The 112,887-nt window shown below is 63.3% G+C and carries 109 protein-coding genes and 2 pseudogenes (2 of these 111 running past the window's edge); 70 read left to right on the top strand and 41 right to left on the bottom strand.

What is annotated here, in order from left to right; genetic code table 11:
• On the bottom strand, positions 1-27 hold the beginning of the coding sequence (locus tag JJC00_RS12940; RefSeq protein WP_200472918.1) for a substrate-binding domain-containing protein. The gene continues 855 nt to the left of window position 1, outside the view; 27 of the gene's 882 nt are visible here — the first part of the coding sequence; it begins with the start codon at positions 25-27; its stop codon lies beyond the left edge, outside the window.
• A 210-nt stretch (positions 28-237) separates the two neighbouring features.
• Here JJC00_RS12940 and JJC00_RS12935 point away from each other — a divergent pair, with 210 nt between their 5' ends.
• Positions 238-1,080 (top strand): quinoprotein relay system zinc metallohydrolase 2, encoded by an 843-nt coding sequence (locus JJC00_RS12935; protein ID WP_246774196.1) that lies wholly within the window; start codon positions 238-240, stop codon positions 1,078-1,080.
• 48 nt (positions 1,081-1,128) lie between these two features.
• Positions 1,129-1,947, top strand: coding sequence for a quinoprotein dehydrogenase-associated SoxYZ-like carrier (locus JJC00_RS12930; RefSeq protein ID WP_200472916.1), 819 nt, complete (start codon positions 1,129-1,131; stop codon positions 1,945-1,947).
• Positions 1,948-2,141: 194 nt separating this feature from the next.
• Here JJC00_RS12930 and JJC00_RS12925 read toward each other — a convergent pair whose 3' ends face one another.
• On the bottom strand, positions 2,142-2,501 hold the full coding sequence (locus tag JJC00_RS12925; RefSeq protein WP_200472915.1) for a hypothetical protein: 360 nt from the start codon (positions 2,499-2,501) through the stop codon (positions 2,142-2,144).
• 119 nt (positions 2,502-2,620) lie between these two features.
• On the opposite strand from JJC00_RS12925, the gene JJC00_RS12920 reads away from it, so the two are divergent.
• From JJC00_RS12920 to JJC00_RS12905, 4 genes are read left to right on the top strand one after another with little or no spacing between them, the layout of a single operon-like run.
• Positions 2,621-3,568 carry an ABC transporter substrate-binding protein gene (locus JJC00_RS12920; protein ID WP_246774272.1) on the top strand — a complete coding sequence of 316 codons (948 nt, stop codon included), beginning with the start codon at positions 2,621-2,623 and terminating at the stop codon, positions 3,566-3,568.
• Between the two features lies 1 nt (position 3,569).
• Entirely contained in the window at positions 3,570-4,307 is a 738-nt protein-coding gene (locus tag JJC00_RS12915) for an ABC transporter permease (protein WP_200472913.1), read from the top strand.
• Positions 4,297-5,007: an ABC transporter ATP-binding protein gene (locus JJC00_RS12910; RefSeq protein WP_200472912.1), complete on the top strand. Its 711-nt coding sequence runs from the start codon at positions 4,297-4,299 to the stop codon at positions 5,005-5,007. Before JJC00_RS12915 ends, JJC00_RS12910 begins: the two co-directional genes overlap by 11 nt.
• A gap of 48 nt (positions 5,008-5,055) precedes the next feature.
• Positions 5,056-5,409 carry a hypothetical protein gene (locus JJC00_RS12905; protein WP_200472911.1) on the top strand — a complete coding sequence of 118 codons (354 nt, stop codon included), beginning with the start codon at positions 5,056-5,058 and terminating at the stop codon, positions 5,407-5,409.
• Positions 5,410-5,413: 4 nt separating this feature from the next.
• Here JJC00_RS12905 and JJC00_RS12900 read toward each other — a convergent pair whose 3' ends face one another.
• Positions 5,414-5,623, bottom strand: coding sequence for a hypothetical protein (locus JJC00_RS12900; protein ID WP_200472910.1), 210 nt, complete (start codon positions 5,621-5,623; stop codon positions 5,414-5,416).
• Positions 5,624-5,880: 257 nt separating this feature from the next.
• On the opposite strand from JJC00_RS12900, the gene JJC00_RS12895 reads away from it, so the two are divergent.
• Together JJC00_RS12895 and JJC00_RS12890 are read left to right on the top strand one after the other, a co-directional pair.
• Entirely contained in the window at positions 5,881-6,900 is a 1,020-nt protein-coding gene (locus JJC00_RS12895; protein WP_246774195.1) for an efflux RND transporter periplasmic adaptor subunit, read from the top strand.
• Positions 6,890-10,024 (top strand): efflux RND transporter permease subunit, encoded by a 3,135-nt coding sequence (locus JJC00_RS12890; RefSeq protein ID WP_200472909.1) that lies wholly within the window; start codon positions 6,890-6,892, stop codon positions 10,022-10,024. The genes JJC00_RS12895 and JJC00_RS12890 overlap by 11 nt, the downstream gene beginning before the upstream one ends.
• A gap of 224 nt (positions 10,025-10,248) precedes the next feature.
• On the opposite strand, the gene pqqA is transcribed toward JJC00_RS12890, so the two are convergent.
• Positions 10,249-10,329, bottom strand: a complete 81-nt coding sequence (pqqA, locus tag JJC00_RS12885; RefSeq protein ID WP_200474103.1) for a pyrroloquinoline quinone precursor peptide PqqA — start codon at positions 10,327-10,329, stop codon at positions 10,249-10,251.
• Between the two features lie 170 nt (positions 10,330-10,499).
• Positions 10,500-10,892 (bottom strand): calcium-binding protein, encoded by a 393-nt coding sequence (locus JJC00_RS12880; RefSeq protein WP_200472908.1) that lies wholly within the window; start codon positions 10,890-10,892, stop codon positions 10,500-10,502.
• Positions 10,893-11,233: 341 nt separating this feature from the next.
• On the opposite strand from JJC00_RS12880, the gene JJC00_RS12875 reads away from it, so the two are divergent.
• The 5 genes from JJC00_RS12875 (at position 11,234) to JJC00_RS12855 (ending at position 15,883) form a co-directional block, all read left to right on the top strand.
• Positions 11,234-12,898 (top strand): methanol/ethanol family PQQ-dependent dehydrogenase, encoded by a 1,665-nt coding sequence (locus JJC00_RS12875; protein WP_200472907.1) that lies wholly within the window; start codon positions 11,234-11,236, stop codon positions 12,896-12,898.
• A gap of 21 nt (positions 12,899-12,919) precedes the next feature.
• Positions 12,920-13,264 carry a c-type cytochrome gene (locus JJC00_RS12870; protein WP_200472906.1) on the top strand — a complete coding sequence of 115 codons (345 nt, stop codon included), beginning with the start codon at positions 12,920-12,922 and terminating at the stop codon, positions 13,262-13,264.
• A complete protein-coding gene (locus JJC00_RS12865; RefSeq protein WP_200472905.1) occupies positions 13,261-14,187 on the top strand; it encodes a substrate-binding periplasmic protein in 927 nt (308 codons plus the stop codon). Before JJC00_RS12870 ends, JJC00_RS12865 begins: the two co-directional genes overlap by 4 nt.
• Positions 14,188-14,329: 142 nt before the next feature.
• Positions 14,330-15,370, top strand: coding sequence for an FUSC family protein (locus JJC00_RS12860; protein ID WP_200472904.1), 1,041 nt, complete (start codon positions 14,330-14,332; stop codon positions 15,368-15,370).
• An 87-nt stretch (positions 15,371-15,457) separates the two neighbouring features.
• On the top strand, positions 15,458-15,883 hold the full coding sequence (locus JJC00_RS12855) for a hypothetical protein (protein WP_200472903.1): 426 nt from the start codon (positions 15,458-15,460) through the stop codon (positions 15,881-15,883).
• A gap of 14 nt (positions 15,884-15,897) precedes the next feature.
• Here the strand turns inward: JJC00_RS12855 and JJC00_RS12850 are convergent, their stop codons facing one another.
• A complete protein-coding gene (locus JJC00_RS12850) occupies positions 15,898-16,866 on the bottom strand; it encodes a helix-turn-helix domain-containing protein (RefSeq protein WP_200472902.1) in 969 nt (322 codons plus the stop codon).
• Positions 16,867-17,378: 512 nt separating this feature from the next.
• Between JJC00_RS12850 and xoxF5 the strand changes: the two genes are divergently transcribed.
• From xoxF5 to JJC00_RS12815, 7 genes are all read left to right on the top strand, one after another.
• Positions 17,379-19,187, top strand: coding sequence for a lanthanide-dependent methanol dehydrogenase XoxF5 (xoxF5, locus tag JJC00_RS12845; RefSeq protein ID WP_200472901.1), 1,809 nt, complete (start codon positions 17,379-17,381; stop codon positions 19,185-19,187).
• 111 nt (positions 19,188-19,298) lie between these two features.
• Entirely contained in the window at positions 19,299-19,790 is a 492-nt protein-coding gene (locus JJC00_RS12840; RefSeq protein ID WP_200474102.1) for a c-type cytochrome, methanol metabolism-related, read from the top strand.
• A 61-nt stretch (positions 19,791-19,851) separates the two neighbouring features.
• A complete protein-coding gene (locus tag JJC00_RS12835) occupies positions 19,852-20,961 on the top strand; it encodes an S-(hydroxymethyl)glutathione dehydrogenase/class III alcohol dehydrogenase (protein WP_200472900.1) in 1,110 nt (369 codons plus the stop codon).
• A gap of 33 nt (positions 20,962-20,994) precedes the next feature.
• Positions 20,995-21,558 (top strand): S-(hydroxymethyl)glutathione synthase, encoded by a 564-nt coding sequence (gfa, locus tag JJC00_RS12830; protein ID WP_200472899.1) that lies wholly within the window; start codon positions 20,995-20,997, stop codon positions 21,556-21,558.
• A gap of 609 nt (positions 21,559-22,167) precedes the next feature.
• Positions 22,168-22,620, top strand: coding sequence for a (2Fe-2S)-binding protein (locus JJC00_RS12825; protein ID WP_200472898.1), 453 nt, complete (start codon positions 22,168-22,170; stop codon positions 22,618-22,620).
• Between the two features lies 1 nt (position 22,621).
• On the top strand, positions 22,622-24,934 hold the full coding sequence (locus JJC00_RS12820; RefSeq protein WP_200472897.1) for a xanthine dehydrogenase family protein molybdopterin-binding subunit: 2,313 nt from the start codon (positions 22,622-22,624) through the stop codon (positions 24,932-24,934).
• Between the two features lie 54 nt (positions 24,935-24,988).
• Entirely contained in the window at positions 24,989-25,252 is a 264-nt protein-coding gene (locus tag JJC00_RS12815) for a hypothetical protein (protein WP_200472896.1), read from the top strand.
• 93 nt (positions 25,253-25,345) lie between these two features.
• Here JJC00_RS12815 and JJC00_RS12810 read toward each other — a convergent pair whose 3' ends face one another.
• From JJC00_RS12810 to JJC00_RS12795, 4 genes are all read right to left on the bottom strand, one after another.
• On the bottom strand, positions 25,346-27,094 hold the full coding sequence (locus JJC00_RS12810) for a methanol/ethanol family PQQ-dependent dehydrogenase (protein WP_200472895.1): 1,749 nt from the start codon (positions 27,092-27,094) through the stop codon (positions 25,346-25,348).
• A gap of 120 nt (positions 27,095-27,214) precedes the next feature.
• Positions 27,215-27,862 (bottom strand): ubiquinol-cytochrome c reductase iron-sulfur subunit, encoded by a 648-nt coding sequence (locus JJC00_RS12805; RefSeq protein ID WP_200472894.1) that lies wholly within the window; start codon positions 27,860-27,862, stop codon positions 27,215-27,217.
• Positions 27,863-28,123: 261 nt separating this feature from the next.
• On the bottom strand, positions 28,124-28,588 hold the full coding sequence (locus JJC00_RS12800; RefSeq protein ID WP_200472893.1) for a group III truncated hemoglobin: 465 nt from the start codon (positions 28,586-28,588) through the stop codon (positions 28,124-28,126).
• Between the two features lie 137 nt (positions 28,589-28,725).
• Entirely contained in the window at positions 28,726-29,577 is an 852-nt protein-coding gene (locus JJC00_RS12795) for a 3-hydroxybutyryl-CoA dehydrogenase (RefSeq protein WP_200472892.1), read from the bottom strand.
• 843 nt (positions 29,578-30,420) lie between these two features.
• Between JJC00_RS12795 and JJC00_RS12790 the strand changes: the two genes are divergently transcribed.
• From JJC00_RS12790 to JJC00_RS12770, 5 genes are all read left to right on the top strand, one after another.
• Complete coding sequence (locus JJC00_RS12790) at positions 30,421-30,759, top strand: ArsR/SmtB family transcription factor (protein WP_200472891.1); 339 nt, start codon at positions 30,421-30,423, stop codon at positions 30,757-30,759.
• A gap of 11 nt (positions 30,760-30,770) precedes the next feature.
• Positions 30,771-31,241 carry an ArsI/CadI family heavy metal resistance metalloenzyme gene (locus JJC00_RS12785; protein ID WP_200472890.1) on the top strand — a complete coding sequence of 157 codons (471 nt, stop codon included), beginning with the start codon at positions 30,771-30,773 and terminating at the stop codon, positions 31,239-31,241.
• A gap of 11 nt (positions 31,242-31,252) precedes the next feature.
• The gene (gene arsC / locus JJC00_RS12780; protein WP_200472889.1) at positions 31,253-31,663 is read left to right on the top strand and encodes an arsenate reductase (glutaredoxin); all 411 of its coding nucleotides are present in this window, start codon (positions 31,253-31,255) and stop codon (positions 31,661-31,663) included.
• On the top strand, positions 31,663-32,367 hold the full coding sequence (locus JJC00_RS12775) for an aquaporin (RefSeq protein WP_200472888.1): 705 nt from the start codon (positions 31,663-31,665) through the stop codon (positions 32,365-32,367). The genes arsC and JJC00_RS12775 overlap by 1 nt, the downstream gene beginning before the upstream one ends.
• A 164-nt stretch (positions 32,368-32,531) precedes the next feature.
• Positions 32,532-33,230 carry an ABC transporter permease gene (locus JJC00_RS12770; RefSeq protein WP_200472887.1) on the top strand — a complete coding sequence of 233 codons (699 nt, stop codon included), beginning with the start codon at positions 32,532-32,534 and terminating at the stop codon, positions 33,228-33,230.
• On the opposite strand, the gene JJC00_RS12765 is transcribed toward JJC00_RS12770, so the two are convergent.
• Complete coding sequence (locus tag JJC00_RS12765) at positions 33,204-34,013, bottom strand: extracellular solute-binding protein (protein WP_200472886.1); 810 nt, start codon at positions 34,011-34,013, stop codon at positions 33,204-33,206. The genes JJC00_RS12770 and JJC00_RS12765 overlap by 27 nt on opposite strands.
• A gap of 245 nt (positions 34,014-34,258) precedes the next feature.
• Between JJC00_RS12765 and JJC00_RS12760 the strand changes: the two genes are divergently transcribed.
• From JJC00_RS12760 to blaBJP, 3 genes are all read left to right on the top strand, one after another.
• Positions 34,259-34,522, top strand: coding sequence for a hypothetical protein (locus JJC00_RS12760; RefSeq protein ID WP_200472885.1), 264 nt, complete (start codon positions 34,259-34,261; stop codon positions 34,520-34,522).
• A gap of 142 nt (positions 34,523-34,664) precedes the next feature.
• Entirely contained in the window at positions 34,665-35,801 is a 1,137-nt protein-coding gene (locus JJC00_RS12755; protein ID WP_246774194.1) for a hypothetical protein, read from the top strand.
• Between the two features lie 173 nt (positions 35,802-35,974).
• Positions 35,975-36,865, top strand: a complete 891-nt coding sequence (blaBJP, locus tag JJC00_RS12750) for a BJP family subclass B3 metallo-beta-lactamase (RefSeq protein ID WP_200472884.1) — start codon at positions 35,975-35,977, stop codon at positions 36,863-36,865.
• Between the two features lie 74 nt (positions 36,866-36,939).
• On the opposite strand, the gene hutU is transcribed toward blaBJP, so the two are convergent.
• Genes hutU through hutI form a run of 3 tightly spaced genes read right to left on the bottom strand, consistent with a single transcriptional unit; the run spans position 36,940 to position 41,394 of the window.
• On the bottom strand, positions 36,940-38,610 hold the full coding sequence (gene hutU, locus JJC00_RS12745; protein WP_200472883.1) for a urocanate hydratase: 1,671 nt from the start codon (positions 38,608-38,610) through the stop codon (positions 36,940-36,942).
• A 13-nt stretch (positions 38,611-38,623) separates the two neighbouring features.
• Positions 38,624-40,183, bottom strand: coding sequence for a histidine ammonia-lyase (gene hutH / locus JJC00_RS12740; RefSeq protein WP_200472882.1), 1,560 nt, complete (start codon positions 40,181-40,183; stop codon positions 38,624-38,626).
• On the bottom strand, positions 40,180-41,394 hold the full coding sequence (gene hutI / locus JJC00_RS12735; protein WP_200472881.1) for an imidazolonepropionase: 1,215 nt from the start codon (positions 41,392-41,394) through the stop codon (positions 40,180-40,182). Before hutI ends, hutH begins: the two co-directional genes overlap by 4 nt.
• A 98-nt stretch (positions 41,395-41,492) precedes the next feature.
• Here hutI and JJC00_RS12730 point away from each other — a divergent pair, with 98 nt between their 5' ends.
• From JJC00_RS12730 to JJC00_RS12705, 6 genes are all read left to right on the top strand, one after another.
• Positions 41,493-42,851 carry a formimidoylglutamate deiminase gene (locus JJC00_RS12730; protein ID WP_200472880.1) on the top strand — a complete coding sequence of 453 codons (1,359 nt, stop codon included), beginning with the start codon at positions 41,493-41,495 and terminating at the stop codon, positions 42,849-42,851.
• Positions 42,848-43,576 (top strand): histidine utilization repressor, encoded by a 729-nt coding sequence (gene hutC, locus JJC00_RS12725; protein ID WP_200472879.1) that lies wholly within the window; start codon positions 42,848-42,850, stop codon positions 43,574-43,576. Before JJC00_RS12730 ends, hutC begins: the two co-directional genes overlap by 4 nt.
• 106 nt (positions 43,577-43,682) lie before the next feature.
• On the top strand, positions 43,683-44,627 hold the full coding sequence (locus JJC00_RS12720; RefSeq protein WP_200472878.1) for an ABC transporter substrate-binding protein: 945 nt from the start codon (positions 43,683-43,685) through the stop codon (positions 44,625-44,627).
• A 69-nt stretch (positions 44,628-44,696) separates the two neighbouring features.
• A complete protein-coding gene (locus JJC00_RS12715; RefSeq protein WP_148771189.1) occupies positions 44,697-45,470 on the top strand; it encodes an ABC transporter permease in 774 nt (257 codons plus the stop codon).
• On the top strand, positions 45,467-46,252 hold the full coding sequence (locus tag JJC00_RS12710) for an ABC transporter ATP-binding protein (protein WP_200472877.1): 786 nt from the start codon (positions 45,467-45,469) through the stop codon (positions 46,250-46,252). Before JJC00_RS12715 ends, JJC00_RS12710 begins: the two co-directional genes overlap by 4 nt.
• Complete coding sequence (locus tag JJC00_RS12705) at positions 46,245-47,477, top strand: Zn-dependent hydrolase (protein WP_200472876.1); 1,233 nt, start codon at positions 46,245-46,247, stop codon at positions 47,475-47,477. Before JJC00_RS12710 ends, JJC00_RS12705 begins: the two co-directional genes overlap by 8 nt.
• 16 nt (positions 47,478-47,493) lie before the next feature.
• Here JJC00_RS12705 and JJC00_RS12700 read toward each other — a convergent pair whose 3' ends face one another.
• From JJC00_RS12700 to JJC00_RS12675, 6 genes are read right to left on the bottom strand one after another with little or no spacing between them, the layout of a single operon-like run.
• On the bottom strand, positions 47,494-48,543 hold the full coding sequence (locus tag JJC00_RS12700; protein WP_200472875.1) for a LacI family DNA-binding transcriptional regulator: 1,050 nt from the start codon (positions 48,541-48,543) through the stop codon (positions 47,494-47,496).
• The gene (locus JJC00_RS12695) at positions 48,540-49,184 is read right to left on the bottom strand and encodes a ThuA domain-containing protein (protein WP_200472874.1); all 645 of its coding nucleotides are present in this window, start codon (positions 49,182-49,184) and stop codon (positions 48,540-48,542) included. Before JJC00_RS12695 ends, JJC00_RS12700 begins: the two co-directional genes overlap by 4 nt.
• Before the next feature lie 10 nt (positions 49,185-49,194).
• Positions 49,195-50,292: a Gfo/Idh/MocA family protein gene (locus JJC00_RS12690; protein ID WP_200472873.1), complete on the bottom strand. Its 1,098-nt coding sequence runs from the start codon at positions 50,290-50,292 to the stop codon at positions 49,195-49,197.
• Positions 50,293-50,313: 21 nt separating this feature from the next.
• Positions 50,314-51,162, bottom strand: coding sequence for a carbohydrate ABC transporter permease (locus JJC00_RS12685; protein WP_200472872.1), 849 nt, complete (start codon positions 51,160-51,162; stop codon positions 50,314-50,316).
• A complete protein-coding gene (locus JJC00_RS12680) occupies positions 51,155-52,066 on the bottom strand; it encodes a carbohydrate ABC transporter permease (RefSeq protein ID WP_433996527.1) in 912 nt (303 codons plus the stop codon). The genes JJC00_RS12685 and JJC00_RS12680 overlap by 8 nt, the downstream gene beginning before the upstream one ends.
• A gap of 32 nt (positions 52,067-52,098) precedes the next feature.
• Entirely contained in the window at positions 52,099-53,358 is a 1,260-nt protein-coding gene (locus JJC00_RS12675) for an extracellular solute-binding protein (protein WP_200472870.1), read from the bottom strand.
• A gap of 164 nt (positions 53,359-53,522) precedes the next feature.
• Here JJC00_RS12675 and JJC00_RS12670 point away from each other — a divergent pair, with 164 nt between their 5' ends.
• Positions 53,523-54,281: an SDR family NAD(P)-dependent oxidoreductase gene (locus JJC00_RS12670; RefSeq protein ID WP_200472869.1), complete on the top strand. Its 759-nt coding sequence runs from the start codon at positions 53,523-53,525 to the stop codon at positions 54,279-54,281.
• Between the two features lie 107 nt (positions 54,282-54,388).
• On the top strand, positions 54,389-54,748 hold the full coding sequence (locus JJC00_RS12665) for a RidA family protein (protein WP_200472868.1): 360 nt from the start codon (positions 54,389-54,391) through the stop codon (positions 54,746-54,748).
• 180 nt (positions 54,749-54,928) lie between these two features.
• On the opposite strand, the gene JJC00_RS12660 is transcribed toward JJC00_RS12665, so the two are convergent.
• The 3 genes from JJC00_RS12660 to JJC00_RS12650 form a co-directional block, all read right to left on the bottom strand.
• Positions 54,929-55,564 (bottom strand): response regulator transcription factor, encoded by a 636-nt coding sequence (locus JJC00_RS12660; protein WP_200472867.1) that lies wholly within the window; start codon positions 55,562-55,564, stop codon positions 54,929-54,931.
• Between the two features lie 321 nt (positions 55,565-55,885).
• Positions 55,886-57,061 (bottom strand): ATP-binding protein, encoded by a 1,176-nt coding sequence (locus tag JJC00_RS12655; protein ID WP_246774193.1) that lies wholly within the window; start codon positions 57,059-57,061, stop codon positions 55,886-55,888.
• A gap of 172 nt (positions 57,062-57,233) precedes the next feature.
• Positions 57,234-57,557, bottom strand: a complete 324-nt coding sequence (locus JJC00_RS12650) for a hypothetical protein (protein WP_200472866.1) — start codon at positions 57,555-57,557, stop codon at positions 57,234-57,236.
• Positions 57,558-57,569: 12 nt separating this feature from the next.
• Here JJC00_RS12650 and JJC00_RS12645 point away from each other — a divergent pair, with 12 nt between their 5' ends.
• The 5 genes from JJC00_RS12645 to JJC00_RS12625 all read left to right on the top strand — a co-directional run bounded on the left by JJC00_RS12645 (position 57,570) and on the right by JJC00_RS12625 (position 66,378).
• Positions 57,570-59,246, top strand: coding sequence for a DcaP family trimeric outer membrane transporter (locus JJC00_RS12645; protein ID WP_200472865.1), 1,677 nt, complete (start codon positions 57,570-57,572; stop codon positions 59,244-59,246).
• A 218-nt stretch (positions 59,247-59,464) separates the two neighbouring features.
• Complete coding sequence (locus JJC00_RS12640) at positions 59,465-61,030, top strand: AbgT family transporter (protein ID WP_200472864.1); 1,566 nt, start codon at positions 59,465-59,467, stop codon at positions 61,028-61,030.
• Between the two features lie 198 nt (positions 61,031-61,228).
• Positions 61,229-62,611, top strand: a complete 1,383-nt coding sequence (locus JJC00_RS12635; RefSeq protein ID WP_200472863.1) for a M20/M25/M40 family metallo-hydrolase — start codon at positions 61,229-61,231, stop codon at positions 62,609-62,611.
• 54 nt (positions 62,612-62,665) lie between these two features.
• Complete coding sequence (locus tag JJC00_RS12630) at positions 62,666-64,495, top strand: SLC13 family permease (RefSeq protein ID WP_200472862.1); 1,830 nt, start codon at positions 62,666-62,668, stop codon at positions 64,493-64,495.
• 53 nt (positions 64,496-64,548) lie between these two features.
• The gene (locus JJC00_RS12625; protein ID WP_200472861.1) at positions 64,549-66,378 is read left to right on the top strand and encodes an SLC13 family permease; all 1,830 of its coding nucleotides are present in this window, start codon (positions 64,549-64,551) and stop codon (positions 66,376-66,378) included.
• A gap of 6 nt (positions 66,379-66,384) precedes the next feature.
• Here the strand turns inward: JJC00_RS12625 and JJC00_RS12620 are convergent, their stop codons facing one another.
• The gene (locus JJC00_RS12620; protein WP_200472860.1) at positions 66,385-69,450 is read right to left on the bottom strand and encodes an efflux RND transporter permease subunit; all 3,066 of its coding nucleotides are present in this window, start codon (positions 69,448-69,450) and stop codon (positions 66,385-66,387) included.
• Positions 69,447-70,550: an efflux RND transporter periplasmic adaptor subunit gene (locus JJC00_RS12615; RefSeq protein WP_433996526.1), complete on the bottom strand. Its 1,104-nt coding sequence runs from the start codon at positions 70,548-70,550 to the stop codon at positions 69,447-69,449. The genes JJC00_RS12620 and JJC00_RS12615 overlap by 4 nt, the downstream gene beginning before the upstream one ends.
• Positions 70,551-70,774: 224 nt before the next feature.
• On the opposite strand from JJC00_RS12615, the gene JJC00_RS12610 reads away from it, so the two are divergent.
• From JJC00_RS12610 to JJC00_RS12585, 6 genes are read left to right on the top strand one after another with little or no spacing between them, the layout of a single operon-like run.
• Complete coding sequence (locus tag JJC00_RS12610; protein ID WP_246774191.1) at positions 70,775-71,389, top strand: Na+/H+ antiporter subunit E; 615 nt, start codon at positions 70,775-70,777, stop codon at positions 71,387-71,389.
• Complete coding sequence (locus JJC00_RS12605) at positions 71,382-71,672, top strand: monovalent cation/H+ antiporter complex subunit F (protein WP_200472859.1); 291 nt, start codon at positions 71,382-71,384, stop codon at positions 71,670-71,672. Before JJC00_RS12610 ends, JJC00_RS12605 begins: the two co-directional genes overlap by 8 nt.
• Positions 71,669-71,962: a cation:proton antiporter gene (locus tag JJC00_RS12600; RefSeq protein ID WP_200472858.1), complete on the top strand. Its 294-nt coding sequence runs from the start codon at positions 71,669-71,671 to the stop codon at positions 71,960-71,962. Before JJC00_RS12605 ends, JJC00_RS12600 begins: the two co-directional genes overlap by 4 nt.
• An 11-nt stretch (positions 71,963-71,973) precedes the next feature.
• Positions 71,974-72,903: an MnhB domain-containing protein gene (locus JJC00_RS12595; RefSeq protein ID WP_246774190.1), complete on the top strand. Its 930-nt coding sequence runs from the start codon at positions 71,974-71,976 to the stop codon at positions 72,901-72,903.
• Positions 72,900-73,241 (top strand): NADH-quinone oxidoreductase subunit K, encoded by a 342-nt coding sequence (locus JJC00_RS12590; protein WP_200472856.1) that lies wholly within the window; start codon positions 72,900-72,902, stop codon positions 73,239-73,241. The genes JJC00_RS12595 and JJC00_RS12590 overlap by 4 nt, the downstream gene beginning before the upstream one ends.
• Positions 73,241-75,013, top strand: a complete 1,773-nt coding sequence (locus tag JJC00_RS12585) for a complex I subunit 5 family protein (RefSeq protein WP_200472855.1) — start codon at positions 73,241-73,243, stop codon at positions 75,011-75,013. Before JJC00_RS12590 ends, JJC00_RS12585 begins: the two co-directional genes overlap by 1 nt.
• A 214-nt stretch (positions 75,014-75,227) precedes the next feature.
• Here the strand turns inward: JJC00_RS12585 and JJC00_RS38075 are convergent, their stop codons facing one another.
• A complete protein-coding gene (locus JJC00_RS38075; protein ID WP_245285286.1) occupies positions 75,228-75,383 on the bottom strand; it encodes a DUF3551 domain-containing protein in 156 nt (51 codons plus the stop codon).
• A 423-nt stretch (positions 75,384-75,806) separates the two neighbouring features.
• On the opposite strand from JJC00_RS38075, the gene JJC00_RS12575 reads away from it, so the two are divergent.
• Positions 75,807-76,310, top strand: a complete 504-nt coding sequence (locus JJC00_RS12575) for a DUF1269 domain-containing protein (protein ID WP_200472854.1) — start codon at positions 75,807-75,809, stop codon at positions 76,308-76,310.
• A gap of 6 nt (positions 76,311-76,316) precedes the next feature.
• On the opposite strand, the gene JJC00_RS12570 is transcribed toward JJC00_RS12575, so the two are convergent.
• Positions 76,317-77,027 (bottom strand): Bax inhibitor-1/YccA family protein, encoded by a 711-nt coding sequence (locus JJC00_RS12570; protein WP_200472853.1) that lies wholly within the window; start codon positions 77,025-77,027, stop codon positions 76,317-76,319.
• 242 nt (positions 77,028-77,269) lie between these two features.
• On the opposite strand from JJC00_RS12570, the gene JJC00_RS38950 reads away from it, so the two are divergent.
• The 5 genes and pseudogenes from JJC00_RS38950 to JJC00_RS38070 all read left to right on the top strand — a co-directional run.
• Positions 77,270-77,521 carry a DUF6894 family protein gene (locus JJC00_RS38950; RefSeq protein ID WP_433996504.1) on the top strand — a complete coding sequence of 84 codons (252 nt, stop codon included), beginning with the start codon at positions 77,270-77,272 and terminating at the stop codon, positions 77,519-77,521.
• A gap of 191 nt (positions 77,522-77,712) precedes the next feature.
• Positions 77,713-77,949, top strand: a complete 237-nt coding sequence (locus JJC00_RS12565; protein WP_200472852.1) for a hypothetical protein — start codon at positions 77,713-77,715, stop codon at positions 77,947-77,949.
• 317 nt (positions 77,950-78,266) lie between these two features.
• Positions 78,267-79,136 carry an AI-2E family transporter gene (locus JJC00_RS12560; protein ID WP_246774189.1) on the top strand — a complete coding sequence of 290 codons (870 nt, stop codon included), beginning with the start codon at positions 78,267-78,269 and terminating at the stop codon, positions 79,134-79,136.
• A 184-nt stretch (positions 79,137-79,320) separates the two neighbouring features.
• The gene (locus JJC00_RS12555; protein WP_200474097.1) at positions 79,321-79,806 is read left to right on the top strand and encodes a DUF992 domain-containing protein; all 486 of its coding nucleotides are present in this window, start codon (positions 79,321-79,323) and stop codon (positions 79,804-79,806) included.
• Positions 79,807-79,861: 55 nt separating this feature from the next.
• Positions 79,862-80,078 (top strand): annotated as a pseudogene (locus JJC00_RS38070) (efflux RND transporter permease subunit); the annotation flags it as partial.
• 460 nt (positions 80,079-80,538) lie between these two features.
• Here the strand turns inward: JJC00_RS38070 and JJC00_RS12550 are convergent.
• Positions 80,539-81,165, bottom strand: coding sequence for a response regulator (locus tag JJC00_RS12550; protein WP_200472851.1), 627 nt, complete (start codon positions 81,163-81,165; stop codon positions 80,539-80,541).
• A 733-nt stretch (positions 81,166-81,898) separates the two neighbouring features.
• Positions 81,899-82,036 carry a hypothetical protein gene (locus JJC00_RS12540; protein WP_200472849.1) on the bottom strand — a complete coding sequence of 46 codons (138 nt, stop codon included), beginning with the start codon at positions 82,034-82,036 and terminating at the stop codon, positions 81,899-81,901.
• A 187-nt stretch (positions 82,037-82,223) separates the two neighbouring features.
• Here JJC00_RS12540 and JJC00_RS12535 point away from each other — a divergent pair, with 187 nt between their 5' ends.
• From JJC00_RS12535 to JJC00_RS12525, 4 genes and pseudogenes are all read left to right on the top strand, one after another.
• Positions 82,224-83,735, top strand: coding sequence for a CYTH and CHAD domain-containing protein (locus JJC00_RS12535; protein WP_200472848.1), 1,512 nt, complete (start codon positions 82,224-82,226; stop codon positions 83,733-83,735).
• Positions 83,680-83,898: pseudogene (locus JJC00_RS38755) on the top strand (avidin/streptavidin family protein); the annotation flags it as partial. The gene JJC00_RS12535 and the pseudogene JJC00_RS38755, both read left to right, overlap by 56 nt.
• A gap of 8 nt (positions 83,899-83,906) precedes the next feature.
• On the top strand, positions 83,907-84,119 hold the full coding sequence (locus JJC00_RS38750) for a hypothetical protein (protein WP_349643554.1): 213 nt from the start codon (positions 83,907-83,909) through the stop codon (positions 84,117-84,119).
• Between the two features lie 40 nt (positions 84,120-84,159).
• The gene (locus tag JJC00_RS12525) at positions 84,160-85,779 is read left to right on the top strand and encodes an inorganic phosphate transporter (RefSeq protein WP_200472847.1); all 1,620 of its coding nucleotides are present in this window, start codon (positions 84,160-84,162) and stop codon (positions 85,777-85,779) included.
• An 84-nt stretch (positions 85,780-85,863) separates the two neighbouring features.
• On the opposite strand, the gene JJC00_RS12520 is transcribed toward JJC00_RS12525, so the two are convergent.
• Positions 85,864-87,294 (bottom strand): TAXI family TRAP transporter solute-binding subunit, encoded by a 1,431-nt coding sequence (locus tag JJC00_RS12520; RefSeq protein ID WP_200474096.1) that lies wholly within the window; start codon positions 87,292-87,294, stop codon positions 85,864-85,866.
• A 277-nt stretch (positions 87,295-87,571) separates the two neighbouring features.
• Here JJC00_RS12520 and JJC00_RS12515 point away from each other — a divergent pair, with 277 nt between their 5' ends.
• The 9 genes from JJC00_RS12515 (at position 87,572) to JJC00_RS12475 (ending at position 98,541) form a co-directional block, all read left to right on the top strand.
• Positions 87,572-88,819 (top strand): MFS transporter, encoded by a 1,248-nt coding sequence (locus JJC00_RS12515; RefSeq protein ID WP_200472846.1) that lies wholly within the window; start codon positions 87,572-87,574, stop codon positions 88,817-88,819.
• 34 nt (positions 88,820-88,853) lie between these two features.
• Positions 88,854-90,047: a M20/M25/M40 family metallo-hydrolase gene (locus JJC00_RS12510; RefSeq protein WP_200472845.1), complete on the top strand. Its 1,194-nt coding sequence runs from the start codon at positions 88,854-88,856 to the stop codon at positions 90,045-90,047.
• Between the two features lie 223 nt (positions 90,048-90,270).
• On the top strand, positions 90,271-91,311 hold the full coding sequence (locus JJC00_RS12505) for an alpha/beta fold hydrolase (RefSeq protein ID WP_200472844.1): 1,041 nt from the start codon (positions 90,271-90,273) through the stop codon (positions 91,309-91,311).
• A gap of 116 nt (positions 91,312-91,427) precedes the next feature.
• Positions 91,428-92,573 (top strand): mandelate racemase/muconate lactonizing enzyme family protein, encoded by a 1,146-nt coding sequence (locus tag JJC00_RS12500; protein ID WP_246774187.1) that lies wholly within the window; start codon positions 91,428-91,430, stop codon positions 92,571-92,573.
• Between the two features lie 45 nt (positions 92,574-92,618).
• Complete coding sequence (locus JJC00_RS12495; RefSeq protein ID WP_200472843.1) at positions 92,619-93,767, top strand: amidohydrolase; 1,149 nt, start codon at positions 92,619-92,621, stop codon at positions 93,765-93,767.
• A gap of 69 nt (positions 93,768-93,836) precedes the next feature.
• Entirely contained in the window at positions 93,837-95,012 is a 1,176-nt protein-coding gene (locus tag JJC00_RS12490) for a caspase family protein (RefSeq protein ID WP_200472842.1), read from the top strand.
• 235 nt (positions 95,013-95,247) lie between these two features.
• Positions 95,248-96,675, top strand: coding sequence for a sodium:solute symporter family protein (locus JJC00_RS12485; RefSeq protein ID WP_200472841.1), 1,428 nt, complete (start codon positions 95,248-95,250; stop codon positions 96,673-96,675).
• Positions 96,672-97,856, top strand: a complete 1,185-nt coding sequence (locus JJC00_RS12480) for a sialidase family protein (RefSeq protein ID WP_200472840.1) — start codon at positions 96,672-96,674, stop codon at positions 97,854-97,856. Before JJC00_RS12485 ends, JJC00_RS12480 begins: the two co-directional genes overlap by 4 nt.
• A 4-nt stretch (positions 97,857-97,860) precedes the next feature.
• Positions 97,861-98,541: an SDR family NAD(P)-dependent oxidoreductase gene (locus tag JJC00_RS12475; RefSeq protein WP_200472839.1), complete on the top strand. Its 681-nt coding sequence runs from the start codon at positions 97,861-97,863 to the stop codon at positions 98,539-98,541.
• Between the two features lie 18 nt (positions 98,542-98,559).
• Here JJC00_RS12475 and JJC00_RS12470 read toward each other — a convergent pair whose 3' ends face one another.
• Positions 98,560-98,775 (bottom strand): hypothetical protein, encoded by a 216-nt coding sequence (locus tag JJC00_RS12470; RefSeq protein ID WP_200472838.1) that lies wholly within the window; start codon positions 98,773-98,775, stop codon positions 98,560-98,562.
• Between the two features lie 136 nt (positions 98,776-98,911).
• Here JJC00_RS12470 and JJC00_RS12465 point away from each other — a divergent pair, with 136 nt between their 5' ends.
• On the top strand, positions 98,912-99,634 hold the full coding sequence (locus JJC00_RS12465) for a DUF72 domain-containing protein (RefSeq protein WP_200472837.1): 723 nt from the start codon (positions 98,912-98,914) through the stop codon (positions 99,632-99,634).
• 8 nt (positions 99,635-99,642) lie between these two features.
• Here JJC00_RS12465 and JJC00_RS12460 read toward each other — a convergent pair whose 3' ends face one another.
• From JJC00_RS12460 to JJC00_RS12445, 4 genes are all read right to left on the bottom strand, one after another.
• Positions 99,643-99,813: a hypothetical protein gene (locus tag JJC00_RS12460; protein ID WP_198029361.1), complete on the bottom strand. Its 171-nt coding sequence runs from the start codon at positions 99,811-99,813 to the stop codon at positions 99,643-99,645.
• Positions 99,814-99,824: 11 nt separating this feature from the next.
• Positions 99,825-100,154, bottom strand: a complete 330-nt coding sequence (locus JJC00_RS12455; RefSeq protein ID WP_200472836.1) for a four-helix bundle copper-binding protein — start codon at positions 100,152-100,154, stop codon at positions 99,825-99,827.
• A 68-nt stretch (positions 100,155-100,222) separates the two neighbouring features.
• Positions 100,223-101,299 carry a flavodoxin family protein gene (locus tag JJC00_RS12450; RefSeq protein ID WP_200472835.1) on the bottom strand — a complete coding sequence of 359 codons (1,077 nt, stop codon included), beginning with the start codon at positions 101,297-101,299 and terminating at the stop codon, positions 100,223-100,225.
• An 85-nt stretch (positions 101,300-101,384) separates the two neighbouring features.
• Positions 101,385-104,492, bottom strand: a complete 3,108-nt coding sequence (locus JJC00_RS12445) for a DEAD/DEAH box helicase (RefSeq protein WP_200472834.1) — start codon at positions 104,490-104,492, stop codon at positions 101,385-101,387.
• Here JJC00_RS12445 and JJC00_RS12440 point away from each other — a divergent pair.
• On the top strand, positions 104,491-104,676 hold the full coding sequence (locus tag JJC00_RS12440; RefSeq protein ID WP_200472833.1) for a hypothetical protein: 186 nt from the start codon (positions 104,491-104,493) through the stop codon (positions 104,674-104,676). The two genes, JJC00_RS12445 and JJC00_RS12440, sit on opposite strands and share 2 nt — an antisense overlap.
• Positions 104,677-105,011: 335 nt before the next feature.
• On the opposite strand, the gene JJC00_RS12435 is transcribed toward JJC00_RS12440, so the two are convergent.
• The 3 genes from JJC00_RS12435 to JJC00_RS12425 form a co-directional block, all read right to left on the bottom strand.
• Complete coding sequence (locus JJC00_RS12435) at positions 105,012-105,620, bottom strand: cysteine hydrolase family protein (RefSeq protein ID WP_200472832.1); 609 nt, start codon at positions 105,618-105,620, stop codon at positions 105,012-105,014.
• A gap of 138 nt (positions 105,621-105,758) precedes the next feature.
• The gene (locus tag JJC00_RS12430; protein WP_200472831.1) at positions 105,759-106,061 is read right to left on the bottom strand and encodes a hypothetical protein; all 303 of its coding nucleotides are present in this window, start codon (positions 106,059-106,061) and stop codon (positions 105,759-105,761) included.
• A gap of 230 nt (positions 106,062-106,291) precedes the next feature.
• Positions 106,292-107,479 carry a CaiB/BaiF CoA transferase family protein gene (locus tag JJC00_RS12425; protein ID WP_200472830.1) on the bottom strand — a complete coding sequence of 396 codons (1,188 nt, stop codon included), beginning with the start codon at positions 107,477-107,479 and terminating at the stop codon, positions 106,292-106,294.
• Between the two features lie 187 nt (positions 107,480-107,666).
• On the opposite strand from JJC00_RS12425, the gene JJC00_RS12420 reads away from it, so the two are divergent.
• The gene (locus JJC00_RS12420; RefSeq protein ID WP_200472829.1) at positions 107,667-108,551 is read left to right on the top strand and encodes a VOC family protein; all 885 of its coding nucleotides are present in this window, start codon (positions 107,667-107,669) and stop codon (positions 108,549-108,551) included.
• 19 nt (positions 108,552-108,570) lie between these two features.
• On the opposite strand, the gene JJC00_RS12415 is transcribed toward JJC00_RS12420, so the two are convergent.
• The 3 genes from JJC00_RS12415 to JJC00_RS12405 form a co-directional block, all read right to left on the bottom strand.
• Complete coding sequence (locus tag JJC00_RS12415; protein WP_200472828.1) at positions 108,571-109,632, bottom strand: ABC transporter permease; 1,062 nt, start codon at positions 109,630-109,632, stop codon at positions 108,571-108,573.
• Complete coding sequence (locus JJC00_RS12410) at positions 109,629-111,155, bottom strand: sugar ABC transporter ATP-binding protein (RefSeq protein ID WP_200472827.1); 1,527 nt, start codon at positions 111,153-111,155, stop codon at positions 109,629-109,631. The genes JJC00_RS12415 and JJC00_RS12410 overlap by 4 nt, the downstream gene beginning before the upstream one ends.
• A gap of 61 nt (positions 111,156-111,216) precedes the next feature.
• Entirely contained in the window at positions 111,217-112,182 is a 966-nt protein-coding gene (locus JJC00_RS12405; RefSeq protein ID WP_200472826.1) for a sugar-binding protein, read from the bottom strand.
• Between the two features lie 257 nt (positions 112,183-112,439).
• On the opposite strand from JJC00_RS12405, the gene JJC00_RS12400 reads away from it, so the two are divergent.
• Positions 112,440-112,887 carry the start of an ROK family protein gene (locus JJC00_RS12400; protein ID WP_200472825.1) on the top strand. 821 nt of this gene lie beyond the right edge of the window, so only the first 448 of its 1,269 coding nucleotides appear in the window; its start codon is at positions 112,440-112,442; its stop codon lies off the right edge, out of view.

Below are 112,887 nucleotides of genomic sequence, written 5' to 3'. Positions count from 1 at the left end.
GCGACGATGTCGTCCGGCCTTCATCATCGCGCTTCCTCCTCAATTCATCCGAATGCTATCCATGCAACGCAGGACGCACGATGTTTTGCCAAAGCTTGCGTTGGCTTGTTGTGCTGCAGTGCAATGCGGCAAGCCCTGAACTGAGGCGGAAAAGTGTCGCATCTCACGTCAAGGATCGCAGCCCTGTCCCTGCTGGGGATAGTGACGCTAGCACGCGCCGGGGCAGCAGAATTGCCTGTGAGCGAAGTCGCACCGGGAATCTTCGTGCACTCCGGGACCATCGCCCTGATGACCCGCGAGAACGAGGGCGACATCGCCAATGTCGGCTTCATCGTCGGCGAGGATGCGGTCGCCGTGATTGATACCGGCGGCAGCCTGCGTGAAGGCGAGGCGCTGCTGGCGTCCGTGCGGGCGCGCACCAGCAAGCCGATCCGCTACGTCATCAACACCCACGGCCATCCCGACCATGTCTTCGGCAACGCGGCCTTTGTCGTGGAGGGAACCAGTTTCGTCGGCCACAGCAGGCTGCCGCAGGCGCTGGCGACACGCGGACCGTATTATCTCGACAATTTTAAGCGCATCATGGGCAGCGAATTGATCGATCCCGTGAAGATCGTGCCGCCCACCCTGCTCGTGAAGGATACGATGACGCTGGATCTCGGATCGCGCCGGCTGACCTTGCGGGCGTGGCCGGCCGCGCACAGCGACAATGACCTCACGGTGCTCGACGAGACGACGAAGACGCTGTTCGCGGGCGATCTGGTCTTTCTTCGCCACATTCCGGTGGTGGACGGCAGCATCCGGGGCTGGCTTGCCCTGCTGAAGCAGCTGGAGACCGTTCCGGCGGTCCGCATCGTTCCCGGTCACGGCCCTGTGAGCGACTGGCCTGCCGCGCTCGCCGATGAACGGCGTTATCTCTCGACGCTGCTGTCGGACGTCCGTGCCTCGAACAAGAAGGGCGAATCGATCCGGACCGCGGCCGAGAAGGCGGCCGAGACGGAGCGATCGCATTGGGACCTGTTCGACGACTACAACGCCCGCAACGCAACCGCAGCATTTTCGGAAATTGAATGGGAGTAGCGGACGCGCTACGTTGAGGCATTGCTTTGCCCGTGCGAGACCACGACCATGATGGGATGCACACGCCGCCTGCCCCTGATCGCCGTGCTGTTCGGCATCGCCTTCGCGCTGCCGGCGAGCGCCGAAGAGGCTTATGATCCCTGGCCGGGCCTGGTGCAGGATATCTTCAGCAATCGTCCGACGAACGACGGCAACGAGGTCATCGCCATCGAGATGCCGTATCGCGCCGAGGACGCGGCGATCGTGCCGGTGACCCTGCGCAGCAAGCTGTCACCCGGCGATGCCCGCCGCATCCGCTCGATCACGCTGGTGATCGATCGCAACCCGGCGCCGATGGCCGCGAAATTCGAGCTTGGCGCGGATGCCAATGTCAGCGAGATCTCCACGCGCGTCCGCGTCAATAACTACACCGACGTGCATGCCGTCGCCGAGCTCAGCGACGGCCAGCTCTACGTCTCCAAGACCTATGTGAAGGCGTCAGGCGGCTGCTCGGCCCCGGCGGGGAAGAACGCGGAAGAGGCCCAGAACCGCCTCGGCCAGATGCGCTACCGGCAATTCGCGCGCGAGGAGGCGCCGGCGAGCCGCATCCGCGAAGCGCAGATCATGATCGGCCATCCCAACAATTCCGGCCTGCAGATGAACCAGGTCACGCAGCTCTATATTCCCGCCTTCTTCATCAACCAGCTGAAGCTGACGCAGGACGACAGCCCCGTGCTGTCGATGGAAGGCGGCATCTCGATCTCGGAAGATCCCAATCTGCGCTTCTCCTATGTCTCCAACGGCGCGAAGCGATTCCGCGCGGAGGCCAAGGACACGGACGGACACGTGTTCCGGAATGAGTGGGACGTGGAGAAGCCGGGGACGTGAGGTGAACTGACTTTCCCTCCCCTTCTTGTGGGAGAGGGTGGATCGTCGCGCAGCGGCGAGACGGGTGAGGGGTCTGCCTCCGCCAGCACAACTCTCAAACGTCCTTGCGTAAGGAGAGATACCCCTCATCCGGCTCTTCGCGCCACCTTCTCCCACAAGGGGAGAAGGGATCGCACCGCCTACGCGGCGCTAAATCAGAAACACCTCACCTCGGCTTCGGCCTGCGCCCGCCGCAGATCATTCACGGCCGAATTCGCCTGTTCTGATGTCCGGAACTGGGTGCCGAGATTGCCGCGGACCTGGGACATGCTGAGCGCGGTCTCGGCGGTGACATAGCGTTCGTAAGGGACAATCGAGGCGACCACGTCGATCGAGCAGGAGCATTGCTCGATCGCCTGCCGCGTCTCGCCATTGGCTTTCATGCAGCCGTAGACATATTCCGCGCGCGCCGACGTCGGATAATCATTGGCCTCCTCGGCCAGCGCCGCGCAGACGGTCGCCGCGAGCACGACCATGGCGGCGACAATCGGTCGTACCTGTACCGCAAAACTCATGAACGTCCTCCCGCTGGTTGCGATGGAAGCTATGCTATGCCTATTGTCCTGAAAAGCGCTCCTTCGAGGAAATGGCTCACAAGGTGATGAGAGTTTTGGCACGAACATTGGCGCTCGCGATGTTGCTGGCGCTGACGCTGGGCACGACGGCTCATGCCTCGGACACCATCCGCTTGGCGGTGCAGAAGACCGGAACGTTCTCCTGGGAACTGGCGACCATCCGCGAGGCCGGGCTCGACAAGGAAGCCAATTTGTCGCTGGAGGTCACCGAGCTTGCGAGCCCCGAGGCCGGCAAGATCGCGCTGCGCGCCGGCAATGCCGACATCATGCTATCGGATTGGCTGTGGGTGTCGCGCGAGCGCGCGCTCGGCGCCAAGCTCACTTTCTATCCCTATTCCAGCGCGCTCGGCGCGGTGATGGTGCCCGCGGCGTCATCGATCAAGACACTCAACGATTTGAAGGGCCGCAAGCTCGCCGTCGGCGGCGGTCCCATCGACAAGAGCTGGCTGCTGCTGCAGGCGCGGATGAAGCAGGACGGCATCGACCTCAAGTCGGATGCGACGATCGTCTATGGCGCGCCGCCCCTGATCGCCGCCAAGGCGCTCGACGGCGAGATGGATGCGAGCCTGAATTTCTGGAATTTCTGCGCCCAGCTCGAGGCCAAGGGTTTTCGGCGCCTCGCCGGCATCGAGGAGATTTTGCCGAAACTGGGCGCCAAGGGTGCGGTCTCCGCCGTCGGCTATGTCTTCGACGAGAGCTGGGCCGCGAGCCATCGCGACGCCGTGGCGCGTTTCATCGCCATGACCCGCAAGGCGAAGCGGCTGCTGGTCACTTCGGATGCGGCCTGGGACAAGATCGCCCCGCTCACCGGCGCGACCGATCCGGCCGTGCTCAAGACCTACCGCGACCGCTACCGTGACGGCATTCCACGCCGGAACATCAACGATGAGGAGGCGGATGCGCGCGTGCTCTATCACGTGCTGGCCGAGATCGGCGGCCGCGACCTGGTCGGTCCGGCGGCCGATCTCGACCCCGGCACGTTCTATCACGCAGTCCCCGGAGACTGAGGTGCTGCGCCTTCTCTCCTTCGCCCTGTTTCTCGCGATCTGGTGGACCGCCGCGCTGTTCGTCGGCGGCGCAAAGCTGCCTTCCCCGCCAGCCGTGCTTGACGTCATCATCGCGGAAGCCGCGAGCGGCGCGCTGTTCCTGCATCTCGGTGCGACCCTCGCGCGCGTCGCGTTGTCCTTCGTGCTGGCGATGTCGCTCGGCAGCGCCATCGGCTATTTGATGGGGCGGGTGAAGCTCGCCGACCGGCTCGGCGATCCCTGGCTGATCCTGCTGTTGAACCTGCCGGCGCTGGTGGTGATCGTGCTGGCCTATATCTGGGCCGGGCTGACCGAGGCCGCGGCGATCGCCGCTATCGCCATCAACAAGCTGCCCACTGCGGTCGTTACCTTGCGCGAGGGCACCCGCGCGCTCGACAGGTCGCTGGATGAAATGGCGATCGTATTCGCGATACCGCGGTGGCGCGCGTTCCGCCATGTCGTGCTGCCGCAGCTTGCGCCCTATATTGCGGCCTCCGCCCGCTCCGGCCTCTCGCTGGTGTGGAAGATCGTGCTGGTCGCCGAGCTGCTGGGACGGCCGAACGGCGTCGGCTTCGAGATCGGCGTTGCCTTCCAGCTGTTCGACACGCCGCGGCTACTGGCCTATTCCCTGACATTCGCCGCGGTCGTGCTCGTGATCGAGACGGCGCTGGTGCAGCCGTTCGAGGCCCGCGCAACGCGGTGGCGACCCCGTGCGGCTTGAGGTCGAGATCACAGGCAAGACGTTTCGAAGCGCCGCGGGCGAAACGCACGAGGTGCTGGCGCCGGTCAAATTCGCGCTGCAATCCGGCGAGGTCGGCGTGCTGATCGGCCCGTCCGGCTGCGGCAAGAGCACGATGCTGCGCATCATCCTCGGGCTCGACCACGATTTCGACGGCCATGTCGCGCGCCCGCCGAAGGCGCGGATCGGCATGGTGTTCCAGGAGCCGCGGCTGTTGCCGTGGCGCTCGGTCGAGCAGAACGTGCGGTTGGCTGCGCCTGACGTTACCGACGCCAAGCTGTCGGAGCTGTTCAAAATCCTGGAGTTGGAGGCGCACCGCAGCCACTTCCCGGGCGAACTGTCGCTGGGCCTCGCCCGGCGCGTTGCGCTCGCCCGCGCCTTCGCAGTTGAGCCCGACCTGCTCGTGCTCGACGAGCCCCTCGCCTCGCTCGACGACGCGCTCGCCGGCCGTCTGCGCGACGAGATCGCGACGCTGGTGGCGAGCCGCCCCGTGATGACACTGCTCGTGACCCACAGCCTCGACGATGCCATTCGTCTCGGCGACCGCCTGTTCTTCCTGTCGCCGCGCCCCGCACGCATCGTGCAGGAGGTGCCGATCTCGATTCCGCGCGCCGACCGCACCGAGGCTGACCTTGCCAGGATCAGGGCCGAGCTCACAGCACTGCCGCTTGAATCGAAATGAGAACCCGTGGTCAACTGTATCAAACGAGATCGTCGAGGGGAGGTCACCATGCGCCGTCAGCTGATTGCGATCGGCATCCTGTTGGTTGCGTTGCCGGGCGCGGCGCTCGCGCAGACCAAGGGCAAGGGCATCCGGCTCTGGAATTTGACGAGCGAGACGATCTCCGGCTTCCAGCTCGCACCTGCTGGCAAGACCGACTGGGGTCCGAACCAATGTCTGAACGACAAGGACAAGGAGGTCGACCACGACGAGCGCCTGCGCATCACCGGCGTCGAGCCCGGCCGTTACGATGCCAAGGTCAGCTATCCCAACTCACGACAATGCGTCGTTCGCGATATCGAAATCAAGGCCGACGCGGTGTTCTCAATCGCAGACAAGGATTTGAAGGACTGCACCAAGTAGCGGATCACGCCTTATCGTTCGGGTGCGGATATTCGCAGCGCCAGCGCACCGCCTGCCACTTCGGGTGCTCGCCGACCCATTGCGCGATATAGGGCGGCGCAGCCATTGCACATTGCATCGGCGACCCCGCATAGTTGAACACCAGATGCTGCTCTTCGCAGGTCGCAGGCGAGAGCACCGCACACACAGTCACCACCAAGTCGATCGGATTCATGCCGGGATCCTTCGGGATCATCAAGAAACTACCATAAAAATCTACGTCTCAGGCAGCCAGAAGTTTCAAACGGGCGTGAGCCATGCGGGAATGGTCATGGCTTCGCAACCGTGCGCACCGACCATCACAAAAGTGGCTGACACGCACCGGCGCCTTGCCGCCCGTTAACTTCATCAGTAAGCTGGTTCCCGAAAACTGCTAACAGGCTGATGGCTCTTACGGAAACCTCCCAGCGCGGCGTCGCGGCCGCAGTCTGCGTGCTGGTGCTCATCGCCAGCACATGGGCCGTCACGGGTTACGTTCGGCGAGCTGCCGCTGCGGAAACGCCGCCGAACCAACCGGGTTCGGGCCGCATTGAGCCTCCCCGCACCGCAGACAGCGACCAGCCGGTCGTCAAGCTGACGCCGAGCCAGCAGGCTCAGGTCGGGCTCGAAACCGCGGCTCTGGAAGCGGCACCCCATCCCGAGCAATTCCGCGCCTATGGCGCCGTGCTCGATATCTCGCGCATTACGGAACTCACAAACAGCTACACCAATGCGCAAGCTCAACTGCAGACAGCGCAGGCCAAGCTCGAGGTCGCGAGGAGCGCATATGACCGGACCAAGAATCTCGTCGACTCCGCCGCCCTCCCGAAGAAGGAAGCCGAGACCGCAGAGGGAACATTGCGGGTCGACAAGGCTGCGCTGACCGCGGCGGAATCACAGCTCAGGACTCTCGCCGCAACAGCACAGCAGGAATGGGGGCCGGTCGTCGGCCGAGGAATCGTCGAGCGCTCGCCTGCCGTTGTGAGCCTGATCGAACGCGATCAGCTTCTGGTTCAGGTGACGCTGCCGCCTGGCGTCACTGTAGCCGGCACGCCGGGAACGGCGCTGGCGCAGGCACCGACTCGGAATGCGAATATCGATCTGCAGTACATCTCTCCGGCAACGCGCACCGACCCTCGTATTCAGGGATTGAGCTATTTCTTCTCCGTGCCGGGCGATAGCGGCCTGCTGCCCGGCATGAACACGACAGTCTATGTGCCGTCGGGCAAAACCTACGAGGGCGTGTTCATCGAGGACACCGCAATCGTGCGGTGGCAGGGTCGATCGTGGGTCTATCTGCGCGTAAGCCCCGAGAGCTTCCGACGGCATCCGATCAGCATGGATCAGCCGGTCTCCGATGACGACTACGTCGTCCGGGACATCCCATCCGGGTCCGAAATCGTCATGCGGGGCGCGCAGGTCCTGTTGTCCGAGGAGGCCAAAAGCGAGCTTCGGGGCGGCGATGACGACTGATGGCGCCGGCTCCGGCAGATCAGGGCCGCAGGCCGCTCTCGTCGCATTCGCAGTCCGCTTCCGCGGCATCGTGCTCGCACTTTCGATTGCGCTGCTGGGTTACGGCCTGTTCGCAATTGGTGAAGCCAAATACGGTGTCTTCCCCGAATTCGCACCTCCACAGGTCACGATCCAGACCGAAGCCCCGGGCCTCAGCCCGGAGCATGTCGAGATCCTGGTCACGCAACCGATCGAAACGTCGATCAACGGCCTCGCTGGCGTCGAGAGTCTGCGCTCGTCATCGATCCAGGGTCTCTCGGTCGTAACCGTCGTCTTCCAGCCGCGCAGTGATATCTATCGGGCGCGCCAGTTGGTGACCGAACGTCTAGCCGTCGTGGCCGCGCGGCTGCCGCAAGGCGTTCAGCCGCCGTCGATGACGCCGTTGACCCCACTGGCGGGCACGGTGCTGGTCATTGGCCTCACGTCCGACCAGCGTTCGCTGATGGATTTGCGCACCATTGCGGACTGGACCGTGGCAAGACGGCTTCTCGCCGTGCAGGGCGTGGCACAAGTCTCGACTTACGGCAAAGATGTCCGGTCTCTGCAAGTGCAGGTCCGCCCGGACGATCTGATCCGCTTCCGGGTCGGCCTGAATGATGTGCTGGCCGCTGCGCGCAAGGCCACTGGCGTGCGCGGCGCCGGCTTCATCGACACTGCCAATCAGCGCATCACGCTGCAAACCCAGGGACAGTCGTTGACCCCCGAACAGCTGGCCCGCACCGTGCTTCTGCACGAAGGCGGCGCAAGCGTGGTTCTCGACGACGTCGCCACCGTCGTGACCGCTCCCGAGCCGCCGATCGGTGCGGCTCTCGTCGACGGCGTGCCTGGCGTCATGCTCATGGTCAGCCAGCAATATGGCGCGAATACGCGAGAGGTCACCACGCGGGCAGAAGCTGCACTGCAAGAGCTGCGACCGGGCCTCGAAGCCGACGGCGTCAAGCTCCATGCGGACATATTTCGTCCTGCTAATTTCATCGATGCGGCGACCGAGAACGTCCTCACTGCCCTGTTGATCGGCGGAGCACTCGTGGTCGTCGTTCTCTTTCTATTCCTGTTCGACTGGCGTACCTCGATCATCAGTTGCACCGCAATTCCCCTGTCACTGATAGCAGCCGTGCTCGCACTGCAATGGATAGGTGAAACCCTGAACACGATGACGCTGGGCGGGCTCGCAATCGCGATCGGCGAAGTCGTCGATGACGCCGTGATCGGCGTCGAGAACGTCGTACGCCGGTTGCGCGAGAACCGCCGGGCGACAGTGCCGAGACCCGAGCCTCGCGTCGTGCTCGACGCCTTCCTCGAGGTACGAACCGCCGTTGCGTATGCGACGTTTGCGGTGCTGCTGGTGTTCTTTCCGGTCCTGGCGCTTTCCGGCATTGCCGGCCGTCTGTTCGGCCCCCTCGGAATTGCCTACATCTTCGCCGTGATCGCATCGCTCGCGGTCGCCCTGACAGTGACGCCGGCGCTCTCCATGCTGCTCCTCGTCGGGAGAACCGGCGGACATCGCCTGCATGAACCGCCGGCGGTGCGCTGGTCCCGTCGATACTATCAGGCCTTGCTGCGCCATATCGGCCGCTTCCCGAAGCTGGTGATGACGGCAGCCGCAGCCGTCACGATCGCCGGCGCGGCGATGCTGCCTTTCTTTGGTGGGACCTTCCTGCCCGACCTTCGGGAAGGCCATTTGATTCTGCACGTCTCGGCAATCCCCGGCACCTCGCTCGACGAATCTCTTCGTATCGGCAAACTGATGACGGATACGCTCCGACGCATTCCGGGTGTCCGCAGGGTGGCGCAGCACGCAGGCCGGGCTGAGGCCGGCATCGACACGGTCGGCCCACATTCCAGCGAGTTCGAGGTCGATTTGGTGCCAGGGCTCTCGGGTCAGGCTCAATCCGAAGCAGAAGCGCGCATCAGGGAAGCCCTCGCCGACTTCGCCGGGGTTTCCTTCTCTAGCAAGACCTACCTGACGGAGCGCGTGGAGGAAACCGTCTCCGGCTTCACCGCGGCGGTGGTCATCAACATCTACGGTCCTGATCTCGACTCACTCGATCGCGCTGCACGGGATGTCGCGCGAGAGCTCGACGAAGTCGGCGGTGCCGCCGATGTGCAGCGACGCTCACCGCCGGGAATGCCGCAGGTCAATGTGACGCTTCGGCCGACCGATCTGCAGCGATGGGGACTTGATGCGGTCGAGGTGCTCGAGCTGGTGCGCACCGCTTACCAGGGCGACATCGTCGGCCAGGGATATGAAGGCAATGCCGTCTTCAACATCATCGTGATCCTCGATGCGCCTGCCCGCGCCCGGCTCACCCAGATCGGAGACCTGCCGGTGCGGACGCCGAGCGGCGCCTACATTCTGCTCAAGCAAATCGCAGATGTCTATGAAACGTCGGGCCGCTATCAGATCCAGCACCAGAATGCCCAGCGCGTTCAGACCGTAACGGCGAACGTCAGTGGACGCGATCTCGAATCCTTCGTGGCGGCCGCCAAACGCAAGCTTGCGCGCGAGGTCAAACTCCCGCCCGGCGCTCACCTTGAATTTGCCGGAGCGGCCGAGGCTCAAGCCCGATCGCGGCGCGATCTCATCGTGAATTCTCTGCTGGCCGGGACGGGCATCGTCGTTCTGCTCTCGATGGTTACCGGCCATTGGCAAAATCTGTTGCTGGTGATGATCAATCTACCGTTTGCATTGGTCGGGGGTGTGCTCGCACTCGCGTTAACCGGCGGTCTGCTTTCGCTCGGATCGATGGTCGGCTTCGTCACGCTGTTCGGCATCACGTTGCGGAACTCGATCCTCATGATTTCGCACTACGAGCACCTCGTCCTCGTCGATGGTCGCGTGTGGGGACCCGAAACCGCGATTGAGGGTGCGGCAGATCGTCTTGTCCCGATTCTGATGACGTCGCTCGTGACCGGCTTAGGATTGCTGCCGCTCGCCGTAGGCGCAGGAGAGCCCGGTCGTGAAATCGAGGGCCCGATGGCGATCGTCATCCTTGGGGGCCTCATGACCTCAATGGCGCTTAGCCTGCTGGTCTTGCCTACCCTTGCGCTTCGTTACGCGCGTTTCAAGGTCCGTGCTGAATGAACGCAAATCCGCATTATGTCCTCCGCCACATTGCCAGGAAAAGGCAGCGACACTGGCAGGCGGCGCACAACAGCGCATAAGCTGGCAGTTGAAATTTCGAGCCCGTTGCTCGATCGCTATCGCGGCCGGACGTTAGGGAAGTCAAATGAACTGGCGCCGAACGCCGAAACACTGCCACGGCCCCGACGGCATCCGCCGTCGAAGCCGCGGCAGGTTCGTCAGTCTTACTTGCGCGTAGCGCAGACGTACATGTTGATTTCCATGCCGACCGGCACTTCCACGATCTTCGGAGCTTTCCAAGCCATTCGGGTCTCCCCACGTATTGAGCGCGACATCGCGCCGGGCAAAACCTAGGGCTGCCTCAGGCACTGCGCAAGTCTGGAATCGAACCGCGAACACAGCGAATCGTCGCGTCACGCGCGTACAGTTCACTCTCGGGCAAACCGCCTTCGCTCCCAGTCAAGCGCAGTTGGTCTCAGCGCAACAATCGCAGCAGCGCTCGACCCGCGCGCGAGTTCAGCTCCTTCGCATCCAACGTTCCATCCTTGTCGGGATTCGCCGCGTTGAAGCGCTGCTCCACCACGGCAAGATATTCGTCGAGCGTCAGCGTCCCGTCGTGATCAGAGTCGGCGGCGGCGAGTTCTTTCGCCGTTAACCGTCCACGCAATTCACGCACGTCCAGCGTCCCGTCATGGTCGGGATCGAGCTTTGCGAACAGCGCGGCGGCGGCCTTCTTCACCTCGGCCAGATCGAGCGTGCCGTCATTGTCGGTGTCGAACATCTTGACGGCGCCGCCGGATGCCGACCAGGCCGGGCCGGACAACACAGCGAGCGAGAGCACAAGTGCAACTGAGCGACGCGATATCATTTGAGACCTCCCTGACCATGAGCCCCGATTCGAACGGGGATCGAGCGACATAAATCCACAAGCAGGCCCCGGTTCAAGTCCGGAAGTGCAACCTGCGCACCGCACAATTCGCCGATCCCGGCCAGCCCGCGCGACAGCCGATCGCTGGCCTGCATCATGCCACGGAATTTTTTCAGCGCCCGCGCGCAAGTGAGAACAGATTGTCAGGTTTCCGTCAGGTGACCGGCATCCGCCGTCCAACATATTGGCAGCGCAATTTCGACTTTCGTATTGACGGGTTTTGCATTCGAGCCGAGTGTTGTTCCCGCAGCGTCAAAAGGCGCGCATATTGGGAGGAACGGATGAAACGCTTTGCGATGGCCGCGAGCCTCGTCATATCCGCATGCTCGGTTGCGAGCGCACAGACGACCGATCAACTGGTCAAGGGTGCAACCGATACGTCGAACGTTCTCAATTACGGAATGGGCTACAATCTCCAGCGCTTCTCGACGCTGAACCAGATCAACAAGGACACCGTCAAGAACCTCGTCCCGGTCTGGAATTATTCCTTCAACGACGATCGCAGCGAGGAATCGCAGCCGCTGGTGTACCAGGGCGTGATCTACGTGACCTCCCACAACGCGACCATGGCGGTCGACGCCAAGACCGGCAAGCAGATCTGGAAATCCAAGATCGAGTATCCGGCGGAGACGCCGCGCATCGTCTGCTGCGGCATCATCAATCGCGGCGCGGCGCTGTTCGACGGCAAGCTGTTCCGCACCACGCTCGACGCCAACGTGATCGCAATCGACGCCAAAGACGGCAAGGAGCTGTGGCGGCAGAAGGCGGCCGACATCAAGGAAGGCTATTCGATGACGGTGGCGCCGCTCGTTGCCGACGGCGTCGTCATCACCGGCATCTCCGGCGCCGAGTTCGGCACCCGTGGCTTCATCGACGGCTGGGATCCGGCATCGGGCAAGCATCTCTGGCGCACCCATTCGGTCCCCTCGCCGGATGAGCCCGGCGGCGACACCTGGAAGGGCGACACCTGGAAGCTCGGCGGCGGCTCGACCTGGATCACGGGCTCATATGATCCGGAGCTGAACACAGTCTATTGGGGCATTGGCAATCCCGGCCCGTTCAACGCGGCCGTTCGCCCCGGCGACAATCTCTACACCTGCTCCGTGCTGGCGATGGATCCCAAGACCGGCAAGATCAAGTGGCACTACCAGTTCTCGCCCAACAATCCGTTCGACTATGACTCGGTGGCCGAGATGGTCCTCGCCGACATGAACGTCGAGGGCAAGCCGACCAAGGTGCTGATGGATGCCAACCGCAACGGCTTCTTCTACGTGCTCGACCGCACCAACGGAAAGGTGCTCGCGGCCAATCCTTACGTGAAGGTGAATTGGGCAACCGGCGTCGATCTCAAGACCGGCAAGCCGATCGAGACCGACGTCGTCAAGGATGCGCGCGACGGCAAGAAGGTCACGGTTTATCCGTCAGTCCTCGGCGGCAAGAACTGGGAGCCGATGTCGTTCAACCCGCAGACCGGCCTTGCCTACGCCAACACGCTCGCCTTCGGCGGCAGGTACAAGTCGGAGCCGGCCACCTTCAAGCAGGGTGAATGGTATCTCGGCATGGACCTCACCGATCCCTGGGAATGGGGTGACGGCGCGCGCGGCCATCTGAAGGCGATCGATCCGATGACCGGCAAGGCGAAGTGGGAGGCGGCAAGCGACATCCCGCGCTTCTCCGGCGTGCTGTCGACTGCGGGCGGCGTCGTGTTCACGGGTGCGCTGACCGGCGAGTTCGAGGCCTTCGACGCCGACTCCGGCAAGAAGCTCTGGCAGTTCCAGACCGGCTCCGGCATCGAGGGACAGCCGGTGACCTGGCAGCAGGACGGCGTCCAGTACATCGCCGTCACGAGCGGCTATGGCGGCGTCTACTCGCTGTTCTCCGGCGACGAGCGGCTGGCCAAAGTGCCGCCCGGCGGCTCGCTCTGGGTCTTTGCGGTGAAGCAGTAACGGCAACAGACGTTGAGAGACATGGCTCACAAGACGGTGGCGATCCTCGCCACCGTCGCGGTGCTGACGGTCGCGCTTGCGGCGACCGGTCGTGCCGCGGATGATTCGAACGGCAATCCCGTGCAGGCGCAGATCGACCACGGCAAGTCGACCTATGCCGAGAAATGCTCGCACTGCCACGGCCCCAACATGATGAATTCCGGCACCATCACGCCCGACCTGCGCGCCTTTCCCGACGACAGGACGCGCTTCGTCACGACCGTGAAGAACGGCAAGAACAACAAGATGCCGCCCTGGGGCGACATCTTGAGCGACGACGAGATCGGAAATCTCTGGGCCTTCATCTCGAGCCGGAGGAAGCCATGAGAGGCCGGCTGGCAGCGCTTGGTCTCGCCGCAATGCTTGCGGCTCCGGCAACGGTGGCGTGGGCGGCAGATCCCCTCAGCATCTGTCTCGACGAGGACCGGCCGCCGCTCTCGGCGCATCACAAGGGCAAGGCGGACGCAGGCTTCGACGTTCTGCTGGCACAGGCGATCGCGGAGCGGATGGGACGCCCGCTCAAACTCCAGTGGTTCGAGAGCAAGCTGGATGAAGATTCGAGTCCGCAGCTCGAGGCCAACGCGCTGCTGTCCGACGGCCGCTGCTCGCTGGTTGGCGGCTACGCGCTGACGACGGATTCCCTCGTCAAGCCCGGCTTGAAGACGGCGCGCTTGCCGGATTTCGCGGGCGCTACGCGCGACGACCGGCGCCGCCGCGTTGCGCTCGGCGTCCTCGCGCCGAGCCGGCCTTACGTCTATTCGCCGATGACGGTGGTGCTGGGGCCGAAGGCGCACGACCGCAACATCAGCGACATCGGCGACCTCGCCGGCCTGCGCCTCGCGATCGAAAGCGGATCGCTCGGCGACGCCATCCTGATGACCTTCGACAAGGGACGGCTGATCGACAACATCACCCATCTCGTGCCCGCCCGCGATGACCTCCTGGGCGCGCTCGCTCGCGGCGATTATGATGCGACCCTGATCGATCTCGCGCGCTACGACGCCCACCGCGCCGCGCATCCTGATACGGCGATATCAGCCTCCGGCTATTATTATCCGATCGGGGCCAATCGCGGCTATGTCGGGCTTGGCAGCGATCTCGCCTTGATCGAGGCTGTCAACAAGGCACTCACTGATCTTGCGGCCGAGGGCAAGATCGCCGAACTCGGCAAGCAGGCCGGCCTGACCTATCTGCCACCGCGCGAGCCTGCGATCCTCGGCGACGTCTGGACGAAGATCATTCAGCGGTGAGGGTTCACCCGTGCCGCCGCGACAATGGTGTCATGCCCCGGCTTGAAGTCGGGCGATGACAGCGAGAGTGTGGCGCGGCTGTCGCTCCACACGCTAAAGTGCTGACGTCCTTTCGTGCTACGTCGCTCCCATCCGGTGCCCTGTGAACGCCCCAACCATCCCGCCCGCGATGGGCCTGCGCGATCTCCTCTCCCGCGAAATCAAGAGCAGCGAGTTGCTGCGCGCGCTGATCGTCGTCGGCCCGTTCGTTGCCGCCTATTTCATCTCGCGCGAGACGGCGTTGCTGAATTTGGGTCTAATCGCGCTGTCGCTGCTCATTCCGGCGCTGCGGCTGCACTTTCCGCCAAAAGTAATTGTGTGGCACTACCTCGCGATCCTCGTGGCGTTTGCCGCGCTCTTTCTTGCGGCTCCCGTCAAGCCACTGTTCGTGGTGCTGACGGCGCTCATCGGCTTCGTTGCGGTGGCCGCAACACACCAGGGCGAGCACTTTCGCACCCTCGGCAATTGGGTGTTCATTCCAGCCGTCTACCTCGCCTGCGAGGTGCGCGAGGGCGTAAGCACATCGGAAGCGTTGCGGCATGCCGGCATCATCATCGTCTCCTCGCCGGTTGCGCTGGTGCTGGTCTGCGGCATCCAGATTTACGACCAGCGGCGGCGTGGCAACACCGCGACCTCGTTCGGGCCGCCAGCGGCCGAATGGCTGCTGCCCGCAGCGGCCACCGCCATGGCGGTGTTCGCCGCGGCGGCCCTGGTCGAGATTCTCGACCTTGCGCAGGGGCAATGGGTGATGTGGTCGGCCGCGAGCGTCGTGGTCGGCGATCTCTCCGCCTCCACCGACAAGCTGAAGCAACGTGCGATCGGCGCCTTCGTCGGTGTACCCTCAGGCTTCCTCGCTGGCCTCGTGCTGCCACAAAACCGCGTCGGTTATGCACTTGCAGTTCTTGCCGCCACGCTGACGCTGATCTCGTTCTCTCGCTATATCGTCGGCTTCGGCCTGCGCTGCTTCTTCATTGCGCTCGCCGCATCCTTTGCCGGCGGCGCCAGCGGCATTGCGGAGGAACGCGTCGCCAATGTGATCGTTGGTGGCGCGTTTGGTCTCATCGCGGTAGCCCTGACCGACATCGTCTGGCAGCGTGTAGTGCGGAAAGGTGGTTCGCCGCCCTCGCATCCGACCAAACCCTAGTGTCGCAAGCGCCCCGGCCGGCTATGATCATGCGCTGTCGCCGGAAGCCCCTCGCCTTGCCCTCCCGAACGAGAAAGGCCAGCTCGCATGAGCCCCGATGCCGTCGCCGTGGCCGCTTTGGTCATCCTGCTTTTTCCGATGGGCTATTTCCTGCTGGCGTCGCCGGCATTCCTGCTGGTGAAGCTCGACATCCCCCCGGTCACGCAGCTTTTGCGCGGGATGTTCAACATCCAGTTCAGAATGATCAGCGTGACCGGCGTCATCGGGACGGCGGCTTTCACCTTCGCAGGACGGCCGCTGTTCGCGGCAGGTATCGGCCTGATTACGGCCCTCGCGATCTGGGGACGCCCGCGGTTCATGCGCCAGATGGACGACCAGCTCAGTGCGAGAGATGCGGGAAACGCGGACGCGGTGCGCCAGCTACGGCGTCTGCATTGGAGCGGAATGCTGTGTAACGCGGCAGTGGTCGCCGCTCTCGTGGCCAGCATTCCCTACGTCGCCCCGTCGGCGTGAGAGGATCGCGCGTCCTAATGCTCGTCCACGGCAACAGCGCTCTGCTGCCCCTTGTGGATCGAGGACGGCACCACGCCGAAATATTTCCGGAACACGCGGCTGAAATGCGATGAGCTGGAGAAGCCCCAGGAGAATGCAACGTCGGTGATGGTCTTGCCGCCGTGGGCCTCGAGCTCCTGGCGGCAGTTCTGAAGGCGGGCCTGCCAGATGTAATCGCTCACCGTGGTGCCGCGCTCCGAGAACAGCATGTGCAGATAGCGCTTGGAGCAGCCGAGCTCGGCGGAAATCTGATCGATGCACAGATCGGGATCGCGCAGATGCTCGCGGATGAAAAATTGCGCACGCACATACATCGCCTCGGGCCCGACCCGATCGAACATCGTGTCGGCTTCGCGCAGCGGCAGCAGCAACAGGTCGATCAGCGAATCGGCAACGCCGACCGCGCTGTTGGCCGACAGCTTCGCCGCCTCATCGAACGTGGCATGGACGAAATCATGGGCGATCCGCCCCGTCCCCGTCTTCGCCGACAGCTTGCAGGCCGGCATGCGCTGCGACGGGAAGCCGCGATCGCGCAGCAGCGCCTTCGGCACGATCACCACATCGTGGCGCGTGAAGGCGGGGCTGATGATCAGATGCGGGCATGAGACGTCATAGGCGAGGATGTCGCCAGGGTTCAGCTCGATGTGGCGGCCTTCCTGCTCGAAATAGGACACGCCATATGTCTGGAAGTGAATCTTGATGTAGGGGTGCTCATTGGCCTTGGCACGCGCAAGCGTGTGCGCGATGCGGTGCTGGCTGACCTCGATCTGACAGAGCTTCAGGCGCGAGACGCTCGTGTAGTCGATGCGCCCTTCGAGCGAAGATGCTTCCAGCGGATCGACATCGAAGTGTCCGCACAGACTCGTCAGCCCATCGATCCAGCTCTGGATCTGTCGCTTCGGCGTCAGTCCGGTCGTCGAGAGCGTGTGAATTGTGTCGGACATTAATCCAGCCACTGCTGATACCCGGAGATCCGACGCGAATCGCGGCCAGCGCCTGCTGAAGCCCTCAGCCATGATTGCGTGACGTTTACCTCAAATTTGGGCGGTCTTTGAAACGAGCGCGATCGTTCCTTTGCCACCCTAGTAAGTTAATCCTCCGCCTTAGTTGCAGCGCCGTCAAGGGGAACCTGAACGTCGCGCGCGGCGTGGGGCCGCACGGAAGCCGCTGAATTCGCTACCGCAAAATCAAAAACTTTGCCTCCGTGCGCTGTCGAGCAAAGCGGGTTCACTCTTGGGCAAGTTTCCCGTTGGCGAAGTCGTTAGGGATTGCTGCAGGAACAAAAAGAACGGGCCGCTCCCGCACGTGGACCCGTAGCTCTCATCGTAGGAGGAAACAGCACAGTATCTTTTCTGGTCCCCAACGTGACCGCCCTGCACGAGCAGACGCCGGACGAGAAGCCCGGTGATTGAGCAATGCTTCGGAAACAATAAACGAGACCAACGGAGGAATGACTATGCGCAAGGTGCTACTGGCGACCTTTCTTGGCTCCGCGGCGGCTCTCGCCGTCGGGAGCGCCTCGGCCAATGACGAGGTCCTCAAGATGTCGCAGAACCCAAAAGACTGGGTGATGCCGACCGGCGACTACGCCAATACCCGCTATTCCAAGCTGAACCAGATCAACGCGCAAAATGTCGGCAAGCTCCAGGTCGCCTGGACCTTCTCGACCGGCGTGCTGCGCGGTCACGAAGGCGGCCCGCTGATCATTGGCAACATGATGTACGTCCATACGCCGTTCCCGAACAAGGTCTACGCCATTGACCTTTCGCAGGAGAACAAGATCGTCTGGAAGTACGAGCCGAAGCAGGATCCGAACGTCATCCCGGTGATGTGCTGCGATACGGTAAACCGCGGCCTCGCTTTCGGTGACGGCAAGATCTTCCTGCATCAGGCCGACACGACTCTCGTCGCGCTCGACGCCAAGACCGGCCAGGTTGCATGGACCGCCAAGAATGGCGATCCGAGCAAGGGCGAGACCGGCACCTCGGCACCGATGGTCATCAAGGACAAGGTGCTGATCGGCATCTCCGGCGGCGAGTTCGGCGTTCAGGCCCACATGAGCGCCTACGACATCAAGACCGGCAAGCTGGCCTGGCGCGGCTTCTCGGAAGGACCGGATGACCAGCTCCTGGTCGACGACAAGACCACTGCGCTCGGCAAGCCGATTGGCAAGGACTCCAGCTTGAAGACCTGGCAAGGCGATCAGTGGAAGATCGGCGGCGGCGCCACCTGGGGCTGGACCTCCTACGATCCCGAGCTGAACCTGATCTACTACGGATCGGGCAATCCCTCGACCTGGAATCCGAAGCAGCGTCCCGGTGACAACAAGTGGTCGATGACGATCTGGGCACGTAATCCGGACACCGGCGTCGCCAAGTGGGTCTACCAGATGACGCCCCATGACGAATGGGACTATGACGGCGTCAACGAGATGATCCTCTCGGATCAGTCGATCAACGGCCAGCCGCGCAAGCTGCTGACGCACTTCGATCGTAACGGTCTCGGCTACACGCTCGATCGCACCAACGGCGAGCTGCTGGTCGCCGAAAAGTACGATCCGAAGGTGAACTGGACCTCCGGCGTCGACATGGACAAGAACTCCGCGACCTATGGCCGTCCGAAGGTGCTCGACGCAGCTTCGACCGACAAGGCCGGCGAAGATCACAACGTGAAGGGCATCTGCCCGGCCGCGCTCGGCACCAAGGACGAGCAGCCGGCGGCCTACTCGCCCGACACGCAGCTGTTCTACGTCCCGACTAACCACGTCTGCATGGACTACGAACCGTTCAAGGTGAGCTACACCGCGGGCCAGCCCTATGTGGGTGCGACGCTCTCGATGTATCCGCCGCAGGGCGAGACCAACATGGGTAACTTCATCGCCTGGGACGGCAAGACCGGCAAGATCGTCTGGTCGAACAAGGAGCAGTTCTCGGTCTGGTCGGGTGCGCTCGCAACCGCCGGCGGCGTCGTGTTCTACGGCACGCTCGAAGGCTATCTGAAGGCGGTCGACGCCAAGACCGGCAAGGAGCTCTACAAGTTCAAGACTCCCTCCGGCATCATCGGCAACGTCACCACCTACGAGAACGGCGGCAAGCAGTATGTTGCAGTGCTCTCCGGTGTGGGCGGCTGGGCCGGCATCGGTCTGGCAGCAGGTCTGACCGATCCGACCGCGGGCCTCGGCGCAGTCGGCGGCTACGCCGCGCTCAGCAACTACACGGCCCTCGGCGGTACGCTGACCGTGTTCTCGCTGCCCGCGACGAACTAGCCTCGCCTTCGTATCGCTCCGGCGCGTGGATCAACTCCACGCGCCGGCTCGTCTCCACCTGATGCCTTCGAGGAACACCTTTTGCGTAAAATCTGCTCTGTCATTGCTGCGATGATCTTCGTTGCGTCCGGAGGAATTGCTGTCGCGGACGACGGCTCGGGCGACCCGGCCGCCGTCAAGCAGACCGAAACTGGCGAATGGCTCGACAAGGAGGGCAGCCCGACCTACAAGATCAACGGCGACTCCGTCGACTGGTACACCTATTCCGGATACCGTCGCTATCACTCGGACTGCCATGTGTGTCATGGCCCGGACGGCATGGGCTCGACCTATGCACCCGCACTGAAGGATTCGCTCAAGACGATGAGCTATGCCGATTTTCTCGGTGTCGTCGCCTCGGGCCGCAAGAACATCTCGACCGCCGCAGAGAACGTGATGCCGGCCTTCGGAGATAACCCGAACGTCGCCTGCTACATGGACGATCTCTACGTCTATCTGCGCGCCCGCTCCAACGAGGCTTGGGGCCGCGCCCGTCCCGGCAAGCATGAGGACAAGAACGCCGCCTATACCAAGAATGAAGACTCATGCATGGGCAAGAAGTGAACGTTTGGGGCCCGGCCGAGACCTAAGTCTTGGCGCCCTGCGAGAATATGAGGAGTTACCGATGAAGACACGTGCCGCCGTCGCTTTCGAAGCGAAAAAACCGCTCGAGATTGTCGAAGTCGATCTGGAAGGGCCGAAGGCCGGCGAAGTCCTGGTCGAGATCAAGGCCACGGGCATCTGCCACACCGACGCCTACACGCTCGACGGTCTCGACAGCGAAGGAATCTTTCCGTCGATCCTCGGCCATGAGGGCGCCGGCATCATCCGCGAGATCGGCGCGGGCGTGACCTCGGTGAAGCCCGGCGATCACGTCATTCCGCTCTACACGCCGGAATGCCGCCAGTGCAAAAGCTGCCTGAGCCAGAAGACCAATCTCTGCACCGCGATCCGCGCGACGCAGGGCAAGGGCGTGATGCCCGACGGCACCAGCCGCTTCTCCTACAAGGGCAAGCCGATCTACCACTATATGGGCTGCTCGACCTTCTCGAACTTCACGGTGCTGCCGGAGATCGCGGTAGCGAAGATCCGCGAGGACGCTCCCTTCGACAAGAGCTGCTACATCGGCTGCGGCGTCACCACTGGCGTCGGCGCCGTCGTCAACACCGCCAAGGTCGAGCCGGGCTCCAACGTCGTCGTGTTCGGCCTCGGCGGTATCGGGTTGAACGTGATCCAGGGCGCCAAGATGGCCGGCGCCGACAAGATCATCGGCGTCGACGTCAACGACTCCAAGGAGGAATGGGGCCGCCGGTTCGGCATGACCGACTTCGTCAACCCGAAGAAGATCACTGGCGACATCGTCCCGCATCTGGTCACGCTAACCGACGGCGGTGCCGACTACACCTTCGACTGCACCGGCAACACCACGGTGATGCGCCAGGCGCTGGAAGCCTGCCATCGCGGCTGGGGCACCTCGATCATCATCGGCGTCGCCGAAGCCGGAAAGGAAATCGCAACCCGTCCGTTCCAACTCGTCACCGGCCGCAACTGGCGTGGCACCGCCTTCGGCGGCGCGCGCGGCCGCACCGACGTGCCGAAGATCGTCGACTGGTACATGAACGGAAAGATCCAGATCGACCCGATGATCACCCACACGCTCAAGCTCGAAGACATCAACAAGGGCTTCGACCTGATGCATGAAGGCAAATCCATCCGTTCAGTCGTCGTGTTCTAGCCCGAAAGCGTCACACCCAAGGAGGATCGACCCATGACTGTTGCACTCCATCCCTCGATCGATAACGGCATTAAACAAGGCACTGGCCATTTTGCTGGCGGCACGCTCGTCTGCAAATGCAATGACCATCAGGTCAAGGTCGGCATCAAGGGCGACGTGGCCCACAATCACGCCTGCGGCTGCACCAAGTGCTGGAAGCCGCAGGGCGCGACGTTCTCCGTCGTCGCCGTGGTGCCGCGCCAGAACGTCACCGTGCTCGAGAACGGCGACAAGCTCCAGATCGTCGATCCTTCTGCGGTGATCCAGCGCCATGCCTGCAAGGCCTGCGGCACCCATATGTTCGGCCGCATCGAGAACAAGAACCATCCGTTCTACGGCCTCGATTTCATCCATCCGGAGCTGTTCCAGGAGCAGGGTTCGCAGGCACCGCAATTCGCCGCCTTCGTCTCCTCGGTGATCGAATCCGGCGTCAAGCCGGAGCAGATGGCCGGCATACGGTCGCGGCTGAAGGAAATCGGGCTCGAGCCCTATGACTGCCTGTCGCCGGCGCTGATGGATGCGATCGCGACCCACGTGGCCAAGGCCAAAGCCGCCTGACAAGGCCGCCAAGAATTTGTCCGTCGCCTCGCTGGTCGCCAGCGAGGTAACGGACAGCTCTTGAATGATTTGCCGCGAGTTTGCCGCCTGTGCACTTTGCGTCTGCGAGCGCGTTCCGCTCCCTCAGTCCTGGTCTCTGAATGACTGCGCAGTGCCGCCCACTTCCTGCTTGAAGTCAGCGTGCCCTGCGATTCTCCCTCCCTCGACTGAGGCATAACTGCTTCGTCCGCGCAGTCCCTCGGGCGGACGAAGCTTTTTTCCCGTCTCAGATTCCATAATTGTGCAACGCGCGACATGTGGCCGCGCCCTGCTTTTGACAAACCCCGGATGCATTCTGTTCACGTCGAGAACACCGGGCTGTGAATGCCGGTCCGGCGCGACCTCTGCTACGGTCGCGTCGTCACGATGCCGCGCGAGTTCAATCAATCAAGAACAAAACGAGAGGTATCGAGCACATCCGGACATTGCGATTCGCATTTCAGCTTCCTGCCGGGATTTGCCCGCGCGGGACAACGGGCCGGGATGCGGTTGCGACGACACACGGACCACGGAGCCGACCGACGTCGGCTATTCCAACTTCGGCAAGCTTATGAAGAGCGAGGGACGATCATGATCAAGGTGAAGATCAACGGCCAGGAACAGAGCTGGGACGGCGACCCCGATCTCCCGCTACTCTGGTTCCTGCGCGACGAAGCCGGGCTGACCGGCACCAAGTTCGGCTGCGGTCAGGCCCTGTGCGGCGCCTGCACCGTCATCGTCGACAAGGAGGCGGTCCGCTCCTGCATTACCTCGATCAACGACGTGGCGGGGCGCGAGGTCACCACGATCGAGGGGCTGCATCCGGACGGCGATCATCCCGTCCAGAAGGCCTGGCGCCAGGTCAATGTTCCCCAATGCGGCTTCTGCCAGGCCGGCCAGATCATGCAGGCCGCGGCGCTCCTGATGGAGAATCCCAAGCCGTCACATGACCAGATCCGCGAGGCGATGGCCGGCAACATCTGCCGCTGCGGCTGCTACCAGCGTATCGAGAACGCCGTCCACCTCGCATCGACGGGAGTGTGACATGAATTTCATCGACAATCCCCGGAAGCTTCGCGGATTCGAAAAGAATCTGAAGGTCGAGAAGGTCTCACGCCGCAGCATCTTGAAAGGGCTCGGCGTCACCGGCGGTTTCGTGCTCGCCGCCCCCGTGATGTCGCGCCAGGCCTTTGCTTATGAGACCGGTGCCGGCAAGATGCCGCATGGCGTCGTGGTCGATCCGCGCGTGTTCGTCGCGGTCGCACCCGATGGCACCGTCACCATCCTCGCCCACCGCGCCGAGATGGGCACCGGCGTGCGCACCAGCCTGCCGCTGATCGTGGCCGAGGAGATGGAGGCCGACTGGTCCAAGGTGAAGGTCGAGCAGGCCCATGGTGACGAGGTCAAGTTCGGTAACCAGGACACCGACGGCTCGCGCAGCACGCGTCACTATCTGGTCCCGATGCGCCAGATCGGCGCCTCCGCCCGCACCATGCTGGAGCAGGCCGCGGCAAAACGCTGGAGCGTGCCGGCGACCGAAGTGAAGGCGGTCAATCACGAGGTCGTCCATAGCGCCAGCGGCCGCAAGCTCGGCTTCGGCGAGCTCGCAGCCGACGCCGCCAAGGAGTCGGTGCCGAGCATCGAAGGCCTCAAGCTGAAGGACCCCAAGGACTTCCGCTATCTCGGCAAGGGCCAGGTCAGCATCGTCGATCTACACGACATCACCACCGGCAAGGCCCGTTACGGCGCCGACGTGCGCCTGCCCGGGATGAAATATGCCGTGATCGCGCGTCCGCCGGTGACCGGCGGCAAGCTCACCTCGTTCGAACCGGACGCGGCACTGAAGGTGCCCGGCGTCGAGAAGGTGATGCAGGTGCGCGGCTGGCCGTGGCCGTCGAAATTCCAGCCGCTCGGCGGCGTCGCGGTGATCGCGCGCAACACCGGTGCCGCGATCAAGGGCCGCGACGCGCTGAAGCTCGTCTGGGACGACGGCGCCAACGGCAAATACGACTCGGTCGCCTATCGCAAGGAGCTCGAGGAGGCCTCGCGCAAGCCGGGCCTCGTCGTGCGCCAGGAGGGCGACGCGGACGCCGCGCTGAAGGCCGCCGACAAGGTCGTGATCGGGGAATATTATCTGCCCCACCTCGCCCATGTCAGCATGGAGCCGCCGGTCGCGGTTGCCGACGTCAAGGGCGACAAGGCGGAGATCTGGGCGCCGGTCCAGAGCCCCGGCGGCACCCGCGAGGACGTCGCCAAGACGCTCGGCATTCCAGAAGGCAATGTCACCGTCAATGTCACGCTGCTCGGCGGCGGTTTCGGCCGCAAGTCGAAATGCGACTTTGCGCTCGAGGCGGCGCTGCTGTCGAAGGAGCTCGGCACGCCCGTCAAGGTGCAGTGGACCCGTGAGGACGACCTCCACCACGACTTCCTGCATACCGTTTCGGCGGAGCGCATCGAGGCGGGACTCGACAAGAACGGCAAGGTGATCGCCTGGCGCCACCGCAGCGTGGCGCCGACCATCGCCTCGACCTTCGCCGCCGGTGCCAAGCACGCGGCAGCATTCGAGCTCGGCATGGGTCTCGTCGACATGCCGTTCGAGATCGCCAATATCAGTTGCGAGAATCCGGAAGCAGCAGCGTTCACCCGCATCGGCTGGTTCCGCTCGGTCTCGAACATCCCGCGCGCCTTCGCGGTGCAGTCGATGGTCGGCGAAATCGCGAATGCGACCGGGCGCGACCAGAAGGAGACGCTGCTGGCACTGATCGGCACGCCTCGGATCGTCAAGCCCAACGTGAAGGACATGTGGAATTACGGCGAACCCTATGACAGCTACCCGATCGACACCGCGCGCCTGCGCAAGGTGGTCGAGCTGGTCGCCGAGAAGGGCGAATGGGGCCGTCAGGTCCCGAAGGGGCATGGCCTCGGCATCGCCGTGCACCGCAGCTTCGTCAGCTACATCGCGACCATCGTCGAGGTGGCCGTCGACGACAAGGGCAAGCTGACAGTGCCGCGGGTCGACACCGCGATCGACTGCGGCACCTATGTCAACCCGGAGCGTATCGCCTCGCAAATCGAGGGCGCCGCGATCATGGGCCTGAGCCTCGCCAAATATGGCGCGGTCACTTTCAAGGACGGCAAGGTGGAGCAGAAGAATTTTGACGACTTCCAGGTCGTCAGGATGGACGAGGCTCCGCTGGTGACCAATGTCTACATCGTGCCGCCCGGCCCCGACACGCCCCCGAGCGGCGTCGGCGAGCCCGGCGTACCGCCATTCGCACCGGCGCTGATGAACGCAATCTTCGCGGCGGCCGGAAAGCGCATCCGCGCGCTCCCGATCGGCAAGCAATTGGAGGCGTGACGGAACATCCGGCGGCCTCGCGCCGTTTCTCTTCGATCTGACAGGAGCAGATCGATGATCAACATTCCAAGGGCGCTCGCAGTCTCGCTGCTGTCGAGCGCCTTTCTTTTGACTGATACAGCCGCGTTCGCCCAGAGCAACACCGCCTCGCCGCCAACCACGGCGACGCGTCCTACCGCGCCGGAGCAGAATTCACTTCCTAACGCCAGCGCCCCACCCGCCTCCCCGACCCAGACCACCGGGCAAAGCACCTCTGATCCGAAGCTTCGGGAGATGAATCAGGCGGAGAAGGACAAGGTCGACCGCCAGGGCAAGTAGGCCACGGTCGTCCACGCAAGATGCGGCGGACGTTGCCGTCCGCCGCACTCGCCACCCCCCCGCTGCTCCGCCTACTTCGATCCGCCGCGGAGCTTACTTCTTCAGCGCGAACACCCAGATCACGCCGCCTTGTGGCACGTTGGACTCGATGCCGATATTGTTGGTCGCGAGCGCATCCTGGATGCGTTGCGCGTCCACACCCCAGCCCGACTGGATCGCGATGTATTGCGTGCCGTCGATCTCATAGGACATCGGCATGCCCATGATGCCGGAGTTGGTCTTCTGCTCCCACAACAGCTCGCCGGTCTTCGCGTTGAAGGCGCGGAAGTTGCGGTCGTTGGTGCCGCCGCCGAAGACGAGATCGCCCGCAGTTGCCGTGACCGACCCGAACATCTGTGATTTCGGGAAGTTGTGCTGCCACACCTTCTTGCCGGTCGCGGGATCCCAGGCCTGGATCTCGCCGAAATGATCGGCGCCCGGCTTGGTCTTCAACCCGATGTCCTCCGGCTTGGTGCCGAGCCAGAGCTCACCGGGCTTGAGCGCGATCTTCTCGCCGGTGAAGCCGCCGCAGAAGTTCTCGTTGGCGGGTACGTAGACGAGGCCGGTCTTCTGGCTGTAGGCCGCCGACGGCCAGTCCTTGCCGCCCCACAGTGACGGACAGAACTCGACGCGCTTGCCGACGACCGGCTTGTGCGCGGGATCGACGATCGGCTTGCCGTTCTCGTCGATACCCTTCCAGACGTCGGTCGAGACGAACGGCCAGCCGGCGATGTAGTTGATCTTGGTCGGCGTGCGCTCGAGCACCCAGAAGATCGCGTCGCGGCCGGGATGGACCAGGCTCTTGATACTGCGGCCGTCACGCTGCAGGTCGATCAACATTGGCGCATCGACCTCGTCCCAGTCCCAGGAATCGTTCTGGTGGTACTGGTGATAGGTCTTGATCTTGCCATTGCCCGGATCGAGCGCGAGCACCGACGAGGTGTAGAGATTGTCGCCGGGATGCATCTCGCCGGGCCACGGCGCGGCATTGCCGACGCCCCAATAGACCGTCTTGGTGTCCTTGTCGTAGGTGCCGGTCATCCAGGCCGAGCCGCCGCCGTTCTTCCAGTCGTCGCCTTGCCAGGTGTCATGACCGGCTTCGCCTTCGCCGGGAATGGTGAAGGTCCGCCACAGCTCCTTGCCGTCCTTGGCATCATAGGCGGCGACATAGCCGCGCACGCCGAACTCGCCGCCGGAGCCGCCGACGATGACCTTGCCGTCGACGATCAGCGGCATCAGGGTCATGTACTGACCCTTCTTGTAATCCTGCACCTTGGTGTCCCACACCACCTTGCCGGTCTTGGCGTCGAGCGCGACGACGTGATCGTCGGTGGTGGCAAGATAGAGCTTGTCCTCCCACAGGCCGACGCCGCGGCTGGTCGGATGCAGCTGGAACAGATCGTCGGGAAGCTGCCGCTTGTAGCGCCAATATTCATCGCTGGTTTTCGCGTTCAGCGCGATCACCTGCCCCATCGGCGTTGCCACGAACATCACGCCATTGTTGACGATCGGCGGCGCCTCGTGGCCCTCGACCACGCCGGTGGCAAACGTCCAGACCGGCGTGAGATCCTTGACGTTGGAGGTGTTGATCTGGTCGAGCGGGCTATAGCCCTGCCCGTCATAAGTGCGGCGATAGAGCATCCAGTTGCCCGGTTCGGGATTCTCCAGGCGCTGCTGGGTGACGGGCGCATAGCTCTCGATCGGGCCGGCGATCGCGGCGGTCGAGGCGACACACGTGAAGGCGACGAAGCCGGACAGCAGCAATTGCTTCCTGGTCGCGTACGTTTTGATGGACGTTTTCATGGACGTTCCCCTTTTTCATCCAATTGAATTCTTGTTTTGAATTCTTGTCGTTCGTCCCGACGTCCGCCCTTCGGCGGATGCGGCCTCTCATGACGCGGGCACACCCCGCACCGTCCATCATCATCCCGGCTGCGCGCCACCTACCTTTCCGATGAATCCGCCCGCGACGCTGAGCGAACCGTCAGCGAGCGCCAGCGGCAGCGCGGCAAGCCGCCGCAGCGCCGGTCCGAACACCACCTGCGCGCCCGCGCGTGGGTCGTATTCGGAGTTGTGGCACATGCACTTGAACACCTCCTTGTCGCCGACATCGCTCTTGACCCAGGCGGTGACGGGACAGCCGGCATGGGAGCAGATCGCCGAATAGGCGAGGATGCCGTCGACGGCACGAGCTTTGGTTTGCTCGTCGAGTTCGGCGGGATCGAGCCGGATGATCAGGATCTCGTTGAGCCGCGAGGCGTTGCGCACCACCGACGTCTTGGGATCCTGCGGCCAGGCATGGACCGGTGGCCCGCCAGACGTCAGGTCGGCCGCTTTGATGAGCTTTCCCTCGCTGTCGCCTTCGGAGAACACGAGCACGTCGCCCTTTTGCGGCCGCTCGTCGGAGCCCGGTGGATCCTCTCCCGCACGCGCCGGCGCAGCACAGCCGAGACAGGCGGTGGTGGCGAGCGCACCAAGCAATAGCGTTCGCCGCGTTTGCTCCGCGCAGGATTCAGGTTCCGCAATGGTGTCGGAGGATGACGATGCGGTGTTGAACGATGCATTCGACATGCATGCTAGCAGGCGCTGGAACTCTGCCGAAATGAAGGCGAAGAATTGGCGCCGCAGTGCATCAATATGGCTATGCTCGCTTTGATTGAACACGATTGAACGCATTCAACGCGATTTTGCCATTTCAACGTCATGCCGCGCGATTGGTATGATGATTTTGCAGATCAGACCGATGATGCGGGAATTGGTGTGACGCGCTGTCGATGGCGCAACGCAACCGCAACGCGATTCAACTGCACGTTTCACGCAGGCCTGTCGTGTTCAGGACCTGAGCATGTGACGCGGCGACGCGATGCGGCCGGCGATGGTGGCCGACGCCATCTCAAAACTGTCGGCGATGCGGCGCGCCTTGTCGATGAACAGCGCGGCCGCCGGCGGCGGGCAAACTTCGCACGCAGTCTGCTCGAATAGATCGAGCCAGCGATCGAAGTGATCTCCGACCAGGCTGAATGGCATATGCGCCCGCATCGGCGAACCGTGATAGCGGCCGCTCATCAACACGACCGACGACCAGAAATCCTTGAGCTTATCGAGATGCTCGTCCCAATTCTGCACGATCGCGAACACCGGCCCGAGCAGCGCATCCTCACGGACGCGTCCGTAGAAGCGGGTGACGAGTTCCCCGATCATCGCCTCGGTAATCCCGGTGCGCTCGATCGCATCCTGGGTCAGCAGGTTCCGCCGCGTGGCCGCCGCCTCGCGCTCGGCCTTCAGTCGATCCGACATGTCCTTCGTTTTCCGTTTTGTTGTTCCCGCGAACCACCCGTTCGACATTGTCGGGCCAATTGCACACGACGTCTTTGTCGTAGCGCAAATTGCGGGATGGAGCGGCGGACGCCGAAGGTCCGCCGCCCACACCTTGATCAGGCGCCGTAGGTGTAAAAGCCCTGCCCGGTCTTGCGGCCGAGATGGCCGGCATCGACCATTTCCTTGAGCAAGGGGGCCGGACGGTATTTGGGGTCGTTGAAGCCTTTATAAAAGACCTCCATCACCGACAGCATGGTGTCGAGGCCGACGAGATCGGCCAGCGCCAGCGGCCCGATCGGATGATTGCAGCCGAGCTTCATGCCGGCGTCGATCTCCTCCGCGGTCGCAATGCCCTCCTGGAGCGCGAAGATTGCCTCGTTGATCATCGGGCACAGGATGCGGTTGACGGCGAAACCCGGGCTGTTCTTGGCCGTGATCGCCACCTTGCCGACGCGCTGGGCGAAATCGAGCGCCTTGGCGTGGGTGTCGTCCGAGGTCTGCAATCCGCGGATGAGTTCCAGCAGCGCCATCACCGGAACCGGGTTGAAGAAGTGCATGCCGATGAAGCGATCGGGACGATCGGTCGCGGCCGCAAGCTTGGTGATCGAGATCGACGAGGTGTTGGTCGCGACCAGCGTGCGCGGCGACAGCGTGGCGCAGAGGTCCTTCAGGATCTTGACCTTCAACTCCTCGTTCTCGGTCGCGGCCTCGATGACGAGATCACAATCGGAAAGTTTTGCGCGATCGGTCGTGCCGGTAATGCGCTTCAACGTCGCCTCGCGATCGGCCGCCGACATCTTGTCCTTCTTGACCAGGCGCTCGAGGCTGCCGCCGACGGTCGAAATGCCGCGGCTCACCGCCGCATCGGAGATGTCGACCATCACGACCGAAAGCCCGGCCGCCGCGCAGATCTGGGCGATGCCGTTGCCCATGGTCCCTGCTCCGATGATGCCAACGGTATTGATCATAAAATGACGTCCTTCTCGTTGAGCGAGCCCGGCCTCTGCGGCAGCGCGCCCGGCTTGACCTAAATTTGACCCGCGGCGCGCCTTGAGTGCTGCGTCGCATCCAGGCTCTTCCTTAAAGCATCCGTGGCGAGAATAAAGTCGCCTTTCCGCTGGCAAAGGGCATGATTTCCAAACGGCATGATTTCGCGGCCTCGCGGCCGTTTCGGCCCGAGTTTTGCGGCTGGTCTCGCCCCCGGGAATGCCGAGGGCGCAGGGAAGGCCGGGTGCTGGCTGGCACCCGCGGTCCGCTGTGCGCATGTAGCGCAACGAAAACTGCACAGCGGCGTACAGGGCAGCCGAGACATCCCGACCTTCCCTGCGCGAGTGGTTTGACGGCTTATGCCGTGCCCTCCCCGGAGCCGAATTCCTTTGGCCTCCGTCGCCTTGCGAAAAGTTGACGGTGAGGAGCCGGTTGGCCCGCTGCCGCCTTCCGCAAGGCTTGACTGTAGCGACGACAGTCAGGACCACACGGTTTTGCCGTACGCAGCGCGCGCCGTTCGTCACACGCGGTCGAAGCTCACGAGGTTCGGCTCAATCCTCCGCCCGCCCTGCTCCCGACCCTTGCGTGCCGACGCGCCCGCGTCCACCGCAACTCACCCACGTACCGGACGACTCGCGATCCGTCCCTCGTGCCGGGTGAGGTGAAGCGATACATACGCCATTTCCGAATTTTGGTAAAGTAGAATATTTTTTTGCGTAGCAGTCTTGACTCTTCAGGGCGCCGCGGACGGCTAAGTGTTTTGCCCGTCGGAACAGCGGAGATTTAAGTTGACGCGCCGGCATCATTTCAATAATCGTTGAAACATGGAAAAGACAGATGCCGTCGCGGCCCTTGGCGCGCTTGCGCAGGATAATCGTCTCGACGTGTTCCGCCTGCTGGTGCAGGCAGGCCCCAAAGGCATGGCCGCAGGCGCGATCGCGGACGCGCTGGATCTCGCCCCCAACACGCTGACGTTTCACTTCGACCGGCTGCGAATGGCCGGGCTCGCCACGGTCCGGCGCGAGGGGCGTTCGATGATCTATGCGGCGCGGTTCGAGACCATGAATTCGCTGGTCGGCTTCCTGACCGAAAACTGCTGCGACGGCGTGTCGTGCGCCCCGTCTTCGAAACCCGCGCGAAAGCGCAGCAAAGTTTTGGCCTGAAAGGACAGAGCATGAAGCGCCTGCACGTTCACGTCTCCGTCGACGACCTCTCCCGCTCCATCGGATTCTATTCCGCCCTGTTCGCAAGCGGGCCCTCGGTGGTGAAATCCGACTACGCCAAATGGATGCTCGAAGACCCTCGCGTCAATTTCGCGATCTCGACTCGCGGTCGCACGCCGGGTCTTGACCATCTCGGCATCCAGGTCGAGACCGGTGATGAGCTGCGAGAGGTCTATGCGCGGTTGCGCCAGGCCGGCGGCAACATCATCGAACAGGGGCAGACGGCCTGCTGCTATGCCAAGTCGGAGAAATCCTGGATCGACGATCCCGCCGGCATCGCCTGGGAAACGTTTCACACCACCGGCGAGAGCACCGATTACGGCGACGGCAGCGGCGAGAACCGCGCCCGAGTTGCGCATGAGCAGACATCCGCCTGCTGTGAGCCGCAAGCCGCGCCGAAGCCGTCACAGGCCTGCTGCTGAAGGGACCGGCGATGGACGCGATCATTTACCACAATCCAACCTGCGGCACCTCGCGCAACACACTCGCCATGATCCGGAACGCCGGCATCGAGCCGCATGTGATCGAATACCTCAAGACGCCGCCGTCGCGCGCTTTGTTGCAGCAGCTTGCCGTACGCATGGGCGTCTCGTTGCGCGAGCTGCTGCGCGAGAAGGGCACACCCTATGCCGAGCTCGGGCTCAGCAACGCGGCCTTGACCGACGACCAGCTTCTCGATGCCATGATGGCCCATCCGATCCTGATCAACAGGCCGATCGTGGTCACGCCGAAAGGCGTGAAGCTTTGCCGTCCCTCCGAGTTGGTGCTGGATCTCCTCCCCGCGCAGCACGGCGAATTCGTCAAGGAAGACGGCGAGCGCGTCCGACTGGACCGCGGCGTCTGATGCCGGGCCTTGCACAGCGCGCATTTGCCGAATGGCTCGGCACGGCGTTCCTGCTCGCCGCGGTAGTCGGCTCCGGAATCATGGCCCAAAAGCTCTCCGGCGGAAACGTCGCGCTGGCGCTCTTGTGCAACACGATCGCCACAGGCGCCATCCTCGTCGTGCTGATCCTGATGTTTGGGCCCGTATCGGGCGCTCATTTCAATCCGGCGGTGACTCTTGTCTTCGCGCTACGCAGTGAGACGACCTGGACCGATGCTGCGATCTACACCGCTGCGCAGATCGCCGGTGCAATCATCGGCGTGTGGATCGCGCACCTGATGTTCGGGCTTCCCGTGCTCCAGCTCTCGCTGACCGAACGCAGCGGGACAGGACAGTGGCTCGCCGAGGCCGTGGCGACCTTCGGTCTGCTGCTGACGATTTTTGGCGTCGCATCGCGAACCTCGGCCGCCGTTCCCTACGCGGTCGGCCTGTACATCACATCGGCCTATTGGTTCACGGCCTCGACGTCATTCGCCAATCCCGCCGTCACCATTGCCAGATCCCTATCCGACACCTTTGCAGGCATCGCTCCGCAGGGCGTGCCGGCCTTCATTGCCGCGCAACTCATCGGAGCGATCCTCGCCATTCCGCTTGCAAGCTGGCTGTGGGGCGGAGCTTCCGCGAAGCAGAGTGCCCAGCCCATTGCGGCCCGAGAGCCGGCCTGACGCGAAGGCGGCATCTGCTTGCGAATGAATAGAGTTTCAAAACCGCTGGTCCCCTGTATTCTCTGACTGTCGGCACAAGCGGCAGGGACCCGTGTGAAGCAACTTGGCAGCCACGACATCGACCATTCCAGCACATTCGGCCAGGCGCTGAGGCCTGAGGCCGGATGAACGACTTCGCACGATCCATCGTTGCTGCCTTCACGCTGATCGGCGAAGCCGATCCGGAGCTGCTCGGCATCGTCGCCCTGTCGGTGCGCGTGAGCCTGACCGCCAGCATCGTCGCACTGCTGATCGGCGCGCCGTTCGGGGCCTTGCTTGCGATCTCTCGTTTCCGCGGGCGGCAGGTGGTGATCGTGTTGACCAATGCGCTGCTTGGCCTGCCGCCGGTCGTGGTCGGGCTCGCGCTTTATCTTCTGCTGTCGCGCTCCGGCCCGCTCGGTGCGGCCGGCCTGCTGTTCACGCCGACGGCCATGGTGATCGCACAGACGCTGCTGGCAACCCCGATCGTGGTTGCGCTGGTGCACCGGCCGGCGAGCCTGCTGTGGGCGGAATATGGCGACCTCGCGCGAATCGATGGACTATCGACGCTGCGGAGCATCGGCCTGCTGTTCGCACTGGGCCGGACCTCGCTGCTGACGGCCTTTCTCGCGGCGTTCGGACGCGCCATCGCCGAAGTCGGCGCCATCATCATTGTCGGCGGCAACATTCGCGGCTTTACCCGCACGATGACCACCGCCATCGCACTGGAGACCAGCAAGGGCGACCTGCCTTTGGCGCTCGGGCTCGGGCTGATCCTGCTCGCGCTCAGCGTGGCGGTCTCGACCGTCGCCTTCCTGCTAGTGGGACGCGTTGGGGAAAAATAGCTGCTCGCCGCCGACCTTGTAGCCGGCGATCGCGTCCTGCCCCTTGGGCGAGATCAGCCAGTCGATGAAGGCCTGCCCGTCCTTCGCCTTCACGTTCGGATGCTTTTCCGGATTGACCAGCATGACACCGTACTGATTGAACAGCCGCTTGTCGCCATCGGTCAGGATCGCAAGCTCGCCCCGATTCTTGAATGACAGCCAGGTGCCGCGGTCTGACAGAAGGTAGGCGTTCGACGACGACGCCATGTTCAGCGCCGGCCCCATGCCCTGACCGATCTCGCGATACCAGCTGCCCTTGCCGGTCGCGATGTCGATGCCTGCCTCTTTCCACAATCTCAGCTCGGCCGCATGGGTACCGGACCTGTCGCCGCGCGAGATGAACGGCGCTTTTGCAGCCGCGATTTTGCGCAGGGCATCAGCGACGTCCTTGTCGTCGGCGATTTTCGCGGGGTCACTCTTCGGGCCGATGATGATGAAATCGTTGTACATGACGTCAAAACGCTTCACGCCCTGCCCTTCGGACATGAACTTGTCTTCGGCCGGCCTGTCATGGACGAACACCACGTCGGCATCGCCGCGCCGCCCGATGTCCAGCGCCTGGCCGGTGCCGACGGCAACGACTTTCACCTCGATGCCTTCGGCCTTCGAGAACAACGGCAGCAAATAGCCGAACAGGCCCGACTGTTCCGTCGATGTCGTCGAGGCTACGGTAATGCTGCGGTCCTGCGCGTAGGCACAAGTCGACCAGACCAGAACCGCTGCGATGGCGGCAAGCTTCTTCATGGCGTTCCTCACTCCCCGGATGTTTCAAATTAGGCCGGAAGGATGGCGCTGGAAAGCCCGACGTCATGTCCTGCAGGTATGTCCTGCAGGTCACTTGTTCGCTCCTTCGCTGTCGAACGGACACGCCCCCTCACGCCTGCCTCACGGCCGTTAAATCCCACGTGAGCTGCCGCGCGGCCATGTGGCGGCGCGGAATATCGCCCCGCCTCGCCTGATCCTGCTGATGGAACGGATTGGAGCGTCCCATGACAAAGACAATCATCGTCACCGCCTTGCGGCTCATCTTGTCCCTGGCAATCGCCGGCCCGGCGCAGGCGTGGTCCGCACAGTCGTCAGGCCTCGACTGCGCATGGAGCAGCGAACAAGCGGAATGCGACGCGCTGACCGTGGTACTGCTCCGCAAGCACGCGCCTGCCCATTCGCACATCCGCAAGACGGAGCACGCGGTTGCTCCGACGCATCTGCCCGACCGCGACGACGATCCGCTCGCATCAATGCATTTCGAATGAACGCCTGTGGCGCGCGGGACTGTGCAGATGTTCTGCAATTGGTCCCGCCTAGATTGACAGGGGTGTGACGGCCGGGCAGTTTTTCACATTGCTGGCGAATCAGCGATTGTCAACGGCCTGAGTACCTCTTGGACAACTCCCAGTGCTTTCGAGACTGATATCGTTGCTGAGCCGCATTCCAGCGGTGAAATGGGCGTTCAACCGGCTTCGGCCTCTGCCGCACAGCGTCAGCATCGACGTGCCGCAGATCGCCGCGGAAGAAGAGCCCGCCCTTATCGCAGCAGCTGCTCCGGTCGCCGAGGACAACACCATTGTCTCCGTCATCGAAGAGAGCCCGTCCGCGGCGCTGACCGATATCAACGTCGGCCACGATTCATCCCGGGAGACGCCGGCGGAAGTCGAGCCTGTCATCGAGGGGGAAGTTTCGACGTCTTCGGTCGAGGTCGCGAGCGAGCCGGTTGACGCGCCCGGACTCATCAGCAGCGATCCGCCTGCGGTCGAAGCAGTTGAGGCGCCTGAGCCCGTTGTCATCGGCGATGCATCTCCGGAACTTCCGGCCGATGTCGGGCCGGTCGTCGCCGAGCTGGTCTTCATCGCGCCTGTCGAGACGGAGACGTTTTCGGGTGAGCCCTCGGAGCTCGTCACTGAAGACGAACCCGCATCCGTCGCTTCCGTGGAGCTCGAACCGGTTTCCGTCGATGAGACGCCCGTCATCGTCGTCGACGCTGAGGTCCCCGCGCCTGTCGTCGCCGCGACCAGCATCGACAGCGAGCCTGCTCCCAGCGTTGCCGTAGAGATCGAGCCGGTCGTCGCCAACGATCCTTTGCCCGTCGCGGCCGTTGTCGCTGAGGAGACGATCGCCGGCGCGCCGGTTGCCGCCGCGGACATCGAGCCGGCGCCCGTGTCGCCCGCCCCGAAGAGCCCGAGCGCGCCGAAGGCTCGTGCCAAGGTCGTGGAGCCCGCCGATCGCGCGGCGCTGATCCGGCAACGCTGGGCCGAGACCGGGATCAGGATGTGGAATCCGCGGCTTCACGGCACGGGCGATGCCACGCTGAACATCCAGGGGCGCATCGGACTGCTGCCGCCCGAGCACGGCGAGACGATGCCGCGCTACGACAAGCTCGAATTCAAGATGCTCGGCGGCCAGATCGTCTGCGAAGGCGTGATCGTCGAGGCGCCCGTGCATGCGGGCCAGCGCAGCTTCACCCGGCTCGCCGAGCCGCGTGGCGCCGATCGCAGCCGCGAGCCGATGCGGGAACGCCAGGCCGCCCTCGCCTGACGTCCAAAGGACGTGGCGCGCTCGACCGCCGGGGTGACGATTTATTCCGCGCATGACGCGGAATTTTTCGAACGCTGGCCGTTGCTGCCTCACCGCTTGACATTTAGCGTGCGGCTGGTCGATCGGCGCGAAGGCGCGGTCGCAACGACAACAACAATCGGGAGGACCCATCCATGAGAAAGCTCATGACCGCGCTGTGTGCGCTGACACTCTTCGTGCCCGTTGCGCAGGCGCAGACCCTCAAGGATTTCCTGGCGCAAGTCATGGTGAAATGGACCGCGCCGTTCGAGCCGTTCCATCTGATCGATAACATCTACTATGTCGGCACCGACGGCATCGCGGTCTACGTCATCAAGACGTCGCAAGGCCTGATCCTGATGGACACGGCGATGTCTCAGTCGACCGGCATGATCAAAGACAACATTGCCAAACTCGGCTTCAAGGTTGCCGACATCAAATACATCCTCAACACGCACGCCCATCTCGACCACACCGGCGGCTTCGCCGAGATCAAGAAGGAGACGGGCGCGCGGCTCGTGGCCGGCGAGCGCGACAAGCCGCTGCTCGAAGGCGGCTATTATCCGGGCGACGAGAAGAATCAGGATCTCACCTTTACCCCCGTGAAGGTCGACCGCGCCGTGAAGGAGGGCGACAAGGTCACGCTCGGCGACGCCACGCTGACGGCGCATGCGACGCCCGGCCACTCGCCGGGCTGCACGAGCTGGGAGATGACGGTGAAGGACGGCGGCCAAGACCGCGAGGTGCTGTTCTTCTGCAGCGGCACCGTGGCGCTGAACCGGCTGGTCGGCCAGCCCACCTATCCCGGTATCGTCGACGACTACCGCGCAACCTTCGCGAAGGCCAAGGCGATGAAGATCGACGTGCTGCTCGGGCCGCATCCAGAGGTCTATGGCATGCAGGAAAAGCGTGGGCGGCAGATCAAGAACGAGACGCCGAATCCGTTCGTCAAGCCAGGCGAGCTTGCGACCTACGCTACGGGCCTGTCGGAGGAATTCGACAAGCAGCTCGCCAAGCAGACCACCGCGCTTCAGGGCGCGAAATAAGATCCCCCGGGGAGAATGGCTGCGGTGTCGTCAGTGACGCCCCGCGCGGGGTCAAGGTCGTCGCTGACGTAGCGCTACTTGGAAAGGCTCGGCAGATCCAGCCCCTTGTCACGGGCGCAGTCGATCGCGATGTCGTAGCCCGCATCCGCATGGCGCATGACGCCGGAGGCCGGATCGTTCCACAGCACGCGCTCGATCCGCCTGGCGGCCTCCGGTGTGCCATCGGCGACAATCACCATGCCTGCGTGCTGCGAATAGCCGATGCCGACGCCGCCGCCGTGATGCAGCGAGACCCAGGTCGCGCCGCTGGCGCAATTCAAGAGCGCGTTGAGCAGCGGCCAGTCGGACACCGCATCCGATCCGTCCTTCATCGCTTCGGTCTCGCGGTTGGGGCTTGCCACCGAGCCGCTGTCGAGATGATCGCGGCCGATCACGATCGGCGCCTTCAACTCGCCGCGCGCCACCATCTCGTTGAAGGCGAGGCCCAGGCGATGACGATCGCCAAGGCCAACCCAGCAGATCCGCGCCGGCAGGCCCTGGAACTTGATGCGCTCTCGGGCCATATCGAGCCAATTGTGCAGATGCTTGTCGTCGGGCATCAGCTCCTTGACCTTGGCATCGGTCTTGAAGATGTCCTCGGGATCGCCCGAGAGCGCGGCCCAACGGAACGGCCCGACGCCACGGCAGAACAGCGGACGGATATAGGCAGGCACGAAGCCCGGGAAATCGAACGCGTTCTTCAGGCCCATGTCCTGCGCCATCTGGCGGATGTTGTTGCCGTAGTCGAGCGTCGGGATTCCTTGCGCGTGGAAATCCAGCATCGCCTGGACGTGCTCGACCATCGATGTCTTCGACGCACGCTCCACCGCCTTCGGATCAGACGCTCGCTTGGCTTCCCAATCAGCGAGCGTCCAGCCCTTCGGCAAATAGCCGTTGATCGGGTCATGCGCGCTGGTCTGGTCGGTGACGATGTCAGGCTTGACACCGCGGCGCACCAGCTCCGGGAAAATCTCCGCGGCATTGCCGAGCAGGCCGACCGAGACCGCCTTCTTCGTCTTCGCGGCGTCCGCCATGATCGCCAGCGCTTCGTCGAGCGTCGCGGCCTGGCGATCGAGATAGCCGGTGCGCAAGCGCATCTCGATGCGGCTCGGCTGGCATTCGACCGCGAGCATCGCCGCGCCGGCCATGGTCGCGGCCAGCGGCTGCGCGCCGCCCATGCCGCCGAGACCGGCGGTGAGAATCCATTTTCCCGCGAGGCTGCCGCCATAATGGCGACGGCCGAGCTCGACGAAGGTCTCGTAAGTGCCCTGCACGATGCCCTGGCTGCCGATATAGATCCACGAGCCCGCCGTCATCTGGCCGTACATCATCAGGCCCAGGCGATCGAGCTCGTTGAAATGGTCAAGCGTCGCCCAGTGCGGCACGATGTTGGAGTTGGCGATCAGCACGCGCGGCGCGTCGGCATGGGTACGAAACACGCCGACCGGCTTGCCGGACTGCACCAGCAGCGTCTGGTCGCTCTCGAGCTTGCGCAACGCGGCTGTGATCCGGTCAAAGCTCTCCCAGTCGCGCGCGGCGCGTCCGATGCCGCCATAGACGACAAGCTCGCTCGGGCGCTCCGCGACATCCGGATCGAGATTGTTCATCAGCATGCGCAGCGGTGCTTCGGTCAGCCAGCTCTTGGCGCTGATCTCGCTGCCGCGGGGGGCGCGGATGGTGCGGTCGTTGTCCAGTCGGCGGTTCATGCGAAGACCTCTTTTAGTCAAGTCTCGGAAATGGATCGGATGAGAGTGCCGCGATCGCCGCGGCCGGCAGCGCGTCGGCTTCGACCAAGGCGGCGGCTATGGCGAGATCGCCGGCCATGTAACGATCGGCGCCGAGCGCAGGCACCTGTTCGCGAAGCTTGGCAATGACAGCGACGAGCGGCGCGCTGGTCGCATGCGGCGCGCGCAGCGTGATGCCTTGCGCGGCAACCAGAAGCTCGATGCCGAGGATCGCAGCGAGATTATCGGCCATGTCTGACAGGCGCCGCGCGGCATGGGCGGCCATCGAAACGTGGTCCTCCTGGTTGGCACTGGTCGGCGTCGAGTCGATCGAGCAGGCCGCCGCCCGCTGCTTGTTCTCGGCGTAGAGCGCCGCCGCCGTCACCTCGGCGATCATGAAGCCGGAATTGATGCCGGGATCAGGGGTCAGAAACGGCGGCAGGCCGAAATTGAGCGCGGGATCGACCAGCGTCGCGATGCGCCGTTCGCTGATCGCACCGATCTCCGACATCGCCAGTGCGATCGTATCGGCGGCAAAGGCCACCGGCTCGGCGTGGAAATTGCCGCCGGAGACGATCTCTCCGGTCTCGACCAGCACAAGAGGATTATCGGTGACGGCATTGGCTTCGACGATCAGCGTGCGCGCGGCCTGCGTGATCAGGTCGAGTGCAGCGCCCGCGACCTGCGGCTGGCAGCGCAGGCAATAGGGATCCTGCACGCGCTCGTCGCCTTCGAGATGCGACAGGCGGATGTCGCTGCCGTCGAGCAGCGCAGTCAGCGTCGCGGCTGCGGCGATCTGGCCGGGATGACCGCGCAGCGCCTGGATCTCGGAACGGAACGGCGCAGTCGAGGCCATCGCGGCGTCGACCGACAGCGCACCGGTCACCAGCGCAGCGCGCAGCAGGCGAAATGCGCGCAGCACAGCGGCAATCGCGTAGGCGGTCGAGAACTGCGTGCCGTTGATCAGCGCCAGCCCCTCCTTGGGGCCCAGTGTCAGCGGCGCAAGGCCGACGGCGGCGAGTGCCTCGCTGCCGGCTACGATCTTGCCATCGACGACCGCCTGCCCCTCGCCGGTCATCACCGCCGTCATGTGCGCGAGCGGCGCGAGATCGCCGGAGGCGCCAACCGAGCCCTGCTGTGGCACCAGCGGATACACACCTCGCGCCAGCATCGCCTGAAGCTGCTCAATCACCGCGCGGCGGACACCAGAGGCGCCGCGTCCGAGCGAGACGATTTTCAGCGCCATCATCAGGCGCACGATCGGTTCGGGCGTGGCCGGCCCGACGCCGCAGCAATGCGAGACGATGAGATTGCGCTGGAGCAGCGCAGTCTGGTCCGGCGGAATCCGCTTCGACGCCAGCTTTCCGAAGCCGGTATTGATGCCATAGACGGGAGCTGCAGCCTGCGCGGCCTTCGCGACGATCGCCGCGGCCGCATCGACGCGCGGCCAGAATGCGGCATCGAGCACCACGGGTGCACCTCCAAGCACGCGCGTGAGGTCGTCGAGGCGGACCGCTCCCGGCTTGACGACGATAGCGGTGCCCTGCTCCGTCATTGACCCCTCCACACCCGGCGATGCAGCGGATTGAAGCCGATCCGGTAGACGAGCTCGGCGGGGCGTTCGATGTCCCAGATCGCGAGGTCGCACCATTTGCCGGTTTCCAGCGTGCCGGTTTCATTGAGCACGCCGAGGGCGCGCGCGCCTTCGCGGGTGATGCCGGCCAGGCATTCGGCGACATTCATCCGGAACAGCGTCGCGCCCATGTTCATCGCGAGCAGCAGCGAGGTCAGCGGCGAACTGCCGGGATTGCAGTCGGTTGCGAGCGCCATGGGGACGCCGTGCTTGCGAAACGCCTCGACCGGCGGCTTCTGCGTCTCGCGGATGAAGTAGAATGCGCCCGGCAGCAGGACAGCGACCGTTCCGGCCTTGGCCATCGCGGCCGCGCCGGCTTCGTCGGTATGCTCGAGATGATCGGCAGACAGCGCGGAGAACTTTGCAGCGAGCGCCGCGCCGCCGAGGTTCGAGAGCTGATCGGCATGGAGCTTGACGGGCAACCCGAGCGCCCTTGCCACTTCGAACACCCGCGTGGTTTGCTCTGCCGAGAACGCGATGCCTTCCATGAAGGCATCAACGGCATCAGCCAGGCCTGCCTTTGCGACAGCCGGCAGCATCTCCTCGCAGACGAGATCGATATAGCGGTCCTTGTTGCCATCGGCCTCCACCGGCAGCGCGTGCGCGCCCAGAAACGACGTGCGAATCGCGACTGGACGCTGACGGCCGAGGCTGCGCGCGGCGGCGAGCTGGCGCATCTCGGTCTCGGTGTCTAACCCGTAGCCGGACTTGATCTCGACCGTGGTCGCGCCCTCGCCGATCAGCGCGTCGAGCCGCGGCAATGCACTCGCGACCAGTTCGGCCTCGCTCGCCTTGCGCGTCGCGGCCACCGTCGAGACGATGCCGCCGCCGGCGCGCGCGATCTCCTCATAGCTCGCGCCCTTCAGGCGCAGCTCGAATTCGTGCGCACGGTTGCCGCCATAGATGAGATGGGTGTGGCAGTCGACGAGGCCCGGCGTGATCCAGCGCCCCTCGCAATCGATCCGCTTGATCGCGTCGGCATCCGCCGGAAAATCCGCCGCATCGCCCGCATAGACGATGTGGCCGCCGCGTATGGCGATCACGCCATGCTCGATCTCGCCGAGATCGCGACGGTCGGCCCGCATCGTGGCGAGCCGGGCATTATGCCAGATCCGGTCGAAGCGTTCTGCCATGCCACTGTCCCTTCGCGAAGTCCCTGCGCCCTGGGATGCTTGACTTATATGTCTAGACATATAATCGTAAGGCGGTTCTGTCCAGCCGGCGTGTCATCATGTCCCGACTGCATTTCGCCTCCGCGCTCCTGCCCTCGGGCTGGGCCAATGACGTGCAGGTGGTCATCACCGCCGGCGCGATCGCGGCGGTGACGCCGGGCGTGGCGCCGGCTGCCGGCGACGAGCGCCACGCCATCGCGCTTCCCGGACTTGCGAGCCTGCACAGCCACGCCTTCCAGCGCGGCATGGCGGGACTTGCCGAACTGCGCGGCGATAGCACCGACACGTTCTGGACCTGGCGCGAGACGATGTATCGTTTTGCGCTGGCGATGACGCCGGACGATGTCGCCGCCGTGGCGACGCTGCTTTACGTCGAGATGCTGGAGCAGGGCTTTACCCGCGTCGGCGAGTTTCATTATCTGCATCATGATCGCGACGGCTCGCACTATGCCGATCCCGCCGAAATGGCCACGCGCATTGCAGAGGCTTCCGAGGCATCAGGCATCGCGCTAACGCTGCTGCCGAGTTTTTATGCGCACGGCTCCTTCGGCGGCGCCGCGCCGCATGACGGCCAGCGCCGCTTCATCTGCTCTGTCGATCAGTTCGCTAAGCTGATGGCTGCCTCGCGCAAGGCGATCGCAAATTTGGCGGACGCCAATATCGGCATCGCGCCGCACAGTCTGCGCGCCGTGGCACCGGACGAGCTCACGGCGATCATTCCGCTCGCCGATGACGGGCCGGTACACATTCATGCCGCCGAGCAGGTGAAGGAAGTCGAGGATTGCCTGGCCTGGTCGGGACGACGCCCGGTGCAATGGCTTCTGGAGCATGTGCCGGTTGATCAGCGCTGGTGCCTCATTCATGCAACCCACACCACGAATGAGGAAGTCAACGCATTCGCGAAGACCGGTGCTGTGGCCGGCCTCTGCCCCATCACCGAAGCCAGCCTCGGCGACGGCATCTTTCCGGCGCGGGAATTTCTCGACGCTGGCGGCCTGTTCGGTGTCGGCACCGATTCGAACGTGCTGGTCGGCGTCGCCGACGAGCTGCGCCAGCTCGAATATGGCCAGCGGCTGAAACATCGCGCACGCAATGTGCTGTCCGGCGGCGCCGGCCGTTCGACGGGGCGCACGCTGTTCGACGATGCTCTTGCGGGCGGAGCCCGGGCGCTGGCGCAACCGATTGCGGGCCTCACGCCGGGCGCGCGTGCCGACATCGTCACGCTCGACGCCGCGCATCCGTCTCTGGCGGGACGCGCGCGCGATGCCGTCATCGACGGCTGGATCTTTGCGGCGGGCAATGGCGCGATCGATTGCGTCTGGGCCGGCGGCAACAAAGTTGTTGAGGGCGGGCAGCATCAATTGCGCCAGGCCGCGCGCGAGCGTTTCAACGCATCGGTGCGGAGGCTCGTTGCATGAGCTTCGCGACCGATGCCGCCGACAAGCCGACGCTCTACAAGCGCATCCGCGCCGATATCGAGAAGCGCATCCTGACCGGCGAATGGCCGCCGGGCCACCGCATTCCATTCGAGCACGAGCTGGTCGCGCGCTACGGCTGCTCGCGCATGACGGTGAACAAGGCGCTGTCGGAGCTCGCGCAGGCCGATCTGATCGAGCGCCGGCGCCGCGCCGGCTCGTTCGTCCGCCGGCCGCAGCACCAGTCGGCCGTGCTCAAGATCGCCGACATCCGGGCCGAGATCACCGCACTCGGGCGCGGTTACGGCTACGAGCTGATCGGCCGCAAGCTGCGCGCTGCGACCGCCGCCGATCGCGAGCGTCTTGGTGTCAAGAAAGCCGGCAAGGTGGTTGCGATCAGCTGCCGTCACAGCGCTGATAATGTGCCTTTCGCCGTTGAGGACAGGCTGATCGATCTCGCGTCCGTGCCCAATGCCGCGTCCGCGGATTTTTCGCGCGAACCGCCCGGCTCGTGGCTGCTTCATCATGTCCCCTGGACAGAGGCAGAGCATACGATCAGCGCCATTGTCGCGGATGATCGCACGGCGGAAGCACTCGACATCGCCGTCGGTGCGCCCTGCCTCGTGATCGACCGCTTTACCTGGCGCAGCGCGCGCACGATCACCGCGGTGCGCCTGCTCTATCCCGGTGACTCTCACCGCCTTGTCGCCCGATTCAAGGGAGGCTGAGAGAACGATGTCGGCACAAATCGTGCAACGCTTCGGGCAACGGTCCTTGGGGGCCGACAGAGATCAACAAGACGTCAAACCATCGATCGGCAAGAGGACGACAATCATGCGTAGTTCGACAGTTTTTGCGACAATCATTGCACTCGCGGCCGCCACTCCCGTGCTCGCCGACGACGTCAAGGTCGGCGTCGGCATCTCCGGTTGGACCGGCTTCGCGCCGCTGACGCTGGCGAAGGAAGCCGGCATATTCAAGAAGAACGGCCTCGACGTCACCATCAAGAAGATCCCGCAGAAGGACCGCCACCTCGCCATCGCCTCCGGCGACGTCCAGTGCGCCGCGACCACGGTCGAGACCTGGATCTCCTGGAACGCCAACGGTGTCGCCACCAAGCAGATCTTCCAGCTCGACAAGAGCTTTGGCGCCGACGGCATGGCCGTGCGCAACGACGTCACGTCGATCAAGGAGCTGAAGGGCAAGACGGTCGCAGCGTCCGCGCCCGGTACGTCGCCCTATTTCGCGCTGGCCTGGATGCTGAAGAAGAATGGCCTCACGGTGAAGGACGTCACCGTCGTGAACCTCGAGCCCGCCGCGGCCGCACAGGCCTTCGTCTCCGGCCAGAACGACGCCGCGATGACCTATGAGCCGTATCTGTCGACGGTCCGCGCCGCTCCAGACAAGGGCAAGATCATCGCGACGACTCTCGATTATCCGATCGTGATGGACACGTTCGGCTGCACGCCGAAATTCCTCAGCGAAAACCCGAAGGCGGCGCAGGCGCTGGCCAACAGCTACTTCGAAGCGCTCGACATGATCGCCAAGGATCAGGCCAAGGCCTATCAGATCATGGGCGCCGACGTGAAGCAGACCGGCGAGGCGTTCGGCAACTCGGCGAAGTACCTGCGCTGGCAGGACAAGGCCGCGAACCAGGAGTTTTTCGCCGGCGACTTCCTCGCCTTCAACAAGGATGCGGCCGACCTGCTGCTGGAGATCGGTATCATCAAGGCCGCGCCGAAGGTCGAAGACCTCTACGACGCGAGCTTCATCAAGTAAGCCTAGATAAGCTGCTGGTCCTGCCGCGCGGTGGGGCCAGCCCAAGACGACCATTCGGATAGACCATTGATGCGTCCCCTGGATTCCGTGACATCGAAGCAGCGCGTGGCCTATGGCCTCGCGTTCTTCGTGCTGTTCGTCGCCCTCTGGTCGTGGGCGACCTTCGGCGGCCATGTGTCGAAAACCTTCCTCGCCAATCCGTTGACCATGGTGCAGGAGGGCTATGACCTCTTGGCCAAGCAGGGCTTCCTGTTTGACATCGGCATGACGATCTGGCGCGTGGTCGGCGGTTTTGCGCTGGCCGCAATCATCGCGGTGCCGCTTGGTGTGCTGATGGGCGCCTACAAGCCGGTCGAGGCCTTCCTCGAGCCGTTCGTCTCCTTTGCGCGCTACTTGCCCGCCTCGGCTTTCATTCCGCTCCTGATCCTGTGGGCCGGCATCGGCGAGTTGCAGAAGCTGCTGGTCATCTTCATCGGCTCGGTGTTCCAGGTCATCCTGATGGTCGCCGTAACCGTCGGCGCGACGCGGCGCGATCTGGTGGAAGCCGCCTATACGTTAGGGGCCAGCGACCGCGGCATCATCCGTCGCGTGCTGCTGCCCTCCTCCGCGCCGGAGATCGCGGAGATCCTGCGGCTGGTGCTGGGTTGGGCCTGGACCTATGTCATCGTCGCCGAGCTGATCGGCTCGTCCTCCGGCATCGGCCACATGATCACCGACAGCCAGGCGCTGCTCAATACCGGTCAGATCATCTTCGGCATCATCGTGATCGGGCTGATCGGCCTGCTCTCGGACTTCATGTTCAAGGCGTTCAACGCCTGGCTGTTTCCGTGGAGGCTCGCATGACCACGCTCAGAATCGAGCAGGTTTCGCGAACCTTCCCCGCGCGCCACGGCAACGCTCCTACAAGAGCACTGGAGCCCACCGACCTCATCATCGGCAACAACGACTTCGTCACCATCCTTGGGCCCTCCGGCTGCGGCAAGTCGACGTTGCTGCGAATCGTCGCCGGCCTCGACCGTCCGACCAGCGGACGCGTCACGCTCGACGGGCGTGAGGTGACCGGCCCTGGCGCCGATCGCGGCATGGTGTTCCAGTCCTACACGCTGTTTCCTTGGCTCACCGTGCGCGAGAACATCGCCTTCGGCCTGCGCGAGCGCGGCGTGCCCGAGACAGAACGCAACAAGATCGCCGACGCCTTCATCCGCCAAGTCGGACTGTCCGGCTTCGAGAACCATTGGCCGAAGCAGCTCTCGGGCGGCATGCAGCAGCGCACGGCAATCGCACGCGCGCTCGCCAATGATCCAAAGATCCTGCTGCTCGACGAGCCCTTCGGCGCGCTCGATAACCAGATCCGCGCCTTGATGCAGGAGATGCTGCTGGGCATCTGGGAGCGCGACCAGAAGACGGTGCTGTTCGTGACCCACGACATCGAAGAGGCAATCTTCCTCGGCAGCCGCGTCATCGTGATGAGCGCGCGTCCCGGCCGGATCAAGGCCGAGATCAATGTGGACCTGCCGCATCCGCGCTCCTACAAGATCAAGACCACGGCGGAATTCGTCCAGCTGAAAGAGCGGCTGGTCGAGGAGATCCGCACCGAGGCGCTGAAGGTTGCCGAACATGCCTGATACCAAGCCGCGCGCCAATGGCGCGCGTGTTCTCGCCGATCTCAATGCGCTGCGTGCCCTAGGCGCCTACAAGACCGGCGTGCACAAGCCGACCTTCTCCGAGCCGCACCGGCAATCGCTGGACTGGTTGGTGCGGAAACTCCCAGAGGCCGGCCTTGCGGGTGCGATCGACGGCATCGGCAACATTCTCGGCACGAGCGCCAAGCCCGGGCCAAAACTGCTCGCGGGCTCCCATTTGGAAAGCCAGAACTACGCCGGCTGGCTCGATGGTCCGCTCGGCGTCGTCTATGCGCTCGAGGCCGCGCGCGTTCTCAATGCCGACCCTTCCGTGAAAGGCGCCGTCGAAGTCGCCGCGTGGTGTGACGAGGAAGGTCATTTCGGCAGCTTCCTCGGCTCGCGCTCCTATGTCGGACAGGTGACCGAGGCGGAGATCGACGCCGCGCGCGACCGCACCAATGGCAGCGCCATGCGCGACGCGCTGGCCGACATGGGGCTCGCCGGGCGTCCGCGTATTGCCGCCGAGTCCGGACGGCACGTCGGCTATCTCGAGGCGCATATCGAGCAGGGCGACACGCTCGAGAGCGGCAAGCTCGCGATCGGCGTCGTGACCTCCATCGTCGGCATCTGGCAGTACCGCATCAATTTCGCGGGTGAGCAGAACCACGCCGGCACCACGCGGATGGCCGTGCGCAAGGATGCCGGCCTGGCGCTTGCCAAGTTCTGCGTGGCAATCGACGCGCGCTTCCCCACTGTGTGCGGGCCGCGCACGGTCTGGACCACCGGCCGCATCACACTCGATCCGGGCGCACCGAGCATCATTCCCGGCGGCGCCGAGATGCTGTTTCAGATCCGCGACGACGATCCTTCCGTGATCGCGCGGCTGGAGGAGCTGCTGCGAACGATGACGGACGAGGCCAACGTCGAAGGCCCCTGCACCGTGACCGTGGAGCGGATCCGCGTGGGCGCGCCCGCGATGATGGATTCCCGCTTCCAGGATGCGATCGAAGCCGCGAGCAAGGCGCTGGCCGGCGGACGATCGCTGCGCATGCCGAGCGGCGCCGGCCATGATGCGCAGATGCTCGCGACCATCATGCCCGCAGGCATGCTGTTCGTGCCCTCGATCGGCGGCATCAGCCACCACTGGACCGAGAACACTGCCGATGCCGACATCGTCACCGGCGCGCAGGTGTTCGTCGACGCCTGCCTGCGGATTTTGGCAGACTAGAACGACGCCGCCGACATCACGGCAGATTGTCCCGCAGAAAAATGTCGATGCGGATGCGCTCCTGGTCGGGGCTGATCGGCTCGCCCGAACAATGCGCGAGCAGGACGCGCGCCGCAGACCGCGCCTCGTGGCCGGGATCCTGGTTAATGATGGCATCGAGCGTGCCGCGGACCAGGAAACGCCGCGTGTACTGCGTCAGCTCATGGGTGATCCAGACCACTTCGCGCGCGCGGCCGGCGGCCTCGAGCGCATCGGCGATGCCGCGGTTTCCGGCGCCGCAGCAATATATGCCGCGGAGATCGGCATGGCGCGCGAGCAGCGCGGCGGTGAGCTCCCGGGTGCGCGCGCTGTCGTCGCGGCCTTCGATGACCGGTAGCGCGCGCAGGTTCGGATACTCGCTGGACAGGATCTGGTGGAAGCCGAACTGCCGCTCGGTATGATCGCGCAGCGACAACGATCCCGCGATCACGGCGACCGTTCCCTCGCGCCCGGCAAGGAAACGCCCCATCAGCGTCGATGCAGTCCGCCCCGCGGCCGGGTTGTCGATACCGACATAATGCAGGCGGCGCGAGCTCGGCGCGTCCGATACAAGGGTCACCACGGCGACCCCGCGCGCGGTGAGCTCGTCGATCGCGGCCCGCACCCTGGGATGGTCGAGTGCGATGATGGCGACACCCTGATAGGCCGGCGACAGGTTTTCCAGCGCACCGGCCAGTACATCCGGATCGAACACGTCGACATGAAGGATATCGATGAAGCCGCGCTGGCCGGCGAGCCAGTCCGCGGTGCGCTGGACCTGTTCGGTCAGGTTGGTCATGAAGCTGTTGCTGCCGGACGGCAACACGAAGGCGAAGCGAAAACTCTGCCCGCGTGCGAGCCGTGCGGCCGCCACGTCAGCGCGGTAGCCGAGCTTGGCGACCGCAGCCTCGACACGCGCGATAGTCTTGGCACGCACGCCCTCGCGCCGGTTGACGACGCGATCGACAGTGGCGAGCGAAACGCCCGCCGCACGCGCCACGTCCTCCAGCGTGGCACGAACCGCCGGCTGCGTCGCGCCTGCTGTCATTCGCGCGCCGCCCACAGCATGCCGCGGGTCATCAACGTGCGGATCTCCGGTACGTCGAGCTCGTAGGCGCGATGGCCGAGCGAGGAATAGAACACCCTGCCCGCGCCGTATCGCTTCTTCCAGACCACCGGCATCACCACGCCGTCGATCCAGGATGCATGCTCGCCGGTAAAGGTCGTCGTCGCCAACACCTCGTTGGCGGGATCGACATGCATGTAATACTGCTCGGAACGGTGCTCGAAACTCTTCAGACCCTTCATGATGGGATCATCCGGCTTCGTCAAGTCGACCTTGTAGTCGATGATGTTGCCGGGATGCGCGACCCATTGCCCGCCGCACAAGAACTGGTAGTCGACGGACTCGCGAAACGCATCGCACATGCCGCCATGATGGCCGGCAAGCCCGACGCCGCCGCGCACCGCCGCGCAGAGATTGAGCGCGTCCGCCTTCTCGATTTTCGACATGGTGTAGATCGGGATGATCAACGAAAGATCATGGATCGCCGGATCGCCGAACGCCTCTGTCGTCGTTTCGATCCGGACCTCAAAGCCTTCCGCCTTCAGCCAGCCACGAATCATCGAGGCACAGAGATCGGGATCGTGTCCCGGCCAGCCGCCCCATACAATCAATGCCTTGCGCATGGTCATTCCCTCAGTCGATCTGTCCGGTTTCACGTCCGGCCGGCAGCATCGCCGGCCGCTCGACGCGGTTCTCGATCTTGACGCGCCGCCCTTCGTCGGCGGAGGTCCGGAACGCCTCCATCACCTCCAGCACATGGAAGGCAAGCGCGCCGCTGGCACGATGCGGCCGGTTGTTCAGGATCGCGGAGGCCATGTCGGCGACGCCGATGGAACGGAACTCGCCTTCAACGTGACCGTGTGTCAACGGCACCGTCTCCCATTCACCGCCGGTCTTCGCGACCTGCACCTCGCCGCCGAAGCGGTTCGGATCCGGCACCAGCATGCTGCCCCTGTCGCCATAGATCTCGATCGGCGCGTGCCGGTGCTTCGGCACATCGAAGCTCATCGCGATCGAGACGACCGCCCCGCTCTCGAATTCGAGCGTGCCCGCGACATGGGTCGAGACCTCGACCGGGATCAGGGTGCCGTTCATCGGCTGGCTGGTGACCAGACGCTCGGATTTCGGGCGCGCGGTCGAGCCCATCACGCTCGCCACCGGGCCAAGCAGCTGCACGAGATCGGTGATGTAATAAGGGCCCATGTCGAGCATCGGCCCGCCGCCGCGCAAGTAATAGAATCCCGGTGCCGGATGCCAGCGCTCGTGGCCGGGGCAGCCGAAGAAGGCGCTGCCGGCCACCGGCGTGCCGATCGCGCCGTCGTCGATCAGCTTGCGTGCCGTCTGGTGCCCACCGCCGAGGAACGTGTCGGGCGCGCAGCCGACGCGAAGGCCGTTCTGCGCGGCGAGATCCATCACCTTGCGGGCTTCTGCGACATTGATGCCGAGCGGCTTCTCGGAGTGAACGTGCTTGCCGGCGTTCAGCACCGCGAGGCTGACGTCGGTGTGAGCGAGCGGCACGGTGAGATTGATGACGATCTCGACGTCGTCGCGTTTGAGCAGCTGATCGACCCGCATCGCCGGCAGCCCGAAGGCGGCCCCCTGGCGCTCCGCGACATCGCTGCGCATGTCGGCGAGCGCCTTGATCTCCATGACTGGAAAGCGCCGGGCCGCTTTCAGATAGGCGGTGCTGATATTGCCGCAGCCGATGATTCCGACGCCGACTTTTCTCATTGTGGTCTCCGTGAATACCGTTCATCCCTTGACCGCGCCTGCAGTGAGGCCGGCGACGATGTGCTTCTGTGCCAGCAGGAACAGAATGATCGTCGGCAGGATGGTGAGCGTGATGAAGGCCAGGATCAGATGCCACTCGGACGAATACTCACCCTGGTAAATCATGATGCCGAGCGGCCATGGATAGAGCGCATCGGTGTTGAGCATCACCAGCGGCAAAAGATAGGCGTTCCAGCTGTTGACGAAGGTGATGGTGCCGACGGTCGCCAGGATCGGCCGCGACAACGGCAGCGTCACGTAGCGGAAGAATTTGACATAGCTGCAGCCATCGACCAGCGCAGCTTCAAGCAGTTCATGGGGAATATCCCTAAAGAAGCGCCGCAGCAGCAGCACGCTCATGGCGAGGCTGAAGGCCACCTGCGGCAGCGCAACGCCGAAATAAGTATCGAGCAGTCCGAGATCGCGCACCTTGATGAACAACGGCAGCACGGCGGTCGCCGCCGGAAACAGCAGGCCGAGCGTCAGGTAGCTCAGCAGCATTGATGAGCCGTAGAACTTGACATGGGCGAAGGTGAATGCGGCCATCGAGGCCGTGATCAGGGTCAATATCACCGTGAGCGTCGAGATGATCAGCGAGTTGCGCAGGAGCTGCCAGTAACGCCCGGAGAACAGGATGTCGGCATAGTTCTGCCATTCCCAGTGACGCGGCAGGCCGAACGGATTGACGCGCAGTTCGCCGAGCGATTTGAAGCCGCCGAGCAGGGTCGCGAGCAGCGGCACCAGCACGAAGACGGCAACGACGGCGAGGAACGCCGCCTTGAACAGCACAGCGGGATCGAACGGCGTGCGGGCGATCTCGGCGTTACTCATCGCGCATGAACCATCGCTTGTAGGTGAAGGCAAAGGTCACGCAGATCACGAACAGGATGACGCCGATGGCGCTGCCATAGCCGACCCGCATGCGCGAAATGCCATTGTTGTAGAGGAAGCTCACCATGGTGTTGGAGGAGTCCGCAGGCCCCCCGCGCGTCAGGGGCATGACGAGGTCAAACAGCTGCAGAGAGCCAATGATGGCGAAGAACACGGAGAGCCGGATCGTCGGATAGAGCAAGGGGATGACGACATGGCGCAGGGCTTGCGAGCGCGTTGCGCCGTCGATCCGCGCCGCCTCGATCAGGCTCTTGTCGAGGCTCTGGAGCGCCGCGATGAACAGCATCATGTGGAAGCCGAAATACTTCCAGACGATCACGATCAGCACCGCCAGCATCGCCGTGTCGGTCGAGGCCAGCAGATGTGGCGGCTCGGCGCCGAAGGTGCGCCAGATCGAGGCGACCAGGCCGTAGTCGCCGTCATAGACGAAGCTGAAGATCAACCCGGTCGCGATCTCGGCCAGGATGTAGGGCATGAAGAACAGCATGCGCAGCGCGACCGCCCCGCGAAATCGTTCGGCGAGCATCAGCGCCAGCGTGAGCGCGAGCGGCAGCTGGATCGCGAGCGAGACCGCGATGATCAGCCCGTTGTTGCGTAGCGCGAGCCAGAACGCGCGCGTTTCCAGCACGAAGCGGTAATTGTCGAAGCCGATCCAATTGGTCGGCCTGCCAAAGCCGTTCCAGTTGAAGCCGGAATACCAGGCCGCCTCGCCGATCGGAAGCACCACGAATAATGTGAACAGCAGCAGCGCCGGCGGCAGGAACAGGATCAGGACGGTGAAGCGGCCGTCCCAACTCGGGCCGCGGACCGCGGTCTGCGGCACCGCCTTGCCGGCAACGCCCATCGGCGACGCGATCACGATCCGTCGCGCCACCGTCAGTTGCCCTGCTTCCGCGCCGCTTCGATCGCTTTCGCTGCGTCCTGCGGGCTCATGCTGCCGCCGGCGATCTCCGCGCTGACGTCGTTGACGACGCGACCGACCGAAGGGCCAAGGCTCTGGTCATAGAAGTTCTGGTGGTAATTCGACTTCGTCAGATTGGCCGCGATCAGCTTCATGAAGGCGTTATTGAGGCCGGCGTCCGCACCCTGCACGACGGGGATGATATAGTTGCCGGCCGCAAGCCGCGTCTGCACGTCCTTCGAGATGAAGTACTTCAGGAAATCGACTGCCTCCTTCGGCGAGTCTTTCGTGATCAGCCAGCCGGTGATGCCGCCGAGCGTGTCCGTCGGCGCGCCCTTGCCGCCTGGTACCACCGGGAAATCGAACCAGCAGATCTTGTCCTCGCTCAACCCGACCTTGTCGGCGGCGAGCGCGCGCTGCAGATTATAGATGCTGGAGATCGCCAGCGTCATCGCCGCCTTGCCGTCGCCGAAATAGCCGACGGCCTGCGGGTTCTTGAAGCCGAGGAAGCCGTTCTGGAATGGCTGCAGGTCGACGAGCTGCTTGAACAGCTCGCCTGATCTTTGGAAGGTCTCGCCGGCAAAGCCGCCATTCTCGCCACGCAGCGCGGCTTCGAAGGCCGCCTTGCCGCCGACGCGCACCGCGAGATGCGTCCAGTAGAAATGCAGCGGCCATTTGTCGGCGCCGCCGACCACGATCGGCGTGACCCCGGCCGCCTTCAGTGTCTTCACCGCGGCGAGCAGATCGTCCCAGGTCTTGATGGCGGCCGGATCGACCTTCGCCTTCGCCATCAGTTCCTTGTTGCAGACGAAGCCGACCTGCGACAACGCGATGGGAAGGCCGTAGACATGGCCATTGCTGGTGAAGGCAGCGAGTGCCGCCGGCGTAATGCTGTCGCTGTAGCCCTTCACCTGGTCGGTGATGTCGTCGAGAACACCGGCCTCGATCTGCGCCTTCAGGACGCCGCCGGCCCAGCTGTAGATGATGTTTGGCCGGTCCTTGGATTGCAGGATGGTCGGCAGCTTGGCCTTGTAGGCCTCGTTCTCGAGGAACTGCATCTCGACCTTGACGCCCGGATGCGACGCCTCATAGCTGCGCGCGACCTCCTCCCAGATCTTGACTTGGGCTGGATTGACCTCGATGTGGAGCCATTTCACTGTGGTGTCGGCTGCGGCGACGTTGGCGCCAAGCAGGCATGCGACAGCGGCGAGTCCCAGCTTCGTAAGCAGTCTCATCACATCCTCCCAACCGGCTCTTGTTCTTTGGCTGCGATCCTGCCTTTGATTTTTGAGGTACGCAACACAAATTCTGACCTATGCACCTCACGAAAGGAATGGCTAAGGTCAGGAAAAGAATCGGGCCGGCAGTCGCGCCGCCCGCAACAAACTGAGAGGTGCCCATGGCTGCCATCTATCCCGACCTCGCCGGCAAGGTCGTTCTCGTCACCGGAGGCGCAGCGGGCATTGGCGCCGCGATCGTGCGGCGGTTCGCGGAGCAGAAATCCAAAGTCGTGTTCTTCGACATCAAGGTCGACGAAGGCCAACGCCTGGCGCGCGAGCTATCCGATCAGGGACTGGCTGCGCATTTCCAGCACGTCGACCTGACCGACATCCCCGCGCTGCGCACCGCCGTGGAGGAGGCACGCAAGGCGCACGGCGCGATCAATATCCTCATCAACAACGCCGCGCATGACGAGCGGCACAAGACCGAGGAGATGACGCCGGAATATTGGGACGACCGCATCGCGGTGAATCTGAAGCACCAGTTCTTTGCGTCGCAAGCCGTGCTGCCGGACATGAAGGCCGCGAATGCCGGGGCCATCATCAATTTCGGCTCGGTGTCGTGGATCGCCGGACAAGGCGGCATGGCCGCTTACACCGCCAGCAAATCGGGCGTGATCGGCCTGACGCGCTCGCTGGCGCGCGACTACGGTCCCTACAATGTCCGCGTGAATGCGATCGCGCCGGGCTGGATCATGACCGAGCGCCAGCTCGAGAAATGGATGACGCCGGCGGGCGAGCTCGAACTTCAGCAGCGACAGTGCCTGAAGCGCAGGCTGGTGCCGGACGAGGTCGCGAAATTCACCGTCTTCCTCGCCTCTGACGAGGCCTCCGCCTGCACTGCTCAGCACTACGTCGTCGATGGTGGCTGGGTGTGATGCTTTGAGTATGGACGCGTTGATGATGCGGCGTGTTGACTTGTCAGCGGATTCGGCCGCTATTCCGACAAACGTCTCGTCGTCCCTGCAACGTCAAAGGTGGCACAATGATCAAGCGCGTCCTGCCGTATGAGGGATTGCTCCACGAGGTGGTCGAGCATAACGGCGTGCTCTACATCGGCGGGATCGTCCCTGAGGACACGAGCCTTGATATGGCTGGCCAGGCAAATGATGTCCTTGGCCAGTTGTCGCGTTTGTTGGAAACCTTGGGGTCTGATCGGTCCCATGTCCTGCAAGTGACGATCTTCGTTACGAAGCTCAGCGAGAAAGCCGCATTCAATACGGCCTGGAAAGCATGCTTCGCAGAGGCCTCCCTACCGGCGCGCGCGGTCATCGGAGTGGCCGACCTCGGTCCCGGCGTCAAGCTCGAGATGACCGCAATTGCGGCTCGTCGACCTTCGAGCTGAAGGCGCGCAGCTGATCCGAGGCGAACGATCAGCGCACCGTTGAGTGAGTCGCGAGGGAGCGGCCACCTGAGGCGCATCGAAGAAACCGTCGACGAAAATGCCCGAATGCACTGGAGCGAATCTGCATTGGTCGCGAAATCGTTGGCGGCACTGCTGCCGGTTTCACGGTTGAAAGCTCCATCAAGGACTAACCAGCTTCCTGCGGATGGCGTAGCGGACCAGTTCGGCCGTCGATGACATTCTGAGCTTGCGCATCGCTGACGCGCGGTGGGTCTCGACCGTCTTTACGCTCAGCTTCAGGATGACGCCGATCGATTTGTTGGTGTGCCCCTCTGCAATAAGCTGGACGACACCCTGCTCTCGTGCGGTGAGCAGCATGTCGGACGTACTGTCCTTGCCGGCCTGGTATTCGTGGAGCAGCTTCTCCAACAGGACGCCGGTGAAGTAAGGTCTGCCGTCGAGCAATGCCTCGATCGCGAAGATCAGGTGTTTACTGGCGTCCGATTTGAACAGGAAGCCGCGAACGCCAGCCAGAATGGCCTCCGTCAGCAATTCCTCATTCTCGTGCATCGTCAGGATCAACACTTCGGTGCGCAGGCGCATCGACTTGAGGCGGCGGCTGACCTCAAGTCCGTTCATCAGCGGCATCGAATAGTCGGCGATCACGACGTCTGGACGCGTCTCGCTCGCCGCGGCCACAGCCTGCTCGCCGTTGGTCGCCTCTCCGCTGACGATCCAATCTGAGCGGGTCTCAACGATCGCCCGGAGCCCGGAACGTACGACTTCATGATCATCCGCAATCACGATGCGTTTCACGGCGTCGTTCCCGTATGCGGGCCTATCGGGCAATCAATGGAGATTTCCAGTAATCAACTTTGCCAATCTACCGATTATCCTTCAATGGGTTATCCTGCAAAACCCTGATATCCCCGGGCGGATGTACCAGAGATCAGCGCCTCTCCGCGACGACTCGCCAATCAGGGTCCTGCGGGAATTCCGCGCGCAGGCCTGATCGGACCGCTTCACGGCTCGTCGTCGATCAGAGTTCGTTTCATGGAGGGAACTCCGGGAACCGGCGGACAAAGATTGCCTGCCGTTGGGACCCCGATGTCCGTCGTCCCGTGCACACGCTGATATTCATGATTGCAGAGACCTGCGCCGATTTCGCCTCTTGATCACAAGGCCATGCGGAAACACCGCGCACAACGTCGTGCCGGCATGCAGCGTTTCAGGATCGGACCGGATCTCGAACGTGCCCCCAAGCTGCTTAAGCCTCGCTCTCATGGCGGGAATGCCGACACCGGGCGATATCGCACCGCTGCCACGCATTGCCCGACTGACCGGAAAGCCGCGTCCGTTGTCGTTAATCGTCAGATGGAAGCGCCCCTCGATCGCCTCGACGACGATTTTGGCCTCCGTCGCCTTCGCGTGGCGGAATATGTTCGTGAGCGCTTCCTGAATAACCCGCAGCACCGAACGCTGGCTCGCGTAAGGCAGCTGATCGACGACGGCGGGAATCCTGGTGCTCACCCGCAACGACGTACGTGCACCAAAACCCAGGGCATACTGCTCGATCGTCGCCTTCAGTCCCTGGTTCGACAGGTCCTGGGGATGGAGCAGATAGGTCAGGGAGCGAATTTCCCTGAGTGCCGCGTCGATCGACGCGTCGATATCATCGCAAAGCCGCGCGACGCCGCGCGGGTTATCGAGGCAGGTGCGAACACGCATCAGGCCAAGACTCGCGGCAACCAACTCCTGGCATGTCGAATCATGAAGTTCCGACGCAATCCGCTGGTGGATGTCCTCCTGGATCGACATCAGGCTAACGTCCCCGTGAAGGTAAGAATCCTCATCAGTTCCACTGTCGAGACCTTCCTTGTGCAGTAACCGATGGCCGCCAATCAATCGGGCCGCATTGGCGGTCATCGGATGGAGGATCGGAACGACGGTTGTCTCGACATCGCGCCGCAAGCCGCCGAGCATCAGGCTGTGCTGGATCTTGGCTTCGGTTCCTTCGGCAAGACAGGCTTGGAGGATTTCACAGAGAGCTTCGGCGTCTTCCCTGGCAAGACAGTCGAAGACGTCCAGCTCCCGGACCTCGTGCTGCAACATTCCAAGCAGAGCCTCGAAAGCCTGATTGATTGCTTCGTACACGAAGCGCCCGCCACGCGAGGGACGGACCGCAAAAAGAAGCTCTTCGGAGTGTGTCCAATAGGAGCGATCGCCAACTGCATCCGGGCTAATCAGGCGATCGTCGATAAAGGGACGCGTCGGCTCGCGAGCAGGAGAACTGTCTGGCTTCACGGTACGCACCAACTTTCCGGGTCATTCTCGATATCGATCTCAACGATCAATCTCGAAAACTCCCCTCTCCGATCGTCCGGCATCGATCACCGGACCACAGGAATCCCCTAGGGAAGAGATCGGATTATACGCTCGATTTTACCCCCTAGCCAGCAGGTTGTATTCTCCAAAAAGCAAAACCTCACATGACTGGCATGAATTCCGGCATTTGAATATGCAGTTCGTGCCACGCAAATGTGGCAGCGGCCCTCAAGACGCGACAATAACGATTAAAGGTCGCCGTGAATGCTGCTGCGCCCTGGCGATCAATCGTCGACCGCTCGAGGTTCGAAGGCGCGGCGGCTGCAAGCGCGCTGCGCTCCGGGATTTGAACCGACCGAGCGCCGTGCAATTGCGATACTTTACAACCGAAATGGCACACCTCACCGAAATTTCGATCCGCTGACGGAGCCGCCTTGCGATCGATGGAATCGAGCGCAAAGTTCGATGTACCTGAACGTGCCAACGGGAGGCTTGAATGCCGACGTTCCGAGCGCTTTGCGGCATCGCATCAATCGCAATATTCGCCAGTCCGGCTTTGGCGCAGACACCCGCCAGTCAGGAGCAGAAGCCTTCCATGGAAGAGTTGATGCGCCGTCTTGATGCGCTGCAAGCCCGCGCAACAGAAGGTGACAAGCTGATCAGCGCGCTGCGCCATCGCGTCGATGAACTCGAAACGCGCGATAAGCGTTCGAAGTCTCAGGCCACCACCGCACGTCGCGACGTCGTCGCACCCACCACCGGGCAAAAGCCGCCTGCGATTCCGATTGCATCAACTGCCGCGGTCCTGCCACAAGCCGCAGCGGCGGCCATTCCGGGCCTGCGTCCGCCCGAAGCAATGGGAAGTCAGTACGACGGAGAAGGCCAGGACGCGTTGCGTTCGGATCTCCCGGGTCTATCCTTGCGTATCCCTGGCTCGCAGTCCGAGGTGCGGTTCTACGGTTTCGCCAACGTCCACGGGTACCACGACTTCAATGGCCGCAATCAGTCCGATGCGCCGACTGTGCAAGCCATTCCACTTTCCGGAAGCCCCGCCGACATCCAGGGAGGTGATACCGGATTGTCCGCCCGGTTTAGCCGCATCGGCATGGATACGCGCACGGCGATCGCCTGGGGGACTCTGGAAACCCGCGTGGAAGGAGACTTCGGCGGGGGCACGGCGGCTTCCCCCAATGCGGTCTTTCGGCTCCGTCAGGCCTGGGGCGAGCTCGGCACCGAACAGTTTCGCGTACTGGTCGGCTGGGCGAACAGCCTGTGGAATGAAGGCGTCTATGAAACCGTGAACTTCTCGACCAATCTCAACCAGTCGTTTGTGCGCCAGCCGCAGGTTCGGGCGACCGCGACATTGGCTCCGGGATTGACCGGGCACGTTTCGATCGAGATGCCGGATACACAGTACACGTCCGCGGCAGGCGTATTCACACAGATCAGCACTCCGGCTGGCTTTGGGGGACTGAGTCCCTCATTTGCCTCTGCGCCCGATTTGCTCGGCCGGCTGGAATACCGGAACGATGGCTTGGGCCTCGATCTGCGTGGCCTGCTGCGCGATCTCACCATCCGTACGGCCGGCACGGCGGCGCCGCTGCCGGCGGTCGAGCGCAATACCGCCGGTTGGGGCGTCGCCGGCAGTGGTCGCTTCCCGATGCGATGGCTGTCACCGGCATTCGGACCGGACGAGCTGGTTGGCATGGCCTATTACGGCCAAGGCATCGGGCGCTATTTCGGCGCCAATACCTCCGGCCAGGATGCGCTGTCGAACATCGGCTTGCCCGGCGTTGTGGATCCCAGCCTCGACGCCCTGCCGACATATGGCGCAAGCGTGGGTTACCGCCGCTTCTGGACACCGCAATTGCGTAGCAATTTCGTCTATTCCTACGCATGGCAGCAATATCCATCCTATGCCCAATTCTTCGTGCCGGGGTCCGCCGCGGCCACGTCGCTGAACAGCACCATGCAGCAGGGGATCGTCAATTTGATCTGGAGCCCATTCGCGGAGCTTCGTGGCAACACCGTCGGGACGGGATGGCTCGATGTCGGCCTTGAATATGTCTACTCGCATCGGGACGTGTATGGCGGGACCACAGCAACAGCCCCGATCAGCACCGGCTCCGGTACGGCCAACCGCATCCTCGGCTCCGCTACCGTGCGGTTCTAAAGGCAGCCTTGTTGCTTCGAAGCCAGATATGGAAGGCCCGCTGACACAGACATTCGTTCGGATCGGTAATTGCCCTGGAACAATCTAGGCGCATTCGGTATTCAGCCGGATTTTGATGCGCCCTATTGATTGTTCGCAAGACAGCGCGTGAACAGACCCGAAGGGCGGGCAATCCTCTCCCGAGCGGGCCCCGTGCATGGAGCGGGAGGATTTCCGACATGAGCGCGCGCAGTGATGTCACCAACACGGCACCATCGAAGACGATGATGCAAAGAGTTCTCGACACCGTCGAGCATGTTGGAAACAGCGTCCCGCACCCGGTCGTGATCTTTCTGATCCTCATCGCCATCGTGTTGGTGCTCTCTCACCTGCTCTACATGTTGGGGGCCAGCGTCACCTACCAGGCCATCAATCCCGATACCCACAAGCTCGAGACCGCGACCACTGCCGCCAATAGCCTGCTGACGGCGGACGGCATTCGTCATATCTATACCCGGCTCGTGCCGAACCTGATGGGTTTCACTGCGGTTGGGCTGCTGATCGTCGCCATGATGGGTGTCGGCGTCGCTGAGGAAGCCGGCCTGGTGAACGCGTTGATCAGAAAACTCGTGGCCGTCTCTCCGAGCTGGGCACTCGTTTACATCGTCGCGTTCGTCGGCATTTTGTCCAGCATCGCCGCCGACGCCGGCTATGTCGTGTTGATCCCGTTGGCGGGCGCGGCCTTCCTGAGTGTTGGCCGGCATCCTCTCGCTGGGCTGGCTGTGGGGTTTGCCGCAGTCGCCGGTGCGTTCACCGTGAACATGATTATCAAGCCGCTTGATGCCGTTCTGACGGAAATCACCAACGATGCAATTCACATGGTCAATCCCACCACCTCGCTGGATCTGACCGCCAACGTCTCGTTCTCGATCGCGTCCGTGCTTGTCCTGACCGTCGTTATTGCCCTCATCAACAACCGGATCATCGAGCCCCGGCTGGGCGCGTACCAGGCCGAGAAAACCGCCAACACCCAGCCGGGAGGGAACGGCGGCCAGCTTTCCGTCGACGAGTCCCGCGGGCTGAGGTACAGCGGCTTCGCACTGCTTGGGGTAGTGACCCTGTTCCTTCTGTTGACCGTTCCGTCCGGCGCGCCCCTGCGCAATCCGACGACGGGCGTCCTGATCGGTAACTCACCATTCATGAACGGCCTGATCGGGGTCATCATGGTGCTGTTCCTTGCAACCGGGATCGCATATGGCATCGGCGCAAAAACGGTGAACAGCTCCGCAGCCATTATCGCGGCCATGACCACGGCGGTTGCCTCACTCAGCGGCACCATCCTCCTGTTCGTCGTCATCAGCCAGTTCGTCGACTACTTCAACTACAGCAATATTCCGACGCTGATGGCCCTGACGATGGCCGATGTGCTGAAAGGCGCGAATATCGGCACGCTGTGGCTGCTGATTGGCTTTATCGTTGTCGTCATGATTCTGGACTTCGTGTTCACGCCGGCAATCGCCAAATGGGCCATCTTCGCGCCGGTCTTCGTGCCGGTGTTCGTGCAGCTCAACGTCGATCCCGCAGCCGTCCTGGCCGCGTACCGTGTCGGCGACTCGCCGATCAACGCGATCACCCCGCTCAACGCCTATTTCGCCATGGTGGTCGGGTTTGCTCAGATCTACGACAAGAAAGCCGGCGTCGGGACGGTTGTGGCCCTGATGCTGCCGTACACACTCTGGATGGCCATCATCTGGACCGTGCTGTTCGTTGTCTGGTACCTGCTCGGCCTGCCCTGGGGATTGTGAGGTGCAACGCACCTCACCCGGAAAAACCCCGAGATGTCAGGGTAAATAGCCTGATTGTTCACCAAGGAAATTCAACGTTAGATAATGGTCCGCTGGGCCTCGCCAAAAGCGGTGAACGAAAAAGGCGGGTAAGGAGCGTTGACCCGATCGCGCCCGCTCGTAACGACCAACGGCTCAGAAGATCCTCCGGTGGGCTCCATGACCAAGCTCGACGATGTCTTGTCCAACATAGACGCCAACCTCGATGCGGCGCTCGAGCGTCTGTTCGCGATCCTGCGCATCAAGTCGATCTCGACCGAACCGGCCTACAATGCCGAATGTATCGCCAATGCCGAATGGCATGTCGCGGACCTGAAAGGCATCGGCTTCGATGCCACTGTGCGCCCGACACCGGGGCACCCGATGGTCGTGGCGCATGACCGCAGCGTGCCCGGCCCCTCGGCTCTGTTCTACGGCCATTACGATGTGCAGCCAGTCGATCCCCTCGAACTCTGGGGTCGCGCCCCCTTTGACCCGTCCATCCAAACGATGCCCGATGGCGCGAAGATCATTACTGGTCGCGGCGCCGCCGACGACAAAGGCCAACTTATGACCTTTGTCGAGGCCTGCCGCGCCTGGAAGGCGGTCACCGGCAAACTGCCAATTCCGATTTCGATTTTGCTGGAGGGGGAAGAGGAATCCGGTGGCGTGAACCTGCCGGGCTTTCTCGATGCGCACGCCGCGGAGCTGCGCGCAGATATCGGCCTGATCTGCGACACCAACATGTGGGACCCCGAGACGCCGGCGATCCAGACCATGTTGCGTGGTCTCTGCGGCGAGGAAGTCATCATACATGCCGCCGACCGCGATCTGCATTCAGGCTTCTATGGTTCGGCCGCAGCCAATCCGAACCGCATCCTCGCCCGCATCCTCTCTGACCTGCACGACGAGAACGGACGCGTCACGCTGCGCGGTTTCTATGACGGCGTACCGGAACTTCCCGAGGCGTTGCGCCTGCAATGGGACAGCTTGAACTTCAGCGCAAAGTCCTTCCTCGGTGCCATCGGGCTTTCTGTTCCCGCCGGCGAGAAGGGCCGCGGCGCGCTCGAGATGGTCTGGTCGCGCCCGACCTGCGAAATCAACGGCATGGGCGGCGGCTATCAGGGGGCTGGGTTCAAGACGGTGATTCCCGCCACGGCCTCGGCAAAGGTGTCTTTCCGCCTGGTTTTCGATCAGGATCCCCATGCCATCCGCAAGGCCTTCCGGGAGCATGTACATGCGCGCGTCCCGGCCGATTGCCGCGTGGAATTCCTAGAGCATGGCGCGGGTCAGGCGATCCGCTTCCCGATCGAGGCTCCCGCCTTCGGCAAGGTGCGCGACGCACTGACGGCCGAATGGGGCAAGCCCGCGGTCTTCATCGGCGGTGGCGGCTCCATTCCCGTGACCCATCAGCTCAAACAGTCGCTGGGCATGGACGTGGTGCTCGCGGGCTTTGGCCTCGAGGATGACCGCATCCACAGCCCGAACGAGAAATACGATCTCAAGAGCTTTCATAAGGGGATCCGCTCCTGGGCGCGGATTCTGGAAGCGTTGTCGCGGTAGAGCGGCACGGGCAAGCAGCGCTGGCTCCAGGCCGGACCGCCCTCGCGAGGTGCGATGACGCCGCATATACTCATTACCTTCGCCATCATCGGCGTGATGGTCCTGCTCTTCGTCTCGAACCGGGTGCCGGTCGCAGTCGTGGCGCTAAGCGCGGCGCTCGTGCTTTACGCGACCGGTATTCTGGAACTCTCCGAGACGTTGGCAGGTTTCGGCGACACCACGATACTCTTCATCGCTTCGCTCTTCGTGGTGAGTGCCAGCCTGGATTCGTCCGGCGTCACCACCTGGGCAGGCCAGGTGCTAATTCGCTACGCGGGCGAGAGCCGGACGCGCCTGCTGGTGCTGTCGATGCTGCTCGTGGCCTCTCTCACGGCGCTGATCGGCTCGGGTGGTGCAGTGGCTGCCCTGCTGCCCGTGCTGGTGATCGTCTCCGTCCGGCTCAGGCGTCCGCCTGCGCAGCTCATGATGCCTCTCGCCTTCGCATCCTATTCGGGCTCGATGCTGGTGCTGACAGGAAGCCTTGTGAACGTGCTGCTCTCCGACGCGGCGAGCGATGTCGGTCTCGCACCCTTCGGCTTTTTCGAGATGACGGTGATCGGAGTGCCGCTTCTGGCTGGTACCGTGGCCATTGTCGTTCTTTTTGGCCATAGGCTGCTGCCGGTGCGCACCAGTCGGGAAATGCCGGAGGATCTGAGCCACCATTCGCGCATGCTGACCGAGCAATACAAGCTGTTTGATCGGGTGTACCAGTTTGAGATCACCGCCGCATCGCCCTATCTCGGCACCTTGCAGGCCGTGCTGGAATCGCGGCTGGAGCGCGAGAATCATCCGGAGCTCAGCTTTATCGCTGTTCGCCCGCGCCGCCAGAACAGCATCTCGTGGCAACATTCTCTCGTCGAGGGCGATCGACTCATCATGCGCGGTGAACAGGCGGCAATGGATGCCTTCGCCGAGCAGCATGGCCTGATGCCTTGCCGAGAGACGGCCGGCAGGATGCGGGAGGCGCTGTTCAATGATAGCCATGGCTTCTCCGAGGTCGTGCTGCCGCCCCGCTCTCGTTTGATCGGTGAGACGGTCTTCCCCGGCATGGTCACCGAAAGTGGCGATCTGATCATCCTGGGCGTTCAACGCGGCGGCGAGAATCTCGGACCCGGAGAAACCGTTCTTGCGGCGGGCGACACGCTGTTGCTGCAAGGCCGTTGGGAAGCGCTGGAGGAGTACGGACGCGATCCAAACGTGCTCGTCGTTGCCGCCCCTGACATGATCCGCCGTCAGGCCAGGCCCTTGGGCGCCGGCTCCTTACGCGCCATTGTCATTCTCGCGGTCATGGTGACGCTGCTGGCGACGGGCGCCGTGCCAAGAGTCGTCGCCGGGTTGGCGGCGGCCTGCACGGTGATCCTGTTGGGCGTACTCAAGATCGAACGGGCTTATCGGGCGGTCAACTGGAATGTTCTGATCATGGTGGCGTCGCTGATCCCGCTCTCGACCGCCATGTACAAGACGGGTGCGGCCTATCTCATCGCCGATACACTCGTCGCCATTGTCGGCAATGCGAGCCCGTACGCGCTGCTGGCCGGGCTGTTTTTGCTCACAGCGCTGATCGGTCAGCTGATCAGCAGCACAGCGACGACGCTTATCGTCATTCCGATAGCGATCGCCTCCGCGGAAGCCGTCGGCGTCTCGCCGCGCACCGCGTTGGTGACTGTGGCGGTGGCTGCAGCCGCTTCCTTCCTCACGCCTATCGCCGCCTCGGCGAGCCTCATGGTGCAGGGCCCCGGCGGCTATCGATTCGGTGATTTCTGGAGGATGGGCCTACCGTTGCTGCTCTGGTTCTTCCTGGTAGGCACGTTTCTCGTGCCCATCTTCTGGCCGTTCGAAGGATGAGCAGCTTGCACACAAGATGAGCCGCTTGCGTCTCAACCGATCGGGTATTCCGCATGAACACCAATCTCGCTTTGGTTCTTCTGCTGCTGGCGGCCGCGATCGTGATGTTCATGGCCAATCGCCCACGCATGGATGCGGTTGCGCTGCTGATGATCGTGATCATGCCATTCACCGGAGTGATTACCATCAACGAGGCACTGGCGGGGTTCAGTGATCCCAGCATCGTGCTGATCGCAGGTCTATTCGTGATCGGAGAGGGGCTGGTGCGCACCGGCGTGGCGCGTCGCCTCGGCGATTGGCTGAATGCGACCGCCGGCAGCAGCGAGACGCGCATGCTGGTGCTGCTGATGCTTGCGGTCAGTGGGCTCGGCGCATTCATGAGTTCGACCGCCGTGGTCGCCATATTCATCCCGGTCGTACTGCGCATCTGTCAGAACACGGGCGCCGCGCCGAGCCAGTTGATGATGCCCCTGAGCTTTGCGGCCCTGATCAGCGGCATGCTCACCCTCGTCGCGACGGCGCCAAATCTGGTGGTCAACGCCGAACTGATCCGCCAGGGCGAGGTCGGTTTCGGCTTTTTCAGCTTCACGCCCTTTGGGCTCGCGTTCCTCGCGCTTGGCATTGCTTATATGCTGTTCGCACGGCGGTTTCTGCCCGTCTCGGCCAAGCGCGTAGACGGCGAGTGCCGTCAGCCGAACCTGCTTGATTGGGTAACGCAATACGACCTCACCGACCGAGCCCTGCGCGTGCGCGTGCTGCCTGACTCGCCGCTGGTCGGCAAGCGCCTGGAAGGGCTTCCGCTCCGGGATAGCGGCGTGAACCTCCTCGCCATCGAGCGTCACGGCCACTTCGGGTCCGAGGCGATCCGCCCGAACGCAAGGACCGAGCTCGCTGCCGGGCAGATCCTGCTGCTCGACGTCATCGCACTTCCTACCGAGACCGACCGGATGCTGCGCGACTATATGCTCGAGAAGCTTCCCTTGGGCGACTGCGGCTACTTCACCGACCGTTCGCAGGAAATCGGCATGGTCGAGGTCATCGTCCCGGCGGAGTCCAAGCTGATCGGCTCAAGCGTCTTGCAGGCGCGGGTGCGCAGCGAAATGGGATTGACGGTGCTGGGGTTGCGGCACGGTCGCAAGGTCGTCAGCCAAGGGCTGCTCGATGAGACGTTGAAGGTCGGTGACACCCTTCTGCTGACCGGCTTCTGGTCTGACATCAACAAGCTGCGATCCGAATTCTCGGATCTTGTCGTCCTGAACCTGCCGACCGAGCACAAAGAGGTTCTGCCGGCTGCGAACCTCGCACCTCAGGCACTTGCGGTCCTGGCATTGACGGTCGGCATGATGGTCAGCGGTGTGGTGCCGAACGTGCATGCGGTTCTGATCGGCTGCTTGCTGATGGGGTTGCTCCGCTGCGTTGATTTTAACAGCGCCTACGCCTCGATCAATTGGAAGAGCCTGGTTCTCATTGTCGGCATGCTGCCCTTTTCGCTGGCGCTGCAACGAACCGGCGGCGTCGATCTCGCAGCCTACGCCGTGACGCATTCTGCGGGCGAGGCAGCACCGCGGGTCCTGTTGGGGCTGCTTTTCGTGATCACGGCCGCCCTTGGTCTGTTCATCTCGAATACGGCGACCGCGGTGCTCATGGCACCCGTCGCACTCGCAGTGGCGAAGGATATCGGCGCTTCCCCCTATCCTTTCGCGATGACTATCGCCATCGCGGCCTCGGCCGCCTTCATGACGCCGGTGTCTTCGCCGGTGAACACCTTGGTGGTCGGACCGGGCAATTACGGTTTCGGCGATTTCTTGAAGATCGGTGTCCCTTTTGCCGTCGTCGTGATGTTCGCAGCCTTGGCGCTGGTGCCCTGGCTGCTGCGATTTTGACGGCAGTCAGGCCGGACGCGCTCCCGCGGGCGGTTGCTCTTTTTCGTCCCGCGCAAACCAGGTCACATACAATGTTGGCAGGAAGACCAGCGTCAGGACGGTGGCGATCAGAAGTCCGCCCATGATCGCGAATGCCATCGGTCCCCAGAACACCGTTGGTGCGATGGGGATCATGCCGAGAACGGTCGACACCGCCGTCAACATGATCGGCCGAAAACGGGAGCTGCTGGCATCCACCGCCGCGTCCCAAGGCGTCTTGCCCAAGGCGCGTTCGGCGTCGATCTGACCGATCAGAATGACAGCATTCTTGCTGATCATGCCGAGCAGCGCCAGTACACCGAGAATGGCGACAAAGCCCAAGGGCCTGCCGGACAGCATCAACGCTGCAACGACGCCGATAAGGCCGAGCGGAGCTACGCTTAGCACCATGAACAGCCTCGGAAAGCTCTGGAGTTGCACCATGAGGACGGTGAACATGACGAACAGCATCACCGGCACCACCGCCAGCACGGATGCCTGCGACTTCTGACTTTCCTCCACGGTGCCGCCCACGACGACGCTATACCCCGAAGGAAGGGTTTTTCTTAGATTCTCGATCGCCGTCGAGAGCGACGTGACCACGCTCTCCGGCAGCTTGTCACCGGCGATGGCAGCCTGAACCGTCAGGGTTGGAATGCGGTCGCGCCGCCAGACGAGTGGAAACTCCTGGTCATACTCAAAGGAGGCGAACTGACTGAGAGGAACAGTCTGTCCACCCGGCAGCGCCACCTGCAGGTTACGTAAGCCGTCCAGAGAGACCCTCTGCTCGTTGGTCGCTCGCGCCACCACGTTGACCAGATAGATATTGTCGCGAACTTGGGTAATGGGTGTGCCGGATATGACCGTATTCAAGACTGTCGCAATCGCTTGCGAGCTGAGGCCGAGAAGGCGGGCCTCGTTCTGGTCCACCCGAATCCGCACTTGGCGATTGGGTTCCATCCAATCGAAGTTCACTTGTTTGGTGTCCGGACTGGAAGCGACGATCTGTCCGACCTTGAGCGCGATTTCGCGCACCCGTTCCACGTCAGCCCCACCAACCCGATACTGCACCGGCCATCCGACCGGCGGTCCGAGTTCGAGCGGAGACACAAACGAAATCGCGTTAGGAAACTCCTGCGCGAGCAGCTTTTCGAGCTTGGAATGCAGACGGTCGCGTGCCGCGACGTCCTTGGCGATCACGACGGCCTGCGTGAAGAAATCGTTCGGGAGTTGAACATTAAGCGGCAAATAGAAGCGGATGGCGCCGCGCCCGATATAGGTGCTCCACCGCGCCACATCGGCATCGGTCGAAAGGGCCGTATCCAGCCGCTTTGCTGCGACGTCGCTCGCATGGATTGACGAGTTCTGCGGCAAGCTGAGGTCCACGAGCAACTCTGGACGGTCCGACGATGGAAAGAACTGTCGCGGAATGAGCGGCAGCGCAAGCACCGAACAAACAAAGAGTGCCAAGGAGAGTGCGATCGTCAGCCATTTCGCGCGCATCGCGAAAGTCAGGAAGCTCCGATACATGCGGAAGATCCTGCCCTGATCCGCCGTACTTGTTTGCTTCGGCGGAACGAGGATGGCTGCTCCGAGAAGTGGGGTGAAAATGACCGCAACGAACCAGGAAACCAGCAGTGCGATCGTGACCACGGCGAAGAGCGAAAACGTGTATTCACCGGCGGAACTCGCAGCAAAACCGACCGGTATAAAGCCAGCTATCGTTACCAGCGTGCCCGCGAGCATTGCCATTGCATGAGTCCGGTACGCGAAAGTTGCCGCCTCGATCTTGCTGGCTCCCTCTGCGAGCCGACTGAGCGTCGCATCAGTCGTGGTCATCGCATCGTCGACCAGCAACGCAAGCGCAATGATGAGCGCGCCAAGCGATATTCGCTGCATATCGATGCTGAGGAGTCCCATGATCGGAAACACGATCGCCAGCGTGAATGGTATGGCGAGCGCGATGATAAGGCCGGGTCGCACGCCCAGGCTGATGAAACTCACCGCCATGATGATGCCGATCGCCTGCATCAATGAGACTGTGAACTCGCGAATCGCCTGGTTGACGACAACGGGCTGGTCCGCCATCAGGCTGGGCTCGATTCCGATGGGGAGATCCGCGGTGATTCGCGCCATTGCCTTTTTGATATTGGCGCCGAGCGCGAGAATGTCGCCGCCATCCCTCATGGCGATTGCAAGACCTATTGCCGGTTTGCCATTGACCCGAAACATCGGCTGGGGCGGATCCGTGTAGCCGCGTTGCACCTGCGCAATATCGCTCAGGCGAAGCATGCGCCCGCCGGCGGAGAAATTGATGTTGGCGATGTCCTGCTCCGATTGGAAGCTGCCTGACACCCGAATCGAGATACTTTCCGAGCCGGTTTGTATCGTTCCCGCCGGACGCACGATGTTTTGCGACTGGAGAGCCGCAATGAGAGCGGATCGATCAATTCCAAGGGCGGCAAGTTCCTTCGTGGAGAACTCGACGAAGATCACCTCATCCTGTTCACCCACAAGCTCAACCTTCGACACGTCAGGTACGAGAAGCAGCCTTGATCGGATGTCCTCGACCCGATCGCGCAGCTCACGCTGCGTGAAGCCGTCGCTGGTAAAGCCATAGATGATGCCGAAGGTATCGCCGAATTCGTCATTAAACCCGGGCCCGATCACGCCCGCGGGCAGCGTGTGACGCATGTCTCCGATCGTCTTTCGTACGTGATACCAAGTGTCGGCCACCTGTTTCGCGTTCGCATTCCCCTTCAGATTTACAAAGACGGTCGCGACACCGGCCCTGGTGAAGCTTCGCAGGAAGTCCAGATGCGGCGTTTCCTGCAAGTGACGTTCGAGGCGCTCGGTTACCTGCTTCATCGTCTCTTCCACAGTTGCGCCGGGCCACGCGGCCTGGACGACCATGGTCTTGATGATGAAGGCAGGATCTTCATTGCGCCCCAACCGGAAATAGGACAGTGAACCCCCGACCACCGCAATGATCATCATATAGACAACCAGCGAACGGTGTTTCAGAGCCCAATCGGAAAGATTCATTCTGTTCATGGCTCGGATCCAAGAACGCGGACCTTCTGACCCGGATGCAGCGCCTGAACGCCGGCGGTGACAACAACTTCGCCGATGTCGAGCCCCTGGGAAATGATAGCCTGCGCTTCATCAAACCGCAGCACATCCACATTGCGTACCGCAACCGTATTGGTGGTCCGATCGACGATCCATACAGCAGGCTGCTGGTTCATCCTGGTCAGCGCGGAAGACGGAATATCGATCATCGGCCCTGCAGTTGTGTTCACGCGTCCTATCACCGACGCACCCAACTGCATCGCAGCTGGCGGATCGGTCAGACCCACCTTGACCTCGAAGGTTCGGGTCACAGCACTAGCCTGTGCAGCAACTTCGCGAATGCGCCCTTGCGCGGCTATCGTCGGATCATCTGCCAGGCTGACGGTGATCTCTGGATCGGCGGAGGCCGACCTGATCAATTGAGCGGGGACATCGAAGACCGCATCGCGGCCATCCTGCCGCGCAACCCTGGCGATCATCTGCCCGGCCTGAACGACCTCGCCGGCGACTGGACCAGTAGCTGTTATCACGCCGGGAGCATCAGCCTTGAGCTCGGTGAAGCCGACGAGGTCATGCGCAGAACTCAGTTGCGCTTCGGCCGCATCGACCTGCGACTGCGCGGTTTGCCGTGCCTGGGTTGCCGCATCATAGTTGGCCCGCGTGGTCCACCCCTGCGCCAACAGCGTCTCCTGGCGATCGAAGTGATTGCGCGCCTGCGTCAGTTGCCCCTGAGCGGCAGCAAGGGACGCCTGCGCCTGTCGCAGCGCGCTCAGTTCATTCTGCGACTCCAATCGCGCCAGCACCTGGCCTGCCTTGACCCGGTCGCCTACCTTGGTGTCATTGCTCAACAGGCGGCCCGAGATTCGGAAGGCAATATTCACCTCGTCTTCTGCCTCGACCCGTCCGGAGAATGTCAGCGGCGTCGTGACCTTGCGCTTTTCGACGGTCGCTGTGCGTACGATCCGCGGCGGAGATGCGTCCTTGGTTTCGGTCTCCCGTCCACATCCTGCCAGCATCAGCAAGAATGCCGCCACCAGCGTCGATGTGAGGATGTTTCGAGGCGGGGATCGGCTGTCGTACATGAACATGAACTGTTCCGTTCCGGGAGTGAGATCTTGCCGGGAGCATTGCGCTTTCCGCGGTCGTATGTTCCCGGTGCCGCCATCGGCATTTTTGCCGAAGGGGTCCGCCGTCAGTATCGGTAAATCTACTCGGTGGCGCCGGATGGAATCCGTGGTCGACCATCAGCAGATTCCCAGGACATGATCAGGCAATCACCCGATGTCGCCGGTTCCGCCGACGACGCATGATGCAATCGTCTATACGGCACGCAAACGCGCTTCTTCAAAAATGCGGCACAGCCAGGCGACACAATCCGGGAGCAATCGAGGAAACCGGCATGACAGGATCCTCAGGTGATCGAGATGGGAGCACGGCCGTCGCGGTTGAAGGTTTGTGGCGGGTTGCAACTTTCAGGGCCGCATTTTTCCTCTGCCTCTGGCTCGTGCTTGCCGGCGTCAATCCCACAGACATTCCTGCCGCGGCGGCCGCAATCGCGGCAGCAACCTGGACGAGCCTGCACCTGCTGGAGCCGAGCAGATCCCGGTGGTCGGGTCCTGCCTTGGTCCGCCTGGTGCTGCTCTTCCTGTACCAGTCGGTGGTCGCCGGCGTAGATGTCGCGCGCCGCGCGCTCGATCCCCGGCTGCCGCTGCGTCCGGGATTTGTGGTCTATCCAACCGGCCTCTCACGCGGGACGCGACGTAACGTTTTCGCGACCCTCACCAGCCTTTTGCCTGGCACGGTGCCAACCGGGGAGGAGAGCGGGCAGATCGTCTATCACTGCCTCGACGTCGGGCAACCGGTCGTTGCCGAACTTGCCGCGGAGGAAGGGGCGTTGGTTCGAGCCCTCTACAATGACTGAATTCCTGACAACCGCAGTCGGCTTGATCCTGGCGATGCTCGGGCTCGGGCTGGTGTCCATCTTGCGTGGCCCGGCAGATGCCGACCGGATGATGGCGGCGCAACTGATCGGGACTGCCGGCATTGCCGTCTTGCTACTGATCGGCACCGTGACAGGCGTGCCTGCTGCTGTCGACGTGGCATTGATATTGGCACTGCTCGCGACTTTCGCGTCCATCGCATTCGTCAAGAAGGGGCTTTCCCGCCTCGAAACCGATGGGGCCGGTCCGGGGGAGGACAGATGAGCGTCGCACGCGACATCATCACGGTTGCGGCGGTGCCGGCAGGCGTGTTCTTCTTTTTCGCCGGCACTGTCGGCCTTCTTCGCTTTCCCGATACGCTGACTCGGCTGCACGCGCTCAGCAAAGCCGACAACCTCGGCCTGGGTTTCGTGGTGCTCGGGCTGCTTCCCCAAACAGGAGGCCTGCGCGACGGACTGAAGTTGATCAGCATCTGGATGTTCGTATTGCTCGCGGGCGCCACCGTCTCCCAATTGATAGCGCGCGCGGCACGTCAAAGCGGATCGGGTAGATGAGCATCGCAACAGTGTTCGAGATCGCGCTCGCCGTCGTGGTGCTGGGCCTCGCCATCTGGACGATAGCCGTCCCCGACACCTATTCGGCCACGGTCGGTTTTATCGCCTATGGACTGCTGGTTGCGCTGATCTGGGTCCGTCTGGACGCCGTCGATGTCGCGCTGACCGAGGCTGCAATTGGCGGAGGCCTGGGCGGCGTCGTGCTATTGGGTGCTGCGGCCCGGCTGCGCGGTACCGAGGCGATGACAAATGAACGACCAAGTCTGACTGTGCGTCTGAGCGCCGCAGCGCTGTCGGCGTCGATCGCAGCAGCGCTGGCTGTCGCGATCCTGCTTCCGCCCAATCCAGCGCCAACGCTCGCGCCCGAGGTCGTCTCGAACGCGGGGGCGACCGGAATGGCCAACCCCGTCACCAACGTGCTCATGGCATTCCGCGCGATGGACACCATGCTCGAGAAGGTCGTGCTCCTGCTCGCCATCGTCGGTGTCTGGTCCCTTGCGTCGGACCAGGCCTGGGGAGGTCGTCCCGGACCACGCCACCAGGCTGATCCAAATGGTGTTCTCGCCTTTCTCGCGCGCCTGTTGCCACCCGCCGGCATCGTCGTCGGCATTTACATCCTGTGGACGGGCGCTGATCACCCCGGCGGAGCATTTCAGGGCGGCGCGGTTCTCGCATCGATGTGGCTGCTGGTGATCATGGCCGGGCTGATGGATACCCCACCCGTGCGCAGTCGATGGCTTCGGCTCGTTCTGGTGGCCGGCCCCGGCTTATTCCTTGTCGTCGGCCTTGGCGGGATCTGTTTTGGGTCGGCGTTCCTTGCCTATCCGGCTGCGTTCGCCAAACCGCTGATTCTGAGCATTGAGGCCGCGATGCTCCTGACGATCGCGACGACGCTCGGCCTGCTGCTCGCCGGTGCACCTGAAAGGAGCGCAGAGCGATGAGCGCCGTGACCGTGTTCGGATCGTACGCTGCCGCGGCAGTCGGACTCGGACTCTATGGCCTGATTGCGGCCCCGCAACCACTTCGCAAGATCATCGCATTCAACCTGCTCGGCAGCGGCGTATTTCTTCTGTTCGGCATCGTCGGGCGACGAGGCGCGGCGGCGGGCTTTGGTAACGACCCGGTGCCGCAGGCCCTGGTGATTACCGGAGTCGTGGTCGCGTTTTCCGCGACGGCTCTCGCAATCGGCTTGTTGCTGCGGCTTTTCCAGATCACAGGCTCCACGACACTCAACAGTCGGGCGGCGGCGAGCCCGCGCTCCGATCCGTCCGGTAACTGATGCTGCCCCAGGCCCCCGCGCTGGTGACGACCGCCGGCGGCTTCCTGCTGGTGCTGTCGATCGTCGTGCCGGTCGCGGGCGTTCTGCTGGAGTTCGCTCTCGGCGAACGCTACGTCCGGCCGGTTGCCTCCGCGGTCATATCGGTCGGATTGGCGATTGCTGCCGCTGTCCTCGTGCTCTTGCCGCGGAGCGATGGCCACCTCGTCTATCTGCTCGGCGCCTGGCCGCCACCGCTCGGCGTAGCCCTCCGCGCGGACGGATTGTCGGCGGTCATGCTCGCGACGACGGCGGTCGTGATCTGCGCGGTCGCCATTTTTGCCGCGACCGATTTTCGTCCTCAATCTGTCGAAGCGCGCGCACCATTCGCATTCTGGATCCTGCTGCTGGCAGTCTGGGGCGCGCTGAACACGATCTTCGTCGCGGGAGACCTCTTCACGCTGTATGTTGCACTGGAATTGCTGACGTTCGCCGCGGTGCCCATGGTCTCTCTCGATGGCCGCGCGGAGACGCTTCGGGCTGCGTTGCGGTATCTGCTCTTCGCACTGATCGGTTCGGTCCTCTATCTGATGGGCACCGCGCTGCTCTATGGCCTCTATGGCACGCTGGATATCGTGCTGCTGTCTCATCGCGTCTCCGCCGAGCCCGGCGCGCTCATTGCGGCGGCGCTGATGACGTCTGGCCTCCTCGCTAAGACCGCACTGTTTCCGCTGCACCTCTGGCTGCCGCCTGCTCACGCCGGCGCCCCTGCCGCAGCAAGCGCGATCCTGTCCGGCCTGATCGTGAAGGGATCGTTTTTCATCCTCCTGCGGCTCTGGTTCGACGTGCTGCCCGCCCTGCCGGGCTTTACCGCTGCACAGTTTCTGGCAACGCTGGGGGCCGGTGCCATCTTCGTCGGGAGCATCGTTGCCCTACGGCAGGAGCGCCTCAAGCTGCTCGTCGCATATTCGACACTGGCCCAGATCGGGTACCTCTTCCTGCTGTTTCCTCTCGCACTCGATGCCTCGGGCCGACTCCAGACTGGACAGGCCCTGGCGGGTGGATTGATTCAGGCGATCTCCCACGCCACCGCGAAAGCGGCGATGTTCATGGCAGTCGGGTCGATCTACGCCGGACTGGGCCATGATCGCATCACCGGGATCCGCGGCGCTGCACGCGCTCTGCCCTTGAGCGTCATGACTTTCGCCTTAGCCGGCTTCGCACTGATGGGAATCCAGCCGGGCGGTGCGTCGCTTGCGAAGGAATTGTTGCTCCAGGAGACGGCGCGGACGGGACAGTGGTGGTGGGCTGGCGTGCTCCAGGTTGGCGGGATGTTCACGGCCGCCTATGTCGTACTGGTACTCGCCCACGCGCTTTCGCCTCCGGATCAGCCGGTCGCCCTCGCCGCGAGGCCACCACGCGGCAACGGTTTGGCGGCGCTAGCCTTGGCGCTCTGCTCGCTATTCCTTGGCCTGCTGCCATGGGAGCCGTATTTGCCGATCCCGTATGCTCTGGAATCGAAACTGTTCGGCGTCGAAGCGTTCGTCAAATTGCTTGCAACCGTGCTCGGAGGTGTCGCGCTCGCGATCCTGCTCAGTCCCTGGTCACATCCGCTGGCCGGTACGGTGGCCCGGAACGATTTGAAGACCGTGCGCAGCCCCTTCCGGCGCGCGTGTTTGGGGTTTGGCAGCCTTGTCGAAAGAGGCGATCACGTTCTCCGTCAATGGCCGGCGGCCGGCATCTGCATGCTCGCAGTGACGCTGCTGCTCGCCGCCTCGATATTCGGAGCAACTTGAGTACCTGAACGCTCGAATCCTATCGTGAAGCGGTCCTCCCGGATAGACGTTTGTCCAGCGCCACCATAGGATCGCGATCGAATGGTCCGCAAAAACTTTTGCTCGGCTTGCCAACGGACTCGTGAGTGCGGCGCGGTCCATGTCTGCCGCGCCGCACTCTGATGGATATAACTCACGTTCAAGCCAGTCACCACCTGAGGAAGAGCTGCGCGATTTACGTCCGTCTGCGGACGCAAGTCCCGCTTCTTCCGCTGAGCGATGCGCGGCATTGATCTTCAGTATGGTACATACAGTGAGTCCCTCGTCCGGCGACCTTGGCGCACCACTGGATTTCGCGCGCCGCTTCTCCCGGCGCAACAAACGCGAACATGGTTGCCGTGAACGTGAGCAACGCTGCTGCGATCATGGATTTGCGAATTGGCGCACGGACCAGCAAAGCGGATGAAAGGGACGGCTTAAACCTCGGCATGTTTCTCTCCCGTGTGAGTGTGTCATTGCGCCAGCAGATTGAAGCATTCGAACCCATCGGAATATCAGGTGTTCACCTGTTAGAAGATCGGGAGTCACCTGATGTAAGGCGTCGTCAACGAGCGATGCAGCCTTCTCCACAGTACTAGCTGAACGTATTACGGCGACTACCGACCTGTTCTTCGCGCATCGGAAATTCATCCTTCGAGCCCGGGGTTTTCTCCGATGCCGGGCTGGCGGCTTACCCTCTAGTCTCGACTTCGCACCGTGCAGTCGGGATCGGTCTCTCCTGGGCGGGGCTATCCCAATGGAAACGGAGGTCTCCATGTCCGACCTTGTCGCAATCGTGTATCCGAACGAGGCGAAGGCCGAGGACGTTCGTCAGCGGCTGCTCAAACTGCAAAAGGAATATCTGATCACCATCAGTGACGCCGTAATCGCCGTCAAGACCGAGAACGGCAACATCAGACTCAACCAACTCGTCAACACCACGGCGACGGGCGCGATGGCCGGCAGCTTCTGGGGGCTCCTGATTGGCGTGCTCTTCCTCAATCCGATCATCGGTGTCGCGGTCGGCGCTGCGTCCGGCGCGCTTGGAGGCGCCTTGTCCGATTTCGGCATCAACGACTCCTTCATGAAGGAGCTGTCCGCGTCGCTCCACCCCGGCAACGCCGCGCTCTTCGTCCTGATCAAGAACATGACAGCCGACAAGGTGTTGAGTGAGATCAAGGATGCCGGCGGGGTCGTGCTGAAGACATCCCTGGACGAGACCAAGGAAAAGATCCTGCGCGATGCGCTCGCCAGTGCGGCGGAGAGGCCGGCGGCCTGAAGCCGCCTATCGTCGACCGCCGAGCAGACGCAGCAGCATCATGAACAGATTGAGGAAGTTGAGGTAGAGCGATAGTGCCGCGATCACGGACTTGCGGCCTGCCGTTGTCTCATCGTCCCTGTTCTCATACATCGCCTTGATCCGCTGCGTATCGTAGGCGGTAAGCCCCGCAAAGACACCGACGCCGACGATCGAGATCAACCAATCGAGCCCCGTCGATCTCAGGAAGATGTTGACCAGGCTTGCGATGATGATGCCGATCAGGCCCATGAACAGGAAGCTGCCGGCCGCCGACAGGTCGCGCCTCGTGGTGTAGCCGAAGACGCTGAGTGCCCCGAACATTGCGGCCGCGATGAAGAAGACGCGCGTGATCGAGGCGCTAGTATAGATGTGCAGCAGCGTCGAGAGCGAGACGCCAACCAGCACAGCATAGACGAAGAACAGAATGCGCGCCGTTTCCGCCGACAGCGTATTGATGCGCGCCCCGATGAAGAACACAAGCCCGAGTGGCGCAAGGATGAAAACCCACATCAACGGGCTCTCAAGCAACGCGGGACCCATGAGCTGATACGTCAGCCACGCTACAATTGCGGTCAGGCCCACGCCCGCAGCCATGTAATTGTAGATACGCAGCATGTAGGCGCGCAATCCGGGATCGATCGCAAGCGCGCCGCCACCAGTGCCTGAGGCAGTCAGGTTCGGATCATAATTCGACATCGCTTGCCTCCTCGATTGGTCCGCACGAACAAACCAAGCTAGCCATCCGGCCCTTGCGGGAACATCGGATGATCACCCGAGTGCCGCAGGATATATCACCCTATCTCGGGATACCCGTATCACGCCAGAGCGACTTACCGAAACGTAACCTGGGGTTGCTGAAGCTGTTCATCCTTTTTGCCTGGAGTCTTACACCTTTGTCACTGGAAGCTGGTCACGCACCGGCCTAATAATCCGTCCGCATGCGCTACTTCTTTCACATCGTCGACAAATACGGCCTTTGTCCAGACGGAACTGGATGCGAGTGCGCCGACCAGGATGCCGCCGCTCTGCATGCGGGGCGAATCGCGGCTGAACTGGCAAAGGCTGGCGAGTTGTTCCGCGCGAGCTTCGTGTTGGTCACCGGGACCGCTGCGCTCGGGCCGGCGAGCTCATTGGTCGGCAAGTCCTCACGAGAGGCCGTCGACCGATTTCCTGCCTCCCCCTCTACATAGAATCCCCGATGTGCGAACGGGAAAGCCGCCCCTAGTCTCGTAGCCGAGGGTGGCCGGCCTGCCCCACTCAAATTCGCCCCTTGCGGCCACCTCATCGCCGGGATTGAGGATTCGCCGCATGCGTCCGCGTCTATGTGTTGGCCGTCGGCGCCATCACGATCTGCTGTGTTGTGGGTCAGTTGGAGACAGACATGAATGTCCGGACCGTTTGCGGCGCCCTCATCCTTGCCGGATCGATTGTGGCCGCGCAGCCGACCAGTTCCCAGGCGCAGACGACCGATCCGGCCGCATCCGCGCCAAAGCTGGTCACGACACCTGCGCCAAACGCTGCCGCGCCAAATACGAATACGAACCCCACCAAGCATCGCTACTGGCGTCATCGCGGCGGTTCGCATCCCCATTATGGCAGCCGCCGTGTTCGCACCTGAGCCCCGGCGCAACAGTTCATCATTGTAGTCCGCCGCCGAGACACCCGATCGATGAGCGACGTGAGGACAGGACAAGAGCAACCGCGCGAGGTCGTGGTCCGCGAGCCTCCAGACCAGGGCATGACCGACAGGCGGCGCGGCTTTCTCGCAACGGGTCTCGCCTTGCTCGCCGCTTGCGTTGCCCTCTTCCTCGTATGGCAAACGGCCTCGAGTCTTCTCATCATCTTCGCCGGCGTGCTGTTTGCGGCCTTTCTGGATGCCGCCGCGCGGGCACTGACGCTCGTGATTCCACTCAATCGCCTCTGCCGGCTGACATCGTGCTGCTGCTGTTCACCACCATCGTCGGACTGGGCCTCGCCTGGGGAAGCGGCAAGCTGCCGGAGCAAACACGCATCTTGCTGAAGGTCATGGACACCCAGTTCGACGTCTTGCAGCAGCGTCTTCTGACCTATGGCGTCGATCTACTTGGTCCGGAATGGGGCCGCGATCTTGCGCAGTGGCTGTTGTCCGATCAAGGCCGGTTTTTCAGCCACGCCCAGCTCGTCCTTGGCAGAGCGTCGAGCTTTCTGACCGGTGTGCTGGTGATCGCGTTCCTCGGTATCCTCTTTGCGTTTGATCCCACCAGCCACCGCGAGAGCCTTGTGTTGCTGGCGAAGCCCTCGTATCGCGCCCGGGCACGCGCGGTGATGAACGAGATGGGAAACGTCATGCGGCTGTGGTTCGTCGGACAGCTGATCCGCATCATCCTGACGACACTGTGCGTGTGGATTGCGCTCTATCTTATCGGGCTTCCCGGCCCCTTCGTGCTTAGGCTGCAGGCGGGGCTCTCCAACTTCGTTCCGTATCTTGGACCTATCCTTGCAGCAATCCCGATCGCGCTCGTCGCGATGCCGCTCGGCGGATCGGCGCTGATCTGGGCCGTCATCATCTACACGATCATTCAATCGATCGAGGGCTATGTGATCGGCCCGCTGATCCAGCGCCAGGCGATCGAAATTCCTCCCGCATGGACATTGGTCGCGATCGTGCTGTTGGGCGCAATGCTGGGCGTAATGGGTATCGCACTCGCCATGCCGCTGGTCGCCGTGGGCCGGGTCGCAATCATCAGATTCTACGTCGAGGACTACCTGGGCGATGACCATGCGCGGATGTTCAACAAGGGACCATCGCAAATGAGTGCGCCATGAGATTGGAGCCGAACGGAACGATGGAATGGATCCATCCCCGGCGATTTCCTGGTTGCAGCAATCCATCATCTTCTTCCTGTTGGGCGCCGTCCTGCTGGTCGGTCTCGGTATCACGCTTTGGCTTCGCCAGGATCTCAGCCCAAGGAGTTCGCCCGCCAGCACCGGAAGCCAAACGGAGGCCTTAATGCGCATTAACCTGCTTCTTGCGATCATCTGCGGATCCGCCCTGACTTGCGCCGCTGCCTTGCCCGCACGGGCCGAGACGTTCAGGGTCGGCCGCCTTATATGCACCAGCACTCCACGCGTTGGGCTGGTGCTTGGCTCCGCGCAAGAGCTTCGTTGTATATTCATCACGAGACGCCCGACTCGACAGTACATCTACGACGGATGGATCAGGCGCGTTGGTCTCGACATCGGCGTGACCAGTGCGGGAACCCTCTCATGGGCTGTCTTCGCCAGGAACTCGCGGGTCGGCCCCGGCACGCTGCGGGGGAGCTACGTGGGCGCGAGCGGCAATGTCGCGTTCGGCCCCGGTCTGGGAGCGAACGTTCTGATCGGAGGCTCTCGCCGGACGATTGCGCTCCAGCCTCTGTCGATCGAGCGATCGATCGGATTGAACGTTGCCGCGGGAGTTACGAACCTGACACTCGGTCCTCGCGAACGGCGATAGCGGCTTGCCCCGACCCCTGTTGCAAGGAGCGGACAATGGACCTCGCGCGGTAATCGCGGTAATGATGATATCGGTTGCCTTCATTCTCGGGCTCCTCCCGCTCGTGCCCGCAACCGGCGCCGCCGAGCCGCAGGGCCGTCGGGACCGCTGTCTTTGCCGGCATGCTCGCCGCGAGCTCGATCGGGATTTTTATGGTGCCGATGCTGTACGTCACGTTTCAGCGCCTGCGCGAGCGCGCGAAGGCACGACCGGTCTCGACCCGAACCACATAACCTGCGCAACCAGGATGCCGGAAATATTCCCGGCCTGCTGCTCAGGGTTTCGTCGGATAGCGACGTTGCCATTGCCCGCTACCATCGTTGCCGCGTGCAACTGCGTAACGAGAAGAGAGGAGAAAAACACAATGAACGCTCCCACACGCCGTGCCTTCCTTGGTCTTGCGCAGGGTGCCGTTGCCGCCACTGCTCTCGGCGCGATCGGCGTTCGTTTCATTGCGTCGGCGGAGGCTATACCGGTCGCACCAAATCTGGGACCGGCCGCGACAATCACGGATCTCGCGACGCAGGCGCAGTGGGGTCCTCCGCATAGCCCCGGTTGGGGGCGGCCAAGACCGCGCAGGCGCCGTTGGGTTTGCTGGTGGCATCGTGGTCGCCGCCATTGCGGGTGGCGGTGGAGGTGACCGTCCGCGATCTCTTAGAGCTGCGCTTCCACACCGGCAGCTGCTGGTCTCCTTCACTCGTCAATCAATTTAGCTCTGATCGCGTAGCGGACCAGTCCGGCTATCGAATTGACCCCCAGTTTTCCCATGGCCGAAGCCCGATGCGTTTCCGTGGTTTTCACGCTTGAGCTCAGCATAGCGCTGATACCCTTGTTGCTGTAGCCCTCGGCCACGAGCTTGACAACGAGCCGCTCTCGCGGCGACAGCTTCGCATGCCCCTCGCCTGATCCGTCTTCTCGACCCGATTGACCACAAAATCGTCCGCCGACGAATGGCTTACGTGCCATTAGCGCTTCAACGGCAGCCAACAGCAGCTTGTTCGCATCCGACTTGACCAGGAACGCGCGCGCACCCGCCTGAAGCGCCTCTTGAGCCAGCACTCCGGATTCGTGTGCGGTAAAGATCAGCACCTCTGTTTCGCGGAGATGCTTTTTTATTCCTCGAGTTATTTCTAGTCCCGTCATGCGCGGCATGAAGAAATCGACGATCGCAACATCAGGCCGCTCCTTGAGAGCGGCCTCAAATGCCGATTTTCCGTCGGCCGCCTCGGCAACAATCACCCAACCCGGCCGCTGCTCGAGGACCGCCCGTAGCCCGGATCGAACAGCATCATGATCATCAGCAATGAGAATTCGTTTCATGAGAAGGCTGCCCGATCTTGTCGCAAGAAAACTTGGTTGCCAGTCAGACTGAGGCTCGCCGCCACTAGGTGCGGGCCCATTGAATCGTGAAGCTCGGAAGCAATTTGACGATGCACTCTTTCTTGGAGAGCGAGCTATTCCTTGGAGAGGAGCTATTCGGAATTCGCCTTCTCCAGAGGCATTTCGAACATGCCGGTCAACCGGTGCCTCCTGAAGGGGCATGATACACCCCGCTTTCCTGCAGCGCTAACTTTCGAACCGCGAGTTCCGATATATATCCGGACAACTCTCAGATAAATTTAGCCGACCTCCACGCCACAAACCGACCGCTGACTACCAATCAGTATAAGCCACTAGCGGCATGCAAGGAGCAGCATGCGAGTCGTCGAGAACGCGATTGTGAAGACGCGTCTGCCTGTAGCATCGACCGCTTGACGGCGGCGCGGCAGCGATCGAGGCCCTGCGAGTATGTTGCGTCGCAGAACAACCCACAGCTGTTCAGGTAAGGCGTCTTTGCATTTTCCGACAGTGGTCTGGGGTTATGAGGACGAGCATTTCATCTGCTTTTCATCGCGCCGATCGCCTGCGTCGCCTGGCCGAGCGCGACATTGGTCGCCAAGTTAAAGGAAATCGTCACAGCCGGAAACTGGCCCTGATGATTGATCGCCAGCGCTAGACTTGTCGCGAGAGGCAAACATCGAGCACCGCATGACGCCCCGCTCGCGAAATGCCTTCAGTCCGACGCTGTCTTGGCAGCGACCGACTGGCTCGTCCGGGTGCCCTCGCCCGTGTCCAGACGATAAAGCGCCATGGCGCCGCCGGCCAGCACGAGGACAATAATGACAATCGCAATCGCGTTCTTGCTGCTCAAGGGATCATCCTCCGCTGTTCTGTTGGCATAGTAAGTGGCGGTCAGGGCAGCCAGTTCCGTGAAGTTTCCATGACGTCGGCCCTATCTGGACGTTCGCGTTTTCCAGGATGATTCGACGCTGGAATGTCCGCTGGAATTCGGAACTTCTCGCCGTTGCGCCGCTTGAACCCCGCAACGGAAGCCTCCCATGATGACAGAAACGGAACTCAAATTCCGCCTTGCGCCGCGCCAGCTGTCGACCGTTTTGCGGAACGGCGCATCACGCGGGCAACGCGAGCAGACCAGGCAGACGCTGGTCTCGACCTACTACGACACGAAAAAGCACAAGCTCCGGCGGAGCGGTCTGACCCTCAGGGTCCGCAAGGTCGGCGACCAGTATATCCAGACTGTGAAAGCGCGCAGCCTAGTGGGTGTGACGCGCGGCGAATGGGAGAACGAAGTCGCCGGGGCAAGGCCTGACCTCACGAAGGCAAGACACACACCGCTCGAAGACCTCGCCACCAAAAAGCTTCCGGGTAAACTGAAGCCGATCTTTCAAACCGACGTACATCGCACGGCGCGGACGAGGCATGTCCGGCAGAGCCGTGTCGAGCTTGCGGTCGACCAGGGCCGGATCGCAGCTGGCCGCCGCTCCAGGCCCGTTGCCGAACTCGAGCTGGAATTGAAGTCCGGCCATATTGCCGACCTGTTTCGGCTGGCGCGGGTGTTTGAACGCAAGGCGGAGGCCGAACTCGACCTGCGCTCGAAGGCCGAGCAGGGATTTGAGCTCGTGGCGGGGAACGGCCCCGATGCGCACCGCGCCGAGCCGATCCAACTGACCCCCGAGCTCTCGCCCCGGGACGCCTTCCGCGTCATCGCGCATTCGACACTTCGTCAGATCACGGCGAATGCCGATCCTGTGCGCGACGGAGTTTCCGAAGGCGTTCACCAGATGCGCGTCGGCCTGCGCCGCCTGCGGGCAGCGATATCGCTGTTCGGCGATGTTCTGCCCCGGGCGCGCACGACGCAGATCAAGGCCGAGCTGAAATGGCTTACGGCCGAGCTTGCGCCGGCACGCGAGACCGACGTTTTTGTGAAGGAAAGTATTCTGCCCCTCGCCGAACAGGGCGTTCCGCGACGCGGCGCCCGTGCGATGCGCAAGACATTCTCCGCGCAACGGAAGGCAGCGTTCGGACGAGCCGGTGAGGCGGTCGCGTCGGCACGCTACCGTCGCCTGCTGATCGATGTGGCTGAATGGATCGAGACCATGCAGCCTCGCGCCGATGACGGCCAGTCGATTGCCGCATACGCCGCGCAGTTGCTCGACCGTCGTACCAGGAAGGTGCGAAAGCAGGGCAAGCGGCTGAACGATCTCGATCCGCAGCAGCGCCACAAGTTGCGAATCAGGGTCAAGAAGCTTCGCTATGGCGTCGATTTCTTCAACGGCCTCTACCGGGATCGCGATCAGAACGACCTCGCGGATTTTTCCGAGCGGCTGAAGCAGCTGCAATCGGCGCTGGGATCGCTGAACGACTTCACGGCGCATCGCGAGCTGGCGACAGAAGCAGCGCTAACAGCGCCTGTCGCGAACCGGCGCGCTCAGGCTTTCGCATCCGGCTTCATTGTCGGACAGGAACGCGAGGCGGCTCACGGGTTGCTGAAGAATGCCGCGAAGGAGCTGCATCGATTACATCGGCTGCGCGTCAAGCCGCGCAAATGATCATGGAGAAACCGGCATGGCATGGGTCGGCGACTGGCGCAATCAATTCGGATCGATCTTGCGCATCATCAGCGATGCGGAGGGACGCATCGAGGGGACGTTCGAGACTGCGCTCGAGGACAGCGGTTTTTATGGACAGAAAGTCCAGGTCATCGGATTTCACAGGGGCAATTGCATCGGCTTTGTCGCCGTGGGCTCTTCTCCGACGGCGACCGCGTCGTTTCCTACACGGGCCTGCCGCGTCACGGGAAAATGGAGACCGCCTGGTTTGTGGTCGCCGACCAGGCGCTGAGCGCTGCCGGCGAGGGCGAGCCCGCGAAGCTCAAGCCGCTGAACTGGTGGCGCGCCGTGACGACGAACGTCGACACGTTCGAACGGGCCTAGATCCCAACATCTCCTCCGATCCGCGCAACGAGCGATCCGCATGTCCGATCTCGCACTGAACGACACCGGGCCGACCTCGCAATCCGCCGGCAAGCCCGACCTGCACCGGAAGCCGCATGTGAGCATGGTGGCGGTGTTTCTGCTCTTCCTCGTCAGCGGGATCGGTTACGCCGCCTACGGCATCTTCACCGATACGCACAGCGTCGGCGAACCGCTTGCGATCAGCGCGCTGCTTCTTCTGGGCGTCGCCCTGATGATCGCGCTCGGCTTCGAGTTCGTGAACGGCTTTCACGACACCGCGAATGCCGTGGCGACCGTCATCTACACGCACAGTCTTCCGCCGCTGACCGCGGTGATCTGGTCGGGCGTGTTCAACTTCCTCGGCGTGCTCGTGTCCACCGGCGCGGTCGCCTACAGCGTCATCACGCTGCTGCCGGTCGACCTGATCCTGCAGGTCGGCAGCACCGCCGGCTACGCCATGATCTTCGCCCTGTTGATTGCCGCCATCGTCTGGAATCTGGCGACGTGGTCGATGGGCATTCCCAACAGCTCCTCGCACTGCCTGATCGGTTCGATCATGGGCGTCGGGCTCGCCAACCAGCTCGTCGCGCCCGCAGGGCAAGCCACGTCGGGCGTCGACTGGTCCCAGGCGATCAGCGTCGGCAAGGCGCTGCTGTTCAGCCCGGCGGCCGGCTTCGTGCTGTCCGCCCTGCTGCTACTTCTGCTGAAAGTCGTCGTTCCCGTGCAAAAACTCTACGAGGAGCCGAAGGGCAAGACGCCCTGGTGGATTCGCGGCATATTGATCCTCACCTGCACCGGCGTGTCCTTTGCGCATGGCGGCAATGACGGACAGAAGGGTATGGGCCTCATCATGCTGATCCTGATCGGCGTGGCGCCGACCGCCTATGCGCTGAACCGGACCATGCCGGAATCGAGCACACCAGCATTTATTGAGATTACCGGCAAGGCCAGCTCCGTCTTCGCAAGCCATGCGCAAGGAGCGCAGCCGGGTAGCCCCGACGATTCACGAGGCCTGATCGGTGACGCGCTCAAGACGCGCAGCCTGAACCGCCCGGAGGTGTTCGCCGCGCTGGCCACGCTGTCCGATGACATCGCGAACGGGGTGAAGAACTATGGCTCGATCAGCCGCATCCCGGCCGCGGCCACGCCGAACATGCGCAACGACATGTATCTGGTGTCCGACGCGGTCCGCCTGCTGCCCGAAGCCAGCGCCAATTTCAACGCGACCGACGGCGCGATCCTGAAGCAGTACCGTGCCGGCCTCGAACATGGCACGCGTTTCATTCCCAACTGGGTCAAGGTCTCGGTCGCGATCGCGCTCGGTCTCGGCACCATGGTTGGCTGGCGCCGGATCGTCGTGACGGTCGGCGAACGCATCGGCAAGCAGCACCTCACTTACGCGCAAGGTGCATCCGCAGAACTGGTGGCGGCCGGGACGATTCTGGGAGCCGAGTTCTATGGGATGCCGGTTTCCACCACGCACATCCTGTCGAGCGGCGTCGCCGGCACCATGGCGGCCAACGGCTCCGGACTGCAGACGGCGACGATCAGGAACATCGTTCTAGCCTGGGTCCTGACATTGCCGGCAGCCATGCTGATCGCCGGATGCCTGTACCTGATGTTTCGCGCGGTGATCTAGCGCGGTTGCGAATCATGTTGAGGGCGGGGGCAACTGGCCTAATCGGAATTGTCGAGCCGACCAAGACGGTTGCGAAAGGCAGGCTTATTTGCCGCCTGACCCTCGCGCCATTGTTGCCGCCCCTCGAACCGTGTCGACATTGGCACGTTGCAACGTGGCCCGCCTCTCGGCAATCGCGTTGCTCAACAGCTCGAGCACCAACCCGAATGCCGCGAGCTCCTCTTCCTCGATTGCGCCGTCGTCGTAGCACGCGAGTGTTTCACGGATGATCCCATCGGCCTCCTGCTGGAGGGTCAGAAGCTGCTGGTTGGACTCCGCGGTCCGCGCACTGGAAACCATGGCCAGGATTCTCTTGCGATGGCTGGTATTTTCCTCCCTTTCGTCGCGGTTCAGATAGCGACGCAACCACGCGGCCGCTGAGCCGACGGCGGAGAGGAGCAGTAGCCCGAACCAGAAGTAATCGCCGTAGCGGTCGAGAAAGGTGCGTTCGTTGCCGTCGATCACGGCCGCCGCTCCCCGATGGACCGGCAGCTCGGTGTCCTTGTCGAGGTCCGGCTTGGTGATGTGAGCGGCCCCAGGGATCTGCTTCGCGATCGCCTGACGAACGGCAAAGAGCTGCCGAAAGAAAGCGGCCACGGTCGTTTCGGACAGGGTCTTTCTCGCCACGATGAGGTGGCTGACGCTGACCGTCTCAACCTTGTCATCCGGCCAGGCCGGGTCCGCATTGAAGACGCTGGGCGGAATTTCCTCGGATTCATACCGGGGATGCTTCAAGGCGATCGCTTCCGATGTCTCGATGGCGAGGAACTTCGGCTCGCCTCGTAGGCGCGCCGTTGCTGCGATGGCGTCCGATGTGATTTTGCTATCGAGCGGCCCGACCGCCATGAATGCATCGAGGTGGGGGTCGCGCGCCAGCTCCTCGACGTGGTCCGTGCCAAAGTGCGTCACCGTGACCTTGTCTGCCTCCACCCCGGAGGCGCTCAGGATGACCCGCAGCAACGCGGCATTCGCCTGGGTCTTCCCGATGATGCCGACACGACGCCCTGCGAGATCGGCAACCTCCTTTATCTTCGGCGTCTGCTTTCTTTTCGAGGTCTTGGTTGCAAGTCCGGAAGGGACCCAGAGCACAACGAAGTTCTTGCGCACGACCGCGACGGCTTGCGCCTCCGCGGGCATATCCAGGTCGCCGCGGCCAACGGCCAGGTCGGCCTTGCCAGCTCCAAGCAGGGCAAGGGACTGCACCGCCCCCTCGGTCTTGATCGGCGACAGCCTGAGAGTTCGGCTCTCGGTGCCAAAGGCGTCGGCCATCGCCTGAATGACCTTGTCATCGTCGCTGCCTGTCGGTCCAACGGCGATCCGAAGCGTCTCCGGCCGCAACGCGTAATAGAGTGCACCCGATGCGGCACCAAAAACAAGAAATCCAACCGCGAGAACCAACAACAAGGAATTGCTTCTTCTCCGCTCTCGGCGGGCCGCGTCACTGGTCGTCTGGCTTGTACTCTCGGACAAAGACATCGCCGCTGCCAATCGTAGATCACTCGCTTCGCGTCATACCACGTTTTCCCGAGAACAACGTCTTGACGGCCGAGCCGGTTCATCGGCCTGAAGCCTGAAATGGGCCGACCTCGGGGATCCCGGCAGGTCGGCGGTCGTGGAACGGCTCTCAAGCCCTTGCTGGCGGGATCTGTCCTCAGGTCCGGCCCGCCCTGCGCCAACGCCTCCCCTCCAGCTGTTGGCACGGGCCGTCCGATCGTGTAACGGCACCAAAAACCCTTGCCGGGACGGGACGCTGATGAGTGCGGTTGCCAATGATGCCGCGGGACATGGCACCCGTGCGCTGATCTTTGCGCTGGTGGCGCTGGCCTGCGGGCACATGCTGTCGACCTTGCTGCGCACCATCCCGGCGCTCAGCCTCGATCTGATGGCGGCGAATTTCCACGTGCAGCCGCAGGCGCTGGCAAGTCTCACCTCGGTCTATCATTTCGCCTTTGCTGCCTCGCAGATCCCGGTCGGTGCGGCGATGGATCGCTTTGGCGTGCGGCCGGTGTCGCTGGGCCTGCTTGCGGGGACCGTCATCGGCGCAATCGCATCGGGCCTTGCGACGGGGCCTGAGAGTTTTGCCTTCGGGCAATTGCTGCTCGGTATCGCGACCTCGGGCATGCTGATGTGCCCGATGACGCTCGCGGCGAAGCAATTGTCGGCGGCGCGCTTCGGGCTGTGGTCGGGCGCTATCCTGTCGATCGGCAATATCGGCATGCTGCTGTCGTCGAACCCGCTCGCCTTCGTGATCGATCACTACGGCTGGCGCGCCGGATTCTGGATCGCAGCGGCGGGCGGCGTCGTGGTGGCGCTCGCCGTATTCGCGCTGGTGCCGAACCAGCCGGCCGAGCACAAGAACGAGTCCTCACCACTGTCGCAGATGATCGAGGTGCTCAGGCTCGGCCTGTCGCGGCCTCTGCGCGGACTGATTGCGCTGGCGCTGGTGTCGCTCGCAACCTCGCTGGTGCTGCGCGGATTGTGGGGCGGGCCATGGCTGATGCAGATCAAGGGATTGTCGCGGATGGAGGCCGGCAACCAGCTCGGCGCCTACACGCTGGCGATGATCGCGGGCCCCCTGTGCATAGGCATGATCGACCGCAGGATCGGCCGCCGACGCGAACTGGTCGCCGGCACGCACACGATCGCGGCGCTGCTGGTGGTGCTGATGGCGCTCGGTGCGCCGCACTATGCCGTTGCACGGCTATTCGGCGTGCCGGTCATGCCGCCGCAATATGATCTCGTGCTGTTCGTGCTGATCGGGTTTGCGACCTCGGCCCAGCCGCTGCTGTTCGGCATGTGCCGGCAGCTGGTGGACGCGCAGACCGCGGGCAAGGCGCTGGCGGCGGTGAACCTCGCCTTCTTCCTCGGCACCGCGCTGATGCAATCGATCACTGGCGCAGTGGCGGCAATCGCGGGGCTACCGGCGGTGCTGCTGTTCATAGCGGCGGCGCTGCTCGTGGGGGTGATGATCTTTTTGACTTACACGTCATCGCATTCGTAGGATGGGCGGCTCGCACCTCAAGGGAATTCAGTCCATGCCTGTCGACACCAAAGCCGCCACCGACCGCCTCATGCGCTTCCTCGCCGTGGAAGGCGTCACCGGACAGGAGGCGGCGATCGGGCGTGAGCTCACCGCCGCGCTAAAGGAGAGCGGCGTGCCGGCCAAGGCGATCCGGCTCGACGACGCCAACACCCGCATTCCGGTGCCGACCGAGACCGGCAATCTGATCGTCGACCTGCCCGGCCGCGGCGCGATGCACAACCAGCCGCGCATCATGTTCATGACCCACATGGACACCGTGCCGCTCTGTGCCGGCGCCAAGCCGAAGAAGTCCGGCCGCAGAATCGTCAACGACGCCAAGACCGCGCTCGGCGGCGACAACCGCTGTGGCTGTGGCGTGCTAGTGACGCTGGCGGCCGAGCTCGAAAAGCAGAAGCTCGACCATCCCCCGATTACGCTTTTGTTCTGCGTGCGCGAGGAGAGCGGGCTCTACGGCGCGCGCCACGTCAAGCTGGACAAGCTCGGCTCGCCGGTGATGGCCTTCAACTATGACGGCGGCTCGGCCTCCAACGTCGTGATCGGCGCGGTCGGCGCGGACCGCTGGACCGTCGAGATCATGGGGCGCGCCTCGCATGCCGGTGTCGCGCCGGAGCGCGGCATCTCCTCGACCATGATCATGGCGCTGGCGCTTGCCGACGTGAAGGCCGGCGGCTGGTTCGGCAAGGTGGTGAAGGGCAAGCGGCAAGGCACCAGCAATGTCGGCCCCGTCACCGGCGGCGAGGGCCGCCCCGCGGGCGATGCCACCAATGTCGTCACCGACTACGTGCATGTGCGCGGCGAAAGCCGCAGCCATGACGGAAAGTTCTTCAAGGAGATCACCAAAGCCTACAAGGCTGCGTTCGAGAAGGCAGCCAAGAAGGTCACGAATGCGCAAGGCAAGTCCGGCAAGGTCAAGTTCAAGGCCGAGACGGACTATTATCCGTTCCGCATGAAAGAGAGCCTGCCGGTGGTCAAACGTGCGATCGAGGCGGTGTCCGCGGTCGGTGGTACCCCGAATGTCCGCGCCGCCAATGGCGGCCTCGATGCCAACTGGATGGTCCGCCACGGCATTCCGACCGTGACCTTCGGCGCCGGCCAGAACGAGGCGCACACGATCGACGAGTGGATCAATCTCGACGAATACGACCGCGCCTGCGCGCTGGCGCTGCAGCTCGCGACGATGCGGTGAGCTGCTTTGCGTTGATGTAAGAACAGGCATGCACATCGGGCCTGCTCGCATGCGCGAGCGCGCAATCGATACGCCGCACATTCGATAACCGGAACGAACGAAATCGCGCGACGTTTGGATGCAACGAAATAGAAAATCAGCAGCTCGGCCGCTGACCAATGCAACAACTCAAGGCGCCGCCGGGCTTTCGGCAGGTTCCGCTTCGACGCTCCGGAGGATCGCGATGGACAAACTGGATATCGGGCGGAGTGCGGTCCGCCTCGCGATCATGGCGACGGTTGTCGTTGCAGGCGGCCTCGGGACCGCATTTGCGCAGCTATCGCCGGATGCACATGATAGCGGCCCTCACGCCACGGCGCTGACACAGAGCGGTCTGCCGGACGGATTTCGCGACGAATTTCACGATCGTTTCGCGCAGGTCAACGGGATCCGGCTGCACTACGTCATTGGCGGGCCAGACAATGGTCCGCTCGTGGTCCTGCTGCACGGCTGGCCGCAAACCTGGTACACATGGCGCAAGGTGATGCCGCCGCTGGCGAAGGCGGGTTATCGCACCATTGCAGTCGATTATCGCGGCGCCGGCGATTCCGACAAGCCTGCTGGGGGCTACGACAAGGCGACCATGGCCGCTGATATCCGCGCTCTTGTCCATCACCTCGGCGCAAGCCGGCTTCATCTGGTTGGCCGGGACATCGGCGTGATGGTTGCTTTCGCCTACGCCGCACAATGGCCGGACGAGGTTCAGACGCTGGCGATGCTCGATGTCCCGATCCCGGCGACAACGGCCTGGAACGATGCCAAATCAAAACCCGATCCGGAACTATGGCACTTCGGACTGTTCCAGCAACGCGACATTGCCGAGATGCTCGTGAAAGGTCACGAATATGAGTTCATTCGGGACTTCTACAAGAAGCGGGCCTTCCGGCCTGTCTCGGACGATGACATTGCGGTCTACGCCAGGGCCTATGCCGCGCCCGGCGGCCTCCGCGCAGGCTTCGAGCTCTATCGCGCCTTCCCCGAGGACGAGCGCCGTTTTGCAGAATTCGAGAAGCACAAGCTGCCGATGCCGGTGCTGGCGTTCGCAGGCGACAAAAGCAATGGCATGATTGAAATGACGATGGCCAGAGAGATTGCCAGCGATGTTCGCGGCGGCGTCGCGCCGGATACGGGACATTGGCTGCCGGACGAAAATCCTGAGTTCTTGACTGCGCAGCTCCTGACCTTCCTGCGTCAGCCGAGCACACAAGGTCAATCGAACCGTTGACATGTCTCACATGAAATGGCGGCCGTGTCCTGCTCCGGCGCTCGCGGCACATTCGATTGCCCACATCGCGCGAACGGCTTAGGCTGCAAGGAAAGTACCGGGATGGACATAATAACATGCCGCGCATCGCGACCATCGAGACCGGGCTCTACCGGATTCCCCTGCCCCTCACGCTATCCGACTCGACCCATGGCGAGATCGTGGCGTTCGAGCTGATCACCTGCCGCATCCGCGATGCCGATGGCGCCGAGGGCGTCGGCTACACCTACACTGTGGGCCGCAATGGCGGCGCCGTCGCCGATATCCTGAAGCGCGAGATCCCGCCGCTCGTCGAAGGACGCGAGGCTGACGACACCGAAGCCGTCTGGCACCACGTCTGGTGGGGCCTGCACTATGGCGGCCGCGGCGGACCAGCGGTGCTGGCGCTGTCGGCGCTCGACATCGCGCTGTGGGACCTGAAGGCGCGGCGCGCCAAATTGCCGCTGTACCAATTGCTCGGCGGATTCGATGCGCGCGTGCCGTGTTACGCCGGCGGTATCGACCTCGATCTTTCGGTCGAGGCGCTGCTCAAGCAGACCGATGGCAATCTGGCAAAGGGCTTTCGCGCCATCAAGATGAAGGTCGGCCGGTCCGATCTCAAATCCGACGTCGCGCGCGTCGCGGCAATGAGAAAACATCTCGGCGATGGCTTTCCGCTGATGGCGGATGCCAACATGAAGTGGACGGTGGAGGAAGCGATCCGCGCCGCCCGCGCGTTCGTGCCTTGCGACCTCACCTGGCTGGAAGAACCGATCATTCCTGACGATGTCGCGGGCCACGTGCGCATCATGCAAGCTGGCTGTGTGCCGATCGAGGCGGGTGAGAATCTGCGTTCGCTGTGGGAGTTCAAGAACTACATCGCATCAGGCGCGGTATCCTATCCCGAGCCTGACGTCACCAATTGCGGCGGCGTCTCGAGCTTCATGAAGATCGCGCGGCTGGCGGAGGCCTTCAACCTGCCCGTCACCAGCCACGGCGCGCACGATATCACCGTGCATCTGCTCGCGGCCTGCCCGAACCGGTCGTATCTGGAAGCGCACGGTTTTGGCCTGGACACATATATCGAGCATCCGCTGGTGCTAGAGGACGGCAAGGCGCTGGCGCCGGCGCGACCGGGCCACGGCATCGGCTTTGACTGGGAAGGGGCTGGCGAAGCTTTCGCCATAGACGACGCATTGCTGCACGCGAGGCATTCCAAGGGGCTTGATGTGGAGCACGGATAATCGGCTAGAGTGGCGCCAGCTGACACCATTCGAGAGAGCCGCGCCTTGCCCCCTGAGCTGCACCAGAGACTGACCGCGTGGCGCCATCATCTGCATGCCCACCCCGAGCTGTCCTTGCAGGAGAAGGCGACCGCCGCCTTCGTGCAGGAGCGGCTGACCGAGCTCGGCATTCCCTTCGAGGCAGGCATCGGCGGCCACGGCATTGTCGCGACGCTGACGCGCGGGTCGGCTCAAGCACGCGTCGGCTTGCGCGCCGACATGGACGCGCTGCCGATCACCGAGGATACCGGGCTTGTGTATGCCTCGAAAACGCCCGGCGTGATGCACGCCTGCGGCCATGACGGGCACACCGCCTCGCTGCTGGGCGCAGCCGCGCTGCTTGCCGCCGACACCAGCTGGAGCGGCACCGTCGACTTCATCTTCCAGCCCGCGGAAGAGGGCTATGGCGGCTCGCGCGCGATGGTCGGCGCCGGCCTGTTCGAGCGCTTCCCGATGGATCGGGTGTTCGGCTTCCACAACTGGCCCGGCCTCGAGGCCGGCACCATCGCGGTCCATGACGGCGTGGTGATGGCCTCCGGCGGACGCGTCACCATCACCATCGAGGGCCATGCGGGACACGCCGGCATGCCGCATCTGACGCGCGATCCGGTGATGGCGGCCGGCCATCTGATCGTGGCGATGCAAGGAATCGTGTCGCGCAGCGTCGATCCGCTCGACACCGCCGTGTTCTCGCTGTGCACGATCGAGGGCGGCACCGCGCCCAATCAGATCGCCGGCAAGGTCGTGATCCGCGGCACGCTGCGGCATCACCGCAACGAGGTCAAGGACATCATCCTCACACGGATCGGCGAGATTTGCGCCGGCATCGCCACGAGCTTTGATGTCAAGGTTACGCCCGACATCGTCATGGGCGTCGGCGTGACGATCAACACGCCGGAGGAAGCCGGCTTCGCACGCATGGCTGCGGACAAGGTGCGGGCGCCGGTGCGGCGCGATCTCGCGCCGAGCATGGCCGGCGAGGATTTCGCCTTCTATCTCCAGAAGCGCCCCGGCGCGTTCGTCTGGATCGGCAACGGGCCCTTGCGCGACGGCGCCGAGCTGCACGGCCCGCGCTACGATTTCAACGACGCGATCCTCCCCGTGGCATCGAGCTGGATGGCCGAAGTCGCCAAGACGGCGCTATCGGCGAACTAGGGGCGGCCCCGTGGCTCCCCCGGATCGGTTGCGCTAGGATGGCAACGCGTTCGAGCCAGCGAGATCCGGATGAACCGGCGTGAATTCGTGTCAAGGTTGACGGCGGCAACCGCGTTTGCGGGCGTGACGTTGACGGCGGCGGCAGCCGAAGGCAGGCGGGTCGCGCTCGTCATCGGCAACGGTGCCTACAGGAACGTGCCGGCGCTGCTCAATCCGCCGAACGACGCGAGCGAGATCGCCGCGGCGCTGAAGCGGCTTGGCTTCACCGTCTCCCTGGCGACGAACGCCGGCTTCGACGACATGCGGCACGGGCTGATCGCATTGGGGCGCGACGCCGCCGGCGCCGACATGGCGGCTGTGTATTTCGCCGGCCATGGCATGGAGATCAATGGCGAGAACTGGTTGATCCCGATCGACGCAGAGCTGAAGCGGGACACGGACGCGGCGAATGAAGCCATCAACCTGCAAAGCGTGATGTTGCAGGTGTCCAACACCACGAGCCTTGGTCTCGTCATCCTCGACGCCTGCCGCAACAATCCGTTTGCCGCCAGGATGAAACGATCGATCGCCACACGTGCGGCCACCATGAGCGGGCTCGGCCGCATCGAGCCCGTCGGCAACGTTCTGGTCGCCTATGCCGCACGCGACGGCACTACGGCACGCGACGGCACTACGGCACTCGACGGCGATGCGCGCAACAGCCCGTTTGCAGCGGCGCTGCTGCGCAACATCGAAACGCCCGGCGTCGAGGTCACGTTCATGTTCCGCAATGTCCGCGACGACGTGATGGAGGCGACCCGCAACGAGCAGCAGCCGTTCGTCTACGGTTCGCTGTCGCGCAAGGCGATCTACCTTGCCGGCCTGCCACCGGCAGGTCGCGAGCAAGCAGCAACGCCCAGCCCGGTTCCGGCCGTCACCTCCCCTGCTCCACCGCACGCGACGACGTCGCCAACGATCGATCCCGCACTGGTCGGCACCTGGGAGATCATGGTGCCGAGCGGCCGCGGGCAGTCGCGCTGGATCTGGCAGATCATGGGCGACGGCACCTACAGATTCCACGCCGAGCCGCAGCGCTCGGCGCGTCCGCACGAAGGCACGATCACGGCCGCGAACGGCCACTGGACCCTGCGCGCAACCAGGGGCCTTTCAGGCTACAGCGATGGCGGCGCCTACGAGATCCACGATGCGATGGCGATGATCTCCGGCAAGCTGGGCACCGGCGCCTGGAAGCGCAGCGCCGAGTAGATGCGCATGCGAGCGATAGCGCCGCCAAGGGCCGCGTTCGCGGCCGCGTCATAGCTGCCCACCCTGATCTCTGGAACCCGGATTTCCCCGATGCCTCGACGCGTGCGCTTGACGCACCGCGCCGGGGCAGGTTTAATGGATTTCGACAACATTTGTTCGCATTCCGAACATTCTGCCATCGGGCAAAAGCGGGCTCTCAACACCGCGTCCCGCGCCACCAGAGGAAACGTCACCGATGCAAGCCCTCCTCAACGGCGAAAGCACGCTCGTCATCGCGATGATCGTCGCCTATATCGCCTTCACCTCCTGGCTCACGTTCAAGCTGCGCAGCCGAACCAGCGATCAGTTCATGACCGCGGCGCGCGCGATGCCGGCCGTCGTCGTCGGCGTGCTGATGATGTCCGAATTCGTCGGCGCCAAATCGACTGTCGGCACGGCGCAGGAAGCGTTCCAGTCCGGCATGGCTGCGGGGTGGGCCGTGCTCGGCGCCTCGATCGGCTTCCTGCTGTTCGGCCTCTTGATGGTGAAGAAGCTCTACAATTCCGGCGAATACACCATTTCGGCCGCGATCGCGCAGAAGTACGGCAAGTCGACCATGCTCACCGTGTCGGTGATCATGATCTACGCGCTGCTGCTGGTGAATGTCGGCAATTACGTCAGCGGCGCGGCTGCGATTGCCACCGCGCTGCATGTCAGCCTGCCCGTCGCGATGTGCATCATCGCGGTGGTTTCGACCTTCTACTACGTGTTCGGCGGGCTCAAGGGCGTCGCCTGGGTGACGATATTGCACAGCGCCTTCAAGGTCGTCGGCGTCATCATCATCTTCGCAGTCGCGATGTCGCTGACCGGCGGCATCGCTCCGATGCAGGCGAAATTGCCGGCCTATTACTTCTCCTGGGATGGCAAGATCGGCTTCACGACCATCTTCGCCTGGACCTTCGGCACGGTCGGCGCGATCTTCTCGACGCAATTCATCGTCCAGGCGATCTCCTCGACGCCGAGCGCCGACGCCGCCCGCAAGGCGACCTACTATGCCGCCGCATTCTGCCTGCCGCTCGGCTTCCTGCTGGCGCTGATCGGGGTTGCCGCAAAATATCTCTACCCCGACATGAACAGTCTCTACGCACTGCCGGTGTTTCTGGAGAAGATGCCGCCGCTGGCCTCCGCCTTCGTGACGACCTCGCTGGTCGCCTCGATCTTCGTCAGCGTCTGCACCGTCGCACTCGCGATCGCTTCGCTGGTGGTGCGCGACTTCTACGTGCCCTATTGGAAGCCGACGCCGGAACGCGAACTGAAGATGACGCGCGTGTTCTCGATCGTGATCGCGATCGTGCCGCTGGTCTTCGTGTTCTTCATTCCGGAGATCCTGAAGCTGTCGTTCTTCACGCGCGCGCTGCGGCTGTCGGTGACGATGGTGGCTATGATGGGCTTCTATCTGCCGCTGTTCGCCAGCAACCGCGGCGCCACCGCCGGCCTGATCGGCGCCGCCGTCTCGACCACGGTCTGGTACCTGCTCGGCAATCCCTTCGGCATCGACAACATGTACATCGCCGCCGCGACGCCGCTGGTGGTGATGGCGATCGAGCGACTGGTGATGGGCCACGCACCTGCTGCGTCGCAGGCCGCGGAATCAAATGCTTTCGTTGAGAGGACTTCGACATGACGACCGAACTCGAGATCACGGCCGACGGTACCGTTCGGCCGGCGGCTGGCGATCCCGACCGGTTCGACGCCTTCATTCCCTCGCCTTGCGTGCAGAACCACGCCGCCAACCTGATGCCGCTCGCCAATGGCGATCTCGCCTGCGTCTGGTTCGGCGGCACGCAGGAGGGCATGTCCGATATCTCAGTGTATTTCTCGCGTCTTCCCCGCGGCGCGACGCAATGGTCGGCGGCCGAAAAGCTGTCGGACGATTCCGGCCGTTCCGAGCAGAATCCGGTGCTATTCCCGGCCCCGGACGGCACGCTGTGGCTGATGTGGACGGCGCAACTGGCGGGAAACCAGGACACCGCGCTGATCCGCCGCCGCCTCTCGCGCGACCATGGCAAGAGCTGGGGTCCGATCGAGACGCTGTTTCCCGAGCATCGCGGCCGCGGCACCTTTATCCGCCAGCCGATCGTCGTGCTCGACAATGGCGACTGGCTGCTGCCCGTGTTCTATTGCCACAGCACGCCCGGCAGGAAGTGGAACGGTGACGAGGACACCAGCGCGGTGAAGATCTCGTCCGATGCAGGCGTAACCTGGCGCGACATCGACGTCCCCGGCAGCCGCGGCTGCGTCCATATGTGCATCGAGCGGCTCGACGACGGCTCGCTGATTGCAATGTATCGCAGCCGCTGGGCCGACAACATCTATCAGAGCCGCTCGACCGATCACGGCCGCAGCTGGTCGGCGCCGGTTGCGACCGCGCTGCCCAACAACAACTCCTCGATCCAGCTCGCGCGGCTCGGCAACGGTCATCTCGCGCTGGTCTTCAACGATTCCAGCGCCAGGGATGCAACGGGCCGGCGCCTCTCGCTCTATGACGAAATCGAGGACGGCATTCCGCCCGTGCTCGCCGGCGATGGCGGCAAGTCGGACGGACGCACCGCGTTCTGGGGCGCGCCGCGGGCGCCGATGACGCTGGCGATCTCGACCGATGGCGGACGCTCGTGGGCCAACCGCAACGTCGAGACCGGTGACGGCTATTGCATGACCAACAATTCGCGCGACCAGACCAATCGCGAGCTGTCCTATCCATCCGTCAAGCAGACCGCCGACGGCGCGATCCACACAGCCTTCACCTTCCATCGCCGCGCGATCAAGTATGTGCGCGTGACCGAGCTGTGGGTGACGCGAGGCTGAGAACATGGACAAGCAGCCGCACGCGCTCGTCACGGGCGCCAGTTCCGGGATTGGCGCGGCGATCGTCGAGCACCTGTTGCGCGACGGCTGGCGCGTTACCGGGATCAGCCGCCGCCCTGGGACGTTCGCCCATCCGGCGTTCGAGCATTTGTCGCTTGATCTGAATGACGTCGACAGTATTGCGGGCGCCGTCGCTGACATCGCACCAACCGCGCTGGTTCATGCCGCAGGCCTGCTGAAGGTCGGTTCGCTCGGATCGCTCGACCATGACGACGGCGCTGCGATGTGGCGGCTGCATGTCGATGTCGCCGAACGTCTTGCCGACGCGCTGGCGCCGCGCCTGCCGCAGGGCGGGCGCATCATCTTCATCGGCAGCCGCACCGCATCGGGCGCCGCCGGTCGCGGACAATATGCCGCGACCAAAGCGGCGCTGGTCGCGCTGGCGCGATCCTGGGCGAGCGAACTCGCGCCGCGCGGCATTACGGTCAACGTGATTGCGCCCGCTGCGACCGAGACGCCGATGCTGAAGGACCCGACGCGCGCCAATGTCGCGCCAAAGCTGCCGCCGATCGGCCGCTTCATTCAACCAACGGAAGTCGCAGCCGCCGTGGCGTTCCTGCTCTCGGCGGACGCCGCCGCGATTACCGGGCAGCAGCTTGTCATCTGCGGCGGCAGCTCGCTCTGAGTGCGCCCGCGATTCAGCTCACGATATGTCGCGCGGGAGCTTCCAGTCCGGCCGCGGCTCGCATACTTCATCCAGCCGCTCGACGTGATATCCGGAGGGCAGGAGCCGGCCTCCCTCCTCGTCCGCAACCGGAACATCGGTCACCAGTCCCTCGATCAAGGCTGCCTCCCAGACCTCCTTCTCGGTCGGAAACGGATCACCGATCTGCTTGTTGCCTTCGAACAGCGCATACATCCGTCCACTCCCTGCCGGGATGAGGTGGAGGCGGAGCCTCCACCATTCCGACAGCAACGTATCCTCGGCACAGACGTTCCTGTTCGAAAGCACGGCGTCGCGTCGCCGCACCAACAACCAACAAAAGTACGCAAGCATGGCGCGCGTTCTGATTGGCACCTCCGGCTGGCACTATGCCTCCTGGCGCGGCCCGTTCTTTCCCGAGGGCTTGTCGCTGAAGGAACAGCTTCGCTACTACGCCGGGCAGTTCGAGACCACGGAGCTCAACGGCGTATTCTACCGCACGCCGACACCGGAAGCGGTGGAAACGTGGCGAGAGCAGACCGGCCGCGACTTCGTCTTCGCCTGGAAGGCGTCCAAATTCATCACGCATTGGAAGCGTCTGTCCGATCGCTCTGTCAACAGCTTGGAACTCCTGGAGGACCGCATTTCGCTGCTGCGCGGCAAAGTGGGGCCCATCCTGTTTCAGCTGCCCCCGCAATTCGAGGCTGACGCCGATCGACTTGCCGCGTTCTTCAAGCTGCTGTCCAGGAAGCGCCGCTACAGTTTCGAATTTCGTCATCCGAGTTGGTATCAGTCCCGCATTCTCCGAATGCTATCCGACCAGAACATTTCGCTCTGCCTGTCCGACCATCACGATGCACCGGCGCCGTGGAAACGCACCGCCGACTTCGTTTATGTCCGCGGACATGGTCCGAGCGGGCGCTATCACGGCCATTATTCGCGGCCGGCGCTCACGCAATGGGCACGGCATATCAAATCCTGGAAGCGGCAGGGCTGCGACGTCTACGTCTATTTCGACAACGACCAGAAGAGTGCCGCACCGACCGATGCCCGGACGCTGAAGGAACTGCTGTAACGGGCGAGCTACGGCCCGCCGGCGAGCGATCCTGCGATCACCATGACGAGCTCGGCCAGGTCGATCTTGCCGTTCACGATCAGCTCGTCGGCACCCTCGACCTTGAGCGATTGCGGCCGGTTGGCCGCCTGTCGCTTGAGCTCGCCGATAATGGCTTCCTTGAGTTTCTCTTCCAGCATTTGCCCGCTCCTCAGGCCGCCATGGCGCGGCATGATTCGGCGCACGATCTGCACATGGCGACGCATTCGTCCATGCCGCCGACCCGCGCGCAATCCTGCGCGCATTCGGTGCAGATCTCTGCGCATTCGCCACAGACGTGCCGGTGATGTGGCGTGTTGATCAGCATGAAGTGCGCGGCTGTGCGGCAGATCTCCGCACAGGCCATCATCACGCGAAAATGTTTCGGCTCGACGTGCTTGCCGCCGGTCTCGAGGCAGTGATTCATCGCCGTGCCGAGACATGTCTGGTAGCAGCTCATGCAAAGCTCGATGCAGCGGGTCATGTCTTCGGATCGGGCCATCTGGTTCCTCCAGTCAGCGATCCCCCGCTCCATCCAATCAAAGCAAGGCGACGCGCTTCGTTCCCCTGTCACTTCGGGTTCGGATCCTCGAGGCCGGCCCCGGGCTCACGCAAACGCCCGCTCCGCGCGAGCCGTACTGCGTTGCCAAGCGCGCGCGCCGCATTCAATACCTCCTGCTGAAACGCGCGATCTTGATCCAGCTCATGATGCGAGGTGGCGTATTGCTCCATGTAGCCGACATAGCCGTCGAGCTCGCCAAAGCGGCCAACGGAAATGAGATGCATGTCGGTCAGCCAGTCGGACAGCGTTCTGCGCACGCCCTCGACGCCGACACTGTCGCCGTGAACGACGAGGCCGAAATGGCGTCCGGCGAGGTGGCGCGGGTAGGACCAGCCTTTCAACTCGATCGCCTTGGCCTCATCGGCTTTCTTGCCGTGGGTCGACGTCGGATCGGGATTGCCGCCGTCAGCGCAGACCAACCGGTCCATCATCGCCTTGAGCCCGCCCGGCACGTGATACCAGTTCACCGGCGTCATGATCAGGATGCCATGCGCGGCGACCCAGAGCGGATAGATCTCGTTCATCCAGTCATCGGTCTGGCCCAGCGAGTAGTTGGGATAGCAGCTGCACGGCCAGTGGCAGAGCGGCATCGCGGTGGAGACGCAGGATTTGCACGGATGGATGTTCTTGCCGAACTCAGAGGTGAGGCGCGAGAGATCGAGGATATCGACGGCAAATCCCATCTCGACAAGGATGGGCTCGGCCAGCTTGACCATGCGCCAGGTCTTGGACATCTCGCCGGGACAGGTGTGCTCGCTGCGGGCAGAACCGTTGATGATGAGGATGCGCGGGATCGCGCTAGCATCGTCATGCCGCCGCTGCGCTTCAAGAACGGCCGCGCGCGCAGCGAGCCAATCGGCGGCGAGTTCATAATCGGGATCGGCAAAGCCCGGACCCGCCTTGCGCGTCAGCGGCGCTTTGCGCGAATGGCTATAGGCGTCCCAGGCAGCGCCGACGAGGGCATCGAGTTCCGGCCCCAGCCGCGCAAAGGCCGGATCGACGAACCGGCTCCTGTAACGGCTCTCGAATGCTTCACGCGATAGCTTGACGGGCGGCATCCCCTTGCGAATGTCCGGTTCCGTCATCTGGTCCCTCGGCGAATTGGTCCAATCTGACCAACTCGAGGTGCTGCGTGGGGTTCCTATGCGCGGCGCGTGTCCGGCATCGCTGTCACGCCTCGTCCAGAAGATCGAACAACTCTTCGACCATGTCGAACGGGGAATCGCGCATCTGGCTGTGGTAGACGACGCGATCGCCATCGCGTTGCAGCGATTTCCCTTTTGACTTCCGCAACCGTCCCGGCAGGAATGTCGCGGCCACCGCACTTTGCCCGACGTCGAGGCGAACGATGCCTCTGCGCTTGCAATCCATCCTCAGTCGCGCCGCCGAAAAGAAGTCGCGGGCGGCCGGCGGCAAGGGTCCGAAGCGGCGCGACGTCTCCTCTTCGAGATCGTCGAGCTCGTCCTCGCTGGCGCAGCGCGCGGCACGGGCATAGAGCTCGAGCCGCACGGGAGCGGATTGCACGTAGCTTTCGGGAAGCATGTCCGCGACCGGCAGGTTGAGGTCGGGCACCCACACCACAGACATGCCGTCGTCGACCTTCTCCGAGGCCATCTTGAGCAGATGACTATAGAGCACCGGGCCGAAGACCTGGACGTGGCCGGATTGCTGCTCCGAGAACAAATCGCCCGCGCCACGGAGATCGAGGTCGCGCTCGCTGATGGCAAAGCCGGCGCCCGGCCGGCTGAACTCCTCCAGCACGGCGAGCCGTTTCTCGGACTGCCCCGAGGCCGATTCGGTCAATAGAGATGCGAAGGCCCGGATGCCGCCACGGCCGACGCGCCCGCGCAGCTGGTGCAGCTGAGCAAGACCGAAATTTTCGGGCCAGCACACCACGATGGTGTTGGCGCGCGGGATGTCGAGACCGCTCTCGACGATGTTGGTGGCAAGCAGCACGTCGGCCCTGCCTTCGACAAAGGTCATCATCCGCTCGTCGATCTCTTCGGCCGGCAATTTGCCATGCAGGCACACGATCTTGAGATCAGGTGCCACCGCCTGCACGCGCGCCAGCATGGGCTCCAGGTCCTGGATGCGCGGGCAGATCAGAAAGCTTTGCCCGTGCCGCCGCTGCTCCCGCAGCAGGGCCGAGGCGATGGCGGCATCGGAGAGCGGCGCGATCTTGGTTGCAACCGGAAGGCGGTGAACCGGGGGCGACGCAATGACACTCAGATCCCTGAAGCCGGCAAGGCCCGCGGCGAGCGTGCGCGGGATCGGCGTGGCGCTCATCCAGAGCGTATGTGCATTCTTGGCCAGCCCCGAGAGCTTTGCCTTTTCGGCGGCGCCAAAATGCTGCTCCTCGTCGATGATGACGAGGCCGAGGTCGTCAAACTTGACGTCCTTGGACGTGAGCGCCTGCGTTCCAACCACGACCCTCACCCGGCCGCTGCGCAGGCCTTCCTTGGTCTCCCGAGTCTCGGCACCGGACGTAGCGCGCGACAGGCTGCCAACCTCGATATCGAGCGGCGCAAAACGCTTGCGGAACGTCGCGACATGCTGCCGGGCCAATACGGTCGTCGGCACCGCGATCGCCACCTGCTTTCCCGAGAGCACCACGGCGGCCGCCGCGCGCAGCGCCACCTCGGTCTTGCCGAACCCGACGTCGCCGCAGATCACGCGGTCCATGGGATGACCGGAAGCGAGATCGTCCAGCACGTCGTGAATCGCCTTGGCCTGGTCGATCGTCGTGAAATAGGGAAAGCGCGCCACGAATTTCTCGTAGACCGATCCCGGTGGCACCAGCTTGGCGGCCTTGCGCCGGCGGCGCTGACTGATGTGCTTGGCAAGCACCTTGCCGGCGAGCTGGATTTCCTGCTCGGCAGCGGTGCGGCGGGCCCACCATGTGCTGCCATCGGCCTTGTCGAGCGCGAGCTTGCCGCGCTCGGCCGAGTAGGGCCACATCTGCGCCAGATCGGGCGGCGGCACCAGAACCGCGTTGTCGCCGGCGAAGGACAGCCGGACCATCTCGCGCATTGCGCCGCCGCCCGTGTTCACCGTCTGCAGGCCATCGAGCACGGCAAGGCCACGCTGAAGATGAACGACCACCGTGCCCTGCTCCGGCACGTCGGCATGATCGAACGCCGCGATCCAGCTGCGCGCCATCGGCTGCGGATGATGCGCACGGCTGCCGAGCACGTCACTCGCCGTCAGGACGACGGTGGGCTTCTTGCCTGGAATGACGAAGCCGGCATCGAGATCGGCCAGCAGCGCCACGTCGCGATGGCGTGCGCTCTCGGCCTCGTCCCAATCCGCGACGCGCTCCGCTTTCACCCCGCTCATCCGCTCCATCGCACGCAGATCCTCCTCCTGCGCCGCGACGAGGATCAGGCGCGAACCGGCACGCCTGGTCTCCTCGACGAAGGCGCGCAAGGCTTTCCTGGTGGATGTCAGCTTGGAGAATTCCGGCGTCGACTGGAAAGGAGCGGTGCGCGGCAGCACCTTCATGCCGCGGGTCGCCTGCTTCCAGTCGGGGCGTCCCAGATATTCGCGCTCCCTGTCCGCGCGGCCCGTGGCCTCTTCGATTGTGCTCAGCCAGGCATCGGCATGCACCGACACGCCCGCATCGGCGATCCACTTGGCCTTGCCGCAATAGTCGAACAGCGTCGCGCGCTTGGCCCGCGCACCGGCGATGGCGAGCCGCTCCGACATCGGATCGACGAGAAGCTCCTTGGTCTCGAAGATGATGTCGTGCTCTTGCGGATCGAATGCCACGATCCGGCGGATGGCCCGCCCGGAATGCTCCACTCGGAACGGCCCCAACGCACCGGCCGGAAATATCTCGAAGGTCTGGCCGTGAAACAGGGCACCGCCCGGATAATCCGGCTCGTCGTCGAGATCATAGCCCAGCTCTTCGAGACGGACTCGAAGCTCGCTCTCGGAGAAATTTCCGCCGACCTTCAAGCCCGTGTTCAGGCGCAACAGGCTCGCCGGCGGCGGCAAGCGCTCCATCACGGCTTCCGCCGTCGAGATGAGAAAGATCGGCTGCTTCGATTTCGCCAGGCGCCGGAGCACCGAGGCGCGACGGCCGGCGATCTCGCGCGATGGTTCCAGCTGATCGAATGGCAGGGTGTTCAGCCGCGGGAAGACCAGCACCTCGCAGGACGGGTCGAGCGCGTGAATGACGCTGCCGAGCCGTTCTGCCCGGTTCTCGCTCTCGGCGAGGAACACGAGACCGCCGCGCCCGGACTCCTTCCACTGCGCCAACAGATGCAGCGCCATCATGCCAAGCGGCGACGACGACGCGATCGTAGCGCGCTGCGCGCCCTTGCTCGTCTTCGAAGAAGACTTGCTCGGCGAGCGCCTGCTTGTCGAGCTATTCGCCGGCGAGCGCTTCTTTGGCGAACTCTTGACTGGCGAGTTCTTCTTTAGCGCACTCTTGGCCGCTGGCCACAGTTTCCTGGAATGACGCACGTGAATCCGTTTCTCGTCGTAGGCAATCGTCAATGGCACGCGCGCCGAATTCACGCCAATTCGGCCGCCCACGGTCACACATAGGGGATTTGCCGCGCAAACGCGCGTACCCCCGCCTCAGCGCCGTCGAACCAACGCGGCGAAGCGGAATTACCCTAAACGTTGCCGGGTGACAACCGGTCATAACGGGCACGATGAACGTGGCGCTCGGTTTTCCGGTTTCTGGGCGCGACACCAACGCAACGGTACGCGCTGACATCTAACCCGTTCCCGGCGCGCGCAGCCCTTCCCAGAATTCTGCCACAACCCAGGCGCGGCGTCGTTCGATTACTATTCTCGCCAGAACTCCGCCAACTCCTCGGCCGTCACCAAGTCCACCTGACCGTGAAATCGGGTGCGATACATCGTCATCAACGCGTCGTGGCCTACGTCGGACGAACTGCATAGCGCGTCTTCCACAATCACGACCTTGAAGCCGAGATCGACGGCGCTCAGGACCGTCGAGAGAACACAGACATCTGTCTCAGCACCAGTGATCACTACCGAACCGACTTTCTTTTCGATCAGCAGGCTCGCCAGATCGGAATTGCTGAACGCGGAATATGCCGGCTTGTCGACGACGCGGGCCGGAGGAACGAACTGCGCCAGCTCGGGCACCAGTTCGAGGGCGGATGGTAAAAGGTGGTTGCGGGTGGCCTGGCGCCATCGTCGAAAATAATGCTGCCACTGCCCGGGACGATCCTCGGGATCCTGCGGCGTGATGAAACGCGAAAACACGGTTCTGACCCGATAGCGCGAGACGATCGAGACGATCGTCGGCAACACCTTCTCCATCCACGGTGTTTCCCAGAGACCCCCGGGCGCAAAGATGTTCTGCATATCGACGCAAAGGTGTACGGCATCCCGAATTCGGTTCGCAGGCGATTTTGCGTCCATCATCGGCCGGCTCGATCAGAATCCGACGCTCTCGCGCCGTGTAAGTCACGGTCTTGTTGCCATCGAGATCGCGCACGAAGGCAAGCGGGACGGGAGGTGGCATCGGCCTCCCCTCCCGCAGTCCGTTGCAATGCGGATGACTCAGCAGTCCTTGTCGGTGGTGCTGCCGCTCGTTTTCGACTGTTCGGCTGCAGTCGGTTGGCCCTGCATCTGACGCTGGGCATCCTGCGACGAGGTCGCCGTGTTCTCGCTCGCCTTGTCCATGGCTGATGTCGGCGGATGTTCCTTGGCATTCGACGACGCGGTGCCTGTGGTCTGGCTCGTCGAGCTGGTCTTTGCCGGCCCTGACCCGGCGTCGCGGTTGGCGGTATTGCAGGGACCACCGAGAGCGATGGTGGAACTGAGGGTCAGGATGGCGCCTACCAGCATTGATTTCGTAAGCATGACTGTCTCCTCTCTGCCTTGCCGGTTGCAGCGGACATGCCGATGCTCGCTCTCCGGCCCGATAGAAACGGCAGACGCTTGCCGCCGTTCCAAAGCTTTCCGAGACATCGGAAATGGATTGCTCACCAAGGACATCAAATCGATGGAAGACCTGCGGCGTAGACTGCCACATCACGACTCCGCAGTTTGATTCCAATGCGGACGCGAACGAAGCCAGCCCTGATCATCTGCTAAATGATGCCGGTCTGCCGAAGCGCTGCAATAGCAGCATTGTCGTAGCCAAGTTCCGTCAGCACAGAATCAGTATGCTCGCCGAGCGTCGGCGGACGCGTCGCGATCTCGCCGGGCGTTTCCGACAGCCGGATGGCGGCACACGCAACCGGTGCCTGTTTCGGCAAGCCGGGATAGTCGACGTCCCGCAAAAAGCCGGCGGCGCGGATGTGCGGATGATCCAGCGCCTGCTGCGGGCTCAAAACGGGCCCGGTCGGAATCATCGCCTTGCCGAGGGTGTCGACCGCCTCCTGCGTGGTACGCTCGGCGCACCAGCGCGCCATCCGCTCGCTGATGATGGAGCCATTGTTGCCGCGGCTGATGTCATCGGCAAAGCGCGGATCGTTCAGCCACTGCTCCTCCTCGCCCATCAGCCTGGCCCAGCGCTTGAACAGCGGATGGCCGGTGACCTGGCACAGCACCCAGCCGTCCTTGGTGCGGTAGATATCGGCGGGCGCCGCGGTCTGGCCGAGATTGCCGGTCGGGACGCGATTGACGTTGATGACGGCCTGCTCGATCAGCGTGGCGTTGGTGAAAGACAGCGCGGTCGCCAGCAATGCGCCCTCGACGATCTGCCCGCGCCCGGATTTGCCACGCTCGATCAGCGCGGCGAGCGTCCCGAAGGCGCAGTGCAGAGCGGTGCCGAAATCGACCCAGTTCACCGCCGCGCGGTAAGGCGGATTGCCGGCGCCGGTCATGTAGACCGAGCCCGACATGACTTGGCCTACGCCATCAAAGCCGACGCGATCGGACCACGGCCCCGGACCGCCGAACGCGGTTGCGATGGTCAGGATAATGTCCGGCTTGATTGCCTTGAGTGAGTCGTAGTCGAGCTTCATCGCGCGGAGCGTCTGCGGCGGCAGATTGGCGACGACCACGTCTGCCGACGCCACCAGCCGGCGCATCACCTCCTGGCCTTCAGCGGTCATCGGATCGAGCGTGATGCACTTCTTGTTGCGGTTGACCTGGAGGAATAGCGCGCCCTCGCCGCCTTCGCCGACCGGCGCCACGAAGCGGTCCTCGCTGCCGTCGCGCTTTTCGACGCGAATGACCTCGGCGCCGAACTCGGCCAGCAATGTGGCGCAATACGGCCCCGCGATGTAGCGCCCGAAATCGAGGACGCGCACGCCTTCCAGGACTCCCCCCATCGACCTCTTCTTTCCCTCACTATTTCCGGTCAGATTACAGGGAATGGGTGCCACGGCAAGGTACAGCGCACACGATGCCCTGTCCTCAAGAAGCTGCCCTCAAGATGTGATCGGCCAACCGTTTCGGCTGGCCGAAATTCTGCTCTAGTATGGACCCGTCCGTCCCTCCAGCGAGAAGCGCACATCCATGCCGCAACAATTCGATCGATCCGCAGAAGATCTCGGCAACGCCATTCATTTCGAGCACGTCAACATCCAAGTTCCGGACCAGCGCCTCGCCACGCTGTTCTACGTCACTGGCCTTGGACTGACCCGCGATCCCTATCTGATGGTGTCCGACACCAACATGTGGATCAATGCCGGAAGGAGCCAGTTTCATCTGCCTGATGGCAAGGCGCAGGTGCTGCGCGGCCATACCGGGCTGGTCATCGAGGGCCGCGAGGCGCTGCTGGCGCGATTGGCCTCGGTCGCCGGGAAGCTCGCAGGCACTGCGTTCGCGTATGCCGAGCATAACGATTATGTCGAAGCGACCTGCCCATGGGGCAACCGCATCCGCGTCCATGAGCCGGACGCGGCGCGCTTCGGGCGCATCACGCTCGGCATCCCCTATGTCGAGTTCGATGTACCGGCCGGATCAGCGCAGGCGATCTGTGCCTTCTATCCGGAGATCATGGGCATGCCTGCCAGCCTGCAGAACGGCGATGGCAAGGTTGCCGCGGTGAAGACCGGCCGCGACCAGCACCTGCTGTTCCGCGAGACCGATCGGCCGCAGCCCGGCTATGACGGCCACCATGTGCAGATGTACATCACCGATTTCTCCGGCCCTTACCGCAAGCTGCTGGCGCGCGACCTGATCTCCCGCGAGGACAACCAGTATCAGTACCGGTTCTGCGACATCGTCGAGCTCGATAGCGGCAAGCCTCTGTTCACCGTCGAGCACGAGGTGCGCAGCGCGACGCATCCGATGTTCATGCGGCCGATGGTCAATCGCAATCCTGTGGTCAACAACCGCAACTACGCCTACGGCCACGACCAGGCGTCGTGGGCGATGGGGCCGGATCAATATGACTGACAGGCAACTTTCGCATTCGTCATGCCTGGTCGCCCGTTCTCACCGGCACCGCGTCAACGCCGCGCGATGATGCCCCCTGCTGTCCCTGCACAGGCGTCGATTTCGGCGCCGTGCGGGCGATGCCGGCCAGCGCCAGCTTGCGCCGGCGCCGTTCCTGCAATTGTTGATCCGCCAACACGCCGATCAGAATCACCGTTCCCATCACCGCGAAGTTCAGGGAATTGGGGATGCCCAGGATATTCACGAGGTTCTGCAACACCTGCAGCAGCGCGGTCCCCAGCACGATACCGAGGATAGAACCCTCGCCGCCGCGCAGGCTGCAGCCGCCCAGCACGGCAGCCGCGATCGCGTAGAGCTCATAGAAATTGCCGAAGGAGCTCGGAGACACCGAGTTCGTGTAGAACACGAACAAGACCGTCGCAACTCCGGCGAGCCCCCCACTGATGATATAGGCGGTTGCGATCACGAGATTCGTATTGATGCCGGAGAAGCGCGCCGCCTCCTCGTTCTTGCCGACGGCATAAAGCCAGCGTCCGTAGACCGAGCGGTGCAGCAGCACGCCGAGGACGAGCGCAAGGATGATCAGGAGGATGAAGGTGTTCGGGATGCCCGCCACATGGCCGGAGGCAATGTTGCTCAGGGTCCCGGCCTCGTCGCCGTAGCCGAAGCCGCGTGTCGAGTCGGTCGTATAGTAGCGGGCGGCGCCGCGATAGATCAGCAACCCGCACAGCGTCACGATGAAGGGCTGCATTTTCAGCCGGGTGATCAGGAGCCCCTGAATCGCCCCCAGCACAAGTCCACCCAGCAGCACAGCCAGCAGCGCCAAGGGCCAGGGAACCTGATACGTCGTCAGAAGATCGACGAAGACGACGCCGAGCAGCGCGAACATCGAGCCGAGCGAAAGGTCGATGCCGCCGGTGATGATCACGAGCCCCTCGCCAAGCGCAAATACGCCGAACAGGCCGATCAGATTGGCCATGTTCAGCAGGTTCACCACCGACAGGAAGGCCGGATTGATCATGCCCGTGATGACGGAAATCACCACGAGCAGCAGGCCGAGGCCGAGTTCTTTCTTGTTCATGGCGCAGCGGCTTCCACGGTTTCCAGCGCCTGGCCCATTGCGAGCCTTAGCACGTTGTATTCACTGAATTGCGGGCGTTCCAGCACGCCGCTGATGCTGCCTTCATGCATCACCGCGACCCGGTCGGAGACGCCGATAACCTCCTCCATGTCCGAGGAGATCATCACGATCGCGACGCCCTGGTCGGCAAGCTCGCGCATCAGCGCGTAGATCTCGCTCTTGGCACCGACATCGATGCCACGGGTCGGCTCGTCGAAGAACATCACGCGCGGCTGCATGGAAAGCCACTTGCCCAGCACGACTTTCTGCTGGTTGCCGCCGGAGAGCGTCACGGCCTCCATGTCGATGCTCGGCACCTTGATGGACAGCCGCCTGACCTGCTCCTTGGCAACGTTGCGCTCGGATGCGCCGCTGACCAGCCACATCCGGGCATAGTTCAGCAGGTTCGCCAGCGTCACGTTCTCGCGGATCGGCAGCTCCAGCACGAGCCCGGCTTTCTTGCGGTCCTCCGGCACCAGATAGATGCCTTGCCTGATCGCGTCCCGGGGCGATGCGATTTCGACCGGCGCGTTGTCGATCCTGATCTCGCCACCCAGCAGCGGGTCGACGCCGAAGGCCGCGCGGGCAAGCGAGGTGCGACCAGCGCCCACCAGCCCCGCCAGTCCGAGGATCTCGCCATGCCGCACGGAAAGATCGATCTGCCGGTCGGGGAAGGCTGACGTCACGAGGCCGACGATGTCGCAGCCGCCCGGCTGCGGCGGCCGTTTCGGCGGTGTATGCAGCGCTTTCAGGTCGCGGCCGATCATCAGCCGGATCATTGCGGCATGGCTGAGCTTGTCCCGCGCCAGCTCTCCCACCGTGCGCCCGTCGCGCAGCACCACGACGCGGTCGGCGCAGGTCATGATCTCACCGAGCCGGTGGGAGATATAGATCACTGCGATGCCGTGTGCCTTCAGATCGGCAATCACCTCCAGCAGCCGCTCGGTCTCCGAAATTGTCAGGCTCGAGGTCGGCTCGTCCATGATGATCACGCGGGCGTCGATCGAGAGCGCCTTGGCGATCTCCACCATCTGACGTTCGGCGATCGACAAATTGTCGACCAGCGTGTCAGGGGTGAAATCGGCGCCCAGCCGCTCCAGCAGCGGCGTCACGCGGGCGTGCATCTCCACGCTGTCCACCAGCTTCAGCGGGCCGCCGAAGAGCTTCTCGCGTCCGATGAAGACGTTCGCGGCGACGTCGAGATTCTCGAACAGGTTCAGTTCCTGATGCACGAAGGCGATGCCGGTCTGCGTCGCCTCGGTGACCGTCAATTGGGCATGGTCAGTGCCGTTGATGCGGATCACGCCCGCGCTTGGCGCGATCACGCCGCCCAGCACGCGCATCAACGTCGACTTGCCGGCGCCGTTCTCGCCGATCAGGCCCAACACCTCGCCGTGGTGCACGCGCAGGCTGACATCGTTGAGGGCCATGACGCCGGGATAGGACTTGCTGATCCCGGCGAGCTCGAACAGGATTTCCGCCATTCACTTCCTCCCAACCGACGCCCGACGGCCATGCCCGCCGGGCGTCGAAAGGTACTGAGGGTCACTTCTTCAGCAGATCCTTCATATGAGCGGTGAACTCCGCGACGTTGGTCTTGCTGATCACCTGGGTCGGCACGATCAGCTTGCTGTCGGCCGGAATCCAGGACTTGTCACCGTTCAGCGTCTTGATGATGTTGGTGGCGGAGAGATAGCCGAATTCGAACGGCTGCTGCACCACCGTCGACTCGATCGTGCCGTCGGAAATTCCCCGCAGCGTACGCTGATCCTCGTCGAAGCCGACAATCTTCACCTTGCCGGCCTTGCCCGCCGCCTTGACCGCATCATAGATCAGCGGTGTCTCGTAGCTCCAAAGACCGGACAGCAGCGCAATGTCGGGATATTTGACGAGCACGTTCTCCATGTTCGCCTTGGCCTTGGCGGAGTCCACCTGGTCGGTGAACACGTCGACCAGCTCGATCTTGGTGCCGGCGATCGCTTCCTTGATGCCCTGCACCCGCTCGCGGGCGTTGTCCGCGTCCATCGTGCCGACGAACAGCGCGATCTTGCCGCCGTTCGGCAACGCCTTCTTGAACTCCTCGCCTGCTTGCCGCCCGGCCGCGACGTTGTCGGTGCCGATATAGGCGAGACGCTTGCTCTGAGGCGCGTCGCTATCCGTCGTGATCAACACGGTCTGGGACGCGACCTTGTTGAGCTCTTCGGTTGCGTGCGGCGCATCGTCGACCGAGATGGAGATGCCGGCGACGCCGCGCACCAGCAGGTCGTCCAGCTCGCGCCGCTGGCCCGCCGCGGTCGCATCGTTGGTGACGATCAACTGGATATCGTATTCCGGGTGCTCCTTCTGGGCCTTCTCGAGGCCGCGGCCAGCGATAACCCAGAAATCAGCCGCAGCATTGGTCACCAGCGCGATGGTCTTTTTCTGCTGGGCCTGCGCCGCACCCGTGGCCATCGCGAACGCAGCGGCGGTCGCGAGCAACGGCACTAGCAATGTCTTCATTGATCCGTTCATGTGTACCTCCCTTTGGTCCCCCAGATGCGGGGGCTTCACAGCGCTTTTGCGCCTTATTTTATTCACGCAGCGAAGAAATGTTGCAGAGCAGAACATCAAGATCAAGATGTGCTGGCCGCTTCTTCAAGCGGAAATAGTACATGAGGCATGGTAGTAGTAAATATGGCTTGCCACGACGTGCTCCGTGCTGTGCTTTTCCAACCACACCGCCGCAATTCGCGCTTATTAAATTCATGCTCCGAATTAAATAGGACAGCATGATTGACCAGACCGAGTCGCCGAGACGAATTTCAGGCATGGCCCGTGGCTCGAACCGGGGCCGCCTGGTGGAAGTCCTGCGACGCCACGGGCCGTTGCCACGTGTGGAGCTGGCCCGGAGCACGGGACTGAGCTTCCCCGCCGTTTCCGGCCTCACGTCCAGGCTGATCGCGGAGGAATTGCTGTGCGAGACCGAGACAGCGATACCCTCATGGTCCGACGACCCGGACGAAGAGGATCCGGATGGGCTGAATGGCCGCCGCCGTGGCCGGCCGGCCGTGCTGCTGACCCTGAACCCGGAGTTCGGCCGCATCATCTCGGTCTCGCTGCGCATGAACCTGATCGAGACACTGATTGCGGATTTCAGCGGCTTCAGCCTGGCACAATCACGCCTCGAAATCGCGACGCGGGCTCTCGATGCGGGCGCGTTGTGCGACCTCGTGATCG

The sequence above is a fragment of the Bradyrhizobium diazoefficiens genome, from assembly GCF_016616885.1.
Lineage (GTDB): Bacteria > Pseudomonadota > Alphaproteobacteria > Rhizobiales > Xanthobacteraceae > Bradyrhizobium > Bradyrhizobium diazoefficiens_F.
Note: the sequence above shows the minus strand (reverse complement) of the source record. Positions and strands in the feature narration are given on the sequence as shown.

What these genes read in the sequence shown, in the direction of transcription:
- JJC00_RS12930 (WP_200472916.1), top strand. Translation starts at nt 1,129, where the DNA reads ATGATGGGATGCACACGCCGCCTGCCCCTGATCGCCGTGCTGTTCGGC.
- JJC00_RS12925 (WP_200472915.1), bottom strand. Translation starts at nt 2,501, where the DNA reads ATGAGTTTTGCGGTACAGGTACGACCGATTGTCGCCGCCATGGTCGTG.
- JJC00_RS12920 (WP_246774272.1), top strand. Translation starts at nt 2,621, where the DNA reads ATGTTGCTGGCGCTGACGCTGGGCACGACGGCTCATGCCTCGGACACC.
- JJC00_RS12905 (WP_200472911.1), top strand. Translation starts at nt 5,056, where the DNA reads ATGCGCCGTCAGCTGATTGCGATCGGCATCCTGTTGGTTGCGTTGCCG.
- JJC00_RS12900 (WP_200472910.1), bottom strand. Translation starts at nt 5,623, where the DNA reads ATGAATCCGATCGACTTGGTGGTGACTGTGTGTGCGGTGCTCTCGCCT.
- JJC00_RS12890 (WP_200472909.1), top strand. Translation starts at nt 6,890, where the DNA reads ATGACGACTGATGGCGCCGGCTCCGGCAGATCAGGGCCGCAGGCCGCT.
- pqqA (WP_200474103.1), bottom strand. Translation starts at nt 10,329, where the DNA reads ATGGCTTGGAAAGCTCCGAAGATCGTGGAAGTGCCGGTCGGCATGGAA.
- JJC00_RS12880 (WP_200472908.1), bottom strand. Translation starts at nt 10,892, where the DNA reads ATGATATCGCGTCGCTCAGTTGCACTTGTGCTCTCGCTCGCTGTGTTG.
- JJC00_RS12875 (WP_200472907.1), top strand. Translation starts at nt 11,234, where the DNA reads ATGAAACGCTTTGCGATGGCCGCGAGCCTCGTCATATCCGCATGCTCG.
- JJC00_RS12870 (WP_200472906.1), top strand. Translation starts at nt 12,920, where the DNA reads ATGGCTCACAAGACGGTGGCGATCCTCGCCACCGTCGCGGTGCTGACG.
- JJC00_RS12865 (WP_200472905.1), top strand. Translation starts at nt 13,261, where the DNA reads ATGAGAGGCCGGCTGGCAGCGCTTGGTCTCGCCGCAATGCTTGCGGCT.
- JJC00_RS12855 (WP_200472903.1), top strand. Translation starts at nt 15,458, where the DNA reads ATGAGCCCCGATGCCGTCGCCGTGGCCGCTTTGGTCATCCTGCTTTTT.
- JJC00_RS12850 (WP_200472902.1), bottom strand. Translation starts at nt 16,866, where the DNA reads ATGTCCGACACAATTCACACGCTCTCGACGACCGGACTGACGCCGAAG.
- xoxF5 (WP_200472901.1), top strand. Translation starts at nt 17,379, where the DNA reads ATGCGCAAGGTGCTACTGGCGACCTTTCTTGGCTCCGCGGCGGCTCTC.
- JJC00_RS12840 (WP_200474102.1), top strand. Translation starts at nt 19,299, where the DNA reads ATGATCTTCGTTGCGTCCGGAGGAATTGCTGTCGCGGACGACGGCTCG.
- JJC00_RS12835 (WP_200472900.1), top strand. Translation starts at nt 19,852, where the DNA reads ATGAAGACACGTGCCGCCGTCGCTTTCGAAGCGAAAAAACCGCTCGAG.
- gfa (WP_200472899.1), top strand. Translation starts at nt 20,995, where the DNA reads ATGACTGTTGCACTCCATCCCTCGATCGATAACGGCATTAAACAAGGC.
- JJC00_RS12825 (WP_200472898.1), top strand. Translation starts at nt 22,168, where the DNA reads ATGATCAAGGTGAAGATCAACGGCCAGGAACAGAGCTGGGACGGCGAC.
- JJC00_RS12820 (WP_200472897.1), top strand. Translation starts at nt 22,622, where the DNA reads ATGAATTTCATCGACAATCCCCGGAAGCTTCGCGGATTCGAAAAGAAT.
- JJC00_RS12815 (WP_200472896.1), top strand. Translation starts at nt 24,989, where the DNA reads ATGATCAACATTCCAAGGGCGCTCGCAGTCTCGCTGCTGTCGAGCGCC.
- JJC00_RS12810 (WP_200472895.1), bottom strand. Translation starts at nt 27,094, where the DNA reads ATGAAAACGTCCATCAAAACGTACGCGACCAGGAAGCAATTGCTGCTG.
- JJC00_RS12805 (WP_200472894.1), bottom strand. Translation starts at nt 27,862, where the DNA reads ATGTCGAATGCATCGTTCAACACCGCATCGTCATCCTCCGACACCATT.
- JJC00_RS12800 (WP_200472893.1), bottom strand. Translation starts at nt 28,588, where the DNA reads ATGTCGGATCGACTGAAGGCCGAGCGCGAGGCGGCGGCCACGCGGCGG.
- JJC00_RS12795 (WP_200472892.1), bottom strand. Translation starts at nt 29,577, where the DNA reads ATGATCAATACCGTTGGCATCATCGGAGCAGGGACCATGGGCAACGGC.
- JJC00_RS12790 (WP_200472891.1), top strand. Translation starts at nt 30,421, where the DNA reads ATGGAAAAGACAGATGCCGTCGCGGCCCTTGGCGCGCTTGCGCAGGAT.
- JJC00_RS12785 (WP_200472890.1), top strand. Translation starts at nt 30,771, where the DNA reads ATGAAGCGCCTGCACGTTCACGTCTCCGTCGACGACCTCTCCCGCTCC.
- arsC (WP_200472889.1), top strand. Translation starts at nt 31,253, where the DNA reads ATGGACGCGATCATTTACCACAATCCAACCTGCGGCACCTCGCGCAAC.
- JJC00_RS12775 (WP_200472888.1), top strand. Translation starts at nt 31,663, where the DNA reads ATGCCGGGCCTTGCACAGCGCGCATTTGCCGAATGGCTCGGCACGGCG.
- JJC00_RS12770 (WP_200472887.1), top strand. Translation starts at nt 32,532, where the DNA reads ATGAACGACTTCGCACGATCCATCGTTGCTGCCTTCACGCTGATCGGC.
- JJC00_RS12765 (WP_200472886.1), bottom strand. Translation starts at nt 34,013, where the DNA reads ATGAAGAAGCTTGCCGCCATCGCAGCGGTTCTGGTCTGGTCGACTTGT.
- JJC00_RS12760 (WP_200472885.1), top strand. Translation starts at nt 34,259, where the DNA reads ATGACAAAGACAATCATCGTCACCGCCTTGCGGCTCATCTTGTCCCTG.
- blaBJP (WP_200472884.1), top strand. Translation starts at nt 35,975, where the DNA reads ATGAGAAAGCTCATGACCGCGCTGTGTGCGCTGACACTCTTCGTGCCC.
- hutU (WP_200472883.1), bottom strand. Translation starts at nt 38,610, where the DNA reads ATGAACCGCCGACTGGACAACGACCGCACCATCCGCGCCCCCCGCGGC.
- hutH (WP_200472882.1), bottom strand. Translation starts at nt 40,183, where the DNA reads ATGACGGAGCAGGGCACCGCTATCGTCGTCAAGCCGGGAGCGGTCCGC.
- hutI (WP_200472881.1), bottom strand. Translation starts at nt 41,394, where the DNA reads ATGGCAGAACGCTTCGACCGGATCTGGCATAATGCCCGGCTCGCCACG.
- JJC00_RS12730 (WP_200472880.1), top strand. Translation starts at nt 41,493, where the DNA reads ATGTCCCGACTGCATTTCGCCTCCGCGCTCCTGCCCTCGGGCTGGGCC.
- hutC (WP_200472879.1), top strand. Translation starts at nt 42,848, where the DNA reads ATGAGCTTCGCGACCGATGCCGCCGACAAGCCGACGCTCTACAAGCGC.
- JJC00_RS12720 (WP_200472878.1), top strand. Translation starts at nt 43,683, where the DNA reads ATGCGTAGTTCGACAGTTTTTGCGACAATCATTGCACTCGCGGCCGCC.
- JJC00_RS12715 (WP_148771189.1), top strand. Translation starts at nt 44,697, where the DNA reads ATGCGTCCCCTGGATTCCGTGACATCGAAGCAGCGCGTGGCCTATGGC.
- JJC00_RS12710 (WP_200472877.1), top strand. Translation starts at nt 45,467, where the DNA reads ATGACCACGCTCAGAATCGAGCAGGTTTCGCGAACCTTCCCCGCGCGC.
- JJC00_RS12705 (WP_200472876.1), top strand. Translation starts at nt 46,245, where the DNA reads ATGCCTGATACCAAGCCGCGCGCCAATGGCGCGCGTGTTCTCGCCGAT.
- JJC00_RS12700 (WP_200472875.1), bottom strand. Translation starts at nt 48,543, where the DNA reads ATGACAGCAGGCGCGACGCAGCCGGCGGTTCGTGCCACGCTGGAGGAC.
- JJC00_RS12695 (WP_200472874.1), bottom strand. Translation starts at nt 49,184, where the DNA reads ATGCGCAAGGCATTGATTGTATGGGGCGGCTGGCCGGGACACGATCCC.
- JJC00_RS12690 (WP_200472873.1), bottom strand. Translation starts at nt 50,292, where the DNA reads ATGAGAAAAGTCGGCGTCGGAATCATCGGCTGCGGCAATATCAGCACC.
- JJC00_RS12685 (WP_200472872.1), bottom strand. Translation starts at nt 51,162, where the DNA reads ATGAGTAACGCCGAGATCGCCCGCACGCCGTTCGATCCCGCTGTGCTG.
- JJC00_RS12680 (WP_433996527.1), bottom strand. Translation starts at nt 52,066, where the DNA reads ATGGGCGTTGCCGGCAAGGCGGTGCCGCAGACCGCGGTCCGCGGCCCG.
- JJC00_RS12675 (WP_200472870.1), bottom strand. Translation starts at nt 53,358, where the DNA reads ATGAGACTGCTTACGAAGCTGGGACTCGCCGCTGTCGCATGCCTGCTT.
- JJC00_RS12670 (WP_200472869.1), top strand. Translation starts at nt 53,523, where the DNA reads ATGGCTGCCATCTATCCCGACCTCGCCGGCAAGGTCGTTCTCGTCACC.
- JJC00_RS12665 (WP_200472868.1), top strand. Translation starts at nt 54,389, where the DNA reads ATGATCAAGCGCGTCCTGCCGTATGAGGGATTGCTCCACGAGGTGGTC.
- JJC00_RS12645 (WP_200472865.1), top strand. Translation starts at nt 57,570, where the DNA reads ATGCCGACGTTCCGAGCGCTTTGCGGCATCGCATCAATCGCAATATTC.
- JJC00_RS12640 (WP_200472864.1), top strand. Translation starts at nt 59,465, where the DNA reads ATGAGCGCGCGCAGTGATGTCACCAACACGGCACCATCGAAGACGATG.
- JJC00_RS12635 (WP_200472863.1), top strand. Translation starts at nt 61,229, where the DNA reads ATGACCAAGCTCGACGATGTCTTGTCCAACATAGACGCCAACCTCGAT.
- JJC00_RS12630 (WP_200472862.1), top strand. Translation starts at nt 62,666, where the DNA reads ATGACGCCGCATATACTCATTACCTTCGCCATCATCGGCGTGATGGTC.
- JJC00_RS12625 (WP_200472861.1), top strand. Translation starts at nt 64,549, where the DNA reads ATGAACACCAATCTCGCTTTGGTTCTTCTGCTGCTGGCGGCCGCGATC.
- JJC00_RS12620 (WP_200472860.1), bottom strand. Translation starts at nt 69,450, where the DNA reads ATGAACAGAATGAATCTTTCCGATTGGGCTCTGAAACACCGTTCGCTG.
- JJC00_RS12615 (WP_433996526.1), bottom strand. Translation starts at nt 70,550, where the DNA reads ATGTACGACAGCCGATCCCCGCCTCGAAACATCCTCACATCGACGCTG.
- JJC00_RS12610 (WP_246774191.1), top strand. Translation starts at nt 70,775, where the DNA reads ATGATGCAATCGTCTATACGGCACGCAAACGCGCTTCTTCAAAAATGC.
- JJC00_RS12605 (WP_200472859.1), top strand. Translation starts at nt 71,382, where the DNA reads ATGACTGAATTCCTGACAACCGCAGTCGGCTTGATCCTGGCGATGCTC.
- JJC00_RS12600 (WP_200472858.1), top strand. Translation starts at nt 71,669, where the DNA reads ATGAGCGTCGCACGCGACATCATCACGGTTGCGGCGGTGCCGGCAGGC.
- JJC00_RS12590 (WP_200472856.1), top strand. Translation starts at nt 72,900, where the DNA reads ATGAGCGCCGTGACCGTGTTCGGATCGTACGCTGCCGCGGCAGTCGGA.
- JJC00_RS12585 (WP_200472855.1), top strand. Translation starts at nt 73,241, where the DNA reads ATGCTGCCCCAGGCCCCCGCGCTGGTGACGACCGCCGGCGGCTTCCTG.
- JJC00_RS38075 (WP_245285286.1), bottom strand. Translation starts at nt 75,383, where the DNA reads ATGTTCGCGTTTGTTGCGCCGGGAGAAGCGGCGCGCGAAATCCAGTGG.
- JJC00_RS12575 (WP_200472854.1), top strand. Translation starts at nt 75,807, where the DNA reads ATGTCCGACCTTGTCGCAATCGTGTATCCGAACGAGGCGAAGGCCGAG.
- JJC00_RS12570 (WP_200472853.1), bottom strand. Translation starts at nt 77,027, where the DNA reads ATGTCGAATTATGATCCGAACCTGACTGCCTCAGGCACTGGTGGCGGC.
- JJC00_RS38950 (WP_433996504.1), top strand. Translation starts at nt 77,270, where the DNA reads ATGCGCTACTTCTTTCACATCGTCGACAAATACGGCCTTTGTCCAGAC.
- JJC00_RS12565 (WP_200472852.1), top strand. Translation starts at nt 77,713, where the DNA reads ATGAATGTCCGGACCGTTTGCGGCGCCCTCATCCTTGCCGGATCGATT.
- JJC00_RS12555 (WP_200474097.1), top strand. Translation starts at nt 79,321, where the DNA reads ATGCGCATTAACCTGCTTCTTGCGATCATCTGCGGATCCGCCCTGACT.
- JJC00_RS12550 (WP_200472851.1), bottom strand. Translation starts at nt 81,165, where the DNA reads ATGAAACGAATTCTCATTGCTGATGATCATGATGCTGTTCGATCCGGG.
- JJC00_RS12535 (WP_200472848.1), top strand. Translation starts at nt 82,224, where the DNA reads ATGATGACAGAAACGGAACTCAAATTCCGCCTTGCGCCGCGCCAGCTG.
- JJC00_RS12525 (WP_200472847.1), top strand. Translation starts at nt 84,160, where the DNA reads ATGTCCGATCTCGCACTGAACGACACCGGGCCGACCTCGCAATCCGCC.
- JJC00_RS12520 (WP_200474096.1), bottom strand. Translation starts at nt 87,294, where the DNA reads ATGTCTTTGTCCGAGAGTACAAGCCAGACGACCAGTGACGCGGCCCGC.
- JJC00_RS12515 (WP_200472846.1), top strand. Translation starts at nt 87,572, where the DNA reads ATGAGTGCGGTTGCCAATGATGCCGCGGGACATGGCACCCGTGCGCTG.
- JJC00_RS12510 (WP_200472845.1), top strand. Translation starts at nt 88,854, where the DNA reads ATGCCTGTCGACACCAAAGCCGCCACCGACCGCCTCATGCGCTTCCTC.
- JJC00_RS12505 (WP_200472844.1), top strand. Translation starts at nt 90,271, where the DNA reads ATGGACAAACTGGATATCGGGCGGAGTGCGGTCCGCCTCGCGATCATG.
- JJC00_RS12500 (WP_246774187.1), top strand. Translation starts at nt 91,428, where the DNA reads ATGCCGCGCATCGCGACCATCGAGACCGGGCTCTACCGGATTCCCCTG.
- JJC00_RS12490 (WP_200472842.1), top strand. Translation starts at nt 93,837, where the DNA reads ATGAACCGGCGTGAATTCGTGTCAAGGTTGACGGCGGCAACCGCGTTT.
- JJC00_RS12485 (WP_200472841.1), top strand. Translation starts at nt 95,248, where the DNA reads ATGCAAGCCCTCCTCAACGGCGAAAGCACGCTCGTCATCGCGATGATC.
- JJC00_RS12480 (WP_200472840.1), top strand. Translation starts at nt 96,672, where the DNA reads ATGACGACCGAACTCGAGATCACGGCCGACGGTACCGTTCGGCCGGCG.
- JJC00_RS12475 (WP_200472839.1), top strand. Translation starts at nt 97,861, where the DNA reads ATGGACAAGCAGCCGCACGCGCTCGTCACGGGCGCCAGTTCCGGGATT.
- JJC00_RS12470 (WP_200472838.1), bottom strand. Translation starts at nt 98,775, where the DNA reads ATGTATGCGCTGTTCGAAGGCAACAAGCAGATCGGTGATCCGTTTCCG.
- JJC00_RS12465 (WP_200472837.1), top strand. Translation starts at nt 98,912, where the DNA reads ATGGCGCGCGTTCTGATTGGCACCTCCGGCTGGCACTATGCCTCCTGG.
- JJC00_RS12460 (WP_198029361.1), bottom strand. Translation starts at nt 99,813, where the DNA reads ATGCTGGAAGAGAAACTCAAGGAAGCCATTATCGGCGAGCTCAAGCGA.
- JJC00_RS12455 (WP_200472836.1), bottom strand. Translation starts at nt 100,154, where the DNA reads ATGGCCCGATCCGAAGACATGACCCGCTGCATCGAGCTTTGCATGAGC.
- JJC00_RS12450 (WP_200472835.1), bottom strand. Translation starts at nt 101,299, where the DNA reads ATGACGGAACCGGACATTCGCAAGGGGATGCCGCCCGTCAAGCTATCG.
- JJC00_RS12440 (WP_200472833.1), top strand. Translation starts at nt 104,491, where the DNA reads ATGCCAAGCGGCGACGACGACGCGATCGTAGCGCGCTGCGCGCCCTTG.
- JJC00_RS12445 (WP_200472834.1), bottom strand. Translation starts at nt 104,492, where the DNA reads ATGATGGCGCTGCATCTGTTGGCGCAGTGGAAGGAGTCCGGGCGCGGC.
- JJC00_RS12435 (WP_200472832.1), bottom strand. Translation starts at nt 105,620, where the DNA reads ATGATGGACGCAAAATCGCCTGCGAACCGAATTCGGGATGCCGTACAC.
- JJC00_RS12430 (WP_200472831.1), bottom strand. Translation starts at nt 106,061, where the DNA reads ATGCTTACGAAATCAATGCTGGTAGGCGCCATCCTGACCCTCAGTTCC.
- JJC00_RS12425 (WP_200472830.1), bottom strand. Translation starts at nt 107,479, where the DNA reads ATGGGGGGAGTCCTGGAAGGCGTGCGCGTCCTCGATTTCGGGCGCTAC.
- JJC00_RS12420 (WP_200472829.1), top strand. Translation starts at nt 107,667, where the DNA reads ATGCCGCAACAATTCGATCGATCCGCAGAAGATCTCGGCAACGCCATT.
- JJC00_RS12415 (WP_200472828.1), bottom strand. Translation starts at nt 109,632, where the DNA reads ATGAACAAGAAAGAACTCGGCCTCGGCCTGCTGCTCGTGGTGATTTCC.
- JJC00_RS12410 (WP_200472827.1), bottom strand. Translation starts at nt 111,155, where the DNA reads ATGGCGGAAATCCTGTTCGAGCTCGCCGGGATCAGCAAGTCCTATCCC.
- JJC00_RS12405 (WP_200472826.1), bottom strand. Translation starts at nt 112,182, where the DNA reads ATGAACGGATCAATGAAGACATTGCTAGTGCCGTTGCTCGCGACCGCC.